This is a genomic window from Hydrogenispora ethanolica, assembly GCF_004340685.1.
GTDB lineage: Bacteria > Bacillota > UBA4882 > UBA8346 > UBA8346 > Hydrogenispora > Hydrogenispora ethanolica.
In genome coordinates this window covers 114,784-230,126 of the sequence record NZ_SLUN01000003.1, presented here as the reverse complement: position 1 = coordinate 230,126, position 115,343 = coordinate 114,784, and the positions used below count along the sequence as shown (strand labels likewise).

Genomic DNA, 115,343 nt, shown 5'->3' with positions numbered 1-115,343 from the left:
AGGCTTTCGATGTCGGCGTTGCCGCCGGTCTCGATGGCCTTGACGATGACGTCGCCGATGATGTCGCGGGCCTCGACCACCGCTGTCATCAGCGGCCGGTCATAGGGGGTGGCGATGGGCCCGGTCTGCTTGGCGGTGAGCGCCAGGTCCGGCTGGATCTTGGCCAGCACTTCCTTATCGGTCCAGACCGAATTGCGGGCCATGGTCAAACCGGCCAACTGCGCCTTTTTGGCAATCTCCTTGCTGGCGGCCCACTGCACGAACTTCCAGGCCGCTTCCTTGTTGCGGGATTGGGCCGGAATCGCCAGGGACCAGGGCACGATCATGAAGGGGTGATTGCCGGCGGGACCGGCCGGGAAGAGCGCCACGCCGATCTTGTCGGCGACTTTGGACTTCTCATCCAGCAGCCCGGCAATGAGCACGCTGGCGTCGGTCCACATCGCCACCTTGCCGCTGGCGAAGAGGGCTTGGGCCTGCGGCCAGCTCATGTTGGTGACGCCGGGCGGTCCGTAGTTCTTCAGCAACTTGCCGTAATACTTGAACGCCTTGACGGCTTCGGGCGAGTCGATCACGCATTTGCCGTCTTTGATGAAGTCGCCGCCGAAATTATAAAGGTAACTGGAGAACTGGGTGACCGCGGCGCCGCGCTGGCCGCGCGAGACGATCCCGTAAAACTCGCCGGCGGGGTTGTTCAATTTGGCGGCGGCAGCCTCCAGTTCTTCCAGGGTCTTCGGGGCTTTCAGCTTAGCCTGCTGGAAGAGGTCTTTTCGGTAGAAGACCACTTGCCACTCGGTGACGATCGGTACGGCCCCGATGCTCCCCTGATGGGTGACGGCCTGCACCGCCGATTTGGGGAAGTCGGACCAGCCCCAGCGGGCCGGGGTCTTCTTGCGGTCGTTGATGTACCGGTTCAACGGCTCATACCATTTGTTGCGGCTGAAGAGTTTCCCCTCCTGGAGCGGCCGGGTCATGAAGACATCGATGGTCGAAGCGTTGGAGGTAAATTCGACGGTCAGCTTCGGCGTCAATTGATTCTCCTCGTAGTTTTCGGCCCGCACCTTGATCCCGGTCTGCTTCTCGAACTCCGGCAGCAATGGCTTGATCACGTCATAGAACGGATGGTTGGCGGCGACAAAACGCAACGTCACATTCTCCGCCTGTGAGACCGGCAGATTGACCAGGAGCGCCACAGCCAGGAGCATTGCCAGTCCCAGTCCGGTCCGCCAACGGTTTTGTTTGGTTCGAAGCATCAACATTCCTCCCCTTTTTTCTCTATGCAACGACTTGGGACGCCCGCCCCGTTTCCGGCGCCGATCCGGCTGCCGATTCAATGGCCGGAAAAGCCGGGAACCAGTGGCGTTTACCTATTTGTAATATATCATTCATGACGTCTCGCTGTCACCTCACCGCAGTACTGGATCACCGCCTGCCGCGGCGCGGGACTCAGTACCATGGTACTATTACCGCACTTAAAAGGCGATCAAAAAACACCCGCTAAGGGTGTTCTCCACAATATCCGGGAATGGTCAGCCCAATCCCGCCTCCAGCGCCAGCCGCGCCGCCTGGACCCGGTCGTGGGTATCCAGCTTGCAGTAGATGATGCTGACATAGTTTTTCACCGTCTGCTCGCCGATGTACAAACGCTTGGCGATCTCCTTGTTGTCGAGGCCGGCGGCGATTAGCTGCAGGATCTCCTTCTCCCTGTTGCTCAACTGCTGCAGCCAATGGGGGGCCGGCTTCTCCTCGGAAAGGACCGGGGGTTTCGACTCCGGCGGCTGGCGCAGCTTCTCCACAAGCTTGCTGGCGACCTGGGGCGCGATCAGCACCCCGCCCTCGGAGACCGCCTCGATGGCCGCGATCAGCTCGGCCGGCGGCACATCCTTCAGCAGGTAGCCGGCTGCGCCCAGATGCAGGGCTTCCACCACGTATTCGTCATCGTCGAAGGTCGTCAGCATCAGCACCTTGGTGGCGGGGAAGCGCTCCTTGATGGCCCGGGTGCTTTCGACGCCGTTCAGCTCGGGCATGCGCACATCCATCAGGACGATGTCGGGCCGGGTCTCCGCCACCCGCTCCACGGCCTCCCGGCCGTTGGCCGCGACGCCCACCACTTCCAGGGCCCGCGCCCGGGTCTCCAGCACGGTCCGGAGACTCTCGGCGAAGAGCTTCTGGTCGTCCACCAGCAAAACGCGGATTCTCTTCATTCCACTCCCTCTTTCACCGGAAACCATACCGACAACAGGAAGCCGTCGCCGGGCTTGCTCTCCACCAGCATCCGGCCGCCCAGGCGTTCCAGCCGCTCCCTCATGCCCATCAGGCCGTACCCTTCTTTGAGGCCCGCCGCGCCCTGGCCGTTGTCGCGGATCAGGATGCTGATCCCCGCACCGACCCAGGCGAAGGAGATCCAGACCCGGGAGGCCCGGCCGTGGCGCAGAGCGTTGGTCAGTCCCTCCTGGACCACGCGGTAGGCCGTCCAGTCGGCTTCCGCCCCGAAACGCAGCGGCGCGTTGCCGAAATTCAGCGAGACCTCCATCTGGGTGGCCTTGACGAAGGTATCCACCAGTTGCTTGATAGCGGGCAGTCCTGCGGTTTCCGAAGGCTTGACCGCCCGCAACTCCTGCAGGGTGGTCCGGACCTCGGCCAGCCCGGCCTTGGCCTGATCCCGGGAGAGCTGCAGGTGGTCGCGGAGCGCCGCCCCCGGGTCGCCCGCCATATCCATCGCCGCCTCCATCATCATCACCAGGTTGGTCAGGGTGTAGGCCAGCGTATCGTGGATCTCCCGCGCCAGGCGCTTCCGCTCGGTCAGTACCGATTCCTGCTCGGCCATGGCCGCGTATTCCTGAAGTTGCATATTGATCTGGGAGAGTTGCAGCGTCGCATCATGCAGGCTGCGGTTCTGGGTCGCCGTCCCGCTCTGCGCGTCTTTCTCCAGCCGCAACAGCAGCGCCAGCGCGATGAGCAAGCCGGCATAGACCGCGAAGGCCAACTGATCGTGAGCCGACGCCACCGACAGCCGCGCGCCCCAGGCGGTGATCGGCAATTGCTGCAGGCCGACGGCGATGCCGGTCAGACCGGCGGCGGCCGCCGCCCCCTGCCACCACGGCGTATAAAAGATGGCCTCGATGATGAATGCCGCCAGCAACGTCACTTCGACGCCCAAGTAATCGCCGAACGGCAGCCCGATGACAGTCAATAACAGCGCCTGGCCGGAGAGGAGCAGCCAAGTGAAGAGCAGCCGCCGGCAGAAGGACAACGCCAGGGCGAACGCCAGCGAGAAGAGCAATAGGAAGACAAACTGGCTGCGCCAGGCTTCGGGCAACGGCAGCGCGTCGATCCGGTATTGAAACTGAATCCAGGCGAACAGATGCCCGGCAACCGCCAATCCGGGAACCACCATCCGCCACCAACGTTCCGGCATCCGGGTCACCACCCTCTCGCCATCCGGCGCTTGTAAACAAAATGTAACGAACCGGTTATATTTCTATATTACCAAAAACTACGCATTAGTAAATTGAAAAATTTCTGGCAACGGCCGCCGGCCGCCCTGTCCTGACGCCGGAGCCATGGGCGGCCCATGCCGCGCTGATTGGATAACTGAAGATCCTGCGGCGATGACTGCTGTAGATCCTTTTGTGGATAAAGTGGTAACGGCGGCGGTTGCCGCGGTTCGTTTTGGAGAAGCAAGTTTCCCGGGTGGCAACGCAAAAGACGGCCGGGCGGCCGTCTCGGATGAATCAGCGGATCGTGAAGCGAAGGAACGGTTCAATGCCCTGTAATATGCTCCGCCACCTGGAAGGGGTCGCTGGAGATGACACTGGCGGCATAGAGCTCCATCGCGCCGAAGTCCGCGGTCTTGTTGTTGGGGTCGCCGCGGTCCACGATCCGGACCACCGCCGGAAAGCCGTCCCAGTCCTCGGCGACCGGCGCCAGGGGCGGCAAGTAGAGCGCGAGGTTGAAACTGGTCACGCACAGCTTCATCAGGCTTTCGAGCACCGCGTGGACCGCATGGTAGAGCGGAACGCCGGGTTTCGGGGCCAGCAGGATGATCTCTTTCTCCTTGAGCGGGGTCAGATAGGCCATGCCCTTGACATCCTCCCACTTCCAGGCCAGCCCCAGGCTTTGGTGGATCTTGAAGAGGTCGCAGAAATAACAGGTGCCGTTATATTGCTGTTTATAGGCGGCCCATACCCGCCGCAGCGCCTCGGCCTTGGGATAATGCATCCCGCGGGTCAGCGTCATCTGGGCGTGGCCGTGCACGATCGAGGCGCCGCTCTTCCAGAGGCAGTTCCACATGAAGAAGTAATATTTGGCCTCGGGGTCCTCGGCCCGGGCGCGCTGCGCCCATTCCATGGCGGTCTCGAAATAGTCGCTGATCGCCTGCTTGTGGAGCATCAGCGGGTTATGTTCCTTGAAGACCACCAGGCCGTGATAACCGTCGTATTTGGCGATATTGCTGGCGGTGGTGGAGTAGCTCCCCTCGACCCGGCCGAAGGAATCGGCGGGCGTCCCCTCCCTGACCTTGCAGAACGGATCGCCGGTCCCATTCTCGATCAGCTGGCGGACCGATTCATCGACCTTGCATTCCATGGGGCGGCTGGCCCGGATCTCGTTGAAGAGCGCCCCTTCCAGGGTCAGGAGGTTGGTCACCTTGACGATCTTCTGGTTCTCCACCCGCTCGAGGGAGCCGAAGTTTTTCTCGATCCAGCCTTTCATGCTCTCCGGCGGGACCAGCTTGCCGACGGTGGTGTCCACCCGGAAGTACCGGTCGAACAGGCTTTTTTCCGCGGCGGGCAGCGCGTTTTTCAGCTCTTCCAGCTCCGCGATGGAACGGGTTGCAGTTAGCGGCATCCGCAAAATCCTCCTTTATCCGGGCACGTTGGCGTACTGGTCGGGGACCGGATGGTCGGCCCGGAGCGCCAACGCGCGGTGATAGAGATCGATATATTTGGCGGCCGAGACCCGCCAGGAAAAGTCGGCGCTCATCGCCCGCTGGATCAGGGTCTTCCAGACCTCGGGGTAATGGTAGGTTTCGATGGCGCGGACGATGGCGGTATACATCGCCAGGGCGTCATACTGACGGAAGGTAAAGCCGTTGCCGTTGCTGGTCTGCGGATCGTAATTCTGGACCGTATCTTTCAAACCGCCGGTCTCCCGGACGATCGGGATGCTCCCGTAACGCAGGGCGATGAGTTGCCCCAGCCCGCAAGGCTCAAACCTGGACGGCATCAGGAACAGGTCGGAGGCGGCGTAAATCTTCTGGGCCAACGCCGAGTTGAAAGTCAGATAGACCGCGGAGCGGCTCGGGAAACGTTCCTGGATCGAATGGAACAGGTTATGGTAATGTTCGGCGCCGGTGCCGAGCAAGATGAACTGGAAATTCAGGTTGGCCATCATCGCTTCGATGACGTGCCCGATGAGGTCGAAGCCCTTTTGATCCGACAACCGCGAGATCATCCCGATGAGCGGCGTATGCGGCTCCTGCGCCAGGCCGGACTCTTTCTGCAGCGCCAGCTTGTTGTGGAGCTTATCCTCGGCGTGCTGCAGGTCATAATGGTGGAAGATATGGGGATCGGCCGCCGGGTTGTTGGACTCGTAGTCGATGCCGTTGACGATCCCGTATAAGCGGTCGCGCCGCTCCCGCAGCAGCCAGTCGTAGCCCTCGCCGTATTCGGAGGTCAGGATCTCCTGGGCATAGGTATCGCTGACGGTATTGACCAGATCGGCGAAGAAGATGCCCCGGCCCATCATGTTGATCTGGTTCTCCGGCGACACCCCGGGCGGCACCATGAACTGATACTTGTCAACGCCGGCGATCTCCAGCACCCGGTAGCCGAAGACGCCCTGGTACGCCAGGTTGTGAATGGTGTAAATCGAGGCGGTCCTGGCGAAGAAGGGGTCATCCTTATAGATCGATTTGAGCCAGTTGGGAACGATGGCGGTATGCCAGTCATTGCAATGCAGGATGTCGGGGGCCCAGTCGAGCCGTTTCAGCATCTCCATGGCCCCCCGCGAGAAGAAGACGAAGCGGTCGGCATCGTCCGGATACATATAAATGCCCTCGCGGTCGAAATACTTGGGATTATCGATCATATAGACCGGAACGTCGGCGCCGATCTTGCCTTCGTAAACGGAGGCGGTATCGGAACCGCCGTTCATGGGCACCGTCAGTCCGATCAACCGTTCCTGCAGATTGAATTTGTTTTTGTCAATAAAGCCGTAGCGCGGCATCGCCACCCGCACGTCGTGGCCGAGTTCCTTCAGCGCCTTGGGAAGCGCCCCGGCGACATCCGCCAAGCCCCCGGTCTTGGCGAACGGAACCACCTCGGCCGAGAGTAACAGAATCTTTAAAGGGCCATCGCTCATTCATTTCACTCCTCATGAAGTACCCAAACTTTGCTCCGCCACCGGCCGCCGCTAAAGGGTTCCCGCCCGCTCCGGACCGGGCGGCAAAGCAAGCGCCGCAATCCCCGCCAAGGGTTGCGACATGGGTAGTTTGAGCGATAAAGGTCCCGGCTATTCTTCCAGTTTGGGAGGAGAGGCGGGGCCGGCCGGGCTCCCGGGAAGCTCCGCCCCGGTTTTGACGCTTTGCACCACCCGGTAGCCGCCGCCCTTTTCGAGCTCGCGCACGTTTCCGAAAACGTCGGCCATCTTCCGTTCCAGGCTCTTGGCGCCCTGCCGGGTCAGGATCACCGCCACGAAGGAGCCGCCGGGATTCAAGGCGTGCAACGCCTGTTCGACCAGGGGGTAAATCACCTGTTTGCCGGCGCGGATCGGCGGGTTGGTCACGATCAGGTCAAAGCGGAGCCCCGCAAAGGGCGTGAATCCTTCGCCGGTCCGGATCGTCACATTGGTGATGCCGTTGGCAGCCGCATTATGGGCGGCCAGCTCGGTGGCGCGCTGGTTAATGTCGCTCATCGCCACCGCCGCCTGCGGCAGCAGCTTGGCCACGGTCAGGCCGATGGGACCATACCCGCAGCCCAGGTCGAATACGGAACGCAAGTCGGGGCTCAGGGGCAATGCCTCGATGAGCAACGCGGTCCCACTATCGAGCCGGTTCTTGGAGAAGACGCCGGCATCGGTCCGCAGCCGCAGGCTGACGCCGCGGAGCGTGGCCGTGAACTCCTGGATCTGATGGCCGGAAGTGGGTTGGGATGAATAATAATGTTCGGACATACGGATCACCTCTCCGTTCTGGTTCAAAAGAGAATGAAGCTTGGAAACGACCATTTACCATTTATATTATACCGGTTCAAGGCCGGGTTTTATAGCTGCAATCCTCCGGCCCGCCCAAAAAGAGGTTGAGAACGAAAAAAACCCGGGGCGTCCCGGGTTTTTGGTTCATGCCATTGAGAAAACGATTAGAGGTTATAGTGGACAAAGATGCGCGCCTCGGCGAAGCTGGAGGCCAACAGGAACAACAGGCCGTAAATGAAGACTTCCCGTTGCTCCGGAGTGAAATGGACCGGCCAGAGTTTCCGCTCCTGCTTCCAGGCCCATCCGGACAGATTGGGCGCGACCAGCCAACCGAATTGCGCGGTGCCGACCACCAGCAACAGGTAGGAGAACCAGGTCCAGAGCCCGAAGCGGGCGAAAAGAATCAGCGAACCCAGCGCCACATTGGTGCCAGTGGGGAAGCTCAGGGACTGGGTGCCGATGACTGCGCCCCAGAGGATCGTATAAAACGCAAAATAGATGGCGCCGAAATTCCAGCGGCCGACTTTAAAGAAGTTGAGCAGGAAAATGAACGGGATCACAAAAATCAAATGATTGACAAAGTATTTGAAAGTCAGCACAAGGACGTTGCCCCAGATGTCGAACTCCTTGGCGACATCGAGTTGCCATTTGAAGAGCGTCAGCGTCTTGCCAAAATGCTCGGTGCCCCAGGTTCCGAAGGTCTTGGCCGTGGTGGAGCTGACGAGCTTTTGGACCATGAACGAATCGGCTAAAAGATTCGGCTTCTTAATGAGAAATTGGAAACTGGCCCAGGCAATGAAGAATAAGAGCAAACCGAAGATTAAATAACCGCCGATCCGGTAGTATACATCTTCATGGAATAATAGACGGTAGATCTTGGCGAAGAATCCGGGGTTTTTGGCGTGGGTATCTTGGGTGACGGCAACCCCTTTACTTCCGTTTCTGTTTGTCACTGCTTTTATCCCCCTTTAAAATAGATCAGGAAATCACTTATGTATTCGCCATGATTTCCTGATTCCCTTCTCCTGGCAGCAAAATGACTGTTTCGCCTTTATTTGGCTTTTTTTGAATTTTGAGCCTGGTTGAGTTGCTCGAACATCATCTTGCCGACTCCTAATCCATTAACGGAAATTTCTTTCGAAAGTTCCTCCTGGAATAAACTTTGAAAATATTCGCCGCCGAAGCCTTTGCCAAATAGCGGCGTGGAACCCTGCATCGCTTCGAGCATCTGCTTGACCAGGACCGTTTCAAAATCGGAACAGGCTTTGGCCAGCTTGCGCTGCTCGGGGTCCAGGCCCCGTTGCCATTGGGGGGTATTGAGGGAGACGGAAAGGGGGTTTTGAATTGAGCTCATCAAATGTTTCCTCGATTACATAAATTCTAACGTTCCATACAATGCGCCGGCTTCCTTGATCGCCACAATCACCGCGATAATGTCCTGGGGAGTGGTTCCCACCGCGTTCAGCGAACGGACGATGGTCCCGATGTTGGTCCCGGCCGGCATCAGAATCAGGCGGCCTTGCTCCTCGTTGACCTCCACCGCCTTCTCCTGGACCACCTGGGTCTGACCGCCCGACAGGGGATTCGGCTGCGATACCTTGGGAGTCGCGGTGATCTTCACGGTGATATTGCGGTGAGTGACCGCCACCGGGGCAATCTTCACTTTGTCGCCGACGATCACCGTTCCGGTCCGCTCATTGATGATCACTTTCGCCAGGCCGTCGGGGGTCACCGGCAGGTTTTCGATCTCCGAGATAAAGGCGACCGGATCCTGGGTCCGCTCCTCGGGGATGTCCACTTCGACCATTCCCATGTCCACGGCCCGGGCCGTAGTGGAATTCAGCATATCGTTGATGGTCCCGGCCAGGCGGGTGGCAGTGGTAAAATCGGGATTGCTGAGCACCCAGCGCAATTTGCCCTGGACGCTGAAGGCCATCGGAACGATCCGTTCCACGATGGCGCCGGACGGAATCACGCCCACCGTCGTGACATTCTTCTGCTGGCTGGCGCCTTTAGTCCCCGCCAGGTAACCGCCGAGATAGACCGGCCCTTGGGCCACCGCGTACACTTTGCCGTCGGCGCCGGTGAGCGGCGATTGCAACAGCACTCCGCCTTGCAGGCTCTTAGCGTCACCGAAGGAAGCCACTTGCACCGTGAGCGAATCCCCCGAACGGGTGTAGGGAGGGAGCGTCGCAGTCAGGAAAACGGCTGCGATGTTTTTAACCTTCAAATCGCTGACCGATAGTTGAATGCCCCATTTCAAAACGGTGTTGGCCACCAGCTGGGCATTGGATTTGCTGGAGTCGCCCGTGCCGTTGAGTCCGACCACCAGTCCCATTCCGGTCAGCTGATTGCTGCGTACGCCTTCCAGCCGGGCGATATCCTTGATCCGGGTAATAATGACCGGATTCTCCTCCGCGGCGGCCAGCGCCGGAAAGAGGCCCGTTCCCAGAATCATTGCGGTGAAGATCAGACCGATCAGCTTCTTCAACATGCTCTCACCAACCTCCTCGAAGAGCTGTGATTAACCCGGCTTAAAAAGCCGGAAGGGTCACAGCGATTGTTTGAAGCAAACGATAAAGTCGGTTGAAATCCTTCTGCAAGTCAAAGCGATTTGGAAAGAGACTTTATCACCTGGCTTCTAGAAGCGTTGTGATAAACCCGGTCCGAAGGCCAGGGTGAACACAAAAGCTCAGAGAAGGAAGGGATAAAGTCGTTTTTAAATCTTTTTGCAAGCTGATTTCAGTTTCGAAAGACTTTATCACATGGCTTCTAGAAAGCGTTGTGATAAACCCCGTCCGAAGGTCGGGGTGAACACAAAAGCTCAAGGAAGCAAGTGATAAAGTCGTTTAAAATCCTTTGGCAAAAGGATTCATTTGAAAGAGACTTTATCACCTGGCTTCTAGAATATCCAATGAAAGATCCTGGTGAGAATCCCGGTCCCCTGCGTATCGCCCACCGTGCCGCTGCCTTGGTATTCGATGGCCGCGTTCGCAATATAGGTTGAATAGATCGTATTATCGCTGGCGATGTCCTCCGGCCTGACGGTACCGGTGATCTTCAAGATCTGCTCTTCTTTGTTGACTTTAATCATCTGGCGGCCTTCGATGGTCAATAAACCCTCCGGATTGACCTCCAGAACCGTGACGGTAATCTTGGCGGTAATCGTACCGCCGCGGGTCGTGGTCCCTTTCCCGTCGGAACTGGATTTCCAGTCGGTGCCGAGTGCCGGCAGGAGCTTTCCCATGCTTCCGCTGCCGGAGGCGCTGACCGATCCCGATTCGCCGTTGTTGGACTCGGCCTTTTGGGTCGCCGAGGCTGATTCCACAATGACCACGGTTAATAAATCGCCGGCTTTATAGGCGATCCGTTTGCCGCTGAAAGGCGAGACATTCCGATCCGACCAGAGCGAATCGGCAGCCGCCGCCATGGGCATGGCCATCAGCCCAATCACTGCCAGAACCACACCCAGCAGCATCTTTCTGGTCCTACTCAAGGATGATCACCTCTGTTGCGCCGGGCCCGCTTACTTTGGCCCGGAACTTAGTTTTACTGGAAGGATTGACGACCGGGATCGAATCGCCGCTCCAGCCGTCCGCCAAAGCGATCCCGGCGATGACGATCTCGACGCCGGCGTTCTTGACCGTGACTCGCACCGGATGGTCTTTCGCCACCAGCGGGACCCGCTGCAGATCGGCGGCGCGGAGAATTCTGCCGGCGCGCACCGGTTTGCTGGTCCGCCATCCTTCCCAGTCTTCGCAAAATTCATCGCCGAAAGTCAATTCCATTTCGACCGGTTCCAGATCCTCCGGCTGCAGCGGGGTGAATTTCGGCAGATGGTGCACGAGTTTATACACTCTGGCCTTGGCCCGGATCCGGCCGCTGACGTTGATAACCTTCCGTTCGGAACCGTTCTCCAAAGTGACTTGGAACAGCACCTTGCCGAAGTCGGGCAACTTCCCCACCGGAACCGCTCCGATCCGCCAATCGCCCGGATTCAGCCAGATCGAATCCGGGAGGTTATTCAACTCGATCCAGCGGGTCACTCCCGGTTTCGCCGGAAGCAGCTTTCCCACCTCCGCCGCAATGGCGTCCTTGGTAATACAAACGGCCGCCACTTGAATCGTGACGGTCTCGCTCATTTCCAGGCGTACCGGTTCTTTCAAAGGAAGCTGTTTAATCTGAAAATCAAGATATTTTTTGGCAAAAACCCGTGATTGCCCCGGCTGAGGCGCCGGACCCAACGCCATCTGGGCAAGGATTTGGTACTCGGCGGGCGTTCCCCCGCTAAACGTTCCAATGTCTCCCAAGCCAATCCGCGGGCCGTTCACCGTCACCTGCTCGGGAATGGTGACCGTGAGACCCTCGGCGGCGGCGGCACCGTTCCCCAGAGCGATCAAAACGGCCAGCCCGATTCCTAAGAACCGTTGCCAAAGCTTCATCATTCAGATCTTTTAACGCCTCAGATTATTGGCGGTCTGCAGCATCTCATCGGAAGCCTGGATCGCCTTGGAATTCACTTCATAAGCACGTTGGGCGACGATCATATTGATCATTTCTTCCACCACTTTGACATTGGACATCTCCAGATAACCCTGGACAATGGTGCCGGCGCCGTCCGACCCCGGAGTCACTGTCACCGGTTCTCCCGAAGCGCCGCTCTGCTGGTATAAGCCATTGCCGCGATTGGTGAGTCCGGCCGGGTTGATGAAAGTTACCAGGTCGATCCTGCCGACCTCTTGCGCCGCCGTCTCGTCGCTCAAGGTAACCGAGACCGTGCCGTCGCTGCCGACATCGATGGTCTTCACGCCCGCCGGAATCGTGATCTCCGGCTGCAGCACATAGCCTTCGGAGGTGACGACCCGGCCGTCGCCGTCGACCTTAAAAGAGCCGTTGCGGGTATAGGCGGCGGTGCCGTCGGGCATCTCCACCTGGAAAAAGCCCTGGCCCTGAATGAGCATATCCAGCGAATTGTCGGATTGCAAATAATCGCCCTGCGTAAAGATCTTGGTGGTGGCCACCGTGCGGACACCCAAACCTATCTGGAGTCCGGTCGGGATCTGCACTCCCTGATAGGACGAACTGCCCGGTTCGCGCATGGTCTGATAGAGCAAGTCTTGAAACTCGGCCCGCATCTTTTTAAAACCGGTGGTATTGACATTCGAGAGATTGTTGGCGATGGTGTCGATATTCAGTTGCTGGGCGTTCATCCCGGTCCCAGCGGTCCATAAAGCACGAATCATCCTGTTACCTCCTCTTGTTCAGAACTGCTAAATTTTCCGGCAAACCGCTCTTTTCGGGTTTGGCGGAATTGCGTAATTCAAGTCGGGTCGTAAGTCCTGTGCAAAGAGGACGGGCGCGTTGCTACATTCTTCGGGAAAGAGTTCGGTCGATCGCTCTTTCCAAACCTCCGCCAGGCGGTCCGGTTTCTCGTCGTAACGGCACCTGTCCATAGACAACGACATGAATCCTTCGTGGATATGATTTGCGAAAGCGTGGATATGATTTGCGAAAGCAACGAAGGCTTCACCGTTTTTTTCGTAAATCATGCGATTCAAATCATGTCGTTGCATACTATTTGCAATGGTCCGGCGTTACTTAGCCAGTTCATTGACTGCCTTGCCCAGGGTCTCGTCCTGGGCGACTATCGCCCGCTGGTTGGCGTCGTAGCTCCGGGTCACGTTAATCATGGTGATCATCTCCCGAACGCTGTTCACGTTGGACCCTTCCAGCGCACCCTGAACGATCCGGACATTTTCAGCCGGCGTTTCCTGAGCGCCATTGCCGTTGACGTAAGAATCGCCTTGTTTCACCATGCCGGCAGTTGCCGCCAGGCGAAGCCGGTCCACGACTTGTCCGTTTTGGATGATCGCTCCGTCCGGAGCCACCGTGAAGGAACCGGCGAGACGGATCGGGCCATTCTCACCCAATACCGGATCGCCATTCTGCGTGACCAGAACCTGTTCCTGATTCAAGGTCAAATTGCCGGCTCGCGTGTAGCGGACCTGGCCATTCCGTTCAAATGCCAACAAACCGTCTCCGGTGATGGCCAGATCGGTTGGATTGTCGGTCTGAATCAGGTTGCCGAGGCTGTAATCGGTGTAGGTGCCGTTGAGGTCGACGCCCATTCCCAATCCGCCGATGGGAGTGTTTCCCCCTTTGGAATAAGCCCGAATCAACTGTTCTTGAAAAGAGATCTCGGTGAGATTGTCCCGTTTGAAACCCACCGTATTGACATTGGCCAGATTATTGGCGGCCGTGTCCTGGCGCGCTTGTTCGGCGACCATTCCGGTTGCCGCCGTATACAAACCGCGTATCATACACTCACCTCCTGTGCGGGAACATTCCTTATAGCAATTATCGGCCATTTTCGGTTGGAGATTAGCGTTTTTTTCGCCAGCAAGAAAAAAACGCCCGCCGTTTTGCCGGCAGGCGCTCGAATAACGCGGTTTTTTTGAAACCTGTGGGAAACGGGGTCACCAAAGCGCGGTAAACCCCTTGAAAAACCGGTATATCTTTCGGGACAGCCTTTTTCCAAAGGCTTTGCCGAGTCGTTGCGTCCGGTACAGATTCAAAACCATTTGGGCGAGTTTGAAAGCGTCGTGCCGGATTAGATTGGACTTGACGATGACCTCCAGGCCGAGCGGCGTTACTCCCAAGGCTTTGATCTTATCAAAGTCCGCCGTCACCGGCTGCGCTCCTTCTTCGGCGTAACGCTCCATCAGATCCGGAGGAATCGCTTCGGTATTGATCAGCGCCATATCAATCAAGCCCTGCCCGGCATGCTGAATGATCGCCCGGATATGATCGCTGGCCGTATAATGATCGGTCTCTCCGGGTTGGGTCATGGCATTGCAGACATAAAGCTTGGTGGCAGGTGCGGCGCGCAGCGCCTCCGCCAGGTCCGTCACCAAAAGATTCGGAATGACACTGGTATAGAGACTGCCCGGCCCGAGAATGATCAGATCCGCTTCAGCGATAGCATTGATTGCTTCCCGCAACGGTTTGACATTTTCCGGCTCCAAGGAAATCCGCCGAATCGCCAATTCAGAGGCGGTGATCGCCGATTCGCCCCGGACGATGCTGCCGTCGGCCATCTCCGCTTTTAAGATGACATTCTCCAGTGTGGCCGGGAGCACCTGGCCCCGGACCGCCAGAACCTTGCTGGACTCCCGGATCGCTTGTTCAAAATCGCCGGTGATATCGGTCATGACCGTCAAAAACAAGTTGCCGAAATTATGCCCGGCCAGATCGGTGTTGCCGGCGAAACGGTACTGCATCAACCGTTCCATCAGCGGTTCGATGTCGGCCATGGCCACCAGGCAATTGCGAATATCCCCGGGCGGTAAAATTCCGAACTCCTTGCGCAATCTGCCCGAGCTGCCGCCATCATCGGCTACGGTGACAATCGCGGTCAAATTGGAGGTGATCTCCTTCAAGCCGCGCAAAATGGTTCCCAGGCCCGTGCCGCCACCGACAACGACGATCCGGGGGCCTTTCGTCCCCCGGCCGTTTTTGGGTTTGAAGTCATTGCTGGAAAGCCAGGACACCAATAACCAGAAGCACCGTTGCGAGCCGTAGTAACCGCTCGCCAGGCCGATCAGGATCAACAACCAACCCGCGCTACGATCCAGCCATGGCCAATGAATGGTATTCGTCAGGAGCAAAATTCCACCAGCGATCAGGGAGATGCAAAGCAAGACCGTTACAAACCAGTATGCGGCAACCTGCTGCAGCCGCCTTTTATCTGCCATACGGTCGATCCCCTTTCTGGTATGACGCCAATCGCATGCAGGGGCGGACAACCGTTCATCACGCGCTTTCAAAGAAAGTGCGTTTCGTTTCCGCGTCCGCCGTTTCTGCAAATCATGCGATTTTGATTCCGTTAAAAGCCATGGGATAAAGTCTTTTGAATCCAAAAATCATCCGAGAAAGAGTTTTGAAGCGACTTTATCACTTGCTTTTCTGAGCTTTTGTGAACACCCCCGACCTTCGGACGGGGTTTATCACAACGCTTTTAAAAGCCATGTGATAAAGTCTCTTTCCAATCGGTTCAGCCTGAAAAGGTTTAAATATCGACTTTATCACTTGCTTCTCTGAGCTTTTGTGTTCACCCCGACCTTCGGACGGGGTTTATCACAACGCTTTTAAATATCCCGGTGATCGAGCGAGACCCGATATCCTTTGGTCCGCAAATAGTCGCCGAGTTTATTGGCGATCGTCACCGAGCGGTGTTGCCCGCCGGTGCATCCGATGCCGATGATCAGATTGGCCTTGCCCTCTTTCAAGTAAAGCGGGCCCAAAAAATCGATCAGGTCATAAAGCTTTGTCAAAAACCTGAGTGTCACCGGCCACTTCAAAACATAACCCGATACCTCGCAGTTGTTGCCGTTTAATTCGCGCAGCGAATCCACATAATGCGGATTGGGAAGGAAACGGACATCAAAGACCAGGTCGGCATCGAGCGGAATCCCGTTCTTGAAGCCGAAGGAGACGATGGTGACCAGCATCTTCTCCTGTTCCGGCTGGTTGTCGTAGTTTTCCTGGATCCGTTCCCGCAACGCCTTGACGGGCAGATCGGAAGTATCCAGAATCAAACTGGCCTTGCCGCGAATCTCTTCCAGGCGGCGGGATTCGGCGCGAATCCCCTCGACGATCGCGCCGGAATTGGAGAGCGGATGGCGGCGGCGGCTTTCTTTGAAGCGGCGGACCAGAATCTCTTCGCTGGCCTCCAAAAAGAGGATTTCGTGACTGAAGCCGTTCTGCTCCAACGTTTCCAGCGCTTCAAAAATATCATCAAAAAAGCTGCCGCTGCGGATATCGACGACCAATGCTATTCTATTAACCCGGCCGTCCGATTGTGCACAAAGCTCGGCAAACTTCGGGATCAACACCGGCGGCAGATTGTCCACGCAAAAATAGCCGAGATCTTCGAAGCATTTCATTGCCACCGATTTGCCGGCCCCGGACAGGCCGGTGATGATGACAAAGCGCATGTTTTCAGGCATGATCATCCCTCATTTCGGATGATCCATTCGCCTCATGAGCCTGTTTTCCTGCAAAGTTTTGTTTACATCATCCTAAAAGAGCTGCGCGAACCGGCCGAAAAGCCACACCCATCCCGTTATTCGTCCCGGACATTGATGATCTGATCGGGATGGAGGCCCGCCGCGCGAGCCGCCCTCAAACCCGGCTCCAGCCGACCTACCTTGTCGGGCTGATGCGCGTCGCTGCCAATGGCGAAACGGGCCCCTTCCTTGGCGGCGGCCCGGATAAACTCGATGGATTTCACCCCGTGCTTGGCATTGATCTCCAGTGCCGTATCCCGTTTCACGCAAGCGCGGGCCAATTCGGACGTATCGATGGAGATATTCAGGCCAGGATGGGTGATGATGTCGATCTTATTTTTGTAAACCGCCTCCACCATCGCCTTGGTGTTATCGTTCCGCGCCTTCCGGTGTTCGCGCGCGCTCAGTTTGCCGAGCGTCCACTGGGCGGCGAATTTCACCCCGTCTCCCAGGGTTTTGGGCCGAATGGTAACGTGAAAGCCGGCCAGAACCTGATCGAGCCTTTTTTGCAGTTCAGGCGGAATGTCCAGGTCCCCGTCATAGCTGATCAGATTGGCCTCGGCCCCGGCCAGGATCGTCAAACCGGACAGCTCGGCCTGGACCTGCCGGGCTTCCGCCATGATTTTATCGAAAGTCTGGAGATCGGTGGTGGCGATATGCCCCCAGTTGGCCGGACCGTGATCGGCGATGCCCAGCACCTCCAAGCCTTGGTCCAAAGCGGCGCGGGCATTCTCCATAATCGTTCCTTCGCCATGAGAGTAAACCGTATGGGTATGGTAGTCCGCAATTACGCGCCACATCGCTAGAACCTCCGTCATGATTCCCCGGCGTTCGGGAACCCGGACCTCTCAATTCGCGGAACCACACTAAGCGGTTTCGCAAATAAGCATTTTGGGATGCCGAAACGTCGGAATCTTAGTTTGCCCGAAGGTTAGCGGAAACATGAGCGGCCGAAACGGCGGAGGATTCCGTCATACTTTATTGCGCTGCTTATCCTCGTACCGTTCCAGCGCCAATTGGAGCAGGCGGTCGATGAGTTCGCTATACCCGATGCCACTGGCCTCCCATAGTTTGGGGTACATGCTGATCTTGGTGAAACCGGGCAAAGTGTTGATTTCGTTGACAACGATCCGGCCGGCCGCGGCTTCGACGAAGAAATCCACCCGCGCCAGGCCGGCGCAGTCGATGGCTTTGAAGGAGCGGACCGCCAGGTCTTGCACCTTTTGAATCAATTCCGGCGGCAACTCCGCCGGAATGACCAGCTTGGAATCGTTCAGAATATATTTGGCTTCATAACCGTAGAATTCGGTGCAGGGGATGATCTCGCCGGGCAACGAAGCGATGGGCTCGTCGTTCCCCAACACACTGCATTCGATCTCGCAGCCGCGAATCATCGCCTCGACCACGATTTTCCGGTCATACTCCGCCGCCAGATCCAGCGCGGCCCGGAGTTCCCCGGGGTCGTGGGCTTTGCTGATGCCGACGCTCGAGCCGAGGTTGGCCGGCTTCACAAAACAGGGGAATCCCAATTTGCTCCCGATCTCCGCCATCACCCGCTCCGGGTTGCTCTCCCATTCCTTGCGCAGGTAAACCAGGTAGGGACCGACCGGTAAACCGGCCTGGAGAAAAACGGCCTTCATGATCGCTTTATCCATGCCGACCGCCGACGCCAGCACTCCGCCGCCGACGTAGGGAATTCCGGCGATCTCCAGCAGTCCCTGGATCGTGCCATCCTCGCCGAACGGCCCGTGCATCACCGGAAAAATGACATCCACATGCTCGCCGAGGGTGGACAGGAGCTGGCCCCGTTGATTCTCCAACGGGATCACCGCCGCGGTCTCCCCGGCGTCCCGATCTTCCAACAAGCGCACCTGCAACTCCTGGCTCTCCACCAACGGCCGGGGCGACTGGCCCGGCAGCCAGCGGCCGTCCCTAGTGATGGCGATGGGATATAGCTCGTATTTTTGGCGGTCAATCGCCGCTAAGACCGAATTGGCGGAGAGCACCGAGACTTCATGTTCCCCGGACTTACCGCCGTAAATCAAACCCACGCGAATTTTCGACACCATGATAACCTCCACCCCGGTTTCCTTCTCTCAACGAAAAGGAACGGTTTTATCAAATCCAATGATTTCTAAGAAACTCCTTTTCTCCATTAAAATACGCATTCCTGCCGTTTCCGGCAGTACCACGCTGCTCTTTTTTCAAACCGCTCGTGGATCTGCTCCAGCCAAGCCAATTTGACATTTTCCTGTCTGAAATGAGTTAAAAGCAGGCGAAAGGCAACAATCCCCATGCTTAGTATTTTTCCGGAGCCGCTCAAAGAGCAATGATTAACCCGGCGAAAAAGCCGGAAGGGTACAGCGATCCAAGCAAGCGACAAAGTCGTTTTAAATGCTTTTGCAGGGCGAATTGGTCTAAAAGAGGCTTTATCCCTTGGCTTTTAAATCCCGGCTTTCAGCTCTTCCTTGATCGCCTTGAATTCGTCGATGTTGATCTCGCCCCGCGCCAGCCTTTCCTTGGCGATATTTAGGAGCGAGACCGGGGCATCGGCCAATTCCTGCTGTTTGCGCAGCGTCCTTCGTTTCCAGCGGGCTCTGGCAATCCGAATCATCACTAGGGCCATGAGCAAATAGATCAGCCAGCCCTTGACGGACCAGGGCGCGTAGGCGAAGAACTCCCATACCTTTCCGGCCAACGACGGCAGAAATAAAAAGATCACCGAAATACTGCCGACCCAGACAAAACTCTTTAAACTCATCGGGGATCCCTCACTCGCAAATGGTTTCGACCCGAATCCGTGACGAATCCGTTTATACCCGGGCGAAACGCTATCGCAATTCTTACAGTTTTGCCTGGTAGTCTAAAGAGGTCACGGATTCAGGTTCGACATATTATTCATAGGATATCCAGAAATTCCTTTTTTATCCTGATCGGTGTCAAAGATCGGCCAAATGGCCATGCGGGGGAGAAATTCGCCCTTCGGAGGCATGAATCTTCAATTTCGGTCAAAACACTTTAAAAATTAATGATTGACAAATTTATAATTATATGATATAATAAATAATTTTTTATTGACAAATTCTCACGATTCATGATACATAATGAAGATAGATCCGGATCCTATATTCCTATGTTTTGGTTGTAATTTTACCAGTGGGAGGATTCAACGATGGAAAAAAACCAAGCCAGTCTTACCGCGCTGTTAACCGCTTTTGTCCGGGCCTACCATTATCAGCACGATTCGCCCCAGATCTTCGAGGATCCGCTGGCCCGTTCACTTTTTACCGCGGAAGAATACGCGGCGATTGGCCAAAATCTGGCTGACTCGCTTCAATTCTTCGACCCCGGACGGGCCGCATCCTGCCGCAATCAAGCGGAGGCTCTGGCCTGGGTGATTCAAACCACGATGAATACGACGCTCAGTCGCTCACGCTATGCGGAGGATGCTCTTGAAGCCGCTTTGGAAACGGGAGTGGACCAATATGTCATCCTGGGGGCCGGGATGGATACCTTCGCTTTTCGCCGGCCGGAAATTGTCGAGCGCCTCCAGGTGTTGGAGATCGACCATCCCGCCACGCAAGCCGCGAAACGCGAACGGATCGCGCGGGCGGGCTGGGAACAACCGGCGCAATTGCATTTCCTGCCGGTCGATCTCGCCGCCGCGGACCTGGCGACAGCGGTCCGGGGTTCGGCCTACGATCCCCGAAAGCTCACCTTCTTCAGCTGGTTGGGGGTCACCCTGTATCTGCCGCGTCCGGCGGTATGGGACACCTTGCGGGCCATGGCCGCCATCGCCCCCGCCGGCAGCACGGTGGTCTTCGATTATCTGGATACGGACGCCTTCGCGCCGGGGCGGACCTCTCTGAATATGTTGCGGGTGCAGGAGATCGTGCGCCGCGTCGGCGAACCGATGCAAGCGGGTTTGGATCCGTCAACCCTCGCCGCGGACCTCTCCGTTCTGGGCTGGTCGCTTCGGGAGAACCTGGATCCGGCGGCGATCGAAGACCGCTATTTCCGGGGCCGCTCCGACCAGCACCACGCCTCCGAGCATTTGCATTACGCGCGGGCGGTCCGCGAATAACACCCAACCGCCCAAAATCTGCGCCGCCTCCGGTTCCGGGAATTCCCCGGCGCCGGAGCCGTTTCAATCGCGCCCGTAACGCGCCAGCCGTTCCGCCAGGGTGCCGGTATGAAGCTCAAAGAGGTGATTATCAAAATCGTAGAAATACAGTGAGCGGCCCTCCCCGTCCACCCTCGGCCGGAGGGGTTTGATAGCCAAGCCCAGTTCCCGCACGCGGGCCGCGTATGCCTCCAACTCCTGGTCCGGGACCTTGAAAGCGACGTGACGGTATGTCCGCTCGGAGAGCGATTCCCCTTCCATCACGGCAATCCAGAGATCGCCAATGCGGAAAAACTTCTCCCGGGAAAGCGAATAAATCTTGGCGCCGCTGGAATATACCTCTTCCGCATCGAAGATGGACCGGAAAAACAGGGCCGCGCGTTCGAGGTCTTTTACAATGAAAGTGATGTGACTGACGCCTTCAATCATCCAATGGCCTCCTGTAAGGTTTCCCTTCCCGATACAATGAGGGCATGTAAAAAAGCGATCATCCGGAGAAGCTCCTTTTTGCGCATGACTGATTTCAAACCGTTCTTCTTCTCCGCCGACAGCCGCGTGCGACGTTCCGTCCCGTCAGAGCCGGATCGTCGTTTGAAAGGCGATCACCGCTTCGCCCACGATCCGCACCTGAACCGGCCGGTTGCCCGCCAACCGCACCCGGACCTCGATGACGCCCGGCCGGCCCATCGCCTCGCCTTGCATTCCCCGGAAACAAAATTCGTCTCCCGTGGCTTTCACCAGGCCGTGATGGACCAGGTACGCGCCGAGCGGTCCATGGGCATTGCCGGTGACCGGATCCTCAGCGATCCCGATCGCCGGCGCGAACATCCGGCCGTGGGTCAGGACTTCCGGGGAGTCCGAATCCAGCGTGAAAACGAAATAACCGTTACAGCCGATGACCGGGCTGAGCTCCGCCAATTCCGACATTCGCGGGTTTAACCGATGAAGCTTGGCCAAACGCTTGATGCCGATCATCACCTTGGAATGTCCGGTGGAGGCGATTTGGATCGGACACCGTTCATCCAAATCCGCCTCGCATAATCCCAATCCGTCGCGCACCCGCTCCCGCAATTCGCCTTGGAGTGGCGACTCCAGTTCGATCCGGCCCTGGGTCATGATCACCCGATAATCGTTTCCATTCCTGACGATCTCGAACGGCAGCACGCCGGCGCCGGTGCGCATCCGGTAGACCGCGGCGTCCAGTCCCGCTTCCAAAGCTTTGACATACATCGCGGCTATGGTGGCATGGCCGCAGATCGGAACCTCGGTCCGGGGAGTAAAATAACGGATTACCCCATCACAATCCGGGCCATCCGGCGCCAACAGAAAAGCGGTCTCCGAATTGTTCAGCTCCCGGGCGATCTGTTGCATCCCGGCCTCATCCAGACCGTCGGCATTGGGCACCACGCCGGCGGGATTGCCTTTGAACAATTCTTTGGTGAAAGAATCCACTTGGTAGACAGCATAGTTCTTCATCCGTTTCGCTCCCTTGCGTAGCGTTGTCCCGCTCAGTTCGACCTCCTCCCGGTGACTTCCTGCCAATTTTTACTACAATTGCGCAACATTTTCACTCCGCCCCTGAATTTCCTGCATCTTGACCGCAGAGGGGAGCCTGCAATAGCCGCGTTATTTATGGAGCATCGTTTGGGGATAAGCGACCGGGTTGAGGAACTGAGAAAGGTCATTTTGTGAATCACCGATCTCTTTTGGCGACCGAAAGAGCTCTTTCAGTCGTCGGGCGAGCTCTTTTTGGGGAAAAAGAGTTCTCTCAATCGTTGAACAAGCTCTTTTTGTGAATAAACAAGCTTGTTTTGTGAATGAATGAGCTCCTTTTGTGGATAAGTGAGCTCATTTTGTGACTGAATAAGCTCTTTTTCGGAAGAATGAGCTCATTCAGTCACTCAACAAGCTCATTTTGTGAATAAAAGAGTTCTTTTTGTGAATAAACGATCTATTTTTGTGGATAAACGGAATCGTTGAATGAGGTTAATGAATTTTGGCTGTGGATAAGTCGGGGAAATGCAACGATATGCGGCGACATGAATCCTTAATGGCTATGACGTGCGAAAATAACGAACGCTTCTCCCGCGCCGCTTCCGCATTTCACCCCAGCACCAGTCCAAGCAATCGTTTCTCCAGCGGAAACAGTTCTTCATACCGCCGGACCCGCTCCTCCTGGGGCAGATCGATCCGTAGCCGCTCCACGATGCGGACCGGTTTCCCGGAGAGCACCACGACTTGATTCCCCAGGCGCAGCGCTTCCTGAATGTCATGGGTGACCGTGATCACGGTCCGGGGCTCAGCCCGCCAGAGTTCGAGAAAGAGTTCGATCAAGTGGTGGCGGGTCTTTAAGTCCTGCGATTTGAAGGGTTCGTCCATCAAGAGCAGCCGGGACGGGTAGACAAAGGCCCGCGCCAGAGCGGCCCGCTGTTTCATGCCGCCGCTGACCAGATTGGGAAGGTATTCGGCATAGGGAGCCAGTCCGGTGGCAGCCAGGCAGTTATTGATCCGTGCTTCACTGGCGGCGGCCGGCAGCTTATCCGCCAGCACCAAGGCGATATTCTCCCGCAGCGACAGCCAGGGCAGCAGGCGCGGCTCCTGAAAAAGGTAGCTCGTTTCCGGCTCCGTCTCCACCCGCCCCGCATCCACCCGCCCCGCATCCACCCGGACCAATCCCGCCAGAATGTTCAGGAGCGTGGTCTTGCCGCAGCCGGAGGGACCCAGAATCGCCGTGACCTCGTTTTCCGGGAACTCCAAACTGAAATCGTCATAGACGGGATTGTTTTCAAAGCTTTTGGCGATCTGCCATACTCGAATCGTCATTCGTCCCTCTCCAAGCCAGAATCCGGTTCAACCACCGGCCCAGCAAGCTGTCGAAACTCAAGCCGATGGCCACCACCACCACCGTCCAGGCGAAGACCCGATCGGTCTGGAGAAAGACCCGGGCCGAATCCATCTGGCCGCCGATCCCCCATTTGGGATAGGATAAAACCTCGGCGGCGATCAAAACCCGCCAGGTCAAGCCCAATCCGGCGCTGACCGCCGCCGCCAGGAACGGCGCCAGGGACGGCAATACCAGCGCCCGCAAGATCCGCGGTTTGGTCAGCCGGTAGACGGAGGCCATCTCCAGCAGTTCCCGGTCGATGCTGCGCACGCCCTCGATCATATTCTGAATGATAATCGGGAAGACCACCAGGAAAATGACGAAGATCGGGACCATGTCCCCCTTGAACCAGATCAGGGCCAGCAGAATAAAGGACATCGACGGCGTGCTGCGGGCGAAGACCACCAGCGGCCGGATGAGCGCCTCAAACCAGGCGCGCCTGCCGGCTTGCAGGCCGAAGACAGTCCCGGCCAGGAACGCCGCGCCGAATCCCAACAAGCCCCGGCTCACCGTCGCCCCCAGATGCGCCCAGAAGGCGGCAGTCCCCAATAACGCCGCGATCTGAACCCCGGTCTGCCAAGGGGAGGGCAACAACAGCGGCAGCCGCAACCACGCGGCGGCAGCCGCCCAGAGCACCAGGAGCCCTCCGACCGTCAGCCAGCTGTAGCCTTTATGGCTGGTAATAGAAACCTTCATCCGGCAGTTTTCCCCCGATGGCTTCCGGCGTCTTCTCTCCCAAGCGTTCGAGGAACCGGTTGATCTCCGTTTGAACCTTCGCCGCCGCCACATATTTCAAATTGCAACGTTTGATGCCGCGTTCGACTGCGCCGGCATTGATCTGGACGTACTTTTCAGCGAGCGCTCCGGCCGCCTGCGGTTGCCGGTTGACCCAACGGATCGAAGCGGCCAAGCTTTTCAAGAATCCCTCCACCGCTTGAGGAGCCGCCGCCAACGCCTTTTTGCTCGCCACCAGACTGGACTGGGGATAGGTTAGGGATTGCCGCTCGGTCCGGCGCCATTCCCGCTGGAGGTCAAGCACCACCCGCAACTGCCGGTTGCGTTCCACCACTTCGGTGACCCAAGGCTCGGGAAGCACCGCCAGATCGGCCTTGCCGGAGGCGGCCAGCTGCGCCAGTTCGACCGGGCTGGTCAGATAATGAATGGTAAAATCGCGCTCCGCTGTCAATCCGTTCTTAGCCGCCAGGTAACGGAAGAGCAAGTCGGGGACAGTCCCTTTGGCGGAGAGGTAAATCTCCTTGCCCTTGAGATCGGACCAACGCTTGATCCGGCGGTCGCCGGCCACCACGTAAAGCACGCCCCAGCCGATCACCGAGGTGATTTGGACGCCGACCCCTTTATTATAAAGGATGGCCGCGGTGTTGAGCGGCAAAGCCGCCAGGTCGACTTCCCCGGCGACCAGTTTCGCCACCAGCAGATCCGGGCTTTTATAGACCGTAATCTCATAGGGGGCAGCGGTCCCCGCCGGTTCCATCAAACGGACCATCGCCAAACCGGTGATGCCCGATAAGGTACCGACCCGCAGCGGCTTCTCGGGCGGATTCCCCGCAGCCCAGCCCACCGAGGTTAATAAGAATCCCAATACCAATCCGAGCCATATCTTTCGCATTTTTACCACCCGCCATCAAATGGAGTATCCGAAGCATATTTCGCCGGGACTCCCCGTTTTCCTATCCCCTTTTCCAATCCGTAACAATTCCGCCGCCGGCAGGCCCGGCGAACGCAATGTCATCAAGCCATCTGAAATAAATTAAAGAAAGTATCTTGGCAAGCTGCGAACTCCAAAAGTAACCTCTCTCCCGGCCTCTCCCCGGCGCCGTGAATTCGAAGAAGCATATTCGACGGGGAGAGGTGAATCGCCCGAAACTCAGGCCCATCTTTTAGAAGCGTTGTGATAAACCCTGTCCGAAGGCCAGGATGAACACAAAAGCTCAGAAAAGCAAGTGATAAAGTCGTTTATAAACCTTTTTACCTTCTAATTTCCGATTCAAAAGACTTTATCACATGGCTTTTAGACCATCGAATGAAGCTTTCAAAAGGCCCAAGTTTCAAGCTCCGTCATCCCTCCCCGCCGACAAGACAGCCAGAATTACCACGTCGGGGAGGGGCCGGGGGAGAGGTGTTTTTAGGCATCGCAGACTTTTCCCGCATTTATCGCCGTGTAATGGATGGATAAGGCTTCGTTCCAAAATACGTTGTGATCGCTTGATGACATTGCCCGGCGAACGGGCCTGGCACAACAGTCGTTCCCAGCGGCCAGGGAGACTCAATAATCCTGTACTGCCTTGATCCGCCCGCCGGCCTCCTGATACCGCGCCAGTCCGGCGACGGCCGCCATCACCCCGGCCACCGTGGTAAAGATCGGCGTCCCCCGCAGCGCGGCGGTGCTGCGGATCAAACTTTCCTCCGCCGTCGATCGCGGCCCCGAGGGAATGCTGATGATCCATTGCACCGCATTATTCTTTAACTCATCGAGGATATTCGGTCTGCCTTCACCGATCCGGTAGACCGTCCGGCAGGGCAGATTTTGACGGTTCAACACCAGCGCCGTCTCCTCGGTGGCCAGAATCTTAAAGCCCAGTTCCGTCAGTTGCCTGGCGATCGGAATAAACGCCCGGCGATCCTCCTCGCGAATGCTCATGAAGACCGTCCCGGCGGCCGGAATGGTCACACCCGCCGCGAGCTGCGCCTTAATATAGGCCAACCCGAAATCGGAGGCGATTCCCAATACCGCCCCGGTAGAGCGCATCTCCGGTCCCAGGACCGGGTCGACGCCGGGGAAACGCTCGAAAGGAAGAACCGCCTCTTTTACCGCGGTAAATTGCGGCTCCGGCGCGGCCATTTTCTGCTCCACCAGGCCGAACCCGGCCAGAATCTTCACTGCCGCCCCGACCAGCGGAACTCCCGTGGCCTTGCTGAGAAACGGAACGGTCAGCGCCGCGCCGGGCTCGATCTCCAGCAGGTACAACGTTTCCCGTTGCAACGCGAACTTCAAATGAAACAATCCTTCGAGCTTCATTCCTCCGGCCACGGCCACGCTCAGCTCCCGCAGCCGGTTGAAGGCATCGTTCCCCAACGTGTAGGGCGGAAATGATAAGGCGCTATCCCCGGAATGGATCCCCGCCTCCTCAATATGTTCCGCGATTCCGCCGACGAGCGCTTCCCGGCCGTCCGTCAAGCCGTCGAGGACCACTCCGACGGCGTTGTCGAAGAACTTCTCGATCCCCGCCCCGCCGCCGCCGGCGAGGATCCGTTCCGCGCAACGTTGCAACGCCGCCGGGTCATAAACGATCTCCCCGCCCGGAACCCCGGCGGGGCTGATCCGTACCGGATAACCGATGGCGCGCGCCCCTTCCAAGGCTCCTTGAAGATCCTTGACCGTTCGGAACTCCGGCTGGCGTACGCCGAGATTCTCCAGCGCCTCTTGCAAGCGGATCCTGTCACGCAGCAGCGCCAGCGTCTCCGGCGCCGTGCCCCGCAGCGGTACCCCGAAGCCGGCCAGCGGCTCCGCCAGCTCCAACGCAACGCCGCCGCCGAATTGGAGAACCACGGCTTGCGGCGTTTCCCGCTCGACCACATTCAATAACGCTTCGACCGTCAACGGCTCCCAGTACAATTTCAGGTTCGGATGCGCTCCGCCGGCGGCGGTCGCCGGATTGCAATTCACCAGAATGCTCTCGCCGTAGGCCGCAAAAGCTTCCGCCGCTTTGACGGCATTGTAATCCCGTTCCGCGCCGGCGCCGATTCGGCCCGGGCCGGGTCCCACCACCAAAAAGCGGGGCTCGCCCGCCGCGGAATTACCGTTCTCCAACGACGCATAGGTCGAGAACCAGCCCCGTTCCTCCGGGGCTCCGGAGCGAGCGACGCCGGTTCGCTGGTATTCGGGCCATACTCCCAGATTCTTGCGGGTCTTGCGCACCTCCCCCTCGGTGCTGCGCAACAGGAAAGCCAGCTGCCGGTCGGAGAAACCCCACCGTTTGGCCTTGAAAAAGACCTCCCGGGGCAAATTGTACAGGGCGTAAGTCGTCAACTCCTTTTCAAACGCCACCAGTTGAACCAATTCATCCAAAAACCAGCCGCTCAATCCGGTGAGCTTCCGCAATTCGGCCGGGGTATAGCCGTTCTTCAAGGCATGGCGCAGATAAAACAGGCGTTCCGGTCCGGCGTTGATGATCTTCTCGCGGATCAGCCGCCGTTCGGGCTGGGTCTGGTCCTGAGGCGATCCATCCGCCCCCAGCCCGTAACGGCCATTCGCCAACGAGCGGATCGCTTTCTGCAAGGCCTCCTTAAAATCGCTTCCAAAGGCCAGAACGCTTCCCACCGCCTTCATCGCCGAGTTCAACGCGGGGTCGGCGTCCGGGAACTTCTCCAGATCGAAAGCGGCCATTTTGACCGCCGTATAATCAGGCTCCCGGCTCTCCCCCGTCAAGCCGAGCGCGGCCAGGTTCTCTCCCAGCCGCAACCGGACTTCCAATTCGGCCAGGGGCAACCCGGTAAACCGCGCCGCCAATACGGCGCTGAGGGTCAAGCGGGGATTGACTTCGATCAGCCGGAACTCGCCGGTCTCCGGCCGGAAAGCAAATTGCAGGTTCACCGTTCCGACCAGCCCTAGCGTTTCGACCAGCCCGGTCGCGCATTCCCGGAACCGGTCCCGTTGTTCCGGATTCAAGCTGCGGGCCGGCAGCACCACCGCGCTATCGCCGCTATGAACGCCCACCGGATCGATATTCTCCAGCGTGGCGACGATCAGGGAAGCTCCGGCGCGGTCCCGCAGCACCTCGGCCTCGATCTCCACCCAGCCCAGCAGCGATTCTTCCACGCTCACCCGGCGCTCGGGCGACATCGCAAAGGCGCGCGCCAGGAAATCTTCCAATTCCTCCTGATTGTAGGCAGTGAACACTCCAGCGCCTTCGAGGGCCCCCCGGCTCTTGACCACCACCGGAAAACCGAGGCTTCGGCCCAGCTCAATTCCTGCCCCGATGCTTTCCGCGGCGTGGATACGATGAACCGGCAGTCCCAGCCCTGGCAATGTCGCTTGCAGCCGGGCCGGATCTTCGGTATGCGCCACGGTTTCCGGCGCCGGACCGAGCAGCTCCACATGATAGCGCTGGAAGACGCCGTCGCGGGCCAAGCGATATCCGAGGTTCAGGGCGGTCTGCCCGCCCAGTGTGGTCACCACGGCATGCGGCTGTTCCTTGATGATAATCTGCTCCAGCACCCCGGCATTCAGCGGTTCCAGATAGGTCCGGTCCGCCTCCTCCCGGTCGGTCCCGAGCGCAGCCGCATTGCTGTTGACGACCACCAAAGAATGGCCGGAGGCGCGCAAATAGCGGCCCGCCTGCACCGCGGCATAATCATACTCGCCGCCCTGTCCGATGATGACCGGTCCCGCTCCGATGAGTAAGATCTTCGAACGTTCCGTCTGTATCGACATAGCCATGCTCCTTTCAACCGGAGAGCGGTTCGCGCCGCCCCGGAATCATATCCCGACTTGATTCCCTTCATTTTTTCCATCATGTCCGGCCTTAAGGACATGATGCTGATGAGAAATTGAATTCAGCTTATCACGATCGTTTTCGGAACCTTCCATTCCTCTCCGTAAAACAAATCCCCAAAAAGAGGGAATATCCGACTTGACATATCTATTCGACCACGACCCGAATTACCCTTTTTTACAGCGGAAAAACCATCCCGAAAACCGTTTCGATCCCTTTGAGAAAGGAGCGCGATTGTTATTCGTCTGTTATGAAGGATGGCGATCGCTGGAAAATTGCCGGCAAAAACCGGCTGCGTATTAAGTGCGTGTTAGTTTCTTGTAAAAATTGCAAAACTATTGACACGAACATATCATTTATCATAGAATCAGAATCAATTACAAGATGGTTTTCTTCAGCATACCCGCGCGGAAAATGCGCCCCACTCCTTTCACCGCATCGGTCGCCGCTTCGTGGCGCGCTCGCCGGAAGGAAACGGCATCTTCCATTTTCGTTTTCCATCCAACCCCGCCCCGATATGCCGAAGAAGGTTAGAAGGTGGTTTTTTTGAAAAAAGCCTCGGAACTTCGCGAGATCAAAGTCAAGACCGTCGAACGGACGCTGGCACTCCTCGAAATACTGGCCGAACAGAACAGCCTACTCAGCCTCACCAAGCTCAGTCAGATCTCCAAACTCAGCATCAGTACGACGTATCGTTTATTAAACACCTTATGCCGCAGCGGGTTCGTCGACCGCGACAAGTTGACCGGTCATTACCGGTTGGGGTACAAGGCGTTCCTGATCGGTAACGCCGCGTTGCAGTCGGTGGAACTCAGACCCATCGCCCTGCCCTACATGAACCAGCTGGCCTCGGATTTAAGGGAATCAATTTATCTATCCGTGTTATCCAACCACAACGTCATCTATTCCGACTGCATCAAAGCTTCGGGACCGATCCAGTTCGGGATCCAGACCGGCATCCCGGTCCCCTCCTGCCAGACCAGCTCCGGCAAGGTGATGTTGGCTTTTCTCCCCGCCGACGAACGCCGCAAATGGAGCGAGTTCTTCTCCGGCAGCCAGCTCCTCAGCGACCCGGGCCGGTTCGCCGCGGTCCTGGATTCCATTCACCAGCAGGGTTTCGCCGCCGAGGTCAGCGATTTCAGCGGCACAGTTCGGGAAATCAGCGTGCCGATCTTCAATTATCTGAAGATCTGCAGCGGCGCCCTGAGTGTCTTCCGTCCCGTCTCCGGTACATCCTTAACCCCCGAGGAGCAGCTTCTCCTCGAACAACTGCAAGCCGCGGCCAAAGCAATCTCCTTGTCGCTCGGCTATTCTCCTTCCGACCACTAGCATTCTCCGGAACCCCGGGCGGCGCCGTGTGCGCCGCCTTTTTCAACATTTCTTAATGTAATATTTATGTTATATATTCCAGTATCGATTGAATAAGTGTAATATATATGTTAATATTAAGAATAATATAATCCGAGGAACGCTACTTTTCTGTTTACCTCGAGTTATCTTAGTGTCAACATTCAGATGAATACCCCGGACCAAAACAAACGTCCGTGCCGGCATCGTCACGAAAGGAAGGGATAACCATGAGCTGCTCCGATAAGACCAGTCCCACACGGGTAAGCATCAACGATCTGTCATTGGCACTGAGCAACATCGGCAACGCTTACCATCGTGGCGCCTCGCCTTCCGTGATGTCGGAACTAAAACAGAAATATCAAAGCGAGGGCATCGAAAGCCTATACGCGGCCCCGCTCGTTCCCAAATCACATCCCAAGTCCACTCCGCCCGCGACCGTCCAGCGAATCCTGGGTCTCTGCCTCGAACACCCGGGTTGGGGGTGCATCCGCATCAGCGAGCATCTCAAAAAATACAATATCAAAATCAGTTCGCCGACGGTCCAAAACATTCTGATCAAATATCACCTAGGCACCAAGACAGAGCGATTGAACGCGCTGGAGACGAATCACGCCGCCGATTTTTCGGTGCTCAGCGACGAACAGCTGCATCTATTGGAAGCCGCCAACCCCTGTCTGCGGGAGCGGAACGACGAGAGCGTCCGGCCCGGGGAAGTCCTGGCTCAGGATACTTTGTTCCTCAAATCGCTCAAACATTTGGGAAAGCTCTACCTGCACATCGTCATCGACACCTTCAGCAGCTATGCCTTTGGGCTGATCCATCCCAGCAAAGTCCCGGATTGCGCGGTAGCCCTCCTGCACAACGACGTTCTGCCTTTCTTTCGCGGCCGCCAGCTGCCGGTAGCCGCCGTCATCACCAATAAAAACCGGGAGTATTACGGCGGACCACGGCATCACTATCAACTCTATCTGGCTCTCAACGAGATCGATCACCGCGTGATTCAATCGGATCTCCACCGGACCAACGGATTCATCGAACGGTTTGAAAACATCGCCGTTGCCGAATTCTTCAATCCGCTCTGTCAGGCGCCGCCGTTGCAGAGCGTCGAACAACTGCAGGAAGAGTTCGAACGTTGGCTGCATCATTACAATGCCGAACGGCCTCACGATCGCTACCGCAATCTCGGGGCCATCCCCTTGCAAAGAATCGGCTCTTCGAACATACAAACCTCCTCCCTGTAAACTCCGCCATCGCGCGGAGTTTTTCTTTTCTCAGTCACCCCCTTTCGCTTTCCAAGTCGCACTATTGTGTAACTTATTTGTTAATATATGAGCAATATATACATTTTAATTATATAAATAGTATATCAATGTTGATCGAATGTTAGTTATATGATATCATCCATATGTAATATTACACATACATTACTTTAGGAGGTTGGATTGATGAACACCGGCGACACCGCATGGATATTAATTTCATCGGCTTTGGTCATGTTGATGACTCCGGCGCTGGGCCTTTTCTATGGCGGGATGGTCCGGAAGAAGAATTTGCTCTCAACGATCATGTTCAGCTTTTCGATGATCGCTTTGATCAGCATTCAATGGATCGTATACGGATACAGCTTATCGTTCGGCCCGGATGTGCACGGCCTGATCGGCACCTTCAAATGGCTGGGATTGAGCGGCGTGGGGTATGCTCCGAACCCCGACTACGCGACGACCATTCCCCATTTGGCCTTCGCAACGTTTCAGATGATGTTCGCCGTCATTACCCCCGCCTTAATCTCGGGAGCATTCGTGGAACGGATCAAGTTCAGCAGCTTCTTAATCTTCTCGGTGCTGTGGGCGACTTTGGTTTATAATCCGGTTTGCCACTGGGTCTGGGCCCTGGGCGGCTGGATCCGGAATCTCGGCGCGCTGGACTTCGCCGGCGGCACCGTGGTCCATATCACGGCCGGATTCTCGGCCCTGGCCTTCTCGATGGTGATCAAGAAACGCAAGGGATTCAGCACCGTGGCCATGGAGCCGAACAACGTGCCTTTCACGGTCATCGGCGCGGCCCTGCTCTGGTTCGGCTGGTTCGGCTTTAACGGCGGCAGCGCGCTCGGGAGCAACGGTCTGGCCGTCAACGCCTTCCTGACCACCAACACCGCGGCCGCCGCCGCCGGCTTGACCTGGATGGCGATCAACTGGCTCTATCGCCGTCCCAGCGCCATCGGCATGGCCACCGGCGCAGTCGTCGGCCTGGTCTCGATCACTCCAGCCTCCGGTTTCGTCTCCCCTGCCTCCGCCATTGTCATCGGCGCGGTCGGAGCGGCCATCTCCTACTTCTGCATCATGATCCGGAATCACTGGAAGATCGACGAATCGTTGGATGTCTGGGCCTGCCACGGCATGGGCGGTCTCTGGGGCGCCATCGCCACCGGCATCTTCGCCAGCAAAGCCATTAACCCGGCCGGAGCCGACGGACTGCTTCTCGGTAATGGCGCCTTGCTGGGAGCGCAGGTCATCTCCGCCGCCGTGGTGATCGTCTTCTCGTTCGCGGTTACTTACGGCCTGGCCAAACTGATCGATCTGGTCTTGGGCCTGAGCGTCACCGATGCCGAGGAACAAGTCGGCCTGGACATCTCCCAGCACGGCGAGGAAGCATATTACTAAGGGAATTTTCGAAGAGGAGGATTGGGCCATGAAAAAGATCGAAGCGATCATTCGCGAAGAGAAACTGGGCGAAGTGAAAGAGGCTTTGGAAAAACTGAATATCTTCGGGATGACGGTGTTCGATGTCAAGGGCCGCGGCAGTCAGCGGGGCATCTCCCTGCAATGGCGGGTGGGCGAGTACCGGGTCGATTTTTTGCCCAAAAAACTGATCATGCTGGTCGTCAAGGATTCCGAATGCCAGGCGGTGGTCGACACCATCTGCGACATCAGCGGTTCCGGCGCCGCCGGCGACGGGAAGATCTTCATCTCCGCCATCGACGAGGTGGTCCGGGTCCGCACCAAAGAGAGCGGCGAAAACGTTTTGTAAGCCTTTCATTCCGATCAAAAAACCGGCAGCCTTCTAAAAAAGACTGGCCGGTTTTTGTTTTGCATGGGGAGCCGGAACGAAAAACGTCATAGCTTCAAGCCGCGGGCGAGATATCCAGCGCCCAGAACTAACGCCACCACCAACACCAGGCCAGAGCCGGAGCGAACTTTTTTAGGTTGCATCTCTATTTTCCCCTTTCCATAACCTATGTACCGCGGCAAGGGTTGCTTGGACTGGCAGGTGTTTTTCAAATTAACAAATCTCTGGTATTGGTATAAATTATAACGGAAGCGCCACACTTTGGCAGCTGCGGGTCGCTGGGGCCGGGACCAGTTCCCCACTGGCGGTCGGCGTAAGATTTTGCCGCCCGGTTATCGGGCGGCAAAAAACCCTTGCGAATCGCAAGGGTTTTAAATTTGCCAGCTGATTCGGGAAATCTCCCGGATTACATTGGGATCTCGAAATAGCGCTCGGCATTGCCGAAGCAGATGTTCTCGACGATCTCTCCCAACAATTTGCGATCGTCCGGCACTTCGCCGTTCTCAACCCATTCGCCCAGCAGATTGCAGAGAATCCGCCGGAAATACTCATGCCGGGTGTAGGAGAGGAAGCTCCGCGAATCGGTGATCATCCCCACGAACAGGCTGAGCAGCCCCAAGTTGGAGAGGGCCACCATCTGGCGGATCATCCCGTCTTTCTGGTCATTGAACCACCAGCCGGAACCGAACTGGATCTTGCCCTTGATGCCGCCGCCCTGGAAACAGCCGCAGATCGTTCCCAAGAGTTCATTGTCACGCGGATTCAGGCAGTAGAGGATGGTCTTGGGCAGCTCGTCGGTTTGGTCGAGACGGTCGAGGAAACGGGAGAGCGACAAGGCGTAGGTGTAATCGCCGATGGTGTCAAAACCGGTATCCGGTCCCAAGAGCTTGAACATCCGCTGGCTGTTGTTGCGGATCGTCCCGATATGCAACTGCATCACCCAGCCCCGGCGGGCATACTCGCGACCGAGGAAGAGCATGACTTGGGTCTTGTATTTCCGGATCTCCAGGTCGGTCAGGCTCTCGCCGGCCAGGCCCTTTTGGAGAATGGCCGTGGCCTCGTCGGCATTGCTCTCTTCAAAGACCACCGGATCCATGGCGTGGTCGGAGAGGCGGCAGCCGACGCTGTGGAAAAAGTCGAGCCGTTTCAGGAGCGCCTGGGTCAGGTCGGCGAAACTCCGGATCGCGATCCCCGATACTTGCTCCAGCTTGGCCAGCCACTCGGCGAAGCCGGGCTTCTCAATGTTGAAGCTTTTGTCAGGCCGCCAGGCGGGCATGACCTTGACGCCGAACGATGAATCTTTGGCCAACGCTTGGTGGTATTCCAAGGTATCCACCGGGTCGTCGGTGGTGCAGAGCGCCTTGACGTTGGAGCGCTGGATCAGGCCGCGGGCGGTAAATTCGTCCTTTTGCAGCAGGGCGTTGCATTTCTCCCAGATCTCCTCGGCCGTTTCCGGCGACAACAGCTTGTCAATGCCGAAGAACCGTTTCAATTCCAGATGAGTCCAGTGGTACAAAGGATTGCCGATACAGTACGGCATGGTCTCGGCCCACTTGAGAAACTTCTCCTTGTCCGGGGCATCGCCGGTAATGTAGCGTTCAGCGACTCCGAAGGTCCGCATCGCGCGCCATTTATAATGGTCGCCGCCCAGCCAGATCTCGGTGATGTTGCGGTAGCGCTTGTTTTCGGCGATCTCTTTGGGACTCAGGTGGCAATGATAGTCAAAGATCGGCATGTCCTTGGCGTGTTCGTGATAGAGCGCGATCGCCGTCGGATTGGTCAGCAGAAAATTCTCATCCATAAATGCTTTCACAAGACTTCCTCCTTATGTTCAGTTGTCAGGATTCCGAGATTCCGGCCCGGTTCGGGCAGCGCCCCCGCCGGGCCTTCATTTGGCCGCGCCTTCAAGGTTGGAGGTGCAATGCGGGCAACGAACCGCCCGCGCCGGGATGGCGCTCAGGCAATAGGGGCACTCGCGCGGGGCGGGCCCGGGCGCCGCTTTGGGCTTGAAACGGTCCAGGAAGCGGACGAACAGAAAGATCGACCAGGCGATCAAGAGAAAATCGACCACGCCCGTGATGAAGCTGCCGTAGTTGATCGTGGCCACGCCGGCTTTCTTGGCCTCGGCCAGCGTCGGGTAGGCCGCGCCGTTCAACGCGATAAACAAATTGCTGAAATCAATTTTGCCGGTGATCACGCTCACCAGCGGCATAATGATGTCATCCACCAATGAACTGACGATCTTGCCGAACGCCGTCCCGATCACCACGCCGATGGCCAGATCGAGAACATTTCCTTTCAGGGCGAAATTTTTAAACTCTTTGATCATGCGCAAACCTCCATTGGCCGTTATCCCCCTTCATTATAAAGAGGAATGCCGGACCAATCAAGGGCGATCATTGGAAAACGCAAGATATGTCGGAAGAAGTTTCCCCCGCCTCCCCACAGCAACCGTGCCCTTCGGCGCAATCCGGCCGGTCCGCCACACTCCCCGGCGCTTCTTGGCGGGCGAACGCCGGACCCGCGGCATCATCCGCGGGGATGCGTTGAAAAAATCCGCCCTTTCCGGATAGGTTCGCGCAAAAAATGTACAAAATAAGATCCGACCAAACGAAAGCCAAGGAGTGAAAGTCGATGGAGAAAGAACGCGCCCGGGCGATCCTGGAATCCCCGGAGACAATCTACGTCACCTATCAAAACCTGCCGGTCTGGATCGAAAATGTCCAAGCCGACGGCGCGACCCGGATCCGGGATCTGAATTCCGACCTCCAGCTGGAGGTCCCGGCGACGGAATTATTGGAGATCGGTCCGGGCCAGGAAAATGATTGAGCTGTACTTCGGATGAAACCGTACCCGATACGGCGTGCCAAAATGTACCGGCGCCGCCGCGCTGGGCATGGCGTTTCAGCCACTGTGCGAGCCCGCCCGGCCACTGTGCAAGCATGCGCGGCAACCGGGCGATCATGCGCGGCGGCTGCGCCGGGATGCACGGCAACTGCGAGAGCTCGCACAGTAACCGTGTAAGCTTGTACAATTACTATGCGAACATACGCCATAACCGAGTGATCATGCGCGGTGACAGAGAAAGCATGCACAGCCGCTCGGCGAACATCTTGAATGATTCACAACCGTTCTCGGAGAGTAACGGCTCTGGTTTTTCCATCGAAAGTAACAGAGGAAGGAAAAAACGGTTTAGAAAGCGGACGCCTGAGGACATCTTCGAATTTCGACTTTCTTCCGGAAGGTTCCGCCGGCCCCGCCGCTATTGCAGGGCCAGCTCCACCGCTTTTTCGGCGTGAATGGCGGTGCTGTCGAAGAGCGGGACCGGCACATCCTCCGGCTTGATCAATAACGGAATCTCGGTGCAGCCGAGCACGATCCCCTGGGCGCCGGCCGCGGCCATGGTCCCGATGATCTGCTGGAAGGCCGCTTTGGAAGCGGGGTTGATGATCCCCCGGACCAGCTCGTCATAGATCACCCGGTGCACGGTTTCCCGGGCCGCCGCATCGGGGACCGTCACCCGGAGCGGTTGCCGCCAGGCCAGCCGGTCCTTGTAAAAAGGCTCCTCCATGGTGAACTTGGTGCCGAGCAGTCCGATCCGGCTCAAGCCGGCCTCCCGGATGCGGTCGGCGACGGCGTCGGCGATGTGCAGCAGCGGAACCCCCAACTGTTCCTGGACTGCGTCGGCCATTTTATGCATGGTGTTGGTGCAGATGAGGACCAGCTCGGCCCCGCCGGCCTCGAGCTTCCGGGCCGCCTCGATCATCATCCGGGTCAGCTCCGCCCATTCCCCCCGGTGCTGGAGCGCCGCGATCTCGGCAAAATCCACCGAAACCATGATGCTCCGGCAGGAATGGCTCCCGCCCAGCCGCCGCGCGACGGCCTGGTTGATGATCCGGTAGTATTCGCTGGATGACTCCCAACTCATCCCGCCGATCAATCCGATAGTCTTCATACCCATCCTCCTTCACGAACTCTCCGGCGCCAGGCCGGCCGTTTGCAACAGCCGCCCGGCCTCCGCCGGGGTCAATTCCCGGTACTCGCCCGGCCGCAAAGCGGGATCGAGCTCCAACTCGCCCATGGCGACCCGCTTGAGGTAGAGCACGGGTTTGCCGACGGCCTCGAACATCCGCTTGATCTGGTGGAACTTCCCTTCATGAATGATCACTTCCACTTCCGAGCGGGTTCCGGCGTCCAGGATCAGGAGCTCCGCCGGCAACGTCCGGTAACCGCCGATATCGATCCCGGCCCGGAAGGCCGCCCGGTCCCCATCGTCCACCGGGCCGTCCACCCGGGCCAGATAGCGCTTGGGAACGTGTTTCTTGGGCGCCAGCAGGCGATGGCCCAGCTCGCCATGGTTGGTCAAAAGCAGCAGGCCCTCGGTATCCTTATCCAGCCGGCCGACGGGGAATAGATCCTTATTCCGGAACCGCTCCTCCAGCAAGTCCAAGACCGTCCGGTCGCGCTGGTCCTCGGTGGCCGAGACCACTCCGGCCGGCTTGTTCAACATCAGGTAGAGATACTGGACCCAACGGACGGGCCGGCCGTCCCCGCAAACCTCATCCACCCCCGGTTCCAACTGAAAAGCCTCGTCCCGGATCGTGCGGCCGTTGACGGTCACCGCCCCGGAGCGGATCCAGCGTTTCACCCCGCTCCGGCTGCCGCAGCCCATATTCGCCAGATACCGATCCAGCCGCATCACGCCACCCCTGTCCCAACGGAAAATTGATTCATCCTGTCCCGGAGTCGCTCCGGTTCTGAAAGCCATGTGATAAAGTCTTTTGAGCCGGAAATTGCTTGCTAAAAGGTATAAAACTGACTTAATCCCTTGCTTCTCTGAGCTTTTGTATCCACCCTGGCCTTCGGACAGGGTTTATCACAACGCTTCGAATAGGATTCGCAAAACGCCGTAATTCTTGAGAGTTTTATTCGGCGACGGCCAAGATTATCCTTCAGTCTTTGCAAAAAACCGGCGCTGCAACCTCGCGCCGGTTTCATTTTCCATATTGGAGAATGGCCTAAGCTCAAATGGCTTTCAAGGCCGTTTCCAGGCTCTCGATCAACAGCTCCGGCTCCTCCAGCCCGATGTGGAAACGGACCACCGAGATCAAATGATCCGGCGCGTCGGGATGACCCACCGCATACGGGAAGACCAGGCTCTCATATCCGCCCCAACTGACGGCCCGTTTGAAGAAGCGCAACTGGTTGGTGAAGGCGGCGACGCGCGCCTCATTCCGGGTGGCCAGTTTCAGCGAGAACAGCCCCGAACCGCCACGCATCTGGGCCTTGGCCAGCTCGTACTGGGGATGTTTGGCGTAGAACGGATAATAAATCTCCTCCACTTTGGGATGTTGGGCCAGATAGTCGATGACCCGCAACGCATTGGCGTAATGGGTCCGCATCCGGACCTGCAGGGTCCGCAAGCCCCGCAGCATCAGCCAGGCCATGAAGGGATCCGGCACCGTGCCGATATTCAAAAACTCGGTCGCGAAGATATGCTCGATATCCGCGGTATTGCCGACAATGACGCCAGCCACCAGATCGCTGTGGCCGCCAAAATATTTGGTGCCCGAATGGACCACCAGGTCCACGCCGTAATCCAGGGGATTTTGATAGATCGGCGTCGCCCAGGTATTGTCGATGACGGTCTTGATCCCGTGCTTCCGGGCCAGAGCGGCCACAGCCTTCAGATCTTGCAGCAGGAAAGTGAAGGTGGTCGGACTCTCCAGGTAAATGATCTTGGTATTGGGTCGGATGGCCGCTGCAATTTCCGCCTCATCCGTGCCACTGACATAAGTATATTCCACCCCGAAACGGGCGAGGTATTTCTCCAGCAACGTCTTGGCCCAACTATAGGCGTCGCGCACCATCACGACGTGATCCCCGGTCTTTAAAAACGCCAAGACGCTGGCGGAGATGGCGGCCGCGCCCGAGCTGACCAGTTTGGCCCGCTCGCCGTGTTCCAGGGCGGCGATCTTGCTTTCCAGCAGATTCACCGTGGGATTATTGCCCCGGGTGTACAGACAGTTGTGGGTTTCATCCCCCAGCGCCCGCCGGAAATCTTCAAACGTCGGAAATGCAAAAATCGAAGTCTGAAATAAGGGCGGGCTGACCGCTCCGAAAGGAAATTCTTCCTCTCCCAGGTGATGGAGTATTTCAGTGACATTCTTTTTCTGGCTCATCCTAAACAATGCTCCCTTTCACCCGCCCCTCGCCGGGACGGGCATTCTGAATATAATGTTTATTCTTTGATGGCCCCTTCGGTGAGACCCACCACAATGTACTTTTGGGCGAATGCGAACACGATCAGGGTCGGCAGCAGCGCCACCACGATCCCCGCGCTCAGGACGCCCCAGCTGACGCCGGCTTTGGAAATGAATGAATTCAGCGCCGCCGGCACCGTCATATGCTGTTCGGAGCTCATGAACATGACCGCCAGGAACAGTTCGTTCCAGATATTGACGAAGGCGAAGCTGAAGATGGCCGCCAGGCCCGGCAGGACCAAGGGAACCACGATCTGGAACAGGGCCTGGAAGCGGGAACAGCCGTCGATCTGGGCCGCTTCTTCCACCGATACCGGGACCATGGCGAAAAACCCGCTCCCCATGATGGTGGAGAAAGCGATCATCATCCCGATATAGATCACGGACAGCGTCATCAGGTTGTCGCTCAGCCCCAGTTGGGCGAGGAACGAATAGAGCGGCGTCATGATCATGTAGGTGGGAATGATCTGGGTAAAGTACATTCCCAGCAGGAACATCAGCCGCACCCGTTTGGCGCGGAACCGCGACAGCGCGTAGCCGCTGAGCATCGAGATGAACAGGGCCCCGGCCGAACCCATCAGGGAGACGAAGACGCTGTTACGAAAATAAAGCTGAAAATTGCTGATCTTGAAGAGATAGGCATAGTTCTCCAGATTGAAGCGCTCCGGCAAGTAACGGATGGGGAACGCATAAATCTCCCGGCCGCCCTTTAAGGAGGTGACCACCACCCAATACAACGGCAACAACGCCGCGACCAGGAACAGCGCCAGCAAGATGACGCGGGCCGCCACAAACAGCAGCCGCTTGAGGCGGGCCATCCGGGCGGGCCCGATGCGGGGAACCAAAGCGGCACCATTCATACTCATACTGCACCCTCCTCTTTAGCGCCCGACGCCCGCAGATAAATGATGGCGCAAGCGAACAAAAGCACCATGATGATGACTCCCATGGCCGATCCCTGGCCATAATCGTAAAATTTCAGGATCTTATTGATCATTTGCGTCGCCAGAATATTGGTGGCGTTATTCGGGCCGCCGCCGGTCATCGCATAGATGATTTCGGGGAAATTCATAATCCAGATGGTGCGGAGCAGCACCGTGCTGACAATGGTCGCCTTGATATAGGGAATGGTGATGTAGAACAGCCGTTTGACGGAGTTGGCGCCGTCAATCTGGGCGGCCTCGAACAGCTCCTTGGGTATGGATTGCAACGCCGCCAGCAGCATGATGGCGAAGAAAGGCACGCCGTACCAGATATTCACGATGATGACCGAGATCATGGCAAAGCTGGGATCGGACAAAAATCCGATCGGCTGCTGGATCAGATGCAACCGCATCAAAATATCGTTGGCCATGCCAAATTGGCCGTTGAAGATCCAGGCCCAGATCAAGCCGATGGCAAACCCCGAGAGTGCCCACGGATAAAAGACCAGGCCGGAATAGACGCCCCGGCCGCGAAATGGTTCTCTGAGCAGCAACGCCAAAATAAAGCCCAAAACGAATTGGAAGAATAGCGATACATAGATCCAGATCAGCGTATTGATGATAATGCGCCAGAAATTGAAATTGGGATCGGTCAGGATAGCCTTGAAATTATCCAGGCCGTTAAAGCGGACCAGCGAAAGATCGTTGTTGAGGTTATAATTCTGGAACGCAATCAGGATACCCTTGATTACCGGGAAGAAGATCACCAATCCCAAGAACAAAAAGGCCGGAAGCATGATTGCAATCAGAAAACCCATCGGATTCCGTCGCACTGGGGCACCTCCAAACTTTGTTAAAGGAGAGGCGCCTCCTACCCCGCAGGGACGGTACTCGCGCCTCTCCCGACTTACGTCCGGACGCTATTACTTCGTCCAGTAATCCTTCCATTTGGCCAAAACCGTCTCCAGCTTCGCTTGGCCCAGCAGAACGCTCTGCATGTCGGCTTCATGGATCGAACCCCATCCCGGCCATTTCGGCGAGGATTGCGGGAACGGTTTGAATACATACTTGCTGGGGGTGGTCATTTCTTTCAAGAAGGCCTGGTAATGTTTGCCCTGGAAGTACTTGTTGGTCTTGAAGGCAGTGCTCTGTACCGGAAGCGCGCCGTAATGCTCGCAGAAATAGGCATTCTTCTCGGCTGAACTCATCCACTTAATGAAGTCCCAAGCCTGGGCCGCATTCTTGGAGTAGCTGGGAATGCCCAGGCCGGTGAAGCCGTAATCCAGGTAAGCCATGCCGGTAGGACCGACCGGAACCGGGATGACCACATACTTCTCGGGGTCCAACATCTTGTCGATCAACGGAATGGCGTCCGGGTCCTGGATCAGGAAGGGCGTGATTCCGGAGACAAAGCCGTTGATCTGTTCGTTGAAGCCCCAGTTGATGGCGTCTTGCGGCGCGCCTTTCTTGAACAATTCAACATAGGCTTTCATGCCTTGGACGTAACGAGGATCGGTGAAATAATTTTTCTCTTCGGAATAGAGCACGGCATCTTTTTTGATGTCTTTGACGTAGGCTGAGGCAAAGTAGTCTGAGAACTTCATCTCGCTGGACTTGCCGCGCCAGGCGAAACCGTATTGGTTCTTGGCCGGGTTGGTGATTTTGATACAAGTGTTGATCAGCTCGGCAATGGTATTCGGCAAGGTGGTGACGCCGTTTTTCTCCAGGATGTCTTTCCGGACGAACAGCGCTTTGATGAAGATACATTGCGGAATGATGTACGGTGTGTTGTCCACGGTTTTGGCGGCGGCCACCGAGACCGGGGTTAAGGTCTTGGCCTCTTTCCAGCTGCGATAGTATTTGGCCAGATTGGTCAGTTTTTTGTTGTTGACGAATTGTTTGATGGTATTGTCGCGGACCTCGATGATGTCCAGCGGCTGATTGGAGTTGAGCATCAGGGTGGCCTTCTGGTCGGCCTGTTCGTACGGGGGCGAAATCAGATTGACCTTTACCCCGGGATGGCTGGACTCATATTCGTCGATCATCCCTTTGAGCATGGCGGTCCGTTCCGGGCTGGTCATGACTTCCAGGAAATTGATGGTCTTGGTCTCCGCGAACGCCGGAATTCCGACGAGGGCGACCACCAGGCAGAGGACTAAAAGAAACCTTTTCACTCGATACACTCCTTTGTTTTATATGATTTTTAAGACAATCCCTTTGGAAATACGCTCCTTCGCATCCCACCTCCCCCGTCGCAGCTTGCCGATTCGCCAAGCCTGCTTCGCAATGGTGTCCCTTGCACGGCCGGTACTGCGCCCAATGGTTATGTACGATCCAAGTTGTCCGTTATCCTAAGCCGCGAAGGCTGTAAAACGCCAGGAATTCCGGCTTTTTTAGAGGCTATGTGATAAAGTCCTCAAATTCGGAAATCATCCTTTCAATGGACTAAAAAACGACTTTATCACTTGCTTTTCTGAGCTTTTGTGTTCACCCTGGCCTTCGGCAGGGCTTATCGCAACGCTTTTAGGAGGCCGCCGTTTCCTTGCAAGCGATAGCTTCGATCTCGACCCGCGCGTCCTTGGGCAACCGTGCCACCTGTACGGCGACGCGGGCGGGATACGGGGCGCTGAAAAAGGTGGCGTACACCTGATTCATGGCGGTAAAATCATTCAGATCCGCCAGGAAGACGCTCACTTTGACCACGTTCGCCAGGCTCATGTCCGCCGTGGCCAGGATGGTCCGGAGATTGCTCAGCGCCTGTCCGGTCTGGACCGTGATATCCTCGCCGACGATGTTGCCGGTGGCGGGATCGGCCGGCAACTGCCCCGAGACAAACAGCAGATTCCCCACTTTAATGGCTTGCGAGTACGGTCCGATGGCTTGCGGTGCGTTTGCGGTGCTGATCATTTCTGTCATTGCCGTTCATTACTCCTTTTTAACCTTATTGAGGTATCGGTAGATGGTAGCTTCGGAGACTTTCAGCTGGGAAGCGACTTCGCCGATAGAACCCTTTAGTAAAAAAACGCCGCTGTTGTTGAGTTCCTTGATGATCTCGATCTTTTCATCCTGGGACATCCGCTCCGGAGAGATGCCGAAGTTTGTGATGACGGTTTCGATGCTCTCCAGGGCCAGCTCGCTCACGGAGGCGCTGAACCGCTCCACCGTCTTTTCGGCGTTGCTGTCGGGGGCGAAACCGATCAGATTGTCCAGATAGTTGCGGAATTGGGCGAGCTTCTCAAAGTCGATGTTGATGCAGAGCATGCCGACGATCCGCCGCTGGTCGTCCTTGATAAAGTAGGTGGAAGAGCGCAGATTTTTCCCGCTCCCCGATACCCCCTGGTAATTGGTGATATAGTTCGTGTCCCCGTATTTATGATCTTTCAGAATCTTGAGAACCAGATTGGTCGCGGGTGCGCCGATCTCCCGGCCGCTGACATGACTGTTGCGGATGGCGACCACCGAATTGTTGATGTCCGACATGTCGTGCAGCACAATCTCGGCATCATCGCCGAGCACTTCCGCTAAAAAATCGACCATGGGAACGTACTTTTCCAATAATGGGTGGATGACAACCAACTCCCCGGAAAGCTTTTTTCTCTCGTTATGTATAATAAATTATTATTGTGATAAATTATTATTATCATATCACGAAACATCGGCTTGATCAATAGCCGCATTTCAAAAAATGTCACCTGGATGTCATCTTTGATGTCACATCCGCTCATCCAATGGAATCAAAAGCGGTGTTCGTTCCCGGAATCCGATAGAACGGCAAATAAAAGTCAGATCAATGTCATTTATAAGAGCCGCAGCCGCGGAGGATCGCTCGCCTCCAACCGGGCGATACCATCATCCCCTCCTATCTTCGGCGACAACAAATTTGAGGAAAGAAAAACCCCTTCTCCGGCGTGGGAGAAGGGGGTCCGTATGGGAAACTGCTTCTAAAAGAGGCCTTGCTGCTGCGCCGCTTGGTCGTCCGCTTCATTCGGGGCCGGAGTCGTACCGCCGGATGGTTTGGGTTCCTGGAAAAACCAGTGCCAGACCTTGTAAGCAGTGCTCTGCGGGACATTTTTCTCGTCAAAGACCTCCTGGTAGGTGTCTTTGCTCAACCATCCGGGAACCGCCTGGCCCGAATGGCGATCGACTTCGGCCCAGACGATGCCCTCCGGTTCCTCGAATTGGGCGGGCGTCTTCCGCAGGTCGAGCCGTTTCATATACTTGCCCCACAGCTCGGCTGCGCTGGCGCTGCCCAGATTAAGGCGCTTATAGATCATCGGCTGTCCTTGCTGGTCATTGCCGATCCACAGCGCGGTCAGGACATCCGGCGTATACCCGACAAACCAGGCGTTGGTGTAATCGCTGGTGGTCCCGGTCTTTCCGGCCACCGGCCGCTCGGCCAGCCTGGCCCGGACTCCGGTGCCCCGTTCCACGACGTCTTGCATCAGCACAGTCATGATATAGGCGGTCTGCGGCGTCAGCACCTTCTTGGACGCGGCCGGGCCGTACTGTTTGAACAGGTTGCCGTGGCGGTCCAACACCTTCGTCACGCAATAGGGTCTCTGATACTCACCCTGGTTGGCGAAGGGGATATAGGCCGCCGCCAGCTCCAACGGGGTGATGCCCTTGGTGAGCCCGCCCAGCCCCAGCGCCGCGAGGTTCAGGTCGTTGGTCGCTCCCTGCTTGACCAGGGTGGTGATGCCCATCCGTTCCATCTGTTCGGCCACATTTCTGACCCCGACCTCCTGCAGCAATTGCACGGCGACCGTGTTGGTGGAATTCCGCAAGGCTTCCCGCAAACTCATCCGGCCGTGGAAGGTGCGGTCGTAATTAATGGGCGCCCAGGTTTTCCCGTTCCCCAGGGTGAAAGAGATCGGCTTATCCTCCATGATGTTGGCCGCCGTATAGCCCCGCTCCAAGGCGGTGGCGTAGACGAACGGCTTGATCGCCGAGCCGGGCTGGCGGGCCGAACGGACCGCCCGGTTATACTGGCTCTCCCGGTAGCTGCTGCCGCCCACCATGGCCAGAATACCGCCATTCTTCGGATTCAGCGACACCAGCGCCCCCTGGGGCTGCACTTTGGCCGGCACCTTCGGGAGCTGGGTCATGGTCGCCTCGGCTGCTTTCTGGATATTCAAGTCCAGGGTAGTATAGATCTTATAGCCGCCGAAGCGCAATTGATCCTCGGTGAAGCCTTCATGTTTCAATAAATCTTCCCGCAGGTAATCCAGGAAATAGCCGGCGACCGCGGTGGCGTTGCTGCGGCCGGTGACTCGCAAGGGCTCCTTGATCGCCCGCTGGTATTGGGCCTTGGTAATATACTTCTGCTCCAGCATCTTTTGGAGCACCACATTCCGGCGGCCTTTGGCCTGGGTCGGATGCTTGATCGGCGAATAATTCTCAGGACTCTGAATCATCCCGGCGAGCGTCGCCGACTGGGCCAAAGTCAGTTGATTGGCGGATTTCCCGAAATAATAGCGGGCCGCCGCCTCCACCCCGACATTGCCGTGGGCCAGATAGACGCTGTTGAGATACATCTCCAGGATCTCTTTCTTGGTGTAGACCTGTTCGATCTCCAGGGCCAGCGAGATATCCTGGATCTTGCGGCCCAGCGTCCGTTCGGAGGAGAGCAGCGAGATCTTGGCCAATTGCTGCGTGATAGTGCTGCCGCCTTCCATCCCGCCGCCGGGCATCAGATCTTTGATCACCGCCCGGGCCATGCCCCGGATGTCGATCCCGTTGTGCTGGTAAAACCGGGAGTCCTCAATGGCGACGGCCGCATTCCGCAGATCCCGGGTCATCCTGTCGGATGACGCCCAGATCCGGTTGTAGAAATAGAGATTGCCGATGAGTTTGCCGTTGCGGTCATAGGCCGCCGAGGCCATGCGGATATTCTCCAGTTTCTGTTGCATGTCCCGCGTCAGATTGGCCGCATAGACAGCGGTCCCGCCGAGTATGAAAATCATGATCGTGATCAGCCATAGCTTTCGTTTCAAAGAACCATCCCCGTATATTCCAAATTTGAACCGTATTTTTTATATCATATCATACCATCATCCCCAATGGATCATAACTGTCCCGGCTTGACCCTATGGGGATCAATAAATTTCTAAATTAAGATTGCATTCCAAAGGCCGGTAGCCTCGTTGGGCAGTCGCCGTCTTCATAGCATAAAAACCAGCCGTGGTTGCTGGTTATGGATATTTTGCCCCTATCCATGATAAACGCCGCCAGCCGCGATTAGTTTCCACGGCGCGGCGGTAGATCGTGCCAATTTTTCCTAAAAGAGCTGTGATAAACCGGCTGAAAAGCCGGAAGGGTCACAGCGATTGCTTGAAGCATTTTTTAGCCATTGAAAGGATGATTTCCGAATTTGAGACTTTATCACCTGGCTGCTAGGAGTTCCCCTTCCAGCGCACAAATTTCTTTTCCAGCAGGCTCACCGCGTAATACATCACCACCGCCACCACACAGAGGATGATCACGCTGGCCATGACCAGGCTCATGTTGAAGACCTGCCCGCCGTAGACGATCAAATACCCCAATCCTTCCTTGGAGACCAGGAATTCCCCGACGATCGTGCCCACCAGCGACAGTCCCAGATTCACCTTGAGCGCGGCGATGATGGTGGGGACCGAGGCCGGCAGGGTCACTTTCCGCAGGATCTGGCCCCGGCTGGCCCCAAAGCTCTTCAATAGCCTGATCTTATCCGGATGGACCTCGTTGAAGCCGTTAAAAACCATCATGATGGTGACGATCACCGAGATCCCCAGGGCCATGGCGATGATCGCCGGGGTGCCCGCGCCGAGCCAAACGATGAAGATCGGTCCCAGCGCCACTTTGGGAATGCTGTTGAGCACCACGATATACGGATCGAGCACTTCGGCGATGGTCCTGGACCACCACAACAGCACGGCGATGATGGTCCCGCTCAGGGTTCCCAGGATGAAGCCGAGCGTCGTCTCGCCGACGGTGGTCACGATATGGGGCCAGAGTTTCCCGGTCGCTTGCAACTGGGCGATCATCGCGCCGATCTTGCTGGGTTGGCTGGTGATAAAGGCGTTAATCCATTTGAAGTTGGCCCCGATCTCCCAAAAAGCCACTAGCGCCACCAGGAGCAGGCATTGGTAGAACCGGATCAAGAGCTCCTGGCGGCGGACCGTTTCTAAATAACAGCCGTGAAACTCGGAGACCGCCCCCCGGCGCAACCAGCGGCGCCACGGGCCGCCGCTTCCCTCTTCACAGCGCAGCCGCATCGCGCACCTCCAAATCATTCCAGATCTCCCGGAAATAACGGCGGAACTCCGGCGCCTGCCGGGCCTGGAAGGGCGAACCGTCTTTGCCGGTCAGCTCGATCCGGTAATCGGCCTTCACCTTCCCGGGGCGGGGGGTCAGCACGACGATCCGGTCGGAGAGCGCCACCGCCTCCGAGATGTCGTGCGTGACCAGGATCACGGTCTTCTTCTCCTGCTTGAGGATGTGATAGACTTCCTCTTCCAGGTTGAGCCGGGTCTGGTAATCCAGGGCCGAAAACGGCTCATCCAACAAGAGCACCTCGGGGCCCAGCGCCAGGGTGCGCGCCAGGGCGGCCCGCTGCCGCATCCCGCCGGACAATTCGGCGGGATAACGGTGCAGAAAATCTTTGAGGCCGTACCGTTCCAGCATCGCCACGGCCTGGTCGCGGTGGGCGCGGTCGTTCAAGCCGCGGATCTCCAGCCCCAGAAAGGCGTTGGCCCGGATGGTCCGCCACTCCAGCAAGTGATCATGCTGCAGCATATAGCCGACTTTGGGGGAGGTTCCGCTCACCTCCTGCCCGGCGATGGCGATCCGTCCGGCGGTGGGAAAGAGCATTCCGGCGATGAGCGACAGGATGGTGCTTTTGCCGCAACCGCTGGGACCGATCAGGGAAACGAATTCTTCGGCGCCGATCGCCAGGTCCACGTCCTTCAGGGCCTCGATCTCGCCGCTTTTGTTGACGTACTTCAGTCCGACGCCGGACAGTTCCACCTCGTGTAAGCTCAAATAGTCGGCCTCCTAAAAGCGTTGTGATAAACCCCGACGAAGGTCGGGTTGAGTACAAAAGCTCAGAGAAGCAAGTGATAAAGTCGATTTTTAGTCCACTGAAAGGATGACTTTTGAATCAAAGACTTTATCACATGGCTTCTAAAAGAGCTGTGATAAACCCGGCTAAAAAGCCGGAAGGTCACAGCCATTGCTTGAAGCCAGTGATAAAGTCGTTTTAAAATCCTTTTGCAAGTCGCATCGATTCGGAAAGGGACTTTATCCCATGGCGGCTAATTATTCCTGAACGTCCTTGATGGCTTGCACTGCAAATTTGGTATTGACCATTCTTTCATAGGGCACTCTTTTTTGAAGTTCGCCGGCGCTTTCGATGATGTCCTGCAGCCGGCTGAAAGCCGCTTTGGTCAGGATCGGATTCTGGTTCCAGGTATCCTGCGCCTGATAGCGTTTGACCGCGCGGGCGACGATGTCTTTGTCGGTATCCGGGAAAAAGCTCTGGATGTTCTCGACGATCTGCGCCGCCGAATGGTTCTGGACCCAGATCTCTCCTTTATAAACGGCATTGGTGAAGCGTTGCAGCATGCCCGCTTTCTTGGTGATCATGTCTTTGCGGGCATGGAAGACCGTGTAGGGCACCACGCCGCTGGCCACCCGGAACGAGGCCACCACGTGGGCGATGCCTTCCTTCTCCAAGACCGAGACGGTCGGCTCAAACAAGGCGATATAGTCTCCGACTCCGCTCTGGAACGCGCCGGATGTGGCGGTGAATTGGATATTCTGAAGAATGTTGACGTCTTTCTGAATATTGATGCCGTTCTGCTTCAGGACGTACTCCAGGACCATCTCCGGCATGCCGCCTTTACGGGCGCCGATGATCGTCTTGCCCCGCAGGTCTTTCCAGTCGAAATCGGGCGCCGGCTTGCGCCCCATCAGGAACGAGCCGTCGCCCTTGGTCAGTTGGGCAAAGGCCACCAGATAGTTGGCGGCGCCTTGATTGTAGACGTAGAGCGCCCCTTCCGGCCCCATCAGGCTGACGTCGACGCTGCCCGAGACGAGCGCCGCGGCGCTTTTGTCCGTGCCCCAGGCGGTGGAGAGATCGATATCGATCCCCTGTTCCTTAAAGAATCCCTTGTTGATGGCCACATACAGCGGCGCGTAAAAGACCGAGCGCACCACCTCCGAGAGGCGAACCTTCTCCACCTTCGGCGCGCACCAGGCGGCGCTCCCGCAGACCAGCGCCGCGACCAGCAGGAAAACCAGATATTTTTTCAACAAAACCCCCTCCTTTGTGGTATTGTATGCTTTCGGCACAAAGGAGGTGACGCCGGGCGGTTCTCCGGGGAGCGCCGCGGCCATTAATAATAGATATTCGGGACAGGTGCTTTCAATGACAACCAGCAATCCATGAGGCGGCGCGCCGGGGAGCGGCAGCGTTGCCGCACCGGAATTCCAAAACAAAAAACCCCCGCCGCCCGGGAGTTTTCAAAGTTCGACGGATCGGACCCCGCGTCAACGGTTTCCGCAACGGCACGGCCGCTTTTCCGTTCCGGGGGCCGGTAACGCCGCCCGTTGAAGCAGGCGCCCGTTCCCGCCGGCTCGCTCCGGCCCTTCTTTAAGGATCCCGAGGTCGCCGTCCACCGGGGATCGCCGCAGGCGCTCCATCCCGGCCCATCTAATATATCAGTAGATTCCCCCGCATGTTAGGTATGGTCTTCCGTCCAACTCGGATCTTCTTCATCCTTGTTAGGATGAAAGCCATCCTTGTAAGGGATGCTTCGATCCTTTCAAAGGATCTTGCGATCCTTGTAAGGGATGCCATGATCCTTGTCAGGGATGCTCTTCATCCTTGTAAGGGATCCCATGATCCTTTCATAGGATCCTGCGATCCTTTCTTCCCGAAAGGTCATCCTAGCATCCCGGAGCCTCGGGGAACCATCCCCGGGGCGCGTACCTGCATCTTCAAAGTTCATCCTCGCTTCCCGAAGGATCATCCTTCTTTCCCCAAGGTTTGAGGAAGCAGGACCAAGGCTTGGGGAAGCATCTACGAATCTTCGGGAAACATCCCGGAGGTTGCGGGAAACGGTGTTCCATTCCGCTCCAAACGACTCACCCCTTCAGCGGCCCGGGATGCGGGCGATACCCGGCAGCCGTTCCCCTCTCCGCCCGGCCCCGCTCACCCAGCGCCGCCCCGCTCGTCCGGTGCCGCTCCGGCCAGCTTCCGCCGGTAATCGGCGACCAGCTCGGCATAGGCCCCCGAAGCCAGCTCGGCCCCGCCGGCCGGGCTCAACCCGTATTTCCCCTTGGCGATCCGCGCGAACCAGCCGTAGACGTTCCGCTGCAGGATCACGCCGGTCTTGCGCGGCTCCGCGCCCAGCCCCCGCAGTTGCTTGGGGGACAACGGGCCGAACCGCTCCAGGCAGCAAGCGATATACAAGGCGTTTTCGCGATAGACCGTGAGCAACTTGGCGGAATGGCTGCCGCCGAGATTGCCGTCGCGGCTGCGGCCGTTCAATTCTTGGATCAGCTTCTGCCGCTTGCGCTGATGGGATTGCCTGCTTTTGACCCGGTCGAAGGGCTGCGCCGCCAGCGCCTGCTCCACATAGGCGAGGCCGTCTCCCAGGGTGACCAGTAACAGGCCCAGTTCCAAGCGGCGCAGCAAATGGCAGAGGTCGCGCCAGCCCGGGCCGAACAGCCGTTTTTTGGGCTTGGGGATGGCGATATAGACCGCATCGGCTACTTTTTGGCGTTGTGCCGCCTGGACCAGCAAGTCGACGGAGAGATGCTTTTTCAGCTCCACCACGATCAGCTGGCCGTCCTTGAAGGCGGCAACGTCGCAATGATGAACCTCGGCGCGGACCTCAAAGCCCTGTTTCACCAGAAAGTCCCGCACCGGCGGATAGAGGTCGGTCTCCCGCAACGGCCCGGCGGCCATTGCTTTGCTCCCGGCGCGCTGGTTCTCACTCATGCTTCCGACCGAACATCACCGCAAAATGGTACTGCTTGTAAAGGCAGTCGGTATCGGTGAAGCCCGCCTCCTTCAACCACTGGAGCTGCTGTTCCAAGGTGGCTTCCCGGTCCAGCTTCACCCGCTCGTAGCAGGCGTCCAGCTCGGCGCGGGACAGGCCGGAGCTTTCAATCCGTTCCCGCCAGCGCCGCTTGTTGAATGCCTCCAGGTACTCGCTGCCGCCCGATACCTGGTCGGCATTGACGAAAATCCCGCCCGGCTCCAGGAGCGAATAGCATTTCCGGTACAAGGCGCATTTTTGGGGATCGCTCAGATGATGGATGGACAGGGCCGAGACGATCAGGTCGCAGCGCTCCGCGAACGGGTATTCCAAATAATCGGCCAGAATGTACCGCAGATTGGCGCGGCCCGCCAAACGCCGCCCGGCCACCTCCAGCATTTTTTCGGAGAGATCGATCAGGGTGAATGCCGCCTGCGGGTACTTCTCCATGAGGAACATCGATACGAGCCCGGTTCCGGCGCCGATGTCCAGGATCCGGGGACGGGCCGCGGCCGTCTCCGCCGCCGCCACCACCGTCTGATAGAAATCGTCGAAACAAGGGATTAACTTCCGGCGCTGCGCGTCATAGTCCTGGGCGACGCGGTCGAAAGCCTCTTGAACCGGCGTTGTCATTTTGGTAACCACCTGCCCGAGTATGGGAATGAAGATCGTTATTCCCCGGTTCCTAAAAACTTTCCCCAAGAACCGGGGGGTCAATCTCAGGATACCACAGGTTCCGGAGCGAAACAATCGCCAGCCCGGTCTCTCCGTTCGGCATCTCCGACGTTCCGCGGGTTGAATGGGCAAACCCGGTTCAGCTCAATTTTGAAACCCTTTTCCAGGCATCGATATTGAAAAAAGCCCCTTACCAGAGGCTTTCCGTAACAGCGGATTGACACCGGGACCCAATGGTTTCCCCCCGCCCGGACCGCAATATCTCCTGCACGCCAGGCATATTCGGGTTGCCATCGCCATAGGATGCTACAACGGAGGATGGGTCGGATGAAACGGCACCCCAATTTGATCAATTTTTTTTATCTGGTCGGCTCGGGTCTGCTGGTTCAACTGGCCGGAACCTGTTACCGGATCTGGCTGGCCCGCCGGGTCGGTTCCGAAGGATTGGGCATTCTGCAGATGGTGTATCCGGTTTACCGTTTATTGAGCGGTATGGCCACGATCGGCCTGCCGATGGCTTTGATCAAGTGGGTGTCCGAATACCTCAGCCTCAAGGATTACGGCCGGATCATCGAGTTGCGGTCCCAAGCGGTAAAAATCGTGACCGGGACTTCCCTGGTCATCATGAGCCTGCTGCTGGCCGCCGCTCCCCTGCTGGCGCGGCATGTTTTTACCGATTTCCGGGTTCAGGAGGCTTTGTATATCGTCGCGCTGGCCATCCCTTTTTCAGCCCTCTCGGCGATCCTGCGCGGCTATTTTCAAGGCTTGTCGCGGATGGCCCCCACGGCCTGCTCGGAAATTACCGAACAGTGCGCGGAGATCACCACCACGGTGCTGGTGATCGTGGTCGCCGCGGCTTGGTTCCCCGTCTCCATTTACGCCGCCCCGGTGCTCGGCTTGACTCTGGGGGAGGTCGCCTGCCTCGCCACTCTGGTGTTCTTTCTCAACCGCCACCGCGCCGTCCCCAAATGGGACCAGGTGCCTCCGGCCCATCTGCCCCGGACGGAGATCCTCCGCTACTCGTGGCCGCTCTTGCTCAATCAGATCGTGACCTCGATCAGTCTGGCCAGCGAAGGCGTGATCATTCCCTATTTTCTGATCCAAGCCGGCTATTCTGTCTTTGACAGTACCGGACTCTTCGGGAAGCTGACCGGGATGGCCGAACCGGTGGCTTACTTCCCGCTGATCTTCATCGGGCCGCTGGCTACCGTGCTCTCCCCGCAAATCAGCTCGGATGCCAAGACCAACCGGCTGCGCAAGATCCACCGCAAAATTTTGCTGTTCTACGGCGCTTCCCTGGCGATCTGTCTGGCCGGCTTCATGCTGATCCTCACGGGCGCCCCCTGGCTGTCCCGGCTCCTCTATGACGACCTCTCTCCCGTATACCTGATCCGCCTCACCGTTATCGGATTGCCTTTCACCGGAGTCGCCATCCTGAATATCGCCATTTTGGCGTCGATCGGCAAAACCGATAAGGTTCTCAGCCTCAGTCTGTGGTCCACCGGGTTAAAGACCGGCCTGTTGGTGTTCCTGACTCCCTTGTTGGGGATTAACGGATCGGCCTGGGCGTTTAATATCGCCCAGATCTTTATGGCGTTGGCGAGCCTGGCGGAGCTGCGACGCTCCTGGCCAGAACCTGTCCCAAAAATCTGCCCCAGATCTCTGAGGCCTTTCCGCTTCCTAAGGCAACACCCTTGACTTCCAGCGGCTTGCTCTCCTGATCATTGCCGATCCACACCCCGGCCAGGATTTCGGGGGTATACCCCACGAACCAGCCGTTGGTATTCCAATTGGAGGTTCCGGTCTTGCCCGCCGCTTTCACCCCGATCTTGGCCCGGATCCCGGTGCCCCGCGCGATGACTCCTTCCATCATCGCGGTCAGGGTCTCGGCGGTCCGGGCGGAAATCACCCGCTCCTGACGGAGCTGGCCCCGGTAAATCAGTTTCCCGTCCCGGCTGTACACCCTCAACATACCGAACGGCTCGGAACGGGTGCCCTGGTTGGCAAAGGAGCTGTACGCCCCGGTCAATTCCAACAAGGTGACGCCTTTGGTCAGACCGCCCAGGGCCAAGGGCGCCAGACTGCGGTCATTCTTCTCCCCCTCTCCCACCAGGCTGACCAAACCCATCCTGCGGGTCAATTCGAAAACATTGGCGGGTCCCAGGGCCTGCACCAGCTGGACCGCAACCGTATTGACCGACTCTTCCAAGGCGGTCCGGAGACTGATCGTGCCGCGATACTGGTTATCGTAATTCTGGGGTTCCCAGAGCCGGCCATGGACGTCGATGGCCAGCGGCTGGTCGACCACCGGCGTATCCGGGGTATAACCGGCATCCAACGCGGCCGTGAACACAAACGGTTTGATGGCCGAACCCGGTTGGCGGTGTATCTGGTAGGCCCGGTTCGGTTCGGCCGCGGAATAGCGCCTCCCGCCGACCAGGGCCAGAATCTCCCCGTTTTTGGGATCCATGGCGACGATTGCGCCTTGCGGTTGGACGACTCCCCAACGGTCCGGCCCCTGGGCCGGTAAGTATTGGAGCGCTCCCTCGGCCGCTTTCTGGATCCTCCGGTCCATCGTAGTATAGATCCGGAATCCGCCCGACCGTAGATCACTCTCGGTATAGCCCGTCTTGGCGCGCAGCTGATCGAGGGCGTAATCCACGAAGTAAGCGCCGACATAGGTTGAACCGGGGTTATTCAAAGTGCCTAACGGCCGTTTGCTCAACTCGGCCGCCATTTTTTCCGGCAGGTAGCCGTGGCGCCGCATCAGTTGCAGGACCACGTTGCGCCGCGCCAGCGCCGCCTGGGGATGGCGAAACGGCGAATAGTATTCGGGCCCTTTGGCCAGGCCGGCGATGAGCGCCGCTTCCGCCACGGTGAGATCCGGGACCTGTTTGCCGAAGTAGACTTGGGCCGCGCTGTTGATCCCCCAGGAGCCTTGACCCAGATAGATGCTGTTCATATACATCTCCAGGATCTGCGCCTTGCTGTATTGCTGCTCGATGCGGATCGCATAGGACATCTCCATGACCTTGCGGAAAAAGCTCTTTTCCTGCGAGAAATAGAGATTCTTCACCAGCTGCTGGGTGATGGTGCTCCCGCCCTGGACCTTGCTCCGTTCTTTGACATCCTGGTATAGCGCGCGCAGGATGCCCCGGATGTCGATCCCCTTGTGCTCATAAAAACGCGCGTCCTCCGTGGCCACAAAGGCTTGCTGAAGCGCGGCCGGCACCTGCCGGATCGGCACCCAGATCCGGGCCCGGGCATAGAGATCCGCCACCACCTCGCCGTCCCGGTCATAGACGGTCGACGCGGATTTGTTCTTTTCCAGTTCCGCCCGGAGATTGAGCCGCCAAACGAAGGGGTTGAAAAAAATGAATAATACCAACAAAAACCCGACTCCCAGGACGAGTCCCAGGATGAGCCGGGAAAAACGCCGCCGTTTGCCGGGCCTGGTCAGCTTTCTTCTCCGGGAACGCACCATGCTTCCACCTCTTCCATAGCTTTATCTGCCGCTGTGCCAAAACATACAGGGGAAGAATGGAAAGCGGCCGTCCGTTCTCCGTTTTCGGGACGGTTCCCGGACCGCCCGGCCGGGGATGAGAATAAAATTTGCGCCCTTTCGCGGAAGCGTGTTAGAATGAAATCATTCGCGAAGGCCGGATGAGGACCCGCTCTTTTCATTAATTCAACTTACTCAACTTTCACAGAGAAAAAAGTCGAAGCCATAATAAAAGGATACGTTTGACAAACAGCCCAAAATCAGATTTTTGATTTGGAATGTAAAGAGCTTTTGGATGCTTGTTCCTTTGGCCCACGGTTCCGGCGGCGGGTGACTTTTGGTCCGCCCCAAAAGTCACCAAAAAGGCGCTGGAACCTACGGATTCCAGACCTCCCTCATTCATCCCGGTTCTTGAATGTCTTCGCCATCCCTGGCCTTCTGTCTGGCAACTAAGTGCAGGCTTCCGCTGACAACCGCAGTTTTTCATCCGCGAAAAGATGCGGCGTCCGCCTTCATCCTTGAAGGCGGGTACTGTTTCGAAAGATAAAGGCTTCTATCGATATTTAAGTTTAATGAGAAGCACATTTAAAACTCAAAAAGACGAATGGCAACCGGTCTCCCTCCATGGAGGGAGACGGTTGCCAGCTTCACCAAACGGAGGTTTAGCCATTGGCCATTCATCAAATCACGATCGGTGCCACCGATCTGCTGAACCGGCTCTTTCACCCCAAGGATCTGGGCGCCGCGTTTACCCCGGCTACCCGCGGCCAGGAAGGCAGCGCCGGCCATCACTTGGTTTCGACCCGCCATTTGCCGGGTTACCGCGCCGAGGTGCCTATCGATTTCCTTTATGAGCGCGATCCCTTTCGCTTGCGGATCCGCGGCCGCATCGACGGGCTGTTGGAGAGCACGGAGCGGCTGTTGGTGGAAGAGGTCAAAACCACCTACCTCCCTTTGGATGCGCTGGAGCCGGCGGAGTTTCCCCAGCATCTGGCGCAGATCAAACTCTATCTACACTTTGTCATGGCCAAGTCCGGGAAGCCGGTGGCGGGGCAACTGACCTACCTAAACCTTGAAGACTTGTCGGAGCGCTCCTTCCCGGTGGAGCTGTCCCGGGAAGCGGCGGCGGAGTTCTTCACCGGCTTGGCCGAGTCATTTCTGGGGGAAGTGGAAACGGCCATAAACTGGCAAGCCGCCCGCGACCAGTCGCTGCGCCGGCTCCGCTTCCCCTATGAGGCGCTCCGCTCCGGCCAGTCGGAACTGATGAGCGCGGTTGAACAAGCCATCCAATCCGAGCGGGACCTGCTGGCCGAAGCCGCCACCGGCATCGGCAAGACTGTCGCCGTCCTCTATCCGGCCCTCCAAAGCCTGGCGGCGGGAAAGGTCAACCGCCTCTTCTTTTTGACCGCTAAAACCGTCGGCAAGGATATCGTCCGCAAAACCATCGCCTCCCTGCGGGAACAGGGCCTGCGGCTCCGCACCCTGTTCATTGAGGCGAAGGAGCGGGTCTGTTTTGAGCCCGGAGCGCCTTGTCATCCGGAAGTCTGCCCCTACACGACCGACTATTACGCCCGGATCGAGCCGCTCTTGCCGGAATTGCTCGCGGCGGAACTGATCCTCCCCGAACAGGTGCTAGAGGCGGCCCGCCGCGCCCGGGTCTGCCCTTTTGAACTTTCGCTGGATCTGGCGTTGCATGCCGATCTGATTGTAGGCGATTATAACTACATCTTCGATCCCGGAGTCTTTTTGCGCCGCTTTTTCAATGGACCCAAAAAGCGCGACGCCGTGTTCCTGATCGACGAGGCCCATAATCTGGTCGCCCGCGGCCGCGAGATGTATTCGGCGACCCTGCGCCAGGCCGAATTGAGCAGCCTGGAATGGTCGGCGCGCCAGTCCGCGCCCCGGCTGGCCGCGCCGCTCCAGGAAGTGCTGGAGTTTTTCGACCAATGGGAACGCGAGATCTGGCGGGAGGGCCGGCCCGGACTCCGCCTTTCGGAACTGCCGGAACTGATGGAGACCAAGTTGGAGCGCCTGGCGGCGGTCATCGAACTTTTTCTGCGCCGCCAGGCGGACCATCCCCTGTGGGAACGGGTCCGGCTCTGCTATTTCGAACTGACCGCCGCGGTCCGGGTGATTGCCAAACTCGGCCCGGAATACGCGATCTATCTTAAACAGGAAACGGACGGGGTGATGCTCCGCCTGTTCTGCATCAATCCCGGCCCGGTGCTCCAGGAAAAGCTGGATTATTGCCGGTCGGCCGTTTTTTTCTCGGCCACCCTGACGCCGCCCGATTATTTCCGGGAATTGTTGGGCGCCCGGGATCCGATCCAGCTGCGGCTGGCCTCCCCTTTTCCGCGTGAAAACCGGTTATACCTGCATGTCCCGGGGATCGATACCCGGTTTCACGCGCGGCAGGAGACTGCCGCCCAAGTGGCCCAGTGCGCCGCCGCGCTGGTACAGGCCCACCCCGGCAATTACCTGATGTTCTTTCCTTCCTATGCTTACTTGCAAATGCTCTGGCCGCTGCTCCTGCGCGGCCTGGGCCGGAACGCGGCCATCCATGTCCAGTCGCCCGGGATGAGTGGAAAAGCCAGGACCGCGTTTCTCCAAAAAGTATCCGGCAAGGGACCGGGTTCCAATCTCGGCCTCGCCGTGCTCGGTGGAGTTTTTGGCGAGGCGGTGGACCTGCCGGGCGAGGATTTGGTGGGGGTGATCATTGTCGGACCGGGCCTGCCGCTGCTCGACGACGAGCAGGAGTTGATCCGGATGCACTTTGATGAGTGGGATGGCAAGGGAACTTTCTACGCCGCGGTCATTCCGGGGATGATCCGGGTGATTCAATCCGCGGGACGGGTCTTCCGCAGCCCGGAGGACCGGGGGGTAGTGCTGCTGCTGGACGACAGGTTTTGCCGGGAACCCTTTTACGATTTGTTGCCGCCGGACTGGTTCCTGCCGGGCCGCCCCTTTTCCAGCGCCGATTACCGCGAAATCCTGGCCGATTTCTGGTCCGGGAGCGTTACCCTCTAAACTTGCCATGGAGCCGGAAAAATCGAGTTTCGATCGCGGTAACCGATCCGCCCTTCATTCCTCCAAAAAATAAAGCCCGGATTCCCGAGGGAAAGAGGACTTTTAAAAAAGGAGGTTCGATATGAGAGAATGAAAATGTCGGGAGTCAGGCTTTCTTCCAAGTTGCATTTGGAAAGGAGTGCAAGCACCGCCTGACGCCATCGGAGCTAAAGGCTGATTTTCGCTCCGAGCGTATACCCTTTGGCGGTGAGATCCACCACTTTCGAGTCGGCGGTCAGGGAACGGTATTGAATGAATAGGTTTACCAGGGGCATTGGGGAATAGCTCAGACCCAATTTCAGATAACTCAGATCGCCATGATCGTCGTCGACAATTCCGTTGGTATAACGCGTTTGCAACGGCAGGTAGGCGGCCCCGGAGATGGCCCATGGGTCAAATTTCGAGGTCACTTCCAGGCCGGCGACCGGGCTGGAATAGGTGCTATTTCCGCCCAGCGACAGGGTCTCATCCTTAAAATAATACTCTTCATACCCTACGAAGGGCTTTACCTTCAAGATATCCAGCCCCAATTCCCAGCCGATTCTCAGCCCGGCTGTGGCGAAGCGGTATGCATCCATATCGGATGTGGTGTATTCCAGGCCGATATGTGTCCCCAACAGATTGAGCGTGCCGTTGAGGCCCAATACCTCCGGGGATTTTGAAACGCCGCTGGCCAAACCGGAGTCATAAGTGGCGCTAAAATCATTCGGACCGGTTTCCAGACTCAAGCCGAACAGGATTTCGGCGGAAGCGTTCAGCGTCCAAGCGAACAACAGGCCGAGGGTTAAAAAGATTACCAGGGCAAATTTCATGATCCTGCCTCCTTACTTTCTCTTTCACTTCTATCGGCGTTGTTCCTTGGAACCGCCTTGGATTTCACTTTGAACCGGATCAAGTTCTCAAAAGGCGCAGCCCGCCCGCTTTCCCCGGAATTCCGGTGCAGCCGCTGGAATGGGTTAATCCCGCAGCAACATAAATTCCTTGCCGCATGCGTCACAGATATAGCTCTCCCCACCACGCCCCGTTTGGTGATGATCGGAGTCAGACGCTTCGTCTTTCACTTCTCCCGCCGTCCCGCAATAGGGACAGCTGAATTGCCATACTTTGCAGGCCCTGATCCTAATCATCGCTGCTCCTCCTTTATTCTCGGCGGTACCGCCCAAATCCTGAGCTCCGGCGAAACCGAAGGCCATCATCCCCTTTTCGGTCTGAAATGGAATGGCTGTTCAAAGTCGCATTCCTTCCGGTCCGTAAGGACTCTCGCGGGCCAGAAACCGATCGGCCGCGCCCGGAACATGCTGCGATAGGAGCAGTTGCTTGCCGAAGCGGTGGTAATTCTCCAAATTTTGCTCCGTTTTCGCAACGATCTGTTGGGCCAGCTGATCCACGGAATCGAGGCTGCAGATGGTCACGGCGCTGTTGATATAGTAAGGCAACCGGATTCCCGAATCCACGCGGTAAATCAGCCATTCGATGGCGAAAAGCACCGCCGTGGCACTGGCGGGGTCGTCCGAAGGGATAAACTGGAAATGAAGAATAAGATGCGGACCGCTATCGGAATCGGTGATGGTATACTGAGCCGATTCATTGAAGAGCGCTTTGGTCTTCGAGATCAGCAGCTTGGCAACGGGGGCGGAAGAATTATCGATCACCCGGACTGGTATTTTCTCCGGAACCTTCTTTGGTTTCTCGGCGGCCACCACCGCGCCCGACAAGCATAGGAACAACGCCAAACCAATAACCCATCGCTTTCTCAACCGCCTCGCACCCCTCGCTTCATTCAAGGCACCCCGCAAATTCTCCGCGCTACGCTTGGAATTTCATACTTCCATGATATACCCGGGAAAGGGATCTTTTTTTGGAATCGATTTGGATTTTTATTGATTTTATATAATAATTTGAAAATTTCATTTGAATTTGGAACATTCAAATGAAAATCAAATATAAAATATATTTACGGGTAAATTATATATTTATGGTGATGAATTGCAGGATTCATCATCGATATGTAGAAATGCCCTCTTGAAATGTTGTGAATGGTCAGGTTTATCGTATCTTTCGCAGGAGGGTGCATCCATGAAACGAATGGTAATGCTCGTTTTTTTGTGTTGAGAATAGGCGAATGTTTTCATCGCTCGGCCAGGCTTTCCCGGCCCAGAGTTCAGACCGTCCCTGTGTCGGGAAACCATTCCCGGGCACCGGATCGGCTGTCCCGGGCTTGGTACGAGTGTTCCCATGGCCCGGTCAGGCTTTCCCGGCCCAGGGCTCAGTCCGTCCATGGGTCGGGAAACCATTCCCGGCTACCTGATCGGATGTCCCGAACTTGGTATGAGTATTCCCATGGCCCGGCCAGGCTTTCCCCGCCCAGGGAACAGACCGTCCCTGAGTCGGGAAACCATTCCCGGGCGCCGGATCGGCTATCCCGGTTTTCGATGAAGCATGCCCCAGAGTCGGGCATGCTTCATCGAATCCCATCCCGCCTTTCCCGCGCGGCCGTCGACCGGCAATGGCTCCAGTCCTTCCGACATTTTGCCATAAAAAAACCTTCGCCATCCGGCGGACGGCGAAGGTTTCCTAGCGGAGAATTTATCAGCTGCGCAAAGCAGCTTATTTTGCACCCAGCTTTTTGGCTACTTCGGTGGTAATATCGAGACCTCCATAAACAACCGCATTCTTGTGAACTACCATCGTCAATTTTTTGCCCTCTGCGACAGTCTTGATGGCGGCATTGATCTGTTCCATGAGCGGTTTCAGCAATTCCTGCCGTTTCTGTTCCACCCGCGACTGAAGCTGGCGTTCAAGATCCTGTCGTTCTTTGTCCTTCAGAGTGGTCACTTTTTCGGTATATTCCTTTTTGGCCTGATCCTGTGCAGCCTGTAATGCTTGATTGGCCTTGGGCGTACCGGGATGATGATTGAGCAAGTAGCTGTAATCGACGACTCCGATCACCGGAGCCGGCGCTGACGCGGCGTCGGCCTTGCCGGACTGAAAAACTGCCAACCCTATTCCGAAGATGACGAGTGCGACCAGAAATAGGGATGGGATTGCTTTTTTGAGATTTGGCATTGCAGTTAACCCTCTTTCTTCTCCTCTTGATTAGTATCCGTTCGGACCCTTGGATTTTAGGATTATAATTTTTATTAACGATCCCGGCGCCAAAAAGTTGCTGGATGATATTTTCCTGGATTGCGAACGATTGGGACGAATCCCTCCCGGTAACATGAATCGCGCTGATGGCGGCGGCAAAAATCTCTTGATTCAGGCCAAACGTGTTGTGACCGCTCCGGCCGGATAGGTCCTTCCGGATTGACATTCCTTACTTCAAGGAGTATATTAAATGTGGACCAATTAAGTATACTTTTGATGGAGCATCTCATGCGAATTACCCAGGAAGGCGACTATGCTTTGCGCGTAGTCCTTTATCTGTGCAGGCTGGATGCAGGAACCAAAATCGAGGCCAAAATCATCGCCGATCACGAGCGGATTCCGTTGCGGTTTTTGCTGAAGTTATTACGCAAGCTCTCCATCGCCGGTATCGTCCAGTCCTACCGCGGCGTCGGCGGCGGCTACGCTTTGAATAAGGAGCCGCGCCAGATCACCCTGAAAGATGTGATCGAGGCTATCGAAGGACCGATCTATGTGAACCGCTGTTTTTACGACAGCGCCTTTTGCAGCCTCAATCGCACCAATACCTGTGATGTCCACTGGGCGCTCGCCAAGGTTCAAGACCGGTTGCTAGCCGACCTGGACGGCATCAATTTTGAAATGATTTTGCAGCGCAACAATCCGTTCGATTAAAACGCTCCCATTCCGCGCCGGAAGGGCATATCCGTCATTCCGAGGCATATTTTTAGTTATAAACTATACCAAATAAGTATACTTTTAAAGGAGGCTTTATCGATGTCTGAGTTAACCACCTGCGCCGTCTGCCCCTCGGCAGACACCATCCTCAGCCAATTCATCGCCGGGCTGGAGGTGGAAACATCCCATCACCGGGTCGAGAGCCAGAAAGTCAAATGCGGCTTTGGACTTCAAGGAGTCTGCTGCCGTTTGTGCACCAACGGCCCCTGCCGGATCACCCCCACTTCGCCCCGGGGCGTCTGCGGCGCCTCCGCCGACACCATCGTGGCCCGCAACTTCTTGCGCGCGGTCGCGGCGGGTTCCGGCTGTTATATCCACGTGGTCGAAAATGCCGCCCGCAATCTGAAAGCGTTGGCGGCCAGTCACGGGGAGATCAAAGGCCCGGCCACCCTGGATAAACTGGCTGCGTTATTCGGGATCGCGGCGGAGGATCCGTATCAAAAAGCCGACCAAGTTGCCGACCGGGTTTTGGGCGATCTCCACCGGCCCAGTTATGAAAAGATGCGGCTGGTGGAAAAGCTGGCCTATGGGCCGCGCCTGGAACAATGGCGGAAATTGAACATCTTGCCGGGCGGCGCCAAATCGGAAGTATTCGACGGCGTCGTGAAAACCTCCACCAACTTAAACAGCGACCCCTTGGATATGCTGCTGCACTGTCTGCGGCTGGGAATCTCCACCGGCCTATACGGGCTGACCCTCACCAACCTGTTGAACGACATTCTCCTGGGCGAGCCGGTCATCCGCCAGGCTCCGGTGGGACTGCGCGTCATCGACACCGGGTTTGTCAATATCATGATCACCGGCCACCAGCATTCCATGTTCGCCGATCTCCAAGCCAAGTTGCAAACCGAAGCGGCCGCGTCACGGGCCCGGGCGATCGGCGCCAAGGGGTTCCGGCTGATCGGCTGCACCTGCGTGGGCCAGGATCTCCAGCTCCGCGGCGAACATTACCAGACGATCTTCGCCGGGCATGCCGGGAACAACTTTACCAGCGAGGCGGTGCTCGCCACCGGCGCCATCGATCTGGTGGTCTCCGAGTTCAACTGCACCCTGCCCGGGATCGAGCCGATTGCCGCTGAATTCATGGTCCGCATGATCTGCATCGACGATCTGGCCAAGAAAGCCAATGCCGATCTGTTCCAATACGATCCCGAGACGGTCGCCGATCTGAGCGAATATATCATCGCCAACGCCATTCAAAGCTATCAAAAACGCCGTTCCAAGGTGAATATCCGCTTGGCCGATTCCCACGGCGACGACGGCGTGGTGACCGGCGTCAGCGAAAGTTCTTTAAGGGATTTCCTGGGCGGCACTTGGAAGCCGCTGGTCGAGCTGATCGCCGCCGGCAAGATCAAAGGCATCGCCGGCGTGGTGGGCTGTTCCAATCTCACCGCCAAAGGCCATGACGTTTTCACGGTCGAGCTGACCAAAGAATTGATTCAACGGGATATTATCGTGCTGTCGGCCGGCTGCACCAGCGGCGGACTGGAGAATGTCGGCCTGATGTCGCCCAAGGCGGCCGCGTTGGCCGGGGATAATCTCCGGGAAGTCTGCGAGGCCCTGAATATCCCGCCGGTGCTCAACTTCGGCCCGTGCCTCGCCATCGGCCGGCTGGAGCTGGTGGCCGCCGAGATCGCCCAATTCCTGGGCGTGGATATTCCCCAGCTGCCGCTGGTGCTCTCCGCGCCGCAATGGCTGGAGGAACAGGCCTTGGCCGACGGCGCCTTCGGCCTGGCGTTGGGATTGCCGCTCCATCTGGCCATCCCGCCGGCCATCACCGGCAGTGAGTTGGTGACCCGGGTATTGACCGAAGATATGGTGGGGCTCACCGGCGGCCGGTTGATTTTGGAAGATGACGTTATCAAGACGGCCGATCTCTTGGAAGAGATCATCGTCGCCAAACGCCGGGGCCTGGGACTGGAATAAATCATTTGCGGGGAGGTATCGATTCATGAAGCGGATTATGATTGATAAAGACCGCTGCAACGGTTGCTTAAACTGCAGTCTGGCCTGCATGGCGGAGCACAATCCGGCCGGCAAGAGCATTTATGTCTTGAATTTGACGGATATCCGCAATGAAAGCCGCAACTTCATCGCCCTGGACCGTTCCGGCAAACCCACGCCCATCTTTTGCCGGCATTGCGGCGAACCCGAATGCGTCATCGCCTGCATGAGCGGGGCTATGTCCAGGGATCCGGCCACCGGGCGCGTGACCTACCATCCGGAACAGTGCGCGGCCTGTTTCATGTGTGTCCTGTCGTGCCCCTTCGGCGTGCTGAAGGCGGATACGGCGGAGCGCAAGGTCATCATCAAATGCGATTTCTGCGGGGAACGGGAGACGCCGCGCTGTGTGGAGAACTGTCCAAACCGGGCCATTTATCTGATCGAGGTGAGCGAAGAATGAAATATGTGATCATTGGCGCCAGCGCCGCCGGAATCAACGCGGCGCAAACCATCCGCAAACTGGACAGCCAAAATGAAATTCTCTTGATCTCGAAGGATGACCGGGTTTACTCCCGTTGCATGCTGCATCACGTCATCGCCGGTAAAAGAAGCCTGGACGGCATCTCCTTCGTCAGCCCGGATTTCTTCACCCAAAACGCCCTGCAATGGATCAAGGGTACCGGCGTGCGGGATATCCGCTTCGCGGAACGCCGCATCACGCTGGAGGATGATCAGTCCGTCGCTTATGACCGGTTGCTCATTGCCAGCGGCGCAAGCGCTAGCCTTCCCCCCATCAAGGGGCTGGCCGGTGCCCCCAATGTTTTTACCCTGCGCGATATTTCCGATGTGCAACGGATCGGTGCCGCGGCCCAGGCCGGGAAAACGGCGCTCGTCATCGGCGCCGGCCTGGTCGGCATGGATGCGGCCGCCGGTTTATTGGAGAAAGGCTTGCACGTCGTAATCGTGGAGCAGGCCGACCGGCTCTTGCCGCTGCAGTTGGACCGGACGGCCGCCTCCAACTATCAAACCCTCTTCGAGCAGGCCGGGGCGGAAGTCTATACCGGAGTCACTATCACCGAAGCGCTCCCGTCGGGTAACGGCGGGCCGGTTCAAAGCGTGCGCCTCAATGACGGGACCGTCATCCCGTGCGATCTGGTGATCGCGGCGACCGGAGTCCGGCCGAATACCGGATTCATCAAAGACGCTGTCCTAACAATGAATGACGGAATCACCGTCGATGAGCAGATGCAAACCTCGCTCCCCGATGTGTACGCGGCCGGGGATGTAACCGGCCGGTCCGCCATTTGGCCGCTGGCGGTCAAACAAGGGATCGTCGCCGGATCGAATATGGCCGGAACCTCCAAGAAGCTCACCGACGGTTTTACCGCCAAAAACTCCATCAACCTGCTGGGCCTGGAGACCGTTTCTTTGGGTCTGGTCCACGCGCCTGATCCTAGCTATGAGCAGGCCACGCTGAACCATCACGGCGTTTATAAAAAAATCATTTACAAAGACGGCGTGGTTCATGGAGTTATCCTGCAAAAGGAGATTTCCCGCTGCGGTTTTTGGACCCAGGTCATCAAGGAAAAGTTGCCGATCGAACCCTGGCCGGCGGACATCTTTGACCTGAATTACGCCGCTTTCTATCAAATCGCTCCCAACGGCCGGTATCAATATGCCAGGGCGCTTTAAAAACCTCTGAAAAATCTGTTTCTGCGGCCCTTCCGGTTTTCTAGCCGGGTTTCTCAGCCTTTTTAGAAGCAAGGACGAGGAATAAAGTCGTTTCTAAGCCTTTTGCAAACTAGTCTCCGGTTCGAAAGACTTTATCCTATAACTGCCGAAACCATTCATTTTGCTTGCGCGAGTTTCTGTTTCAAATTAATAACCGCTCTTTCGAAGCGGTTATTAATTTGAAACACCATACGCTTTATATCGTTTTCAGGAAAGATTCTACCCAGTCGCGTTTTTCCCACAGCGCGCATCCGCCGCTGGTTTCAGTCAGTTCGGCATGATTTTGCCTGATTCTGCTCAATAATTCCGATTGCAAGGCCTCTTTCAGCGATAAATCCTTCAAGTTTGAATCCGAATAAGGCGCAAAAGGACATGGTTCCAAGTCGCCTTCGGCGCTGATATGGATGAAACCCCGGCCCGCCGAGAGGCAGCCTCCAAAGGCTTCCTCATCGGCTGGAAAGCTGATAAACAACGCCGGGAACCTGAGCCGGAAGGAATCCAGAATCCCGGCGAGCGCACTTCTTTGCTCATCCATGATGACCCTATCCGCCGTCCCTTCCTTGACCGGAACGTACTCCACAAAGAAAAACAGTCGGCAACCGGATGCCATAAGCTGATGGATAAAGATTTCATTGGTGACTGTATCAAAATTGGTTCTTGAAACAGTAAAGGAGAGACCGAAAAAGATACCGGATATTCGAAGCTTTTCGAAAGTTCCCCGTAGGTGGCTATAAACGCCTGACCCTCTCCGGCCGTCCGTTTCGGTTTCATACCCTTCCAGACTGATGATGGGTATGACGTTTTTCTGCTCTCGTAACCGGGCAATCGTTTCATCCGTAATCAACAAACCATTGGTAAAGAGGGGAAAAATCACTTCCGGCAGAGCGTTGGTGATGTCTAAAATATCCGGCCTGATCAGCGGTTCACCCCCGGCCAGAAAAACGAATGAGATCCCCAGGTCTTTCGCTTCGGCAATCACCGACCGTAATTGGTCATGACCCATTTCCCGCTCAACCGGTCGATGCTGCGCTCTTGCATAGCATCCTTGGCATCGGAGATTACACTGGTTGGTAATACTGATAATCATATACGGAGGGACCTGAAGACCCTGCTTTTGATATTCTTCTCGCTTCCGGGCTGCTTTTTTTTGAAAGCGAATGGCCTGGAGCACTGTTTTGACCATTGACGGATTGCGATACATCACCCACAAAGTCTCTTTTAGAAAAGCTTGAATCGTCTTATTCAAAAGGCCATTGTAATCACTGTCCCTTTCCAATGAATCCTCCTCCTCTTTCCCTATGATTGAACCCAAAAGTTACTGGGTAATTTTAACATCTCCTTAATGAATGAATAATAAAAAATTCATTCATTGACAGGCAAAAAATAATTACTCAATCCAATCTATTTGAGGCAACTCGATAGGCCCTTCATTACAAACTCCACAATATAATCGATGAGATGCGGAAAATGCTGAATACCAATATCTTTTTTATGAAAATCGATATAAAATATGGAGTTCAAAATGGCGAGAACAAGGTCGTTATCCAGATCGTCCCTGAGTTTTCCTTCGACTTTCCATTTTTTGATCAATTCGATTGTCGCGCGATTCATAAATTCGGAAATACTCTTGAATCCGTCTTGTTCATAAAAATCTTTTTCCAGTTTGCTAAAGAGATCTCGGTTATACCATTCCTTCAGTATCGGATTGGAACTCATCCCCTCGAAGTTCAACGCCAGGAATTTTTTGATAAATTTTACGGGCTCCTCATCCGGATCAACCGATTCCATGAGCTTCCTTTTTAATTGCTCGTTTTCCTCCACATAAATCTCCATAAAAAGGTGGTCTTTGGACGGATAGTAGTTATAAAAGGTCCCCACCGCTACTCCAGCCATTTTGGTGATGTCGGAAATATTGGTATCTTTGAATCCTTTGGTACTGAATAATTCCTTCCCGCAACGGTAAATCTCCGCTTTTTTATCTTCCAATTGGGCACGCTCCTTGTGAATGAATATTTTTTTATTCATTCATATTATGCCATAACATTATTTTTTCTGCAATCCCTCCAATGGTGGGCCATCGGCAGACTTTTCTGAGTCAAATACCAGTTTTTACTGTGATAAATCCGGCTAAATGCCGGAAGGGTCATGCCTTAAAATATAAAAAATCCGGCCAAAAGCCGGATTTTAAAGACTCATATTGAAGCACTATTCACATGCTCGGCGCTCTGCCGCCACCGCGGCCGCCCCGTTTCGAATCGACGTTCCGCCGGAGGTCCGATTGCCGCTCATCGGAGTCCTTCATAAATTTTGCCAATTTATCCTCGAATGACTGCCGGTTTTGCTTGGTCATCCGCTCGGAAGGAGGCTGGGCTTGCCGGATGGAAAGTCCGATCTTCCCCTTATCGAGATTGAGAACCTTCACTTTGACCAGATCGTTTTGTTTCAAAAAATGATTGACATCCTTGACATACTCATCGGCTACTTCGGATATATGGACCAACCCCGTTTGTCCGGTGGAAAGTTCCACGAAAGCCCCAAAATTGGTAATCCCGGTAACTTTCCCCTCCACAATCTGGCCAACCTCTAAAGCCATACTGCAAAAATCCTCCTCTTTTTTGTTAAAAACGTGGAAATTAATATAATATATTATATCGTGACCTTAAAAGTGTTGTCAAGACAAGCCGCGCAGGATCATTGACACAACCGACGATTTCAGAGTCCTGTATCAGTCCCGGCGTCATTCTGGTAATTCATGCAATCGGATTGAGTCCGGTACATCTCCTCCAAATCCTGCATAATTCGGATTGAATGCTCATATCAGGGTCTGATTCCATTTCACGAGGCAGCTTTTTTGGTTATCGCGAAATAGTAATTCGAGGCCAGCCATTTCTCGATTGCAATGCCTCGCGGCTATCGGGCTACTTCGACATACTCCGTGAGGACGTCCGGGTGAGCCGCCAAAAAAAGAAGCCTCCGACGATTAATGAACTGAAATAAGTATACCCGCGCCACAACAGCACAAATAGACCAATCCCCGCTCCGCCGACCACTCCCCGGAACAAATAGGTCAGCAGCAATTCCGAACCGCCACTGCCGCCGGGAGTCGGCACCAAAATTTGGGCAAAATTGAAGATCAGCTGGAGACCGATCAGCCTCCAAAAAGAGACCGGATTTCCCATTGCCCAAATAATAATCGGCGCCAATAAGAGGTAAAAAAGCCAATAAGCGACGGTCGCCAAACCCGCCCCCACAATCAATAGCGGATTCCTGCGGGTCAGCAGGAGCCATCCTTCCTTAAAACGGTGCCATTCATCCTTGAGCCGTTGCAACCATCCCTTCCGGCTTAAAAAGGCGTGCAAGTTCCGGCTCCAGCGGAACCGGCTCCACCTTTTCAAAAGCTTCATGGCCAGAAATAACACCACGGACAATCCGACGCCAAACGGCAGCCACTTCAGCACCAGCTCCGACAGGCTGGGGATCCGGATGCCGGTTCGATTCAGATCAATCAACACCGCCAACGGAATCAACAGGCCAAACATGATGGTGTTCAAACCCAGATCCACGGTGGTGAGGGCGGTCGCCTTCCCAAGGCTCAGCCCCTGGCGTTTCAGAAGATAGATTTGGAGCGGCGTCCCGCCGGAATTGAAGGGCGTCACATGGGACATAAAGCAGGTCGCCAGGTAGATTTGGAAAAAGCGTCCCAGCGGGACCGGTGCATCCATGCCGATGGCAATGCAATACATTCGCAGGGCTTTGGTAAACCATACGATCACCTGGACGAAGAGACCGATTCCGACCCACAGCCAATCGACCGACGCAAAGCCGGTTGCCGGACCGATTCCCTCTAGGCCTTTGAAGATAAAATATAAGCTAATACCGCTAAAGCCCAGCGCATACCAGAGCCCTTTGCCGATCGGCCGCTCCCCTTTTTCTTTCATCGCTGACCCTTCGCCAGGAGCGACTGCCGGTTTTGGCAAAGGAGTCCGGTCATTTCGTCGATGACCTCGGCGACTGAGATTGCTTCCATGCAATAAGGCCGGGAACACTTGGGTACAAACTGCCAGAGCCCCCCGCCAAACCGGTAGCATGGACTACAGGGAAGCGCTTTATAAATATACCGGTGCCGGGTTGGATGATAGGGATAAAACTGAGCGGGATCGGTCGGCCCATACAGGCCGATAGTTGGAACGCCGACTGCCGCCGCCAGGTGCAACGGTCCCGAATCGTTGCCGATGAATAATTCGCAGCGTTCCATCAACGCTGCGGTTTGGGATAACCGCAGCGCCCCCGCGGCATTAATGACTCCGGGAACGAGGGCCTGAATGGCTAAGGAATTGGCAACATCCTCCGTTCCGCCGATCAGCGCCACTTCCACTCCTGATAACCGCAGTTCCAGAAGCAACTCCACAAATTTCTCCGCCGGCCATCGCTTGCGAATGAAATAATGCCCGCCGCAATGAACCGCCACTAACGGCCGCGCGCCCAGGCAGCCGATACTCTCCAAAAAACGATCCACTTTCAAGCGATCAGCATCCTCAAACCAAAACTCCGTCCGGTCCGACCCCGTCTTTAAACCGAGCTCCCGAAGAATATCGAGGCATAATTGGATCACCGGCTGTTCGGTCTGGCCGGCAATGGAAAAGAAGTCGCCCCGGCAACTGGCAGCGCAATATTTGGTGAAGTAGCTTCCAAAATGGGTAAAACTGATGGCCAGATCGTAGTTTTCGCGCCGGATCATATTCATGGCTTTTAGTAATTGCCATTGATCGGCGCAGCGGAGCACGCTGATTTGATAGGGGTTGTGCTGCAAAACTTCACTGGCGGAAGGGCTGGCAATAACAACAATTCGAGCCCTGGGAAGATTCTCCTTAAGAGCTCGAATGGCCGGTGTTGCGAACAGGGTATCGCCCAGAGGACTCAGACAAAAAATAACGATTTTATTGTACTGTGTTGGCAGCTTTCTCAACCTTCCCGTCTTTGGTGCCAACTTTATATTCTTCAGGTTGCGCTGGATATATACTCACATTTTCCCGCTGCCTTTTTGAAGTGCCGTCGGAATAGAAGATGGAACGCCAAAGTTCGACCTTATAACCCTTCACTCCGGGACTGGCTTTTACCCGTTCGCCGGACCGGAGGCTGGGATCGGGAATCTCCTTCGTACTAAAGGGATAGGTCTCCAAAAGATTGGTTTCCAGCGCCACCGTCTCCCAATTAGTCTTTTTGCCCAGGACCGCGACGGTAAGATTAGGCGGAATGAGCCGGGTGACTACCAAAACCGGCGTCGGATAATTATTCTCGAAAACAAAATCAATGTTCCCATAGGATACGGTGGCATCCTGCCCCATCGGCACGTATGCGCTGGGCAAACTATGATTAATCCGCCGGGTCACCTTGAGATTCCCCATTAATACGGCATTATACAAGGTGGTGGAGACTTGGCAGACTCCTCCTCCCACACCCGGAACCAGCTTGCCGAGGAACACCACGGGCGCTTCTTTATAACCGCTGGCGGGAACCCGCGGACCGACCCGGTCATTAAATGAAAATTTTTGGCCCGGGTACACCAGGACATTATTGATGGCATTCAGGGCCAACTCCAGATTGTGCGTCCGGTCTACATTGGTCGGATTGAAATGCGTCGTAAAACTACCGAGGATCCGGTCCAGCTGCCATGCGCCGATCTGCGCTTCCGTCAGTGCCGGAACTTCGGTTTTGACAGGGATGGCAATTTCATGGATCGACGTCTGATAAACCGCTTGTTGGAGTTGCAGAATCAAGGCATCCCGGACAATGCTCCGGCCTACCCGGCTGCCGGTATAGGTCACCTGATCATCGGCCCCTAAAGTGACCACGGAACGGATGGGTTCGATCGCGATCCCCGGCTCAAGATAACGGAAGAAAGTATCCAAAGTGGCCTGATTGTTCTTGAAAACCGGAGCGATCTCCCGGCCGTGCTTCCGCACGCGCCAGCGTTCGGCCAAACGCTCAAAAAACGATCCATTGCGCCCAACCCGGTAGGCCCGGCGGAGAGTAGCCCGGACATCCGTTTGGATGCCGATGGCTCCCGGGATTACGCTGACTCTCTTACCCGGATAACTCAGCATAATCTTCCGATGCTGCGCCTTCTCCGCATACCGGGCGAGGTAACGTCCGGCTTCAGGAAGCATCATACCGCCGATCGGCTGCCCGGTTACGGTCACTCCGGGCATAATCCGGCCGTTCGTCCAGGCCACAAAGAGCGTACTGACCAACAATGAAACAAAAAAGGCGGCGAATACGACGGGAACCGAGACCCGCCAGGACACTGCCGATTTTTGAAGCCAACTCAAACCGGAACACCTCCAAAATTGCGCTAAAGGAACCTTCTACCAACGATTGATGTATACTCCGCTGGCCTCGGGCATAAAATAAACTATCGTCGCGACTTGACTGCCTTTCAATCCGGAGGCAAATTCGACGCCAAACCGTACTGCACTGGAAAGTTTATCGCTTCAAAAAGTACTCCAATCCTGCACTTTAACCCATTTTGAAAAGTTTGCTGCGAACGCGGGCTTTTCGAGAAAAATAGGATAAGGGGATTCATATGTGGAACCAGCTCATTAAGAAAAAGGGCGACTCCAATGACTTGCTGAATTTCAATTCGCGAATTCATATCGAGCACCCCAACGCGGCCGCCGTCTTTCAAGCCAATTTAGGTTTATTCCTCTCTCATTTATATGATCCAAGCGGCGATCTGATTATTCTTTGTATCGGAACCGACCGTTCTACCGGCGATTCTTTGGGCCCGCTCACCGGCAGCAAACTGCAACAGCTGAATCTCGGCAAAACCCATATCTTCGGAACTTTGGATAACCCGGTTCACGCCGTCAATCTACAGGAAATTATCCAGCAGATTGAGAACGATTTTAAGAACCCTTTCATTATCGCGTTGGATGCATGCCTGGGGCGTTCCGAAAGCGTCGGTTATATCAGCATCAAGGAGGGTCCATTGCAGCCCGGGACCGGCGTCAACAAAAATCTGCCGGCCGTCGGCAACCTGCATATTATCGGGATTGTGAATGTCGGCGGCTTTATGGAGTATATGGTCCTGCAAAACACCCGTCTGAGTCTGGTCATGAAAATGGCCGACATCATCAGCCAGGGAATCTGGCGCGAAATCCAGAAGCAGGGGCTGGTCGAACCGGCCGCGGCCGAGACGGCTTATTCGGCTGAACCGCCCCTCCCCTAAGCTTTCCCTTGCGTATCACCCTTCGATACCCTATCCGGTAGTATTCAATCCCGGAACCGGCGTTTCCTGCCGTAACCGTTGGGTCCCAGACAACATTTTATTCCCAGCCCGCCACGCTGTTTCCGATCGGTTATTAGACGCAAAAAAGGCCCCAAAAGGGGCCTTTTTTTGAATGTTTAAGCAATGAAACGACTCAGACGATGGCTTTCTCGGTCTGTTTGTCGAAGAGATGGATCTTCTCGGAATTGAAGACCACCTGATGTTTTTCACCGTCGGTGGCGCGGGTATGGGAATCGACCGAAGCGGTGAAGGAGAGTTCGCCAACGGACATATACAGATTGACCTCGGCGCCGAGCAATTCGGAAACGTCGACGGTACCGACGATGATCTCGTCATCCGGAGCCGAACCGATGTTCTCGGTGATGTCTTCCGGGCGAATACCGAAGACAACCGGCTTGTTGAGATACTCGCGGATCTGTTTGAACTTGCCGTCGGGAATTTTCACTTTGATCGGACCCATATCGACGATGAACTTGCCGCCGACTTCCTTGACTACGCCGTCGAGGAAGTTCATCGGCGGAGTGCCGATGAATCCGGCCACGAAGACATTGGTCGGGTTGTCGTAAATGTCCAGCGGAGCGCCGACTTGTTGAATGATGCCGTCTTTCATCACGACGATCCGGTCGCCCATGGTCATCGCTTCCACCTGGTCATGCGTAACATAGATGATGGTGGTTTGGAGGCGGTTGTGCAATTTGCTGATCTCGGCGCGGGTCTGTACCCGTAATTTGGCGTCCAAGTTGGAGAGCGGTTCGTCCATCAAGAAGACCTTCGGTTCGCGAACGATGGCGCGGCCCAAGGCAACCCGCTGTCTTTGTCCGCCGGAGAGCGCCTTCGGTTTCCGGTCGAGCAAGCCTTCGATACCCAAAATTTTGGCGGCTTCTTTCACGCGGCGGTCAATCTCGGGTTTCGGGAATTTGCGGAGTTTCAAGCCGAAAGCCATGTTGTTGTAAACATCCATATGCGGATACAAGGCATAGTTCTGGAAAACCATCGCGATGTCGCGGTCTTTCGGCGCAACATTATTGACAATGTTATCTCCAATGTAGATGTTGCCTTCGGAGATCTCTTCCAAACCGGCGACCATCCGGAGCGAGGTGGTTTTACCGCAACCGGAGGGACCGACGAATACGACGAACTCTTTGTCCTTAATCTCCAGGTTGGCATCTTTCACTGCCATGACGTTTCCGGAATATTTTTTGGAAACGTGGTCAAATATAACTTTTGCCATAATTTTGCCTCCTCAAATTGATTATTTATGGTATAATAAAGATCTCTGTTTTTATGAAATGAACGGTTCCGGAAATCACCTCCAGGCTGACCGCGCTATCCCAGCGTATTTATCAGAAACCAATCGGTTAAAGTACGGTCAATGACTTGCTGTACATATCGTTTGGCATTGCTTTGATGAGATATATATTCGACATTTTTTCAAAATTTCCTGCCTTTTCTTTCATTCCCTTTCAATTCGGGAAAAGCCAGGTTAACGCATTATTAAAACCAGCCGGTCCCACTCTGCTTCAAAAGATGATCCATGATTTCTCTTTATTCTTATGAAAGCTTATACCGAGTTATGAATCCCCGGACGTTTCAGAAGATATCTCCCAACATAACAAAAACGGGCGTACCCGCCCGTTTCTAAAAAACATGAAAAACTTCCGTGGACGCCGCCGCCGTCGCGGTCCCCGGCCGCTCAGAACCGGACCTGTACATACGTTTCCGCCGCTGTCTCCCCGGTATAAAAATTATAAACCCATTTGCTGTGCAGGCCCGAACGCGCATAGCCGATAACTCCCACTGCCCGATAGACCGGTTCCGGAACGCCTACGCGCTGTGCGGCGCGGAATTCGGCGCCAACCTCCAACCCTCGCAGCAGCGGTGAGTTGAAACGCAATCCGCCTTTCCAATCATTCCCGACTTCCTCCCAACCATCGGCCCGGTGATAGCTCCGGGCATACCCGCCCAAGAAGGTTCCCCAACCCAAACCATGGGACCGGGTCAACGAGATACGGTACCGTTGGTTCGCACCGGGGCGAAGCGTCCCGGGATCATCCCCCGCTCCCACTCGCTGCTGGTACCGTTCCAGATCGAAACCGGTATTGAATCCGGCCAATTTTACGGTGACGCCGCCGCTGAATCCGGTCTGGCCGTGGTAAAGATCGACCGGATTGGCGGGATCGCCGAAGTCATCGGTCCGCGTGTCGCGATAGCCGGGATCGAACTCTTCAAGCGTCGGGAAGGAGCGAAACCCGCTCCGGAGCGTGATCCGCTCATTGACATTGTAGACTGCGTCCAATTTGACGGGTCCGGCGCCTTGCCGGTTGCGGGCCATGGCCCAACTGACCACCAGCGGATCGAACGGTTGCGCCACCCCCTCGATGGAACGGTTCAGATCCGTCTCATCTCCGATCAGATTCAATGATAGATCGACCCCCGGAGCCGGAGCAAAATCCAGACGGCTGCCCCAGACCGGCACATTTTCACTCCAGGAGTAGAAAGCATTGGCGCGTACCCCGCCGCCCGGCTCCCAGCCCGACAGGCCCAGTCCCTGCCAGGGTTGGAACGAAGCCAGATACGGCGAATATTCAATATCCAGCGTTCCCAGGCGCAGCCTGGTGCGGCCGGTCGCGCCGGGCGCGACCTCCAAATAGGCTTCACGCAAGGAAAGCCGGTTCAAAGAGTCTGACAGATTTCCATCCCCGGCCAAATTTTGAATCCCATCGATCACCGCCGCGCCGTGGATCCGGTCGCCAATGGCGGTGGTCAGCTGTAGACCGCTTCCTTGATGGGGATACCGGCCCCAATTGATTGGGTTGAAATCATTCCCCGCCAACCGGACCGGCAGGGCCACCGCGGGGATAGGAAAAGCCCCGGCCAGGCCGATCAGGAGCAAAAGAGCAAGCAGTTTTTTCACTGCATAACCTCCCAACCGATGAAAACTTCGGGCTTCATAATAACTTTCCTGCTAAAAGCGGTGATGTATCTTCTACCGCCGGGACCAACTCTTACCAGTTAAGGAATGGGTATGGGTTCCCCACGGATAGAAATACTATAAGTGCGTTCCAAAATTGTTTAACCGCGCTGAAAGCCCGGATTTCCTAATTTTCCGATCTTCAGTCCTTCGGGATACCGAGTGGGATTCGAAAGAGGCTTTCCGATAACGAATCCGGCCGCCCGGTGCCGTGAAGGACCGATACCGCGGAGGGAGGTGAACCGATTTGCCCCATGTAACGCAGATGGAATTGAACACGCTGAAGGAATTGATTGCCACCGAGGATGTCAATGCCAAAAAGTTCAAATTGTATGCCCAGAACTGCAGCGACAGCCAGCTTCAGAATATGTTGAACCAGGAATCGCAGCAGGCTTATAACAATGTCCGGACCCTGATGGGATTTTTAGTACAATAAGGAGGAGAATCATGTATACCGATCGGGAAATGACCCTTGACGCCTTGGAGATCGCCAAGACCGGCGCGGTCAGCTTCACCCAGGCTGCCACCGAAACCAGCAATCCCGCAATTCGTCAGGCCCTGCTCCAGATGCGGGCCCAGTGCGAACAGACCCAGCAACAGATCGGCCAGTACGCCCAGACCAAAAATTACTATAAACCGGCTCCGCCCGCCCCGCATCAGGATGTCGCGGCGATTAACCAGTTTCTGCAGCAGACGATTGCCAGCGGCAATTTGCAATAAATAAAAGGGAAATGAATTCGGTTGCAAGCAAAAGCCCCGGCTTTCAGCGCATTCTTCCCCACAAAAATAGAGACGTTGTTTGCGCAACGTCTCTATTTTTGTGGCATGATGAATTGATTAAATCTCCGACAGCCAAGCTAAACCTCATGACCCTGAACCAATCAGCATTCAGGGATTAACGCCACCGGCAAGGATCGAAAAAGCTCGTCGGGCAGAACGGGCTCGCGCCAGTCGTTAAAAAGGCTCCATGAACTGCGCCTGGGAAAAATGATGCGCAAGGATCTTGGACCCCGCCCACCGGAAGAGCGAGATACACTTCGGAATCCCGGCGACGGCGCCGGTCGCAATGATGATGATGACGATGATGTCTCGACATACATGAATCACCACTTTACATTTGTATTTGGGTCTTTACCCAATACCATTTTATTAACATAATTGGGATATTGCGCGTAGGCAAAAAGTAAATCCTATCATTCCACCGATGTCCCAAGCACTTTTTGGCGCTGAATTCGAGCCGCGCCCTTAGACCCGGACCACCCTGCCGCCCAGCACTGTTTCGGCGATCCGGCATAATTCCGCAAAGCCCTCCTCCGCCATGGGCGGACATTCCGCCAGGAAAGTCCGGACCCCGGTGGGGCGGAAACGGATCAGTTTCAAAAGGGTCTGCGCGCTGACCTCGCGGACCAATCCGGCGATGGCGGCGATCTCCGCGGGCCGGTCGGTAAAGCCGGGCACGATCACGGTGCGCACCTCATATAAAAGCCCCCGTTCCGCCAGATAGCGAATATTCTCCAGCACGGCGCGGTTGGAAACCCCGGTCAACTCCTGATGCAGGTCCGGATCGAACGCTTTCAGATCCACCATGAAGCCGTCCGTCACTTCCGCCAGCTTATGAGCCGTAGCAGGCGGCATCGTGCCGTTGGTATCCAGGAAAGTGGTCAACCCGGTATTTCCCTTGATCCGCCGGAAGAGCCGGTGGAGAAATTCCGCCTGGAGGCTGGCTTCGCCGCCGGAGACGGTCACGCCGTCCAGGAAGGCGGCATCCGCCACAATCCGCCGGTAGAGTTCTTCCTCCTCCATCGGGCGGCATTTCGGCGAGGAATAACGGGGGCACGCCGCCAGGCAACGATCGCAGGCCAGACACAGGTCGGGCCGGTGGATCACCTCCGACCCGGCCCGGGACAAGGCCCCGGCCGGGCAGACAGCGACGCAGCTTCCGCAGTGGTTGCAGCGCTGTTGCGTCTCGGGATTATGACAATAGAGACAGCGCATATTGCAGCCTTGCAAAAAGATGGCCATCCGACTTCCGGGGCCATCGATCAAGGTACTCGGTATAATTTTATTGACCCATGCCTTCATGGCGCAAACATCCTCAAAGGTATTCCGAGAGCCACCCCAACGGCCGGCCCCGGGAACGAAGTCCATCAGTGAGCGATTCCGTCCAAAGGCTCCCTAGAAGCCGCGGACCGCCCGTTCCAGCACCCGGTTGTTCCGGACGCTCTCGGCTCCCAGCCGTACCGTGCCTTCGCGGAGCGGCTCGCCCCGGAAATAACGCTCGATGTCGGCCCGTTTCACCAGGTATCCGGTGATCCGGACCAATTCGGAATCGGCGCGGTTGACAGCCATGATCCGGACCCCGCTCGCCATGGCGCCGTCGATGATCTTCTGGACTCCGGCGGGATTCCCCTCCGCGGTCCGGTCAAAGAGGGTGATGTCGCTGATCCCGGTGTCAAAGAAGGGATGGAGCCTCCCGGCCAGGCGCAGCTGATCAAAGAGCGGCGGCTCGGCGCCGATTTTGATCCGCACCCCGGCGGTCACATCGATGTCGCTGTCGATCCCCGACTGGGCGTGGAAGCCGATCCGGCCGCCCGTGCCTTCGCAATAGGCCCCCGGGTGGGAACGGACCAGTTCCCGCAGCCGGCCGGCGATGGCTACCGCCATCTCGTCCGCCGCCCGGTCAAAGCCCATCCGGCCGCCGCCGCTGAGCGACTCCACCGCCTCATACATCCCGAAGACGCCGGCCATGGCGGTGAAGCTGCTCCGCTCGATCAGGCCTTCCCGGGCCAGGAACGAGCTCTCAAAGAACTTGGCCTCCTCGACGATGAAGCGGTTGCGGCGGTTGATGATCTCGCACTGCAGCCGCACCGCCTCGGGCAGCTGCCGCTCCAGGAAGTCCCGGTAACCGGCGGAACGGCCGGCCACTTCTTTCAGGTTCAAGCGGACCAGCGTGTAACTGCCGCCGCCGATCTTCAGCGTATTGTAGCAACTGGCGATCCCGTAGCGCTCCCCCCAGACCGAGACCAGCTCCGCGTGGTTCACAAAATAAGGCTTGCCGATGGCCACCGCGGTTTCCACGGCCAGGCGGGTAAACTCCGGTCCGGTCGTTCCGGGAAGGTATTTCAGCGACAGGTTGGGGACGGCCTGCCGCAGCTCCCGTTCGAGCTTTAGCAGCATCCGGCCGGTCCGGGTGTCCGCCGGGCCGATATTCAGATGCACAAAGGCATCGGGCAGGGTCCGGTCCACTTGGACGAGGTACAGCCGGAGCAGTTTTTCCAGCTCCCGCTCGCCGGCCTCGGCCGCGAAGGGCTCCAACAACTCGTCGATCTGGCCCAGATACACCGGATAGCCGGTGATCGACGGGACATAACGGTAGAGGATGAGCAGGCCGTTGACGGCCTCCCAGAGATCGCGCGGCGCTTCCAGATTCAGATACGCGCTGCCGTGCGCGATGAATTTCTGATAATCGGGCAGAATGTAACGGGGCCGATACGGCGCATGGCCTTCATTGATGTCGCAGATGACCTTGGCGGCCAGGTATTCCCGGGCCGCCTCGCTGAGCTCCGGATATGGCAGGGCATTCTCCGCCGCCGCGGCGAGACTGCTTCGCTTTTGATGATAATCCTGGGTGGTATCCCCGATGATATTTCTGATTGCATCCATGGGCAACGCCTCCATGGTTTCATTATACTATGCCGTTCCTGCAAAAACCACCCTGCAATGATCATTTCCGGGCGTCTCCCAAAGCGTTGTGATAAACCTTTTCCGAAGGTCAGGGTGAACACAAAAGCTCAGAGAAGCAAGGGATAAAGTCGATTTTTAAACTTTTTCAGGCTGAATCGGTTGGAAAGAGACTTTATCCCATGGCTTCTAGAGAGGAGACCGCTGCCCGTCCCGGAGCAACTACCGCCCCAAAGGAGAGACGCTCCGCCTTCCCCGGGGCATCACCGCCCCGAAGCCGGGCATCCCCCGCCCGTTCCCGGAGGAGGCCGGCCCGGCGGCGGGCGGGAGTCACCCGGGGGAAGGCACGGCTTGAGCAAAGCCGGGCCCTGCCCGCCCGCAGCGGGGCGAAGACCGCTCAACCCCTGTGGCCCCAACGGAGCTCCGGCGAATTGCCGGACCCATCCGGACGACTTAAAAAGCAGCGGCTCCCCCCAATTATGAAAACTGGCATTACGGTCTACCTTAACATAACGCGCTGATGGCGGGGACGGCGCGGGCCCCGTCAGCACGGGACATCCGCCTCTCGGCCCCGCTCCTCCCCTCCAAGCCGCCGCCGAAAACCGGCTTCTCCGTTCCCCCGCTCCAGCGCCGCCGGCCCTTGCGGATTCGAGGCCGCGCTTCGTTGCCGCGGGCTCCCTCTCCACTTCCGTAAACTGCCCGATACTCCGTTCTGTTAACGGAGGGCAGGAAACAAAAAGCCACCGGCGCTTGACGCCCGTGGCTCGCAAAATCATTGCCATTGCGGATTAGCTTGGTTCTCCGAATATTGCCCGGCGGATCGCCTCGGCCACGCCGTCATGGTCATGGTCTGCCACCACCAGGTCGGCCCGTTCCTTCACCCCGGGCCAGGCATTGCCGATGGCCACCCCGACGCCGGCCCATTCGATCATCGACAGATCGTTGGGGGCGTCCCCGACCGCCATCACCTCGCTCCGGTCCAGCCCCCACAGGCCGGCCAGTTCGGCCAGGGCCAGCCCCTTGGAGACGCCCGGGGCCAGGATCTCCAGATAGGTCGGTTTGGACTTCACAAATTGCAGCCGCGCGCCGAACTCCAGCCGCAGCCGCTCCTGGATCCGGTCGATCGCCTCCGGCTCACCCACGCCGAGCAGCTTGGGGGAAGGCTCCTCCAGGAACTGCTTCAGGTCTCCCACCGGATGCGGCTCCACGCCGGCATTGACGGCATAGCGCTCGCCCCAGACCGTCAGCCGGTCCATGTAAAGCTCGTCGCGGATGTAGGCGTTAAGATGGATGCCGGCCTCCCGGAACAGATCGATCAAGCGCCGCGCCTCTTCCGGCGGCACCGGCCGCTGATAGAGCACCCGGCCGGAGACGGCCTCCTGGATCAGCGCCCCGTTATAAGCGATCAACGGCACATCCAGTTCCAGCTCTTCGACATAGGGACGCATCGCCCGGATCATCCGGCCCGAAGCGATCAACACCTTCACTCCGGCGGCGATGGCCCGGCGGATCGCCCCCTTATCCCCGTCCGAAAGGGTCAGATCGCTCCGCAACAACGTATCGTCCAGATCAACCGCCATGCAGCGTATCATCGGGTTTCCTCCTTGAAATGAAATGGGGGCCCGCCGTCAATTCAAAACGGCTCCAGCGTCGTCAGTCCCTTCATCACGACCTGTTTGCCATCCTGGGTCGCGGTGGCGGCAAACTCCTGCTCCAGCCGGAGGCTGACCGGCCAGCCGGTGGCGGTGTCGATCCGGATCTCCCCCTGCTGCCGGCCGGTGAATTGCTCGCCGCCGGCCTGCACCGGCCGGAGCGTCGAGTCGACCCGGATCAAGGCGTTGGCCTCGTTCAGCTCGGCCAGTTGGAAGCGGTCGTCCGCGGTCAGGGTCATGCCGAGGTATTCCAGGACGCTTGAGCCCTGCCAGGAGTCGCCGACCCCCACCGGCTCCGCCGGCAACAAGTCGGGGTTGACCGCCATGCCCAGCAGGGTGGTGAAGGCCAGCCGCGCCTGGATGTTTTGCAGCAGCATTTTCTTCTCGGGCAGATTGGGCAGCTTCTGATTGAGCTGCCGGATGGATTCGTCGAGCCCTTTGACCTCCAGGACTTGTCCGGAGGGCGCGAAACGCACGGTATAGCTGAGTCCCGGCAAGGCAGCCAGGATCCGGTGGGCCGGGTTGGCCGGCTGTAGCGGCTGGGCCGAGTCAAAATCCAGCATCGGACCGGCCGGGCCGGCCATCCGCACCGTCAGCGAATGGAGCCCGATCCTGGCCAGCGCGTTCCCGGCGCCATCCACCTCCAGCACTTCCATTCCGATGCCGAAGCCGAACCGGACCGACAGTTCGTTCCCGGAATCGGTCAGCCGGTACTCGGCGCCGATCCGGTAATGATAGTTCATCCCCGGTTGCAGCCGCCGCGCCAGCTCGGCCCGGTCCATTCCCCACACCGGCCCGGCCAGCATCCCCAGGAGCAAAGCCGCCACCCAGGCCATTTTTAACACTCGCAAGCACAACGCCTCCCATGATGTCCGCTGATCCGGCGGCCGTCATTGCTATTCCAGCGCGGCCCCCCCGGATTCGCTCAAAAAATTGATCGCCGCAAAGATTTCGCTGCCCGCCGCCGATCTCCTGCCATCCCGTCCCCGATAATCGTTGGCATCCGGCGGGACGGGACGGCGCTCCCGGTCATTCCGATGTCATCAAGCTATCGTGGTAAAGGTTAGCTGACGAATTAAACGCCGACCGGGCGATAAATCACCCGGCTACAAGGCGTAAGGACCTTGAGAGGCCCTAAAAAACGCGGGATAAACTATGCTGCTGAAAATTAGCCACGGAAGGGAGCTGCGCGTAATGCCATCCCTGGCCGCTTGCCTTTAGCCGTCCTGGCTCGGACTTACACCTTGTAGCCGGGGCATTCATGCCCCGGTTGGCCCGCATACCGTCTACAGGGTAGGCGCCGTTGAAACCAAATTCCAAACTATGTAATCATCACTTGATGACATTGCCCGGTCATTCCGGGAAGGGTTCGAGGATCACGGTGCCCTGCATCTGAAATTGACCCGGCGCGTCAGGGGCGGACCCCGCCGGGCTCCCGGAGATCTGCTGCCGCAAATGCAGGCGGTTCACCCAGCCGTTGGCTTCGAGGATCTCGATCTCGCCCCACTGCCTGCCGCCGATCTCCATGTTTCTGGGGCCATTGGTCAGCCCGGGCTTGACGGTCGAAGTCACCCCGATCCGGACCCGGCCGTCGCGGCGCTCCAGGATCTCATAGCGATCCTCGCTCATCATCAGCACGCCGCTGGCCATAAAACGGTTGATCCCTTGCCAGGATTCGCCCACCGCCACCGGATGGGCCGGATAGAGGCTCAGATTATCCGCCACCCCGGCCATGGACTGGTAATTGAATTGCTCTTTCAGATTTTTGAGGGCCTCTTTCTTTTTGGTGCTGTCGGGCAGGGTCCGGTCGAGTTTTTTGAGCATTTCCTTGATCCCCTTGACTGAGGTCACTCTGCCGGCCGCGTTGCTTTTCACTTCATAGCCGAAGCCGATCAGGGCGGCGTAGATCATGTTCTCTTCCGTCTCCCGCCGGAAGGGGTCGGTGGAATCGAAATCCAGCAGCGTGCCGAGGGGCGTGTTCAGCCGCAGCAGCATGGAATGAAGCCGGATCCGGTTGACCGAATTGCGCCTTTTGTCGACGGACAGCGTCTCGAAGTCAAATCCGTAGCCATAGACCATGGCCATCTCCAGCGTCCCCTCGGGAGTCTGCTGGGTGATTTGATAGTGGGAATAAACCTTCATATTGTAATGATCGCCGGGCCGGTACTGCCGGTTCAAACGAAACTGTTCCGCGCACTGGCCCGGTCCGGCCGCTGTCAACAGCAGCAAAAGCAACCCGGCCAGCGCCGCGGGGCGCAAAAATTTCATGGCCATCCCCACTTTCCTCAGATCCCGTCCACGGTTTGCCATTCGAAGCGGATCGTCAGCGTGACGGGGACCGCTCCGCCGCTCCGCCGGACCTCGCCGGTCAGCCGGGCGTTAAAAGCGGCCTGCCGCAGCCACCCGCTTTGGGCGGCGATCTGCAATCGCCCGTCCAGGCCGCCCCGGAGTTGATAATACACGCTGCCGAAGCTCCCCGGAGCGCCGCCCACCTGGCCGCCATCATTCTTCTCCAGCTCCTGCGCCAGGGGCGCGCTGGCCTTCAGCTCCACCGTCTCCGGCCCCAGGGCGACCACGGCCGTTTGGACCTCGCCCCGCAACGGCAGCCGGACGAAAGGCAGATCCAGATCGGCCTTCCAGCTGTCGCCCGCTGCGATCGCCTCGCGTTGCGGCCAAAAATTGAACAACTGGACCAGCAATTCCTGGAGCGTTTCTTTCCAGGGATTGTTCTCCGCGGCGAACAGCAGCGTCAGCAGCGCCAGCCCATCCATGGTCTCCAACTTCCCCGGATCCAGTTTGGCCAGGCCTTCGTTCCGGGGCTCCTCGGCCACCAGTCGCGCCGCCCCCGACGGCGGGATCTCGATCGTAAAGACCAGGCCGGCCAATTGGGCCAGCCCTCCGGCTTCCGCCGAAAGCATGCCGCTGACCCGCGACGCCGAAGCTTCGTTATCCTCAAAAGGAGTCCGTTCCCGGACTGACACCTCAGTCACCCGGATCCGGCAAAGCGCCCCACCCGCCTTAGCGGGTTTGAGAATGCTGCAATCCAGCCGCAGATCGGCCGCGAGGTCCCGGACTGCGGTCCGGCCCGATTCCGTCTGGGTCACCCGGGACTCCCAGTGAAGCAGGGTCGTGATCTGCCCGACGGGCGGCAAATGATACGACAGTCTCGCCCCGGCGGCCGGGCTGTCGCCCCGGGCGGCCGCGGCCCCGCCGCAAACCAGCCCCCAGCATACCATGAAAATCGCCGTCCATTGCCCCAACCGCATGTCCATTCGCCTCCCGCCTCTTTACCGGACGAACCGCCGCTCCCGGATTCCGGCTCCGCACCGGAATCCGGGAGCGGTGTCTCCTTCAGTATATGACCGGTCTTGGAAAGTATTCGGTAGATTTCGGCCAGAACCTTCCCGGAAAAGTCATTCTTTATCCGGCGGACCCGAAACACAAATCCCGCCGGCCAAACAAAAACCGGCCCTTTTCCGGCCGGTAGCTTGAGCGGAAGGTGGCGAACCATCTGCCGCGCGGCTGTTTTTCTCAGCAATTTTCTTTGATCCGGTACCAGTACAGATACTCTTCCCTGAAGCCGTGTTTGGCGTAGAGTTGCAAGGCCGGCCCATTCTCCGCCATCACTTGCAGGTACGCCCGTTCCGCTCCCCGCTGTTTTCCCAGCGCCAGCAGGGCCCGGATCAATTGGTGGCCGTGGCCCCTGCCCCGCCGTTCGGGATCGACCACCACATCGAACAGCCCGCACCAGCCCCGCTCGACCACGATCATCCCGCAGGCGACGGCCCGTCCGTCCACGGCCAGCGTCACCAGGAGACGCTCCGGGACAATGGCCGCGAGGATCCGGCACAACACCGGCCGGTCGCGCTCTGCCACGCCGTTGAAGCGGCAATACTCATCCAGCCACCCCTCGGTCACCGCGCGCTCCACCGTCAGTCCCGGCGGCAGCGGCCCGGGCGCGGAGCCGAGCTCCAGCGTTTGCAAACTGGTGGGGGCCCGATAGGCATAGCCCCGTTCCGCCAACAACCGTTCCAGCTCCTCCGGCCGGGCGGCGGGGGTCATCTTGAAGACTGCCGGCAAGCCTTGGCCGGCGAACCAGCGTTCGCAGCGTTCGATCTTGGCCGGGCATTCCCGGGTTCCCGGGTACAATGGCAACACCGCGTTGGCCCGCCGGGTATAGCCCGCGGCAAAGCGGATCAGCCAGCCGTCGTCCATGACGGTCTGCAACCCCGGCCAGGCATTGCCCGATAATTCCTCAAAAAAACGGATCGTTTCCGGCTGCATGGGCGCTCACCTTGCCCCGGCCGGAGGCCGCCAGTCCGCCACTGCGCGGTAGGAAAGCGGGCCGCCGAAGATATCCAGGCTGCTGCCGATGGTCAGATCCAGCCGGCCGTTCCCCAGCCGGTTGACCAGCTCCAGGTCGGCCAGGGAACGGGCCCCTCCGGCATAGGTGGTCGGAATCTCGACCCACTGTCCCAGCTTGGTCACGAGATCCGCCGCCACCCCGCGGCACTGGCCCTCGACATCGACGCCATGGATCAAAAACTCAGCGCAGTAGCGGGAGAGCTCCGCCAGGTTGGCCCGGTTCACCTCGCAGCCGGTGAATTGCTGCCAGCGGTTGGTGACCACGTAATAGGTTCCATCTTTGGCCCGGCAACTCAGGTCCAGCACCAGCCGCTCCTTGCCCACCGCCGCCACCAGTTCCCGCAGTTTGTCGAAACGGATATCGCCGTCCTGGAAGACATAGGACGTAACGATCACGTGGCTGGCGCCCCCTTCCAGGTAAGAGCGGGCATTGGCCGCGGTGATGCCGCCGCCGATCTGCAAGCCGCCGGGATACGTCTCAAGCGCCCGGCGGGCCTCGTCCTCGTTGCCCGGCCCCAGCATGATGACATGGCCGCCGGTCAGCCCGTCCGCCCGAAAGAGCGCCGCATAGTAGGCGGCGCCGCGGTCGGAGACGAAGTTCTCCACCAGTCCCGCGGCATCGTCGGCCAGCGTGCCGCCGACGATCTGTTTCACCTTGCCGCAGTGCAAATCAATGCAGGGTCGAAATTTCATGAATCCGGAAACCTCCGCTCATAACCTCTGTAATGATTATAAAGTTAAATCCGCAAGAAAGTACTAAGCATGATAGGGATTAAGTCTAGCCCTTCTCCTCTCTCTTGGCTCTCCCCGAATCGGGGAGAGTAACCACCATTCTCCGCAGCTCAAAGGCTTTTGGGCCCCGAAGCCCGGTGGTTCCCCTTCCAGATTCGGGAAGGGCCAAGGGTTAGGACTATAGACGTCATGACTTATCCTTCGATCCCTTCCGTGAGTGAGCGGAGCTAACTGATAATCAAAACCTCTGTTATACCAGTTCCAACTGTTCCTTGATGCTCTCGGCCAGCTTGGCGTTGATCCCCTCGACCCGCATCAGCTCTTCCAGCGATGCTTCGCGGATCCGCTTCACCGAACCGAAATGCTTCAATAGCGCCTGCTTCTTTTTGGGCCCGATCCCGGTGACCAGATCCAGGCTCGAGGCCACCGTCCGTTGATCGCGCAGCGATTTGTGATAGGTGATGGCGAACCGGTGCGCCTCGTCCCGTACCCGCTGCAAGAGTTTTAACGCTTCCGAGCGGCGCGACAGCCGCACCGGTTCCTCCCGGTCCGGCAGGTAGATCTCTTCTTCCTGTTTGGCCAGGCCGATGCGGGGCAGGTGCTCCAGGCCCAGTTCGGCCAGGACTTCACTCACCGCCGAGAGCTGTCCCTTGCCGCCGTCGATCAGCAGCAGGTCGGGGAATTTGGCGAACTTGCCCCCCTCGGTCTGAAGGTTCTGCCGCTCCTCCAGGCCGCGCCGGAAGCGCCGCCGCAGCGCCTCCTGCATCATGGCGAAGTCATTGGGCCCTTCCACGGTCCGGATCCGGAAGCGGCGGTATTCGCTCCCCTTGGCCAGCCCGTTCTCGAAGACCACCATCGAAGCCACGGCCTGCTGCCCCTGGGTATTGGAGATATCGAAGCCCTCGATCCTGAGCGGCGGTTTCTCCAGGAACAGCTCGCGCTGGAGCTCATCCAGCGTGTCCTGGATGAAGTTTTCGCGCTGTTTCTCCCGGTTCCGTTCCTGCTCCAGCAGGATCTGGGCATTCTCGGCGGCCATCTTGACTAGTTGGGCCTTTTCGCCCTTCTGGGGCACCAGCAGGTTGACCTTGTTGCCGCGCTGGCCGGCCAGCCACTCGGCCACCGTCTTCATCCCCTCCAGCGGGCAGGGCAGCCAAAGTTCCTTGGGAATGAAGCCCGAGCCATCGTAGTACTGGGTGATGAAGGCCTCCAGCACTTCGGCCGGGGGGGTCTCGTCACCCTGGGCCAATTGAAAGTACTCCCTGCCGACCAGCTTGCCGCCGCGCACCTGAAAGACCTGGACCGTACTGCCGCTCGGGTCCTGGGCGATCCCGAAGATGTCGGTGTCCTCCCGGGCGTCGGAGACCACCTTCTGCCGTTCCAGCACATTCTGGACGTCGCGCAGCCGGTCCCGGAGTTGGGCCGCCCGTTCATACTCCTGCCGGGCGGCGGCCTCGCCCATCTCGTGGCGGAGTTTTTCGACGAGCTCCTCCTGGCGGCCTTCCAGAAACAGACAGACCTGCTGGATGAGCTCGCGGTAGGTCTCCTTGGGGACCAGGCCGGTGCAGGGCGCCAAACAGCGCCGGATATGATAGTTGAGGCAGGGCCGTTCGATCCGCTCCTCGTCCAGGTTGTACCGGCAACCCCGCAACGGGAAAAGCTGCCGCAACAGCCGGAAAGTATCCCGCAAGGCGCTGACGTTGGTATAGGGGCCATAATATTTGCTGCCGTCCTGCCGGACCTGGCGGGTGATATAGACCTGGGGATAGCTCTCGGCCATCGTGATTTTGACCCAGGGATATTGCTTGTCGTCGCGCAGCCGCACATTGTACTTGGGCCGCTCTTGCTTGATGAGGTTGCATTCGAGGACCAGGGCCTCCACCTCGGAGTTGGTGGTGATGTATTCGACCCGGTCCACCAGGTTGACCATGGACTGGATCCGCGGATTCAGATTGCGGGAAGCCTGGAAATACGAGCGCACCCTATTTCTCAGCGAAACCGCCTTGCCCACGTAAATGATCTTGCCGGCGCTGTCCTTCATCATATAAACCCCGGGTTTATCGGGGAGAATCTTTAGATCTTCCGCAGTGACCATCGCACCCATTCCTCTGCAGTTTTGGATCGGCTTCCGGTCCGGCGACAGTCCGGTCGCCGGATAGCCGGGGCTTACTTGGTATTATACAATATTATCGGCCGTTCCGGCACGGCAAAATGAGGGAGCGGCAGCAAGCGATCGCCAATGTTTTTCGCCCCAAAAACAGGGATCAGCGGAAAAACCCCGAATTACCGAAGGAATGACGGGAAGCTCGGGGAGGATCAGGGATGAAACCGTGGGGAATCATGAAGCGGGGAATTCGTTTCAATCAGTTTCTGGAGAACCGGATGATTCTGGTGGTCGGTTCGGGACTGTTGGCCGGAGCGCTCTTTCACGATCAGATGGTCGTGCTGAAGCCGCTGGTTCCCTACCTCTTCTTTTATATGACCTTCGCGGTGGCCGTCAACTGCAGCAGCGCCGATTTTAAAAAGGCCGTGAAAACGCCCGGACCGCTGCTGACGATCATCGGGATGCTCCATATCGCGCTGCCGTTGCTCGCCACCTTGCTGGCCCGGACCCTGCTGCCGGGGGAACCTTTGTTGCAGGCCGGGGTGATTCTGGGGACCGCCGTGCCGATCGGGGTGGCCTCCTCGATCTGGATCAGCATCTCGGGCGGGAATGCCGCGCTCGGTCTGACGGCGGTGGTCGCCGACACCGTGCTGTCGCCGCTGGTGGTCCCGGCGATCATGCTGCTGGCGCTCGGCCAGAGCGTCAAGTTCGACGTGGCGCAATTGATGATCGGCCTGGCCTGGATGATCGTCCTGCCGACCCTGCTCGGCATGGGGCTGCATGATGCTAGCGGCGGCCGGATCCATCGCCAGTATAAATTCGTCACCGGCCCCACCACCAAACTGCTGCTGGGCCTGGTGGTCAGCATCAATCTGGCCGTGGCCTGGGATTCGCTCCATCTGCTCCGATCGGCCCTGGCCAAGGTGCTGCTGGTGGTGCTGATCATGACTTGCTCCGGCTATTTAGCGGGATATGCCTGCGCCAAGCTGGCCCGGAAACCGCCGCAACTGGTCAACACCTATCTTTTCGCCATCGGCATGCGCAATATCACCGCCGGACTGGTGATGGCCCTCAAATATTTCCCGGAACTCACCGCCATCCCGGTGGTCTTCGCCATCATCTTCCAACAGCCGCTAGCCGCGGTCAGCCACCGCTTTCTGGCGGAACGGCCCGGGACCTCCGTCCGTTCAACCCCTTTGCCCCCAGCGGAGAAATGAGCGCTCCCTACTTCTTCAGCTTCAACAGCGGCTTCAAAAACTGCCCGGTATAGGAACGCGGCTCCTTCACGATCTCTTCCGGCGTCCCGGCCACCAGCACCCGGCCGCCCCGTTCGCCGCCCTCGGGGCCGAGGTCGATCAGGTAGTCGGCGGTTTTAATTACATCCAGATTATGCTCGATCACCAGCACCGTATCCCCCGCTTCCACCAGCCGCTGCAACACATCGAGCAGCTTGTGGGTGTCGGCGAAATGGAGGCCGGTGGTCGGCTCATCCAGGATATAGAGGGTCTTGCCGTTGGAACGGCGCGACAGTTCGGTGGCGAGCTTCACCCGTTGCGCCTCGCCGCCGGAGAGAGTGGTCGCCGGCTGGCCGAGCTTGACATAGTCCAGTCCCACATCGTGCAGGGTCTGCAGCTTCCGCTTGACCTTGGGAATATTGTAGAAGAAGTCCAGCGCCTCCTCGACGGTCATCTCCAGTACTTCCGAAATGGTCTTGCCCTTGTATTTGACCTCCAGCGTCTCGCGGTTGTAGCGTTTCCCCTTGCAGACCTCGCAGGGCACGTAGACGTCGGGCAGGAAGTGCATCTCGATCTTGATGATGCCGTCCCCGGCGCAGGCTTCGCAGCGGCCGCCCTTGACGTTGAAGGAGAAGCGGCCCAGGGTGTAGCCGCGCATCTTGGCCTCGGGGGTCTCGGCGAAGAGCTCCCGGATGGGGTCGAAGACCCCGGTGTAAGTGGCCGGGTTGGAACGGGGCGTCCGGCCGATGGGCGACTGATCGATGGCGATGACCTTCTCCAGATGCTCCAACCCGAGAATCTGGTCGTGGGTACCGGCGTCCAAGGTGGTCGCCTTGTTCAGCTTGGTCGCCGCCACCGGGTACAGAATATCATTGACCAGGGTGCTCTTGCCGGAGCCGGAGACTCCGGTGACGCAGACGAACAGTCCCAGCGGCACTTTGACGTCGATCCCCTTCAGGTTGTGCTCCCGCGCGCCTTTCACTTCCAGGTACTTTCCATTGGGCTTCCGGCGCGCTTTGGGCAGCTCGATCCGTTTGGTCCCGGAGAGGTATTGCCCGGTCAGCGAGTGCGGCTCCTTCATGATCTCGTCCAGCTCGCCGGCTGCCACGACCCAGCCGCCGTGCACCCCGGCCCCAGGCCCGATGTCCACCACGTAGTCGGCCTGGCGGATCATGTCTTCGTCGTGTTCCACCACGACGATGGTGTTGCCCAGATCGCGCAGGCCCTTGAGGGTGTCGATCAGGCGCTGGTTGTCCCGCTGGTGCAGTCCGATGCTGGGTTCATCCAGGATATAGAGCACGCCCACCAGCGACGAGCCGATCTGCGTGGCCAAGCGGATCCGTTGCGCCTCGCCGCCGGAGAGCGTTCCGGCGGTCCGGTCCAGGGTCAGATAGTCCAGTCCGACATTGATCAGGAAACCCAGCCGCACGTTGATCTCCTTCAAAATCAGACGGGCGATGGCGCTCTCCCGCTCGGACAACTGCAGCTCTCCCAGGAAATCCCGGGCGTCCAGGATCGATTTGGCCGTCAACTGGCTGATATTGAGGCCGCCGATCAGCACCGACAGGCTTTCTTTCTTCAACCGGGTCCCCTGGCAGGCGGCGCAGGCCTTCACCCTCATGTAACGTTCGATCTCGCGCCGCATATATTCGGAGTTGGTCTCGCGGTAACGCCGCTCCAGGTTGTTGGCGACCCCTTCGAAGGCCGCCTGGTGCTTGAACTCCCGGTTCTGCCCCTGGTAGGAGATTTCGATCTTCTCGCCGCGCGTCCCGTAGAGCAGCACGTCCAACTGTTTCGGGGTGAGCTGTTTCAGGGGCTTATTGGGATCGATCTTGAAATGTTTGGCGACGGCCTGCAAATACTGGAGCGACCATGAATCCTGATCCGAACTCCAGACTTTGATGCCGCCCTCGTTGAGGGTGCGCTCCTTGTCGATCACCAGCTCGGGATCGATCTCCATCTTCATGCCCAGCCCCGAGCATTCGGGGCAGGCGCCGTAGGGGCTGTTGAAAGAGAACATCCGCGGCGTCAGTTCCTCGAAGCTGAAACCGCAGTCCGGGCAGGCGAACTTCTCGCTGTACAGGGATTCCGCGCCGTCGGTGGTCAGGATGGTGACCAATCCCTTGGCGAGCTTCAGCGCCAACTCCACCGAGTCGGAGAGCCGCTGCCCCAGATCGGGCTTGCGGACCAGGCGGTCGACCACCACCTCGATGGTATGCTGCTTGTACTTCTCCAGGGCGAAGTTCTCGCTCAGATCGCGGATCTCGCCATCGACCCGGACCCGCACGAAGCCGTCCTTCCGGAAGTCCTCGAAGAGCTTGTCGTATTCGCCCTTGCGCCGCCGCACCACCGGGGCCAGGACCATGAACTTGGTCCCTTCCGGCAGCGCCATCACCTGATCGACGATCTGCTCCACCGTCTGCTGGGTGATGGGCTGGTGGCAATTGGGACAATGCGGATGGCCGATCCGCGCGTAGAGCAGCCGCAGGTAGTCATAGATCTCGGTGACCGTCCCCACCGTCGACCGGGGATTGTGGCTGGTGGTCTTCTGGTCGATGGAGATGGCCGGGGAGAGCCCTTCGATGGAGTCCACATCCGGTTTGTCCATCTGGCCCAGGAACTGCCGGGCATAGGCCGAGAGCGATTCGACGTAGCGGCGCTGGCCCTCGGCGTAGATGGTGTCAAAGGCCAGCGAGGATTTGCCCGAACCCGACAAGCCGGTGAAAACCACCAGTTTGTCGCGGGGAATCTCCAAATCGATATTTTTGAGGTTGTGTTCACGAGCCCCTTTAATGATGATATTATTGCTTGACAACGCCATGGTCCTCCAGTGCATGCCCGGTTACGTATCGATAGGATGAAATCAATTTCTGCACGGCGATTTGCATTCCTGATAGTTTGCCTCCGCAACCGGAAATTTTTCCTGAACTTAGCATGAAGTGATTTTTTTGGTGAAAACTTATCCCCTCTACTGTAAACGAACATGTGTTTGCTGTCAATAGCCAATTCCGCCCCGAAATCGGACCGCAGCGCGGCCCAAAACCGGGCGGGACCCCGGTTTTTCGGCATGGCGCCCGGAATCCACTGACTGTTTTAAACATTTATTAAAATTTATTGAAGCGCGGAAGCTCTTCAAACCGCGGCCTATCCGCCCCGCTGCGGCTGCCGCCGCGACTTTGAGAATAGCCGGACCGGATCTTCCCCATAATATCTGGGAAAGAGGCACTAAGGGAGGAAATCGCAGTTGGAGACGGAGCAGACAAGAGAAGCGACGGTAACGGATCGCCGGACGCTCCAGGCCTATTTTATCGGGGGCGGCATCGCCGCGCTGGCCGGAGCGGCTTTTCTGATCCGGGACGGCCATATGCCCGGCGCCAACATCCATATTCTGGAGGAGTTGAAGATCAGCGGCGGCGGGCTGGATGGCGTCGGCAGCCCCGAGACGGGGTATGTCATCCGGGGCGGCCGGATGCTGAATGACGAGACTTACGAATGTACCTGGGATCTCTTGAAGACCATCCCTTCGCTGCAGGATCCCGACCGGAGCGTGCGCGACGAGATCGTGGCCTTCAACCGCAAGATCCGGACCAGGGCCCGCGCCCGGCTGGTAGACGGCAACGGCGCCATTGTCGATGTGTCGTCGATGGGTTTTTCCAATCAGGACCGGCTGGAACTGGCGAAATTGATGGCCGTGCCCGAAGATTCGCTGGGACCCGCCCGGATCAACCAGTGGTTCGGACCGGCCTTCTTCACCACCAACTTCTGGTATATGTGGGCGACGACCTTTGCCTTTCAGCCCTGGCACAGTCTGATCGAGTTCAAACGCTATCTGCACCGCTTCATCCATGAATTCCCCCGCATCCATACCCTGGCCGGGGTGCGCCGCACTCCGTACAATCAATACGACTCGCTGGTGCTGCCGCTGTTGAAATGGCTCAAGGCGCACGGCGTGCGGCTGGAAATGAGCACGCGGGTCGAGGATCTGGACTTTAAGCCGTCCAAAACCGAGTATACCGTCACCCGGCTGCACTGCACCCGCGACGGGGAACGCCGGGAGATTGCCATTCATCCCGGCGACCTGGTCTTCGTCACCAACGGCTCGATGGTGGAAGGCTCCAGCCTCGGGTCGATGTCCGCCCCGCCCCGGCCGGACGGCAAAGGCAGCTCCTGGCGGCTCTGGGAGAATATCGCCAACAAGCAGCCGGGCCTGGGCGACCCTGGCGTATTCGCCGACCATATTCCGGAGTCCTTGTGGGAATCGTTCACCGTCACCTGCCACGACCCGGCTTTCTTTCAATTGATGGAGGACTTCTCCGGCAATCCGCCCGGTACCGGGGCGCTGGTCACCTTCAAGGAATCGAACTGGCTGATGTCGATCGTCCTGGCCTATCAGCCCCATTTTATCAACCAGCCGGAAGACGTCCGGGTTTTCTGGGGCTATGGCCTGTTCCCCAATGAACCGGGCAATTTTGTGCAGAAAAAGATGACCGAGTGCAGCGGCGCAGAGATCCTGACCGAGCTCTGCAGCCAGCTTCGCTTCACCGCCCAGCTGCCGCTGATCCTGAAGACCTCCAACTGCATCCCGTGCCTGATGCCCTTCATCACCAGCCAGTTTTTGGCCCGCTCCCGCCAGGACCGGCCGCCGGTGGTCCCGCCGGGCTCGACCAATCTCGCTTTTATCGGCCAGTTCTGCGAGATCCCCGACGATGTCGTCTTTACGGTGGAATACTCGGTCCGTTCGGCCCAGACGGCGGTTTACACCCTGCTCGGGCTGGACAAGGAGATTCCTCCCATCTACCCGGGGCAGTTTGACGTCAGGGTCCTGTTCGACTCCTTCATCGCCATGTTCCGGTAAGAGAAGGGATGGCGCGGCGAAGCATCGCGTTTCCCATGAACCGGCTTTGGCACGCCCGGAGCGCACTTGGCCTTGTTGAGGTGGACCAGGGGAGGGTTTTTAAAGCATCAAACGTTACGTTTGAACAACCTTTTAAACTCCAAACTCTTTGCCCCAAAGTTAAGTAACGAGCCTACCTCAGGAGACTCCGTAAAAACAGAGAATCATCGTCTGAACCAGGATTAATCGGGATTTCCCGGATTTAAGGATTAAAACATCCAATAGCACCACGTTCTCGTCCTTTTAATCCGCAAAATCTTGACGAATCCTGGTTCAGACAATTTACTCTTCGCCCACTTCCACTAATTTTCTAAAATTTCCAAATACTTAAGCTGTGACAAAGTGAGAATAGGCGGACATCCTTTTTTGCAACGATTTTAAATCATGCTCATCCTTTAATCCTTTGAATCATGGTTCAGGGTTGAGGTTTACACCCATCCCATCTTTCCTTTTAACTGCACTTTCCCGACTTATCCACAGCCAAAACCGTTAACCCCATTGAACGGATCTGTTTATCCACAAAAACAGCTTACTTATTCACAAAAAGAGCTTGTTGAACGACTGAAAGAACTCTTTTTCCACAAAATGAGCTTATTGAGCGACTGAATGAGCTCTTTCAGTCACCCAAAGAGATCCGTCACTCGCAAAATGAGCTCTTTCAGCTCCTCAAACCCGATCTCTTTGAAGTAAGCCAGTTCAGGAAGCGAAAGGGGAACCTTGTTTTACCGGGGTTTTCGTAACATTTTGAAACGAAAAGCAAGCTTCGAGCATGGTCCCCCTCGCTGCTGAACCGCTTCCAGTGGAGCATCGAAGCAGAGAGGGGGCAGTTTCATGAGTTGCTACCGGCTGAGTGAGACTCAGGGGGTGAGTCGGGTTTTGGGGCCGACGCGGCCGGAACGGCACTTGGCCTTGACCCGCAGGGCCTCGTTGAGGTGGACCAGCGGATGGCGGGTGGCGGGCATCAACAACAGGCCGGCCACGTTCTTGCGGCCCCAGAAATCGATCAGCCACCGGGCGTCGGGGACATCCAACACCGCCCCTTCATCCAGAATCCGCTGCAACGCGGCGGGGTTCACTTTGCGTTTCAAGTCCGGCGCCGTCAATCCCCGAATGATGCCGCGGGTCTTCCGGCCCACCGCGCCGCGGTAGTTGCGCAATTCCGTCATGTCGACCGCCGCGCTGAAAGCCAGCATCTCCGCAGTGGTCATCGCGTTGCCGGTGTCGCGGACTCCGGCGCGCAGCCGTTCCTGCCAGGCGGCGTCAAACAGCTGCTCCTCCCCGGCTACCAGCAGATTCATGGTGATATCCTCGATCCGGCTGATATGCCAGATGCCCCAGGCGATAGTCTCTTCATCCTTGGGGCTGGGCAGGGCCCGGAAGACGGTCTCGTCCAGCCCCTCCCATAACTCATCCTCAAAGGTCGGCGCGCCGCTCCCCGACACCGCCGCGGCATGAACCATGGCGTGCTGCTCCAGGCATAAGGCGATGGCTTCGTCGAAGCGATCCGCCTTGCCGAGCAGCTCCCGCAGACGGGTCTGCCGCGCATTCCATAATGATTTTGGGTCGTCCATCATATCGTCGCGCTCCTCGTCCCAAATTTCGATAAATGACGTTTCCACTCTTTTTATCAAACCGTTATTTCCGGCTCGCCATACCCGGCAACAAACCCGTCAGATTGCACCAGCGAAAAAGTATCCAAAAAAACCGTTTTCATCCTTATCCATCCATGGGGCCTCATCTTTGCGACTTTCCTGTCGCTGAGAACCTCCGGATTCCAAGCCTCATTATCGCAATTCTTGAATGCCTTCGCCATCCATGGCCTTCTGCCTGGCAACCAGGTTAAGGCTCCCGTTCTCGACCGCTGTTTTTCATTCCAGGAAAAGAAGCGGCGCCGTTTTATCATTCGTCTTTTTCGGATTCTCATTAAACTCAAATATCGATTGCAGCCGTTTTCTTTCGAAACAGTACCCGCCTTCAGGGAAGAAGGCGGACGACGCATCTTTTCTCGGATGAAAAACTGCGGTCGTCGGCGGAAGCCTCCACTTAGTTGCCAGTCGAAATGCCATGGATGGCGGCGACATGCTAGAACCCCGGATGAATTAGGAGGCGTTGGAACCTGGGTTCCAACTGGGCGGATTCCAAAGGGTGTCCTACTACACCCTTTGGTCCTGGGGGTGTGGGGGCAGGAATAGTCCCCATCGACCCTCAGTCGCTTATATCTTTGCTTACTTTTTACATGGAAGCCCAGTTACTTATTATGTAAAGATGACTTCTTGTCATTATGACTTCAAGGGTTTACTGATAAATTTGAATCGCGAAAGCTGAGAGTATATATGAGCCCTGTCGGGGGAGTATGCCGGTTTCGCTTCGGCGGGTCTGGTCCGCGAATTCTCTTTATAAGTCTTTGATTGTCGCCTCGTCCCGCCGCGAAGCCGCCTCCGGGCCATATTCCTTGCTTTCATAGCCGATCATCAGCTTGACATCATGGTTTTCGCCGCTGAGCCCCATGGTAATTTCGGTTCGCGGAGTCTCCCAAATGGAATAATACAAGAGATGTCCCAGACTGACCGCCCGGCCCCATTCGTTTTGGTTTTCGCGGTAATGATCGTTCCGCCAGTCCATGCCCGACTGCCCGGCCTCACCGTATTTTTTGTCCAACAGTTGCTTGAGGCTGTTATAGTCCGAGATGTAATCGTTCGGGTTGGTATGCTCAACCAAAAACAGATAACCGCCCAAGTACAGCCGATCCTCGTGAAACGAATAGAAAAGAAGGCAGTTTTTGCCGTCGATGGTCGTCAGGTAGGCCAGTTCGCCGCCGCCCAGATCCAAGGGCGCCAATGATTCATGGCTAGCCACCTCCGCTTTGGACATTCCCCAACAGGTATTCCGAAAATCGTAATCCAGCGGGGCGCCTGCGGCCAAACTCGGGGAAGAAACGGCAAAAAGCAGCATCAAGACCAGAAAAATCGTTTTTATGCGCATGAGAGTCCTCCTTCGATTCAATACCGCGGATTGAATGATTCCCGTTTCAGACCGCACAACACGTTTTGATAAAAGGGTTTTTCCGCAAACGGAGTAAATCGCTCATCCCCATACTTGGCCAGAATCGTCCAGCCATTATACTCCAGTAGCGCATCCAGCTCCTGGGGGAAAAACTGCCGCATCGCCAGTTGGAAACTTTTCTCAATCGGGTCGGCGTCCGTATGATAAAAATAGGTGGCATGGAGGATTTGGCTCGCGGCGTCGTAACGGTTCTGATACTCGGCGTAATACCGTTCCCCCGTCTGCCCGTCCCAATAATATCTCCCGGCTGGTTGGGATCCGGCGCGTTGGGTCGGACGCCAGCAGCGGCGGGTAGGGATTAAAGACCTGGATCAAAAACGCGCCGCCCGGCAACAGATGGTCACGGACTGCCGCCAAACACCCTTCGACGTCCTTTCGGGTATGCAAGTGTTGAAAGGATTGGCAAGGGATAAAGATAAACCCGAACCGCCTCCCGATGGCGAAATCCCGCATGTCGGCGCAGTAAAAGGGAATGTCCTTTCCCGCCGCTTGCGCCTTTTGACGGGCGTGCTCCAGCATGGCCGGGGAGAGGTCTAGACCATGGAGATCCAAACCCGACTGCGCCAGCGCCGTCGTGATCCGGCCGGTTCCACAGGCGAGCTCCAAGGCCGGTTCGCCGAATTGCCGGATGAAAAAAGAATAAAAATCAAGCTCCGGTTGGGAAACCGCCGCTCCGAAAAGTACGTCATAGACATGGGCATCCTCATACAGATTCGCTTCCATAACCTCCTCCATCCCGCACCCAAACCGGGCCGCTGCTTGCGGCGCCCAACACGGCAACATTCCATTCTCACCTGAATTCGCCTATTTTCGTCCATCCTCCTGCCAATTTCCGTAACATCATTCTAAATGATGTAATTCAGAAGCTCATCACCCTATCCGTTTCCCTTAAGAACGATGAGCCGCCAGACCATTTCCCAGCCGCATTCTTCCGTCAGAATTGCCCCACGCTTGCCACTCTTCTTTCAAAATACCGTAATGGCATTCATCGTCCCAGCCGCCGTTTTTAAAGCGGGCTTTCCGAAATTCCCCTTCCTTAACCATGCCCGCTTTTTGCATCACTCTTTCGGAGGATAGGTTCCTCGCATTGCAGCGGGCGGTAACCCGGTGCAGCCCCAGCTGGATAAAGCAGATCGCCAGCAGCATCCCGGCGATCTCGGTGGCATAGCCCTGCCCCCAGAACTCCGGCAGCAGGAAATAGCCGATCTCGCCGCAGCGCCCCAGGCGTTTTGCTGCTGGATCTCGATGTCGACGAAGCCGATGAAGCCTGCGTCCGAGGCCGAAAAGACCCCGTACTCGAAGGCCGGACGGTTTTCGGCGGTGGCGTTATGGGCGAGCACCTATATGTAACGGCATTAATCCTTGATGGATATGATTTGCGAAAATAACGAACGCTTCACCGTTTTTTCGCAAATCATGTGATTCCAATAATGCCGTTGCATTAAGCGAAATAGGGCCGGATCTCCTCCGCGCTGCGGAAAGGGTCCATCAGCGCATAGCGCATGACCCGCTCGTTGGAAAAGACCGAATAAAACCGCTGGAAATCCGTTTCCGTGAACTCCCGGTACAGCAGCCGGGCACTTTGGTGATTCATCCTCATATTCCTCGTATCGAATTGAATTAATCGCTCTCCGTCCCGCTACCGCTCCAATTCGCCCCGGAGCGCGGCATAGGCGGGCTTGGGTTCGAAATTGCGGTCCAAGATCAAGGCGTCGTCGCAATCGGTAAAGAACTGGGGAATCCAGGAGTATCGGTCGCTGAAGCCCCACATCATGAAGGTGGAACAATCCGGGTTGGACCGGAAAAGCCGGATCATTTGCCGGTAGTTCTCGGCCTGGACGGCGTAGTCCCGCGCGGCCGCGGGTTTGCGGATGCGGATATCCAGCTCGGTGACGGCCACTTTCAGCCCCAACTCCGTGAAGCGCTTGATGTTCCCGGCGATGGCCGCCAATTGCGCCGGACCCAATTCGTCATTGTGAAAATGGCATTGCAGCCCCACGCCGTCGATGGGGACCCCCCGCTGCTTCATTCCCTTGACCAGCCGATACACTGCGTCGGATTTGGCATTCTCCGGCTCGGCGCCGTAGTCGTTATAAAAGAGCAGCGCGTCCGGGTCCGCCTCCCTGGCGTAACGAAACGCCCAATCGAGATAGTCCGGGCCGATGACCTCCGCCCAGACGGTCTTGCGGAGCCCGTGGCCGGGGCCGTCATCAATACACTCGTTGGCGACGTCCCATTCGGCGATCCGCCCCCGGTAATGCCGCATCACGGTTTGGATGTGCTCCCTCATCACCGCCAGCAGGGTCTCCCGGGTCCAGCTCCCTTGCATGAGCCACAGCGGATTCTGCTGGTGCCAGATCAGAGTGTGGCCGCGCATTTTCATCCCGTTGGCCGCGGCGAAGGCCAGCAGGGCGTCGCCCTTCTCAAAATCAAAGTAACCCGGCAGCGGTTGAATGTTCTCAAATTTCATTTCATTCTCGCAGACGACCATATTGAATTGGCGTTTCAGAACCTCCCGGTAGGTTTGGGAATCCGGGCCCCCGTAAAAGGCGGTTCCCACCGCCGCGCCGATATTTAGCGGCAGACCCTTCCGGCTGACCACGTCGCGCAGCCCCGGCGGGGCCCCTTCATCCTTCCCCGCGGCGCCGGCCCCGGGCCCGAACCCGTTCAAACCGGCCAGCACCGCCGCACCCAGCAGGAGCGCCACCCAAAACTGCTTGCCCATCCCCAACTCCTCCTTCCCGAAATAAACGGCTTAACCCATCATTTATAACGCAGGCTATTTTCGCGCGATGAACAGATATCGCCTGGCGTTGGTGTAAATCCCTTTCCCGGTTTGGAATTCCGCCACCAGCCGCCGGAAGATTTCCCAATCTCCCGGAACTTCTCCGAAGTCCGGAACGATCGGCGCATGCTTCAATAAAAAAAGCAAATCCCCGGCGGTTTGGTAATACTCCGCCGCATCATACTCCAAAGCTTGAACCTCCCGGAAACCGGCCTGCTTTAGCTCTCTCTCATACGCCGCCTTTTGCGTCCCATCCGGTTGTCCATAGTTTTGGCCGCGTCCAAAGGCCCGCTTGATATTCAGTTTATCCCCCTCACTGACCTGCTGGGTCAGGAACACTCCGTCTTTCGCTAATACCCGCGCCACTTCGCCGGCGTCGAAGCTGCAATGCCGGCAGGAGACGCACTGAAAAAACCCGTCCGGGAACATCAAGCCTTGGGCGCGCATCTGAAAAAATCTCACATTCGCGAGGCCTGTTTGCAACAGGTTATTTTGGGCGGCTTGAATCATCGCGGCCGAGGCATCGATCCCGATCAGAAGAAACACCTTCGCGGCGAGCCCGATGAGCTTTTCTCCGCCGCCGCAGCCGATATCCAGCAGCACCGTTCGCCCGTCGCAGTACTTTGCGACTACCTCATAAAAATCCCAGGCGGCATTCTCCACCCGGCAGCGGATGCCGCCGAAATCCCAGCCGATTTGCGCGCCCACCCGGTCATACCATTCTTTGTAATCGATTTCCGGCAAACCAAAAACCGCCTTTCTGAGCGTCGCTCGGTCCTTGTCTCCGGGGACGTTCATTTCCCCGCTCCTTCGGCGACGTATCATTGCAATTCATCCTTGCGCTTTCATTCCAGAGGCCTTACAATCAACTTGTAACTCACCCAATAATTACCACTAACTTATCGTATTTCGCCTGTCTTTGCAAGTATTATTTGAAGGAGCGCTGATCATGGAATTTCAAGCCGCAAAACTGCATTGGATTCATCCGCCCCGCCAATTTAGCGTGACCGACGAGCGGATCGAAATCACCACCGAGCCCGGGACCGATTATTGGCAGCGGACCTACTACGGGTTTCGCAACGACAATGCCCACACCCTGGTGATGCCGGTGGCGGAGGATTTTTCCTTCACCGTCAAAACCCAGTTCGATTCGAAAACGCAATACGATCAATGCGGGATCATCTTGTATCAAAACAGCGACAACTGGTTTAAGGCTTCCATTGAATACGAAAATGAAACCTATCAACGGCTGGGCAGCGTGGTGACAAACCAAGGCTATTCCGATTGGGCGACGGCCGATATCCCGGCGGGCATCCGGCAGATGGTTTACCGGCTCAGCCGCAGAGGCGCGGATTTCCGGGTGGAAAACTCACTGGATGGAGAAGGATTTGCCCAAATGAGGATTTTTCACTTCAGCGCGGGACAGGACGCGGTGAACCTGGGGATCTATGCTTGCAGTCCGTTGCAATCGAGCTTTCACGCGGTATTTACGGAAATGCGGCTGACCGGATGCGTCTGGGAAGCGTATCGCGGACCCGAGAATTCCTGAGGCAAGCGGCCGGGGCTCATCCACCCGTCACTCCGCCAGCTTTTTGTAAAGCACATTCATGCTTTCGAAGCCGCCGGCGATCTGGGTATTGTTAATCAGCGTTCCGGTATAGCTGTAGCCGGACTTCAGGAAGGTCACATTCATCCCGGCCGACTTCAGACGGGCAATGGTATAGGCGGTTTTGATCCCCAGCCTCTGCGCGGCTTCTTCCATCTGCCGCAGCAACAACCCTGCCAACCCGCTTCCCCGGTACTCCGGCAACACCGCGAAGTCGGTCATTTCCGCGTTGAGATACTCCCGGTCCGTTTCGGCGGAGGAAAGCGCGATCAAGCGGCCGCAGTCGCGGATGCCGAAATAGAAGGTCTCGCCGGCCATCGTCTCGCGCAAGTATTCCGGACGGTCGATGGGAAACGGGTAGCTCGGAAAGACCCTCCGGTATAGTTCGGCCATCGCCGCGGCGTCGGGTTCCGCCATGGGTGCTACGCGGAAGGGCCCGGGCTCCGGGACCTCCCGCCGCGCCGCGGTCGTTCGAACGAGCTCCCGCACGTTTTGGAGCTCTTGTTCCGGGAATGCTTTGCGGGATTCCGAATAATACTTGGCCAGGAAAAGGGCACGGATCTTTCCCCAGTAAAAATCGGGCACCTGGGCTTCAATTTGGTAGCCGTGCCGGAGGAACTCCTCGGCGCAGGACTCCGGCACCTTCGCAAAGACTTTGGTGTAACGGTGCTCCGCGACCAGTTCCTCAATGCCGGAGAGGATCGCCGGGTAATCGCCGGGGCTCAGCTTCATGAGATACACCCGGTCGTTGTGTTTCCCGTGCTGGATGAGGCTGTCGCCGAGCCTGGCGAGGATATCGCTCACCGCTCTCTCCGCTCGATCCTGGGGATGTTCTGGGGGATCAGGGTGTTGGTCTCATCCGAATCCGACAACAGGCTCTCAATGCCCACGGCCTTGAATTCGTCGGCGTTCTCCAGTTTCAATTGCAGGTGGCAGTCCTGGCAGTTGTTATCGCAGAAGGTGTTTTGATAATGCTTCGGCTCGGTGTAGGTGGTGATGACTCCCTCGAAATTGCGGAGAACGACCTTATGGACGGACCAGGAGAGCAGGTAATTGGGCAGCACCGGGATCTTGCCGCCGCCCCCCGGGGCGTCGATGACATAGGTCGGAACCGCAAAACCGCTGGTATGGCCGATGAGGCTCTCCATGATCTCGATCCCTTTGCCCACCGGCGTCCGGAAATGCGATAAGCCCTCCGATAAATCGCACTGGTACAGATAGTAGGGGCGGACCCGGTTTTGCACCAGCTTGTGGACGAGTTTTTTGATGATCCGGGGGCAATCATTGACCCCGGCCAGCAAAACGGTCTGATTCCCCAGCGGGATCCCCGCGTCCGCCAGTTTCCGCAAAGCTTCCATGGCCGAGGGAGTAAGCTCCCGCGGGTGGTTGAAATGGGTGTTGACCCAGACCGGATGGTACTTCCGGATGACCTCGGTCAAGCCGCCGGTGATCCGGAACGGCATCACCACCGGCGTCCGGGTCCCGATGCGCACCACTTCCACATGGGGGATCCCCCGGATCTCGCCGAGAATCCAGTCCAGATATTCATCGGAGAGTAAAAACGGGTCCCCGCCGGACAGGAGGACATCCCGCACCTCGGGATGGCTGCGGATATAGTCGATCCCCTTGGTCAATTCGTCCCGGCCGGGGATGCAGTCGATGTCGCCCACCTTTCTTTTGCGGGTGCAATGCCGGCAGTACATGGCGCAAAGATTGCTGATGTGAAAGAGGACCCGGTCCGGATAGCGGTGGGTGATCCCTGGCACAGGGCTGTCCGTCTCCTCGGCCAGCGGATCGGACATCTCCCATTGCTGGACCGTTAATTCGCCGGGATCGGGAAATGCCTGTTTATAGATGGGATCGTTCCGGTAGTCCGCGGTTTCGATCAGGGACAGATAATACGGCGTGATCGAGATGGGGAATTTGGCTACGGTCTTTTCGAGCTGGAGCCGGGTTTCGCTGTCAAACGAAATGCCGGTCAGCCGTTCGAAAGTGGGAATATCCCGGATGGAATGCGCCAACTGCCACCGCCAATCTTTCCACTGGGAAAGCTTCGCGCCACAGTCGAGCCCCTCGGCGATCCTGCGCTGCTTTTCCTCATAAATGACCATATTGCCTCCATTGTGATGGTTTCGTTCTGCTCACGATTGGAGCGGCATTCCCCGAAATATAGGATAAGTGAAACCAGCGAAAAATATTCCCGTCCGGACTTCGTGGGGAGGCGGGGCTTGGCCTCCTTCCGGCCGAACAGGGTTCACCGGCGCACCCGCCCGGCCCCGGGAATCATCGGGCCGCCTGACAACTTGCCTCGACAATCGCCCCAAGCCAGTCCATGAAGAAACCGCAATCGATCAACCGGGTTCCGCGGCCGTAACCCGCTCAAAAACGCAGATCATCCATGCTCCGGATGCCAAAAAAAGCGATAATGCTGATGATTCCGGTGAAGACCGTAATCCCGGCCAGAATCAACTCCTGGGCGATCCCCCAGGTCGTTCTCACCGGAAACAGGCTCCGGCATCCCGGGCACGCCAGCACACAGGTGGTCGGCGTTCTTTCAAAATAATTCAGGGTCGCTTTGCCGCAATACGGGCAATTCCGCGAATGAGCCATGCGTTTCATCCTCTAGGATTTGTCGGCTTCCGGTCATGGTTGCAACGCATTTTCCGGGATGCCTCGTTGCTATAGTTTATTCCCTCTCCAGTGCGGATGATAGAGGATGAAGACACGTTTTGCCCCCGCCGCGCGGGCTTCTTCCTCCCGTGGTCGGGGGTGAAACGAGTCCCGGACCCGCCGCCTGAAACAGGGCTGCCATTCCTCGAAAAATGCAGCCCTGCGCCTTCATGATGCCTGAAGCTTTGCTTTTTTGCCCACTACGATCTAGAAGCGTTGTGATAAACCCCGGCCGAAGGCCAGGGTGAACACAAAAGCTCAGAAAAGCAAGTGATAAAGTCGATTTTTAATCCTTTGAAAGAGTGATTTCCGAATTTGAGGACTTTATCACATGGCTTCTAGAAGCGTTGTGATAAACCCCGTCCGAAGGTCGGGGCGTTCACAAAAGCTCAGAGAAGCAAGGGATAAAGTCGCTTTAAATCTGTTGACAAGTCGAGTCGAACTAAAAAGAGACTTTATCACATGGCTTCTAGAAACCCATCCGTTCCTGAACCGCCCGGCGGTTCTCGGCGGAGGTCAGCATCTCCAGCAGGGTGAAGGCGACATCCAAGGCTGTGGCGGGGCAGGATGAGGTGATGATGTTCCCGTCGCGGACCAAAAGCTCATCCACCACCTGGACGCCGAAGCCGGCCAATTGTGCGCGCCGCAGGCCATTCTTCAAATGGTAGGTGGTCCCGCGGCGGCCGCGCAAAACGCCGCTTTTGCCGACCGCCAAGGCACCCACGCAGACCGCGGCGATCGGTTTCCCGGCCCGGTCGAAGGCTTGAATCAACTGCGTAAATTCGTCGCTGTAAGCGTCCTCATAAAAACCGGCTTCCTCGAATCCTCCCGGAATGGCCAGCGCATCAAAGCCTGCCGGGTCCACTTCGGACAGGAGCATTTCGGGGATGACCGTAAAATTCCAGGTGCAGCGGAGCGCTTGGTGCAGCCCGCAAGCGACCACCTCGGTCGTCCCGTCCCCCTCCAGCCTGTTCCAGCCCAGCACATCCGTAAAGACGCTCGCCTCATACGCTTCAAATCCTTTGGCCAGTAAAAGCAGAATCTTTTTGGTTTTCATCGCGATCCCTTCCTTCACTCCGTATGGTTTTTTCCACAGTTTTAGCTTATCATAGAAATGGAGTTTCGGAAAATTGAATGATTCGAACGAAACATTCACAGTCTTCGAATCGGGAGGAGATCGTTCATGGAGGTTCGCCAGCTCAAGACCTTTACAACCATCGCCCGCCTGGCCAGCTTCGTGCAGGCCGCGGAGGAACTGGGCTATGCCCAGTCGACCATCACCAGCCATATTCAAGCCCTGGAGAACGAGCTGGGAGTGAGGCTCTTCGAACGGCTCGGGCATACGATCCGCCTGACCGGGCCGGGCCGCGCCCTATTGCCCTACGCCGAGCAGGTGACCAGGCTCGTCGCAGAGGCCCTGGAGATCGCCGCGCATCCCGATGTTCCCCAAGGCACGCTGACCATCGGCACCGGGGAATCGCTGGGAACTTACCGGTTGCCGGGTTTGCTCCGGACGTACCGGGCCGTCTTTCCCCAAGTGGAGCTGGCCCTAAAGTTCGCCAACTGCGGCGCCGTCCGGGAGGCGCTCCGCGACAACGGGCTGGATGTCGGCCTGATCATCAGCGAACGGACCGCCGACGCCGACCTGATCGTCGAGGAGCTTTCCGCCGAGACCATGCTCTTTCTGGCGGCTCCCGATCACCCGCTGGCCCGGAAGAGCCGGGTCCGCCCGGAAGACCTGGGCGAGAGCTGCCTGATCCTGACCGAGCCGGGCTGCAGCTACCGGGCGACCGTCACCAAAATCCTGCAAGATTTCCGGGTGACGCCCCTCTCCTTATTGGAGGCCAGCAGCATCGAAGCGATCAAGCAGCTGATCATGATCGGCATGGGCGTCGCAATGCTGCCGCAGTTCAGCGTCGCCGCGGAACTGGCGGAGGGGCGGATCCGGGCGCTATCTTGGGCGGGGCCCGTTCCCGGTTACAGTGTACAGTTGCTCCATCATAAGGACAAATGGCTCTCGCCGGCGCTGCGGTCCTTTTTGAACACGGCGCGGCGCTACTGGCGGGATCCCCAGCCGCCCCACGATGCCGCCACCCCTGCCGGTTAGCCGGCGGGTCCGGCTCCCCGCCCCTTGCTGCAGGATCTTTTTAAAAAAGGGCTGCACCCTTTCGGTCGCAGCCCTTTTTCACGGTCCCGCTCCCAGCGGATCCCCCATCGCAAGCCTTAATTCGCGGCGCTGTTCATACGGTACAGCGGTTGCCGCTTGTTGCGGAACTTCTCCTTCGCCAGGTAGTCGCCGAGGACCTTCTGCAGATTCAGCACATCGTTCATCTCAAAATAACCGGATTTCCCCTGAATGAAGCGGATCCCCTTGATCGCGCCCAAGGCGAAGGCTTTGCGCGAGAAGGATTCGTGGGAGATCTCGATGCGGTCGTTTTCGCCGACGATCAGGACCTCGTGTTTGCCGACCACGCCGCCGGCGCGGATCGCCTGAATCGGAACGTCGGCCGTTTCGGGCAGGCCCGAGGCAGCCAAGCCTTTCTCGATCTCTTTGGCGATTTTCACAGCCGTGCCCGACGGCGCGTCTTTTTTATGTTTATGGTGGATCTCGGTGATCTGGAAGTCGTAGTTGTTGAGCATGTTGGCTGCCAAATTGGTCAACAGCATCATGACATTGACGCCGAGGGTAATGTTGGGAGCATACAGGATGGCGTTATGGTACTTCTTGGTCAGGACGTACAGCTTATACATGGCGATTTTGGAAAAGCCGGTGGTTCCGACCACGATATTCACTTTCATTTTGGAAAATAGCTTGGAGTTCCTGACCGTGGCGGCGGGGTTGGTGAAATCCACCACCACATCGGGACGGGATTGGAAGACGATCGGCTCGATCTGGTCCGGACCCTGGACGATAACACCCGTCGCCGGGCAGCCCAGGATCTCTCCCAGATCCTTCCCAATCTTGCGGCTGTTGGGGCTGGAGATAGCCGAAACCAGCCGCAGATCCTTTTGTTCCATGATCGCCTTGGCAACCTCAATCCCGGTTCTGCCCAATCCCACTAAGCATACTCGAGTCATAAAATCCCCTCCTTCAAATAAAAATGCCACCGATGGCCAACCATCCGCAGCGTTGAAAAAAGGGTATGACAAATCAAGCAGCCATTCACCTTCTCTTTCAACGCTTACGAAATTAGCTGACGGATTCGGGTCGAAAGCTAACCCTACCCGGCAAAGCCGGGACTCACCCCAAAAATTGGTTCTTCCGCTCCATCTCTGGATTCAGCGTTTATGACCGATATTCAGTTCGATGATCGGGTTTCCCAAAGACCTCTCAGAGGCAATGGTTCTTTGGACCCAATCGAAGCAAAAAATTCCTCTTTCGTATTATACCACACGGCACGGATGAAATCAATATCCCATACCCTTTCCTGCGCCCCAATCCTCAAATTTTTTCGAAGCTGTCAAGGCGCGGCGTCGATCGTCAGGTCAGCCTCGGTGACGCGGCCCGCCTGGATCAGGACCTTGCGCACCGCGGCTTTGCCCGCCCCCGCCGGCTCCGCCGTGACGCGGTAGCGGCCGGGCGGCAGTCCCGCCAGGCCGTACCAGCCGCTGCCATCGGTGGATACGGTCCGGCTTATTTCGGGCGCTCGGCCCCAGCGGGCGCGGGATTCCACCGTCACCCGCCAGCGGTCGGGCCTGGCGCCGTCCGGTCCGGTCACCACCCCCATCAGAAAGCCCCGCGTCGGGTGGGACTTCCAGGGCAGATCGGGAACGGCCGCCGGCGCGGCAAAGACCGGTTCGGTGGCGACGAAGCGCTGCTGCACCGGCTCCCAATAGCCTCCCTTGGCGGAGAGCAGCCGGAAGAGCCAGTCGTTGCTCTGGGGCAGGTATTGATAGGGCTGGCGCGGCAGGCTCCCCGCGGCCGCCGGATTCCGGTAGTCATCGTTGCTGTAGACGTTGGTGGAACCGTAGGCATACAACACCACGCCGGCCGCGTAATTCCCCCGGGCCGAAGGGGCCTGGGCCCGGCGGATCTGGGCCAGCGTATCTTCGATGTATTGCATGTAGATGCCCGGGCCAATCACGATCCGCCGGCCATAGGGGCAATCCTTTTGCCACTCGATCCATTTGTTGTACCAAAGTTGCTGCGTGCCCCACTCCCGGAAATAATTCATCGGCATCACCAGGTCGATGATTCCTTCCTCGAGCCAGCCGCGCCAGTCCTGGGAAACCTCGCTGTAGGCCCGGGATTTTTGCCAGTCCCCCGGCCCGTCCCCCCAGGCGATAACGGCCGAAGAGACTTTGAGCCGGGGCTTCAGGGCGATCGCTTGCAGATACACTTTGCGAATCAGAGCGGCGGTCTGCTCGCGGCGCCATTGCTGCCACTGGGGATCGTCGGGCGCCGGCAAGCCGCTGGTGCCGCGCCAGGCGTTATACCGGTTCACGCTGGTCGGGTTATAGCCCCAACCCAGCCCGGCGTAGCGGGTGTAGTCGAGATGAATGCCGTCCACATCGTAGTTTTTCACCACGTTCAGGTATACCGCGGCGGTGTAGTCCACCGCGGCCGGGTTGCCGGGATCCAGGTAATACGAAGGAGTCAATTGATCCGACCAGCTCCGGTCGGCCGCGTTGTAGGTCCGGTAGTACGAGACCCAGTCGGCGTCCCCGGCGGCCTTGGGCCCGTGCAGGTTCCAGACGTGATTGGGATCCCGGGGCGGCGTGGGGCTATTCCAGGCCACCAGGGTATTCAGCCAGGCATGGACCTCGAGCTGACGGGCGTGGGCCTTACGGATCAGGTATTGCAGCGCGTCGAAACCGGGCATCAGCTCCGGATCCTCGGTGCGCGGCTCGATGCTGTAGTGATAGTACGCATCTCCCCTGCGGCGCACCTGGACGATGAGGGTATTGATGTTGGCTTGGACCGCGTCCTGAATCAGCCGGTCGATCTGGGCCGGTGATTTGGCGCCGTCATGGAAAGCGTCCACCCAGAGGGCCCTGATCTCCGGCCGGGCCGCCGCGCCGGCCTCGGCCGGCCAATAACCGGCCATCAAAACGATCCAGATTCCGAGCCAGGCCAGACCGATCATCCGCTGCATATTCCGCATGATGTCACTCCTATGGTGCCGCAACCCCGACGCGCCCCGGGATTCGCGGCATCTTTCATTGTTTCATCCTTGGCAAGACAATGCCGTTTTGAAAGGCCAGGTGATAAAGTCTTTCGAAACGGTAATCAGCTTGCAAAAGATTTCGAAAACGACTTTATCACTTGCTTCATAGCAATCGCCGTGACTTTCCGGCTTTTTTAGCCGGATTATCCCGGCTCTTTGTAAGCCAGGTGATAAAGTCTTTCGAAATGGTAAGCAGCTTGCAAAAAGATTTCGAAAACGACTTTATCACTTGCTTCAGGCAATCGCCGTGACCTTCCGGCTTTTTTAGCCGGATTATCACGGCTCTTTGTAAAGATATGATATATTATAGCATTTCAGACGGTTTCATGATCGGCTGGGTGCAATTTCTTGATTAGCAATTTTATTGGGGAACGTCACATAAGCCCGGAATCCGCTCCGCTGCCTCGCTCCGGCCGCCGCTTCTCCCGACGCCGCAACAGAATGAGCGGCGGCCGTTGCTCTATTTCCTTGCGTCACAAAAGGAAGTGCTTCATCCACAAACGATCGATCTGGATTCGCAAAAGCAGGATCTTGATTCACAGAAGCAAGCGCTTGATCCACAAACGATCGATCTTTATTCACAAAAGATCGATCGTTATTCACAGAAGATCGATCCGGAATCACCCCAGCAGGATCTTCTTTCACAAAAGCAAGAGCCGGAATCACCGGAGATCGATCTTCAATTCCAAACGCTCGATCCGGAACCATGGCAGCGAGCGCTTCCGTCCCGGAAGCCCGGCCGGGAGTGGCCCGTAGCCCTGCGCCGGGACCGGCGGAATATCCGGGGACGGCCGCATGAGGCTCACACGCCCATGATGTGATACCCGGCGTCCACGTGGATCACTTCGCCGGTGACGCCGGCGGACGCGTCGCTCAACAGATACAGGGCCGTTCCGGCGATGTCGCTCCGGTCGACGGCCCGCCGCAGCGGATTCTGCCCGGCCGCAGTCTCCAGCAAATTGCCGAAGTTGGGGATCCCTTTGGCGGACAAAGTTTTGATCGGTCCGGCGGAGATGGCGTTCACCCGGACCGAGCTGCTCCCGAGCTCGCTGGCGAGGTAACGGACGGTGGCTTCCAACGCCGCCTTGGCCACGCCCATCACCTTGTAGCCGGGAACGACCCGCTCGGCGCCGATATAGGAGAGGGTCACGATCGCCCCGCCCCCGCTCATCAGCCCGCGGGCCGCCCGGCTGACCGCGATCAGGGAATAGGCGCTGACATTCAGCGCGTGGGCGAAACCCTCCCGAGTCGTGGCGATGAAATCACCCTCCAGATCCTCGCTGCGGGCGTGGGCGATGGCATGGACCAGGCCATGGATGACGCCCGATCGCCGCCGCAGCTCCTCAAAGGAGCTTTGGATGCTATCGTCGGAGCCGACATCGCACTCCAGGACCGGATAGTCCCCCAAGTCCCTGACGAGCTCGGCCGTTTGCTCCAGCTCCCGCCCGCTCTGGACGGTGAAGACGAGAGCGGCGCCCTCCTCCGCCGCGCTTTGGGCGATCGCCCAGGCGATGCTCCAGCGGTTGCGCACTCCCATGATCAGGATGGTTTTCCCTTCCAAAAACCCTTTCAAGCGATTGTCCCTCCCGGCCCTCGTTATTTTTGAAAAGGGACGGCCCGGGCGATAGCCCTTCCCCGTTCTCTCAGCCTATCCATGTTTATGCCGGGCGCGGCCCAATAGAAGCGCGATTTGCGTCAAACCGGCCTATTCGGCCTCGCTAGCCATAGGATATCCCAAACCGGTTGATTTCAACGAGCGATTACGGAAGAATCATAACGCCGGACCCGGCGTTATGATTCCCCGCCGCAGGGAGCCAAAATATGTTATGATGGAGGTAACCGATGGTGTTGCAAAAGTCGCGCCGCCGCGCCGGCGCCAGCAATGCCCGTTTCGACAGGGGAGGATTCAATAGCGATGATGAACCAAGCGTTTGTTTATGCCGCGGAGTGCCAGTCTGAACCGGCCGGTGAAGGCGTCCGGCGCAAGGTGCTGGCCTACGGCGACCAACTGATGATGGCGGAGGTCCACTTTGAGCAGGGGGCCGTCGGCGCGCTCCACAGCCACCCCCACACCCAGCTCACCTATGTCCTGGAAGGCGAGTTCGAGTTCGAGATCGGCGGCGTGAAAAGCATTGTCCGGAAAGGCGATACCCTTTACAAGCACCCCAATGTGATCCACGGTTGCACCTGTCTGCAAAAAGGGATCCTGCTCGATACCTTCAACCCCTACCGGGCCGATTTTGTCGAGGGGAAATAAAGACCGCCGATAATAAAAAGCGCCATACCGAACGCTATCCCCGATATAAGGGGGAACGGATCCGGCATGGCGCATTTTATCATCTTGGTCACTTCGAAAGCTTACTTCTTCAGCCCTTCCCAATCCTTCAAGAACTTGGCGATTCCGGCATCGGTCAGCGGATGCTTGATCAGCTGCAATAAGACTTGATAGGGCACAGTCGCGATCTGCGCCCCGGCTTTGGCGGCCTCGATGACATGAATCGGATTGCGGATGCTCGCGGCAATGATCTGGGTGGGAATCTTCTGGATGGTGAAGACCTCGCTCAGCTCCTGAATCAGGCTGATCCCGGTCTCGCCGATATCGTCCAAACGGCCGACAAACGGGCTGACGTAAGTAGCGCCGGCGCTGGCGGCCAATAATGCCTGGGCGGTGGAGAAGATCAGGGTGACATTGGTCTTGATCCCTTCGTCGCTCAACGTTTTGACCGCGGTTAATCCGGCGGCGGTCATCGGGATCTTGACCACGACGTTCTTGTGCCAGGTCGCGATCACGCGGGCCTCTTCAATCATGGGCCCGGCCTCCAGGCTAATCGCTTCGGCGCTGATGGGGCCATTGACGATGCCGGCAATCTCCTGAATGACTTCTTTCAGATTCCGGCCCTCCCGGGCGATCAGCGACGGATTGGTGGTTACCCCGGAGATGATTCCCATCTGACTCGCCTGGCGGATCTCCTCGACATTGGCGGTATCCATAAAAAATTGCATGGTTCTTCCTCTCTTTGCTGTGAAAATCAATTTTTTTGGTTGATACGGAAATATTACCTTCAGTATAGATCGCCAGCTCCCGCGAATCAAGTTACAAATTGACGATCATCAGCCTCCCGCTTGGGATGAAACGGCCTGACGGATGATACATCGGGAGAGAAATGAGACCCTTGGAACAGTCGCTTCATTCCTGCAACAAGCGGAGCACCATTTGCGGCAGCTGATTGGCTTGGACCATCATGGCCTGGATGACTTGGCTAAGTACATTCAGCTTAGTGTACTCGAGCATCTCGGCGGCCATGTCGACATCGCGGATGCGGCTCTCGGCGGCGGTCAAATTCTCCGCCATGACCGTCAGATTGTTGATGGTATGTTCCAAACGGTTTTGCGCCGCGCCGAGGCCGGACCGTTCCGACGATACCGCGGCAATGGCATGGTCCAGCGCCGTAATGGCCTTGCTGGCCGATTGGCGGTCGGTAACCACCAGATGATCCACGCCCAAGGCCGCCGCCCGCATATCGCCGATGGCGACCCCCATCACCTGGCCCTCGCCCGCTCCGATCTGGAAAACGAGCGGGTTGCCGGCCAGGTTGACCGACGTGCGATACGAATCGCCGGCCGCGCTCCAACGGAACTGCTGATTGACTGCGTCCCAAGTGGTGAGGATGTCGGCATTGCTGTCAAACCGGACATCGATATTGGGATCGATCACACCTGCCAGCATGTTCCCTTCGATAGTCACATTCCGGGCCAGGACCTGGGCCGGGTTGGCGGCATCGCGGACCGTGACGGTATAACGGTTCGCGGTTGCCCGCTGCACTTCGGAAAGGCCCAGGGCGTTAAGCAGGCTCTCGGAGCCGACGAACTGAATCGCGCCGTTGCCGCCGGCTACGGCGGAACGAATGACCAGCGTTCCCCCGCTGGCTTCGGGACCGGAAGCGCTGGGCGCGGTGACAAAAGAGACAAATTTATCGGCATTGGCGGCGCCGGTGAGGGCGGCTTGGCCGAGTCCGGACCCGGTGTCGCCGATCGCCCGGTTCAATTTGTCCACCAGGTCCCCAATGGTATCGCTGGCGGATATTTGAACGGTCGCTTTCTGGCCGTCCCCCGCGATCAGGGTGAGGGTTTGGGGCTGGTCCAACAGAAACTTGCCGTTGGCGTCGGTGAAACGGTCGATATCCGCCAAACGGGTATCCAACGCGGCAATAGAGCTAGGATCGCCCTTGGACCGAAAAATGCTGCTCCTTTGGATCTGGCCCAAACCGGCGGCGGCATCGATCTCCAGTTGATATCCCCCCGCGACAGCGGTGTTCCGCTTCGCTTCCAGACCGCCCCGGGCGAAAACCTGGGTTGTGGGCTTATCGGTTGAAGAGCCCACCGCGGCGGAGCCGTCCAGCAAATGAAGGTTGTTGAAGGTCGTGGTGTTTCCGATCTGATCGATCTCTTTGGCGAGCTCATCGATTTCTTTTTGCATCTCGAGGCGGTCATTGGCGGTATAGGTGCCGCTCGCCGCTTTCACCGCCAACTCGCGCATGCGATCCAAAATCGCATGGGTGGAATCGAGCGCGCCCTCCGCGGTTTGCAGCAACGAGATGGCGTCCTGCGCATTCCGGGTGGCCTGATTTAACCCTTTGGTCTGCGCGCGCATGCTTTCGGATATGGCCAATCCGGCCGGATCGTCGGCGGCCCGGTTGATCCGCAGTCCGGACGAGAGCCTTTCCATGGAGCGGGTCAGCGCCTGGTTCACCCTGACGTAATTTCCGAAAGCGCGCAACGCCGGCAGGTTATGATTGATAATCATCGAAAATCCTCCCTGTCATCGCCTGAATTCCGGCCTCCTTGCCGGAATCCCATGGCGGGCCCGAACCTGGGGGGCGCGCCCGCCTTCCGAACCTAACCTCGTCATTCCTTCAATCGGTAGTTAGACCGCGATGCTTTACAGATA

General features: G+C 57.5%; 103 protein-coding genes and 1 riboswitch (1 of these 104 running past the window's edge). Of the genes, 22 read left to right on the top strand and 81 right to left on the bottom strand.

The features are described 5' to 3' along the window. From EDC14_RS04260 to EDC14_RS04250, 3 genes are all read right to left on the bottom strand, one after another. Positions 1-1,250, bottom strand: the 5' portion of a protein-coding gene (locus EDC14_RS04260; RefSeq protein ID WP_243662805.1) for an ABC transporter substrate-binding protein. It extends 61 nt beyond the left edge of the window; the window shows 1,250 of its 1,311 coding nt (coding positions 1-1,250); the start codon lies at positions 1,248-1,250; the stop codon falls past the left edge of the window. Between the two features lie 276 nt (positions 1,251-1,526). After that, positions 1,527-2,201 carry a response regulator gene (locus EDC14_RS04255; protein WP_132012945.1) on the bottom strand — a complete coding sequence of 225 codons (675 nt, stop codon included), beginning with the start codon at positions 2,199-2,201 and terminating at the stop codon, positions 1,527-1,529. Then, positions 2,198-3,415 (bottom strand): sensor histidine kinase, encoded by a 1,218-nt coding sequence (locus tag EDC14_RS04250; protein ID WP_132012944.1) that lies wholly within the window; start codon positions 3,413-3,415, stop codon positions 2,198-2,200. Before EDC14_RS04250 ends, EDC14_RS04255 begins: the two co-directional genes overlap by 4 nt. Positions 3,416-3,608: 193 nt before the next feature. Here EDC14_RS04250 and EDC14_RS26605 point away from each other — a divergent pair, with 193 nt between their 5' ends. Then, positions 3,609-3,773, top strand: coding sequence for a hypothetical protein (locus tag EDC14_RS26605; protein ID WP_165907781.1), 165 nt, complete (start codon positions 3,609-3,611; stop codon positions 3,771-3,773). On the opposite strand, the gene EDC14_RS04245 is transcribed toward EDC14_RS26605, so the two are convergent. The 15 genes from EDC14_RS04245 to EDC14_RS04175 form a co-directional block, all read right to left on the bottom strand. Beyond that, a complete protein-coding gene (locus EDC14_RS04245; protein ID WP_132012943.1) occupies positions 3,760-4,845 on the bottom strand; it encodes a hypothetical protein in 1,086 nt (361 codons plus the stop codon). The genes EDC14_RS26605 and EDC14_RS04245 overlap by 14 nt on opposite strands. A 15-nt stretch (positions 4,846-4,860) precedes the next feature. Next, the gene (locus tag EDC14_RS04240; protein WP_132012942.1) at positions 4,861-6,360 is read right to left on the bottom strand and encodes a glycogen synthase; all 1,500 of its coding nucleotides are present in this window, start codon (positions 6,358-6,360) and stop codon (positions 4,861-4,863) included. Between the two features lie 150 nt (positions 6,361-6,510). Then, positions 6,511-7,170, bottom strand: a complete 660-nt coding sequence (locus EDC14_RS04235) for a class I SAM-dependent methyltransferase (protein ID WP_132012941.1) — start codon at positions 7,168-7,170, stop codon at positions 6,511-6,513. A gap of 185 nt (positions 7,171-7,355) precedes the next feature. Further along, entirely contained in the window at positions 7,356-8,144 is a 789-nt protein-coding gene (locus EDC14_RS04230; RefSeq protein WP_132012940.1) for a hypothetical protein, read from the bottom strand. 98 nt (positions 8,145-8,242) lie between these two features. After that, positions 8,243-8,545 (bottom strand): rod-binding protein, encoded by a 303-nt coding sequence (locus tag EDC14_RS04225; RefSeq protein ID WP_132012939.1) that lies wholly within the window; start codon positions 8,543-8,545, stop codon positions 8,243-8,245. 15 nt (positions 8,546-8,560) lie between these two features. After that, positions 8,561-9,685 carry a flagellar basal body P-ring protein FlgI gene (locus tag EDC14_RS04220; protein WP_132012938.1) on the bottom strand — a complete coding sequence of 375 codons (1,125 nt, stop codon included), beginning with the start codon at positions 9,683-9,685 and terminating at the stop codon, positions 8,561-8,563. A gap of 408 nt (positions 9,686-10,093) precedes the next feature. Beyond that, on the bottom strand, positions 10,094-10,687 hold the full coding sequence (locus tag EDC14_RS04215) for a flagellar basal body L-ring protein FlgH (protein ID WP_132012937.1): 594 nt from the start codon (positions 10,685-10,687) through the stop codon (positions 10,094-10,096). Continuing rightward, positions 10,680-11,636 (bottom strand): flagellar basal body P-ring formation chaperone FlgA, encoded by a 957-nt coding sequence (flgA, locus tag EDC14_RS04210; RefSeq protein WP_132012936.1) that lies wholly within the window; start codon positions 11,634-11,636, stop codon positions 10,680-10,682. Before flgA ends, EDC14_RS04215 begins: the two co-directional genes overlap by 8 nt. Before the next feature lie 9 nt (positions 11,637-11,645). Next, complete coding sequence (flgG, locus tag EDC14_RS04205) at positions 11,646-12,434, bottom strand: flagellar basal-body rod protein FlgG (protein ID WP_132012935.1); 789 nt, start codon at positions 12,432-12,434, stop codon at positions 11,646-11,648. A gap of 351 nt (positions 12,435-12,785) precedes the next feature. After that, the gene (flgF, locus tag EDC14_RS04200) at positions 12,786-13,511 is read right to left on the bottom strand and encodes a flagellar basal-body rod protein FlgF (protein ID WP_165907780.1); all 726 of its coding nucleotides are present in this window, start codon (positions 13,509-13,511) and stop codon (positions 12,786-12,788) included. A gap of 156 nt (positions 13,512-13,667) precedes the next feature. Further along, positions 13,668-14,945, bottom strand: coding sequence for a uridine diphosphate-N-acetylglucosamine-binding protein YvcK (gene yvcK, locus EDC14_RS04195; RefSeq protein WP_132012933.1), 1,278 nt, complete (start codon positions 14,943-14,945; stop codon positions 13,668-13,670). Positions 14,946-15,338: 393 nt separating this feature from the next. Then, positions 15,339-16,187, bottom strand: a complete 849-nt coding sequence (gene rapZ / locus EDC14_RS04190) for an RNase adapter RapZ (RefSeq protein ID WP_132012997.1) — start codon at positions 16,185-16,187, stop codon at positions 15,339-15,341. A 128-nt stretch (positions 16,188-16,315) separates the two neighbouring features. Beyond that, a complete protein-coding gene (locus EDC14_RS04185) occupies positions 16,316-17,059 on the bottom strand; it encodes a PHP domain-containing protein (protein WP_165907779.1) in 744 nt (247 codons plus the stop codon). Between the two features lie 171 nt (positions 17,060-17,230). After that, complete coding sequence (locus EDC14_RS04180) at positions 17,231-18,325, bottom strand: D-alanine--D-alanine ligase (RefSeq protein ID WP_207930703.1); 1,095 nt, start codon at positions 18,323-18,325, stop codon at positions 17,231-17,233. Between the two features lie 377 nt (positions 18,326-18,702). Further along, positions 18,703-19,020, bottom strand: coding sequence for an SHOCT domain-containing protein (locus EDC14_RS04175; protein ID WP_132012930.1), 318 nt, complete (start codon positions 19,018-19,020; stop codon positions 18,703-18,705). Between the two features lie 411 nt (positions 19,021-19,431). Between EDC14_RS04175 and EDC14_RS04170 the strand changes: the two genes are divergently transcribed. Next, positions 19,432-20,343, top strand: coding sequence for a class I SAM-dependent methyltransferase (locus EDC14_RS04170; RefSeq protein ID WP_132012929.1), 912 nt, complete (start codon positions 19,432-19,434; stop codon positions 20,341-20,343). A 63-nt stretch (positions 20,344-20,406) separates the two neighbouring features. Here EDC14_RS04170 and fosX read toward each other — a convergent pair whose 3' ends face one another. From fosX to carB, 6 genes are all read right to left on the bottom strand, one after another. Next, positions 20,407-20,811, bottom strand: a complete 405-nt coding sequence (gene fosX, locus EDC14_RS04165) for a FosX/FosE/FosI family fosfomycin resistance hydrolase (RefSeq protein WP_132012928.1) — start codon at positions 20,809-20,811, stop codon at positions 20,407-20,409. A 144-nt stretch (positions 20,812-20,955) separates the two neighbouring features. Next, positions 20,956-21,858 carry a PhzF family isomerase gene (locus EDC14_RS04160; RefSeq protein ID WP_132012927.1) on the bottom strand — a complete coding sequence of 301 codons (903 nt, stop codon included), beginning with the start codon at positions 21,856-21,858 and terminating at the stop codon, positions 20,956-20,958. A 627-nt stretch (positions 21,859-22,485) separates the two neighbouring features. Continuing rightward, positions 22,486-23,205, bottom strand: a complete 720-nt coding sequence (locus EDC14_RS04155) for an ABC transporter ATP-binding protein (RefSeq protein WP_132012926.1) — start codon at positions 23,203-23,205, stop codon at positions 22,486-22,488. Next, entirely contained in the window at positions 23,168-23,962 is a 795-nt protein-coding gene (locus tag EDC14_RS04150; protein ID WP_165907778.1) for an ABC transporter permease, read from the bottom strand. The genes EDC14_RS04155 and EDC14_RS04150 overlap by 38 nt, the downstream gene beginning before the upstream one ends. Beyond that, positions 23,937-24,893, bottom strand: a complete 957-nt coding sequence (locus EDC14_RS04145) for an ABC transporter substrate-binding protein (protein ID WP_132012924.1) — start codon at positions 24,891-24,893, stop codon at positions 23,937-23,939. The genes EDC14_RS04150 and EDC14_RS04145 overlap by 26 nt, the downstream gene beginning before the upstream one ends. Positions 24,894-25,550: 657 nt before the next feature. Further along, positions 25,551-28,718, bottom strand: coding sequence for a carbamoyl-phosphate synthase large subunit (carB, locus tag EDC14_RS04140; protein ID WP_165907777.1), 3,168 nt, complete (start codon positions 28,716-28,718; stop codon positions 25,551-25,553). Between the two features lie 598 nt (positions 28,719-29,316). Between carB and EDC14_RS04135 the strand changes: the two genes are divergently transcribed. From EDC14_RS04135 to EDC14_RS04120, 4 genes are all read left to right on the top strand, one after another. After that, entirely contained in the window at positions 29,317-30,108 is a 792-nt protein-coding gene (locus EDC14_RS04135; RefSeq protein ID WP_132012922.1) for an IclR family transcriptional regulator, read from the top strand. A 248-nt stretch (positions 30,109-30,356) separates the two neighbouring features. Continuing rightward, positions 30,357-31,370, top strand: a complete 1,014-nt coding sequence (locus EDC14_RS04130; RefSeq protein ID WP_132012921.1) for a helix-turn-helix domain-containing protein — start codon at positions 30,357-30,359, stop codon at positions 31,368-31,370. Positions 31,371-31,574: 204 nt separating this feature from the next. Then, a complete protein-coding gene (locus tag EDC14_RS04125; RefSeq protein WP_132012920.1) occupies positions 31,575-32,789 on the top strand; it encodes an ammonium transporter in 1,215 nt (404 codons plus the stop codon). Between the two features lie 28 nt (positions 32,790-32,817). Next, entirely contained in the window at positions 32,818-33,156 is a 339-nt protein-coding gene (locus tag EDC14_RS04120; protein ID WP_132012919.1) for a P-II family nitrogen regulator, read from the top strand. A gap of 445 nt (positions 33,157-33,601) precedes the next feature. Here the strand turns inward: EDC14_RS04120 and uxaC are convergent, their stop codons facing one another. Next, the gene (gene uxaC / locus EDC14_RS04115) at positions 33,602-35,008 is read right to left on the bottom strand and encodes a glucuronate isomerase (protein WP_132012918.1); all 1,407 of its coding nucleotides are present in this window, start codon (positions 35,006-35,008) and stop codon (positions 33,602-33,604) included. 75 nt (positions 35,009-35,083) lie between these two features. Then, the gene (gene mscL, locus EDC14_RS04110) at positions 35,084-35,524 is read right to left on the bottom strand and encodes a large conductance mechanosensitive channel protein MscL (RefSeq protein WP_132012917.1); all 441 of its coding nucleotides are present in this window, start codon (positions 35,522-35,524) and stop codon (positions 35,084-35,086) included. Positions 35,525-35,829: 305 nt separating this feature from the next. Between mscL and EDC14_RS04105 the strand changes: the two genes are divergently transcribed. Beyond that, positions 35,830-36,024 carry a small, acid-soluble spore protein, H family gene (locus tag EDC14_RS04105; RefSeq protein ID WP_132012916.1) on the top strand — a complete coding sequence of 65 codons (195 nt, stop codon included), beginning with the start codon at positions 35,830-35,832 and terminating at the stop codon, positions 36,022-36,024. Between the two features lie 433 nt (positions 36,025-36,457). Here the strand turns inward: EDC14_RS04105 and EDC14_RS04100 are convergent, their stop codons facing one another. The 14 genes from EDC14_RS04100 to EDC14_RS04035 all read right to left on the bottom strand — a co-directional run bounded on the left by EDC14_RS04100 (position 36,458) and on the right by EDC14_RS04035 (position 52,038). Further along, on the bottom strand, positions 36,458-37,150 hold the full coding sequence (locus tag EDC14_RS04100) for an aspartate/glutamate racemase family protein (RefSeq protein ID WP_132012915.1): 693 nt from the start codon (positions 37,148-37,150) through the stop codon (positions 36,458-36,460). A 12-nt stretch (positions 37,151-37,162) separates the two neighbouring features. Then, a complete protein-coding gene (locus EDC14_RS04095) occupies positions 37,163-37,894 on the bottom strand; it encodes a pseudouridine synthase (protein ID WP_132012914.1) in 732 nt (243 codons plus the stop codon). A gap of 325 nt (positions 37,895-38,219) precedes the next feature. Beyond that, entirely contained in the window at positions 38,220-39,377 is a 1,158-nt protein-coding gene (aar, locus tag EDC14_RS04090) for a bifunctional L-alanine/L-glutamate racemase (RefSeq protein ID WP_132012913.1), read from the bottom strand. A gap of 59 nt (positions 39,378-39,436) precedes the next feature. Next, complete coding sequence (locus EDC14_RS04085; protein ID WP_243662804.1) at positions 39,437-40,324, bottom strand: carbohydrate ABC transporter permease; 888 nt, start codon at positions 40,322-40,324, stop codon at positions 39,437-39,439. Beyond that, complete coding sequence (locus tag EDC14_RS04080; protein WP_132012912.1) at positions 40,321-41,214, bottom strand: carbohydrate ABC transporter permease; 894 nt, start codon at positions 41,212-41,214, stop codon at positions 40,321-40,323. The genes EDC14_RS04085 and EDC14_RS04080 overlap by 4 nt, the downstream gene beginning before the upstream one ends. A gap of 90 nt (positions 41,215-41,304) precedes the next feature. Continuing rightward, positions 41,305-42,555 (bottom strand): ABC transporter substrate-binding protein, encoded by a 1,251-nt coding sequence (locus EDC14_RS04075; protein WP_132012911.1) that lies wholly within the window; start codon positions 42,553-42,555, stop codon positions 41,305-41,307. A gap of 349 nt (positions 42,556-42,904) precedes the next feature. Beyond that, the gene (locus EDC14_RS04070) at positions 42,905-43,297 is read right to left on the bottom strand and encodes a RidA family protein (RefSeq protein WP_132012910.1); all 393 of its coding nucleotides are present in this window, start codon (positions 43,295-43,297) and stop codon (positions 42,905-42,907) included. Positions 43,298-43,306: 9 nt separating this feature from the next. Next, the gene (locus tag EDC14_RS04065; RefSeq protein ID WP_279388728.1) at positions 43,307-43,936 is read right to left on the bottom strand and encodes a helix-turn-helix transcriptional regulator; all 630 of its coding nucleotides are present in this window, start codon (positions 43,934-43,936) and stop codon (positions 43,307-43,309) included. 386 nt (positions 43,937-44,322) lie between these two features. Further along, complete coding sequence (locus EDC14_RS04060) at positions 44,323-46,374, bottom strand: transglycosylase domain-containing protein (RefSeq protein ID WP_132012908.1); 2,052 nt, start codon at positions 46,372-46,374, stop codon at positions 44,323-44,325. Between the two features lie 399 nt (positions 46,375-46,773). After that, positions 46,774-47,634: an ABC transporter permease gene (locus EDC14_RS04055; protein WP_132012907.1), complete on the bottom strand. Its 861-nt coding sequence runs from the start codon at positions 47,632-47,634 to the stop codon at positions 46,774-46,776. Next, complete coding sequence (locus EDC14_RS04050; RefSeq protein WP_207930702.1) at positions 47,618-48,400, bottom strand: ABC transporter ATP-binding protein; 783 nt, start codon at positions 48,398-48,400, stop codon at positions 47,618-47,620. The genes EDC14_RS04055 and EDC14_RS04050 overlap by 17 nt, the downstream gene beginning before the upstream one ends. A 276-nt stretch (positions 48,401-48,676) precedes the next feature. Beyond that, positions 48,677-49,858 (bottom strand): ABC transporter substrate-binding protein, encoded by a 1,182-nt coding sequence (locus EDC14_RS04045; protein WP_243662802.1) that lies wholly within the window; start codon positions 49,856-49,858, stop codon positions 48,677-48,679. Positions 49,859-50,573: 715 nt separating this feature from the next. Next, positions 50,574-51,365: a DUF2161 family putative PD-(D/E)XK-type phosphodiesterase gene (locus tag EDC14_RS04040; protein WP_243662801.1), complete on the bottom strand. Its 792-nt coding sequence runs from the start codon at positions 51,363-51,365 to the stop codon at positions 50,574-50,576. Continuing rightward, positions 51,358-52,038: a class I SAM-dependent methyltransferase gene (locus EDC14_RS04035; RefSeq protein ID WP_132012906.1), complete on the bottom strand. Its 681-nt coding sequence runs from the start codon at positions 52,036-52,038 to the stop codon at positions 51,358-51,360. The genes EDC14_RS04040 and EDC14_RS04035 overlap by 8 nt, the downstream gene beginning before the upstream one ends. A 369-nt stretch (positions 52,039-52,407) precedes the next feature. Between EDC14_RS04035 and EDC14_RS04030 the strand changes: the two genes are divergently transcribed. Further along, positions 52,408-53,778 carry an oligosaccharide flippase family protein gene (locus EDC14_RS04030; RefSeq protein ID WP_165907776.1) on the top strand — a complete coding sequence of 457 codons (1,371 nt, stop codon included), beginning with the start codon at positions 52,408-52,410 and terminating at the stop codon, positions 53,776-53,778. On the opposite strand, the gene EDC14_RS04025 is transcribed toward EDC14_RS04030, so the two are convergent. Further along, positions 53,669-55,564 carry a transglycosylase domain-containing protein gene (locus EDC14_RS04025; RefSeq protein ID WP_132012904.1) on the bottom strand — a complete coding sequence of 632 codons (1,896 nt, stop codon included), beginning with the start codon at positions 55,562-55,564 and terminating at the stop codon, positions 53,669-53,671. The genes EDC14_RS04030 and EDC14_RS04025 overlap by 110 nt on opposite strands. A gap of 687 nt (positions 55,565-56,251) precedes the next feature. Here EDC14_RS04025 and EDC14_RS04020 point away from each other — a divergent pair. Continuing rightward, complete coding sequence (locus tag EDC14_RS04020; RefSeq protein ID WP_132012903.1) at positions 56,252-58,609, top strand: ATP-dependent DNA helicase; 2,358 nt, start codon at positions 56,252-56,254, stop codon at positions 58,607-58,609. 206 nt (positions 58,610-58,815) lie between these two features. Here EDC14_RS04020 and EDC14_RS04015 read toward each other — a convergent pair whose 3' ends face one another. The 4 genes from EDC14_RS04015 to EDC14_RS04005 form a co-directional block, all read right to left on the bottom strand. Further along, positions 58,816-59,460: a hypothetical protein gene (locus tag EDC14_RS04015; RefSeq protein WP_132012902.1), complete on the bottom strand. Its 645-nt coding sequence runs from the start codon at positions 59,458-59,460 to the stop codon at positions 58,816-58,818. Positions 59,461-59,604: 144 nt separating this feature from the next. Continuing rightward, complete coding sequence (locus tag EDC14_RS26600; RefSeq protein ID WP_165907775.1) at positions 59,605-59,775, bottom strand: hypothetical protein; 171 nt, start codon at positions 59,773-59,775, stop codon at positions 59,605-59,607. Between the two features lie 99 nt (positions 59,776-59,874). Further along, positions 59,875-60,405 carry a hypothetical protein gene (locus tag EDC14_RS04010; RefSeq protein WP_132012901.1) on the bottom strand — a complete coding sequence of 177 codons (531 nt, stop codon included), beginning with the start codon at positions 60,403-60,405 and terminating at the stop codon, positions 59,875-59,877. Between the two features lie 850 nt (positions 60,406-61,255). Then, the gene (locus EDC14_RS04005; RefSeq protein WP_132012900.1) at positions 61,256-61,714 is read right to left on the bottom strand and encodes an OmpH/Skp family outer membrane protein; all 459 of its coding nucleotides are present in this window, start codon (positions 61,712-61,714) and stop codon (positions 61,256-61,258) included. A gap of 309 nt (positions 61,715-62,023) precedes the next feature. Here EDC14_RS04005 and EDC14_RS04000 point away from each other — a divergent pair, with 309 nt between their 5' ends. The 4 genes from EDC14_RS04000 (at position 62,024) to EDC14_RS03990 (ending at position 66,145) form a co-directional block, all read left to right on the top strand. Beyond that, a complete protein-coding gene (locus tag EDC14_RS04000) occupies positions 62,024-62,446 on the top strand; it encodes an RrF2 family transcriptional regulator (protein WP_132012899.1) in 423 nt (140 codons plus the stop codon). 102 nt (positions 62,447-62,548) lie between these two features. After that, complete coding sequence (gene cooS, locus EDC14_RS03995) at positions 62,549-64,435, top strand: anaerobic carbon-monoxide dehydrogenase catalytic subunit (protein ID WP_132012898.1); 1,887 nt, start codon at positions 62,549-62,551, stop codon at positions 64,433-64,435. Between the two features lie 25 nt (positions 64,436-64,460). Further along, positions 64,461-64,913 (top strand): 4Fe-4S dicluster domain-containing protein, encoded by a 453-nt coding sequence (locus EDC14_RS26595; protein ID WP_165907774.1) that lies wholly within the window; start codon positions 64,461-64,463, stop codon positions 64,911-64,913. After that, positions 64,910-66,145, top strand: coding sequence for an NAD(P)/FAD-dependent oxidoreductase (locus EDC14_RS03990; protein ID WP_165907773.1), 1,236 nt, complete (start codon positions 64,910-64,912; stop codon positions 66,143-66,145). The genes EDC14_RS26595 and EDC14_RS03990 overlap by 4 nt, the downstream gene beginning before the upstream one ends. Positions 66,146-66,380: 235 nt before the next feature. On the opposite strand, the gene EDC14_RS03985 is transcribed toward EDC14_RS03990, so the two are convergent. The 6 genes from EDC14_RS03985 to EDC14_RS03960 all read right to left on the bottom strand — a co-directional run bounded on the left by EDC14_RS03985 (position 66,381) and on the right by EDC14_RS03960 (position 72,513). Next, positions 66,381-67,430 carry a radical SAM/SPASM domain-containing protein gene (locus EDC14_RS03985; RefSeq protein ID WP_132012896.1) on the bottom strand — a complete coding sequence of 350 codons (1,050 nt, stop codon included), beginning with the start codon at positions 67,428-67,430 and terminating at the stop codon, positions 66,381-66,383. Positions 67,431-67,585: 155 nt separating this feature from the next. Further along, positions 67,586-68,170, bottom strand: a complete 585-nt coding sequence (locus EDC14_RS03980; RefSeq protein WP_132012895.1) for a TetR/AcrR family transcriptional regulator — start codon at positions 68,168-68,170, stop codon at positions 67,586-67,588. Between the two features lie 223 nt (positions 68,171-68,393). Then, positions 68,394-68,777, bottom strand: coding sequence for a S1 RNA-binding domain-containing protein (locus tag EDC14_RS03975; protein WP_132012894.1), 384 nt, complete (start codon positions 68,775-68,777; stop codon positions 68,394-68,396). Between the two features lie 325 nt (positions 68,778-69,102). Continuing rightward, complete coding sequence (locus tag EDC14_RS03970) at positions 69,103-70,122, bottom strand: lysylphosphatidylglycerol synthase transmembrane domain-containing protein (protein ID WP_165907772.1); 1,020 nt, start codon at positions 70,120-70,122, stop codon at positions 69,103-69,105. Beyond that, positions 70,119-70,994, bottom strand: coding sequence for a glycosyltransferase family 9 protein (locus tag EDC14_RS03965; protein ID WP_132012892.1), 876 nt, complete (start codon positions 70,992-70,994; stop codon positions 70,119-70,121). Before EDC14_RS03965 ends, EDC14_RS03970 begins: the two co-directional genes overlap by 4 nt. Before the next feature lie 127 nt (positions 70,995-71,121). Beyond that, a complete protein-coding gene (locus tag EDC14_RS03960) occupies positions 71,122-72,513 on the bottom strand; it encodes a VanW family protein (protein WP_132012891.1) in 1,392 nt (463 codons plus the stop codon). A gap of 254 nt (positions 72,514-72,767) precedes the next feature. Between EDC14_RS03960 and yyaC the strand changes: the two genes are divergently transcribed. Beyond that, the gene (gene yyaC, locus EDC14_RS03955) at positions 72,768-73,412 is read left to right on the top strand and encodes a spore protease YyaC (protein WP_132012890.1); all 645 of its coding nucleotides are present in this window, start codon (positions 72,768-72,770) and stop codon (positions 73,410-73,412) included. A gap of 193 nt (positions 73,413-73,605) precedes the next feature. Here the strand turns inward: yyaC and EDC14_RS03950 are convergent, their stop codons facing one another. Both EDC14_RS03950 and EDC14_RS03945 read right to left on the bottom strand, forming a co-directional pair. Continuing rightward, complete coding sequence (locus tag EDC14_RS03950) at positions 73,606-74,703, bottom strand: ABC transporter ATP-binding protein (RefSeq protein ID WP_132012889.1); 1,098 nt, start codon at positions 74,701-74,703, stop codon at positions 73,606-73,608. A 462-nt stretch (positions 74,704-75,165) separates the two neighbouring features. Then, a complete protein-coding gene (locus tag EDC14_RS03945) occupies positions 75,166-76,386 on the bottom strand; it encodes a hypothetical protein (protein ID WP_132012888.1) in 1,221 nt (406 codons plus the stop codon). Between the two features lie 304 nt (positions 76,387-76,690). Here EDC14_RS03945 and EDC14_RS03940 point away from each other — a divergent pair, with 304 nt between their 5' ends. Continuing rightward, entirely contained in the window at positions 76,691-76,879 is a 189-nt protein-coding gene (locus tag EDC14_RS03940; RefSeq protein ID WP_132012887.1) for a hypothetical protein, read from the top strand. A gap of 11 nt (positions 76,880-76,890) precedes the next feature. Continuing rightward, positions 76,891-77,163, top strand: a complete 273-nt coding sequence (locus EDC14_RS03935; RefSeq protein WP_207930701.1) for a spore coat protein — start codon at positions 76,891-76,893, stop codon at positions 77,161-77,163. Positions 77,164-77,688: 525 nt separating this feature from the next. On the opposite strand, the gene EDC14_RS03930 is transcribed toward EDC14_RS03935, so the two are convergent. The 9 genes from EDC14_RS03930 to uvrC form a co-directional block, all read right to left on the bottom strand. After that, positions 77,689-78,525 carry a YjjW family glycine radical enzyme activase gene (locus tag EDC14_RS03930; protein WP_165907771.1) on the bottom strand — a complete coding sequence of 279 codons (837 nt, stop codon included), beginning with the start codon at positions 78,523-78,525 and terminating at the stop codon, positions 77,689-77,691. Positions 78,526-78,618: 93 nt separating this feature from the next. Then, positions 78,619-80,106 carry a YjjI family glycine radical enzyme gene (locus EDC14_RS03925; RefSeq protein ID WP_165907770.1) on the bottom strand — a complete coding sequence of 496 codons (1,488 nt, stop codon included), beginning with the start codon at positions 80,104-80,106 and terminating at the stop codon, positions 78,619-78,621. An 806-nt stretch (positions 80,107-80,912) separates the two neighbouring features. Continuing rightward, positions 80,913-81,716: a Cof-type HAD-IIB family hydrolase gene (locus EDC14_RS03920; RefSeq protein WP_132012884.1), complete on the bottom strand. Its 804-nt coding sequence runs from the start codon at positions 81,714-81,716 to the stop codon at positions 80,913-80,915. A 41-nt stretch (positions 81,717-81,757) separates the two neighbouring features. Then, positions 81,758-82,621 carry a DUF6263 family protein gene (locus EDC14_RS03915; protein ID WP_243662809.1) on the bottom strand — a complete coding sequence of 288 codons (864 nt, stop codon included), beginning with the start codon at positions 82,619-82,621 and terminating at the stop codon, positions 81,758-81,760. A 508-nt stretch (positions 82,622-83,129) separates the two neighbouring features. Beyond that, a complete protein-coding gene (locus EDC14_RS03910) occupies positions 83,130-84,044 on the bottom strand; it encodes a DUF6263 family protein (RefSeq protein ID WP_132012882.1) in 915 nt (304 codons plus the stop codon). Between the two features lie 17 nt (positions 84,045-84,061). Further along, positions 84,062-85,048, bottom strand: a complete 987-nt coding sequence (locus EDC14_RS03905) for a hypothetical protein (protein ID WP_132012881.1) — start codon at positions 85,046-85,048, stop codon at positions 84,062-84,064. A 259-nt stretch (positions 85,049-85,307) separates the two neighbouring features. Then, positions 85,308-86,060: a GNAT family N-acetyltransferase gene (locus EDC14_RS03900; protein ID WP_132012880.1), complete on the bottom strand. Its 753-nt coding sequence runs from the start codon at positions 86,058-86,060 to the stop codon at positions 85,308-85,310. A 6-nt stretch (positions 86,061-86,066) separates the two neighbouring features. Continuing rightward, the gene (gene hisA / locus EDC14_RS03895; RefSeq protein WP_132012879.1) at positions 86,067-86,834 is read right to left on the bottom strand and encodes a phosphoribosylformimino-5-aminoimidazole carboxamide ribotide isomerase; all 768 of its coding nucleotides are present in this window, start codon (positions 86,832-86,834) and stop codon (positions 86,067-86,069) included. A 289-nt stretch (positions 86,835-87,123) separates the two neighbouring features. After that, positions 87,124-88,965, bottom strand: a complete 1,842-nt coding sequence (gene uvrC, locus EDC14_RS03890; protein ID WP_132012878.1) for an excinuclease ABC subunit UvrC — start codon at positions 88,963-88,965, stop codon at positions 87,124-87,126. 227 nt (positions 88,966-89,192) lie between these two features. Here uvrC and EDC14_RS03885 point away from each other — a divergent pair, with 227 nt between their 5' ends. Then, complete coding sequence (locus EDC14_RS03885; RefSeq protein ID WP_132012877.1) at positions 89,193-90,191, top strand: bile acid:sodium symporter family protein; 999 nt, start codon at positions 89,193-89,195, stop codon at positions 90,189-90,191. A 7-nt stretch (positions 90,192-90,198) separates the two neighbouring features. On the opposite strand, the gene uvrA is transcribed toward EDC14_RS03885, so the two are convergent. After that, positions 90,199-93,024, bottom strand: a complete 2,826-nt coding sequence (gene uvrA, locus EDC14_RS03880; protein WP_132012876.1) for an excinuclease ABC subunit UvrA — start codon at positions 93,022-93,024, stop codon at positions 90,199-90,201. Positions 93,025-93,453: 429 nt separating this feature from the next. Here uvrA and EDC14_RS03875 point away from each other — a divergent pair, with 429 nt between their 5' ends. Then, positions 93,454-95,064, top strand: coding sequence for an oleate hydratase (locus EDC14_RS03875; RefSeq protein WP_132012875.1), 1,611 nt, complete (start codon positions 93,454-93,456; stop codon positions 95,062-95,064). 896 nt (positions 95,065-95,960) lie between these two features. Here the strand turns inward: EDC14_RS03875 and EDC14_RS03870 are convergent. From EDC14_RS03870 to EDC14_RS03840, 9 genes are all read right to left on the bottom strand, one after another. Further along, complete coding sequence (locus EDC14_RS03870; protein WP_341540145.1) at positions 95,961-96,677, bottom strand: DinB family protein; 717 nt, start codon at positions 96,675-96,677, stop codon at positions 95,961-95,963. 53 nt (positions 96,678-96,730) lie between these two features. Further along, positions 96,731-96,916 (bottom strand): hypothetical protein, encoded by a 186-nt coding sequence (locus EDC14_RS03865; protein ID WP_132012874.1) that lies wholly within the window; start codon positions 96,914-96,916, stop codon positions 96,731-96,733. A gap of 581 nt (positions 96,917-97,497) precedes the next feature. Further along, complete coding sequence (locus EDC14_RS27195; protein WP_243662800.1) at positions 97,498-98,085, bottom strand: hypothetical protein; 588 nt, start codon at positions 98,083-98,085, stop codon at positions 97,498-97,500. 17 nt (positions 98,086-98,102) lie between these two features. Further along, complete coding sequence (locus EDC14_RS26590; RefSeq protein WP_165907769.1) at positions 98,103-98,267, bottom strand: hypothetical protein; 165 nt, start codon at positions 98,265-98,267, stop codon at positions 98,103-98,105. 19 nt (positions 98,268-98,286) lie between these two features. Beyond that, positions 98,287-98,889, bottom strand: coding sequence for a class I SAM-dependent methyltransferase (locus tag EDC14_RS03855; protein WP_165907768.1), 603 nt, complete (start codon positions 98,887-98,889; stop codon positions 98,287-98,289). Between the two features lie 165 nt (positions 98,890-99,054). Continuing rightward, positions 99,055-99,357, bottom strand: coding sequence for a GNAT family N-acetyltransferase (locus tag EDC14_RS03850; RefSeq protein ID WP_243662808.1), 303 nt, complete (start codon positions 99,355-99,357; stop codon positions 99,055-99,057). 250 nt (positions 99,358-99,607) lie between these two features. Beyond that, complete coding sequence (locus tag EDC14_RS26585) at positions 99,608-99,760, bottom strand: GNAT family protein (protein ID WP_165907767.1); 153 nt, start codon at positions 99,758-99,760, stop codon at positions 99,608-99,610. A gap of 45 nt (positions 99,761-99,805) precedes the next feature. Then, a complete protein-coding gene (locus EDC14_RS03845; protein ID WP_132012871.1) occupies positions 99,806-100,891 on the bottom strand; it encodes an endo-1,4-beta-xylanase in 1,086 nt (361 codons plus the stop codon). 54 nt (positions 100,892-100,945) lie between these two features. Next, a complete protein-coding gene (locus EDC14_RS03840; RefSeq protein WP_341540144.1) occupies positions 100,946-101,749 on the bottom strand; it encodes a class I SAM-dependent methyltransferase in 804 nt (267 codons plus the stop codon). Between the two features lie 151 nt (positions 101,750-101,900). Between EDC14_RS03840 and EDC14_RS03835 the strand changes: the two genes are divergently transcribed. Further along, positions 101,901-102,500, top strand: coding sequence for a DUF1349 domain-containing protein (locus tag EDC14_RS03835; RefSeq protein WP_132012869.1), 600 nt, complete (start codon positions 101,901-101,903; stop codon positions 102,498-102,500). Between the two features lie 27 nt (positions 102,501-102,527). Here EDC14_RS03835 and ablB read toward each other — a convergent pair whose 3' ends face one another. The 4 genes from ablB to EDC14_RS03815 form a co-directional block, all read right to left on the bottom strand. Next, positions 102,528-103,361 (bottom strand): putative beta-lysine N-acetyltransferase, encoded by an 834-nt coding sequence (gene ablB / locus EDC14_RS03830; RefSeq protein WP_243662799.1) that lies wholly within the window; start codon positions 103,359-103,361, stop codon positions 102,528-102,530. Next, positions 103,358-104,668, bottom strand: coding sequence for a lysine 2,3-aminomutase (gene kamA, locus EDC14_RS03825; RefSeq protein ID WP_132012868.1), 1,311 nt, complete (start codon positions 104,666-104,668; stop codon positions 103,358-103,360). The genes ablB and kamA overlap by 4 nt, the downstream gene beginning before the upstream one ends. Positions 104,669-104,936: 268 nt before the next feature. Further along, positions 104,937-105,167 carry a hypothetical protein gene (locus tag EDC14_RS03820; protein ID WP_132012867.1) on the bottom strand — a complete coding sequence of 77 codons (231 nt, stop codon included), beginning with the start codon at positions 105,165-105,167 and terminating at the stop codon, positions 104,937-104,939. A gap of 529 nt (positions 105,168-105,696) precedes the next feature. Further along, positions 105,697-106,284 (bottom strand): DJ-1/PfpI family protein, encoded by a 588-nt coding sequence (locus EDC14_RS03815; RefSeq protein ID WP_132012866.1) that lies wholly within the window; start codon positions 106,282-106,284, stop codon positions 105,697-105,699. A gap of 126 nt (positions 106,285-106,410) precedes the next feature. Here EDC14_RS03815 and EDC14_RS03810 point away from each other — a divergent pair, with 126 nt between their 5' ends. Continuing rightward, positions 106,411-107,334 carry a LysR family transcriptional regulator gene (locus tag EDC14_RS03810; RefSeq protein ID WP_132012865.1) on the top strand — a complete coding sequence of 308 codons (924 nt, stop codon included), beginning with the start codon at positions 106,411-106,413 and terminating at the stop codon, positions 107,332-107,334. Between the two features lie 116 nt (positions 107,335-107,450). On the opposite strand, the gene dapB is transcribed toward EDC14_RS03810, so the two are convergent. Then, positions 107,451-108,305, bottom strand: coding sequence for a 4-hydroxy-tetrahydrodipicolinate reductase (gene dapB, locus EDC14_RS03805; RefSeq protein WP_132012864.1), 855 nt, complete (start codon positions 108,303-108,305; stop codon positions 107,451-107,453). A gap of 85 nt (positions 108,306-108,390) precedes the next feature. Continuing rightward, a riboswitch (cyclic di-AMP (ydaO/yuaA leader) is annotated at positions 108,391-108,522 on the bottom strand. Between the two features lie 166 nt (positions 108,523-108,688). Beyond that, the gene (locus EDC14_RS03800; protein WP_132012863.1) at positions 108,689-110,332 is read right to left on the bottom strand and encodes a family 10 glycosylhydrolase; all 1,644 of its coding nucleotides are present in this window, start codon (positions 110,330-110,332) and stop codon (positions 108,689-108,691) included. A 518-nt stretch (positions 110,333-110,850) separates the two neighbouring features. On the opposite strand from EDC14_RS03800, the gene EDC14_RS03795 reads away from it, so the two are divergent. Further along, entirely contained in the window at positions 110,851-111,216 is a 366-nt protein-coding gene (locus EDC14_RS03795) for a hypothetical protein (RefSeq protein ID WP_132012862.1), read from the top strand. On the opposite strand, the gene EDC14_RS03790 is transcribed toward EDC14_RS03795, so the two are convergent. Continuing rightward, complete coding sequence (locus EDC14_RS03790) at positions 111,198-111,968, bottom strand: enoyl-ACP reductase FabI (protein WP_279388727.1); 771 nt, start codon at positions 111,966-111,968, stop codon at positions 111,198-111,200. The genes EDC14_RS03795 and EDC14_RS03790 overlap by 19 nt on opposite strands. Before the next feature lie 342 nt (positions 111,969-112,310). Between EDC14_RS03790 and EDC14_RS03785 the strand changes: the two genes are divergently transcribed. Next, positions 112,311-112,652 (top strand): cupin domain-containing protein, encoded by a 342-nt coding sequence (locus EDC14_RS03785; RefSeq protein ID WP_424337393.1) that lies wholly within the window; start codon positions 112,311-112,313, stop codon positions 112,650-112,652. A gap of 101 nt (positions 112,653-112,753) precedes the next feature. Here the strand turns inward: EDC14_RS03785 and fsa are convergent, their stop codons facing one another. Together fsa and EDC14_RS03775 are read right to left on the bottom strand one after the other, a co-directional pair. After that, positions 112,754-113,398 (bottom strand): fructose-6-phosphate aldolase, encoded by a 645-nt coding sequence (gene fsa / locus EDC14_RS03780; RefSeq protein ID WP_132012861.1) that lies wholly within the window; start codon positions 113,396-113,398, stop codon positions 112,754-112,756. A 184-nt stretch (positions 113,399-113,582) separates the two neighbouring features. Beyond that, positions 113,583-115,199: a flagellin gene (locus tag EDC14_RS03775; protein WP_132012860.1), complete on the bottom strand. Its 1,617-nt coding sequence runs from the start codon at positions 115,197-115,199 to the stop codon at positions 113,583-113,585. Positions 115,200-115,343 lie beyond the last annotated feature (144 nt).

Bases quoted from the DNA above. Each gene is read 5' to 3' on its own strand.
- EDC14_RS04255 (WP_132012945.1), bottom strand. From the start codon at position 2,201: ATGAAGAGAATCCGCGTTTTGCTGGTGGACGACCAGAAGCTCTTCGCC.
- EDC14_RS04250 (WP_132012944.1), bottom strand. From the start codon at position 3,415: ATGCCGGAACGTTGGTGGCGGATGGTGGTTCCCGGATTGGCGGTTGCC.
- EDC14_RS26605 (WP_165907781.1), top strand. From the start codon at position 3,609: ATGACTGCTGTAGATCCTTTTGTGGATAAAGTGGTAACGGCGGCGGTT.
- EDC14_RS04245 (WP_132012943.1), bottom strand. From the start codon at position 4,845: ATGCCGCTAACTGCAACCCGTTCCATCGCGGAGCTGGAAGAGCTGAAA.
- EDC14_RS04240 (WP_132012942.1), bottom strand. From the start codon at position 6,360: ATGAGCGATGGCCCTTTAAAGATTCTGTTACTCTCGGCCGAGGTGGTT.
- EDC14_RS04235 (WP_132012941.1), bottom strand. From the start codon at position 7,170: ATGTCCGAACATTATTATTCATCCCAACCCACTTCCGGCCATCAGATC.
- EDC14_RS04225 (WP_132012939.1), bottom strand. From the start codon at position 8,545: ATGAGCTCAATTCAAAACCCCCTTTCCGTCTCCCTCAATACCCCCCAA.
- EDC14_RS04220 (WP_132012938.1), bottom strand. From the start codon at position 9,685: ATGTTGAAGAAGCTGATCGGTCTGATCTTCACCGCAATGATTCTGGGA.
- flgA (WP_132012936.1), bottom strand. From the start codon at position 11,636: ATGATGAAGCTTTGGCAACGGTTCTTAGGAATCGGGCTGGCCGTTTTG.
- flgG (WP_132012935.1), bottom strand. From the start codon at position 12,434: ATGATTCGTGCTTTATGGACCGCTGGGACCGGGATGAACGCCCAGCAA.
- flgF (WP_165907780.1), bottom strand. From the start codon at position 13,511: ATGATACGCGGTTTGTATACGGCGGCAACCGGAATGGTCGCCGAACAA.
- yvcK (WP_132012933.1), bottom strand. From the start codon at position 14,945: ATGGCAGATAAAAGGCGGCTGCAGCAGGTTGCCGCATACTGGTTTGTA.
- rapZ (WP_132012997.1), bottom strand. From the start codon at position 16,187: ATGCGCTTTGTCATCATCACCGGCCTGTCCGGGGCCGGCAAATCGGTG.
- EDC14_RS04185 (WP_165907779.1), bottom strand. From the start codon at position 17,059: ATGTGGCGCGTAATTGCGGACTACCATACCCATACGGTTTACTCTCAT.
- EDC14_RS04175 (WP_132012930.1), bottom strand. From the start codon at position 19,020: ATGAGTTTAAAGAGTTTTGTCTGGGTCGGCAGTATTTCGGTGATCTTT.
- EDC14_RS04170 (WP_132012929.1), top strand. From the start codon at position 19,432: ATGGAAAAAAACCAAGCCAGTCTTACCGCGCTGTTAACCGCTTTTGTC.
- fosX (WP_132012928.1), bottom strand. From the start codon at position 20,811: ATGATTGAAGGCGTCAGTCACATCACTTTCATTGTAAAAGACCTCGAA.
- EDC14_RS04160 (WP_132012927.1), bottom strand. From the start codon at position 21,858: ATGAAGAACTATGCTGTCTACCAAGTGGATTCTTTCACCAAAGAATTG.
- EDC14_RS04155 (WP_132012926.1), bottom strand. From the start codon at position 23,205: ATGACGATTCGAGTATGGCAGATCGCCAAAAGCTTTGAAAACAATCCC.
- EDC14_RS04150 (WP_165907778.1), bottom strand. From the start codon at position 23,962: ATGAAGGTTTCTATTACCAGCCATAAAGGCTACAGCTGGCTGACGGTC.
- EDC14_RS04145 (WP_132012924.1), bottom strand. From the start codon at position 24,893: ATGCGAAAGATATGGCTCGGATTGGTATTGGGATTCTTATTAACCTCG.
- carB (WP_165907777.1), bottom strand. From the start codon at position 28,718: ATGTCGATACAGACGGAACGTTCGAAGATCTTACTCATCGGAGCGGGA.
- EDC14_RS04130 (WP_132012921.1), top strand. From the start codon at position 30,357: ATGAGCTGCTCCGATAAGACCAGTCCCACACGGGTAAGCATCAACGAT.
- EDC14_RS04125 (WP_132012920.1), top strand. From the start codon at position 31,575: ATGAACACCGGCGACACCGCATGGATATTAATTTCATCGGCTTTGGTC.
- EDC14_RS04120 (WP_132012919.1), top strand. From the start codon at position 32,818: ATGAAAAAGATCGAAGCGATCATTCGCGAAGAGAAACTGGGCGAAGTG.
- mscL (WP_132012917.1), bottom strand. From the start codon at position 35,524: ATGATCAAAGAGTTTAAAAATTTCGCCCTGAAAGGAAATGTTCTCGAT.
- EDC14_RS04105 (WP_132012916.1), top strand. From the start codon at position 35,830: ATGGAGAAAGAACGCGCCCGGGCGATCCTGGAATCCCCGGAGACAATC.
- EDC14_RS04100 (WP_132012915.1), bottom strand. From the start codon at position 37,150: ATGAAGACTATCGGATTGATCGGCGGGATGAGTTGGGAGTCATCCAGC.
- EDC14_RS04095 (WP_132012914.1), bottom strand. From the start codon at position 37,894: ATGCGGCTGGATCGGTATCTGGCGAATATGGGCTGCGGCAGCCGGAGC.
- aar (WP_132012913.1), bottom strand. From the start codon at position 39,377: ATGAGCCAGAAAAAGAATGTCACTGAAATACTCCATCACCTGGGAGAG.
- EDC14_RS04085 (WP_243662804.1), bottom strand. From the start codon at position 40,324: ATGAGTATGAATGGTGCCGCTTTGGTTCCCCGCATCGGGCCCGCCCGG.
- EDC14_RS04070 (WP_132012910.1), bottom strand. From the start codon at position 43,297: ATGACAGAAATGATCAGCACCGCAAACGCACCGCAAGCCATCGGACCG.
- EDC14_RS04055 (WP_132012907.1), bottom strand. From the start codon at position 47,634: ATGCGGCTGCGCTGTGAAGAGGGAAGCGGCGGCCCGTGGCGCCGCTGG.
- EDC14_RS04040 (WP_243662801.1), bottom strand. From the start codon at position 51,365: ATGAGTGAGAACCAGCGCGCCGGGAGCAAAGCAATGGCCGCCGGGCCG.
- EDC14_RS04035 (WP_132012906.1), bottom strand. From the start codon at position 52,038: ATGACAACGCCGGTTCAAGAGGCTTTCGACCGCGTCGCCCAGGACTAT.
- EDC14_RS04030 (WP_165907776.1), top strand. From the start codon at position 52,408: ATGAAACGGCACCCCAATTTGATCAATTTTTTTTATCTGGTCGGCTCG.
- EDC14_RS04025 (WP_132012904.1), bottom strand. From the start codon at position 55,564: ATGGTGCGTTCCCGGAGAAGAAAGCTGACCAGGCCCGGCAAACGGCGG.
- EDC14_RS04015 (WP_132012902.1), bottom strand. From the start codon at position 59,460: ATGAAATTTGCCCTGGTAATCTTTTTAACCCTCGGCCTGTTGTTCGCT.
- EDC14_RS26600 (WP_165907775.1), bottom strand. From the start codon at position 59,775: ATGATTAGGATCAGGGCCTGCAAAGTATGGCAATTCAGCTGTCCCTAT.
- EDC14_RS04005 (WP_132012900.1), bottom strand. From the start codon at position 61,714: ATGCCAAATCTCAAAAAAGCAATCCCATCCCTATTTCTGGTCGCACTC.
- EDC14_RS04000 (WP_132012899.1), top strand. From the start codon at position 62,024: ATGCGAATTACCCAGGAAGGCGACTATGCTTTGCGCGTAGTCCTTTAT.
- cooS (WP_132012898.1), top strand. From the start codon at position 62,549: ATGTCTGAGTTAACCACCTGCGCCGTCTGCCCCTCGGCAGACACCATC.
- EDC14_RS26595 (WP_165907774.1), top strand. From the start codon at position 64,461: ATGAAGCGGATTATGATTGATAAAGACCGCTGCAACGGTTGCTTAAAC.
- EDC14_RS03990 (WP_165907773.1), top strand. From the start codon at position 64,910: ATGAAATATGTGATCATTGGCGCCAGCGCCGCCGGAATCAACGCGGCG.
- EDC14_RS03975 (WP_132012894.1), bottom strand. From the start codon at position 68,777: ATGGCTTTAGAGGTTGGCCAGATTGTGGAGGGGAAAGTTACCGGGATT.
- EDC14_RS03970 (WP_165907772.1), bottom strand. From the start codon at position 70,122: ATGAAAGAAAAAGGGGAGCGGCCGATCGGCAAAGGGCTCTGGTATGCG.
- yyaC (WP_132012890.1), top strand. From the start codon at position 72,768: ATGTGGAACCAGCTCATTAAGAAAAAGGGCGACTCCAATGACTTGCTG.
- EDC14_RS03950 (WP_132012889.1), bottom strand. From the start codon at position 74,703: ATGGCAAAAGTTATATTTGACCACGTTTCCAAAAAATATTCCGGAAAC.
- EDC14_RS03935 (WP_207930701.1), top strand. From the start codon at position 76,891: ATGTATACCGATCGGGAAATGACCCTTGACGCCTTGGAGATCGCCAAG.
- EDC14_RS03930 (WP_165907771.1), bottom strand. From the start codon at position 78,525: ATGAAGGCATGGGTCAATAAAATTATACCGAGTACCTTGATCGATGGC.
- EDC14_RS03925 (WP_165907770.1), bottom strand. From the start codon at position 80,106: ATGGATGCAATCAGAAATATCATCGGGGATACCACCCAGGATTATCAT.
- EDC14_RS03920 (WP_132012884.1), bottom strand. From the start codon at position 81,716: ATGATACGCTGCATGGCGGTTGATCTGGACGATACGTTGTTGCGGAGC.
- EDC14_RS03910 (WP_132012882.1), bottom strand. From the start codon at position 84,044: ATGAAATTTTTGCGCCCCGCGGCGCTGGCCGGGTTGCTTTTGCTGCTG.
- EDC14_RS03905 (WP_132012881.1), bottom strand. From the start codon at position 85,048: ATGGACATGCGGTTGGGGCAATGGACGGCGATTTTCATGGTATGCTGG.
- EDC14_RS03900 (WP_132012880.1), bottom strand. From the start codon at position 86,060: ATGCAGCCGGAAACGATCCGTTTTTTTGAGGAATTATCGGGCAATGCC.
- hisA (WP_132012879.1), bottom strand. From the start codon at position 86,834: ATGAAATTTCGACCCTGCATTGATTTGCACTGCGGCAAGGTGAAACAG.
- uvrC (WP_132012878.1), bottom strand. From the start codon at position 88,965: ATGGTCACTGCGGAAGATCTAAAGATTCTCCCCGATAAACCCGGGGTT.
- EDC14_RS03885 (WP_132012877.1), top strand. From the start codon at position 89,193: ATGAAACCGTGGGGAATCATGAAGCGGGGAATTCGTTTCAATCAGTTT.
- EDC14_RS03870 (WP_341540145.1), bottom strand. From the start codon at position 96,677: ATGATGGACGACCCAAAATCATTATGGAATGCGCGGCAGACCCGTCTG.
- EDC14_RS03865 (WP_132012874.1), bottom strand. From the start codon at position 96,916: ATGGCGAAGGCATTCAAGAATTGCGATAATGAGGCTTGGAATCCGGAG.
- EDC14_RS27195 (WP_243662800.1), bottom strand. From the start codon at position 98,085: ATGCGCATAAAAACGATTTTTCTGGTCTTGATGCTGCTTTTTGCCGTT.
- EDC14_RS26590 (WP_165907769.1), bottom strand. From the start codon at position 98,267: ATGCGGCAGTTTTTCCCCCAGGAGCTGGATGCGCTACTGGAGTATAAT.
- EDC14_RS03855 (WP_165907768.1), bottom strand. From the start codon at position 98,889: ATGGAAGCGAATCTGTATGAGGATGCCCATGTCTATGACGTACTTTTC.
- EDC14_RS26585 (WP_165907767.1), bottom strand. From the start codon at position 99,760: ATGAATCACCAAAGTGCCCGGCTGCTGTACCGGGAGTTCACGGAAACG.
- EDC14_RS03845 (WP_132012871.1), bottom strand. From the start codon at position 100,891: ATGGGCAAGCAGTTTTGGGTGGCGCTCCTGCTGGGTGCGGCGGTGCTG.
- EDC14_RS03840 (WP_341540144.1), bottom strand. From the start codon at position 101,749: ATGAACGTCCCCGGAGACAAGGACCGAGCGACGCTCAGAAAGGCGGTT.
- EDC14_RS03835 (WP_132012869.1), top strand. From the start codon at position 101,901: ATGGAATTTCAAGCCGCAAAACTGCATTGGATTCATCCGCCCCGCCAA.
- kamA (WP_132012868.1), bottom strand. From the start codon at position 104,668: ATGGTCATTTATGAGGAAAAGCAGCGCAGGATCGCCGAGGGGCTCGAC.
- EDC14_RS03820 (WP_132012867.1), bottom strand. From the start codon at position 105,167: ATGGCTCATTCGCGGAATTGCCCGTATTGCGGCAAAGCGACCCTGAAT.
- EDC14_RS03815 (WP_132012866.1), bottom strand. From the start codon at position 106,284: ATGAAAACCAAAAAGATTCTGCTTTTACTGGCCAAAGGATTTGAAGCG.
- EDC14_RS03810 (WP_132012865.1), top strand. From the start codon at position 106,411: ATGGAGGTTCGCCAGCTCAAGACCTTTACAACCATCGCCCGCCTGGCC.
- dapB (WP_132012864.1), bottom strand. From the start codon at position 108,305: ATGACTCGAGTATGCTTAGTGGGATTGGGCAGAACCGGGATTGAGGTT.
- EDC14_RS03800 (WP_132012863.1), bottom strand. From the start codon at position 110,332: ATGCGGAATATGCAGCGGATGATCGGTCTGGCCTGGCTCGGAATCTGG.
- EDC14_RS03785 (WP_424337393.1), top strand. From the start codon at position 112,311: ATGATGAACCAAGCGTTTGTTTATGCCGCGGAGTGCCAGTCTGAACCG.
- fsa (WP_132012861.1), bottom strand. From the start codon at position 113,398: ATGCAATTTTTTATGGATACCGCCAATGTCGAGGAGATCCGCCAGGCG.
- EDC14_RS03775 (WP_132012860.1), bottom strand. From the start codon at position 115,199: ATGATTATCAATCATAACCTGCCGGCGTTGCGCGCTTTCGGAAATTAC.